We start from the raw sequence: 115,343 nt of genomic DNA on the forward strand, positions 1-115,343 counted from the left end.
AACGCAACCTCGCCGTCCGGCAGGCCGTCGGGCCAGTCAGTCTCGCGCAGACGCTGGCAGGCCTGCTTGAGTTCGGGGCCGGCGGCGCGATGAATGGCACCGTCCACACCGCCGCCGCCCATCAGCGAATGGTTGGCGGCGTTGACGATGGCATCCACCTCCAGCCGGGTGATGTCGCCGGTGATCACGCTGACCCGACGGTCGAACCACGCCTTGTCCATATTGCCTCCACTGTTGCCTGACACTGGATTCGTTCCTGAGCGTAGCAGTGAGGCTCAGACCAGGCTCTCGAGCCACTGCTTGAGCTGCGGCCCCTGCATGGCACCGGACCGGCGGGCGATCTCGCGCCCCTCACGGAAGACGATCAAGGTGGGAATGCTGCGGATGCCGAAGCGTCCGGCCAGCGCCGTCTGCGCCTCGGTGTCGAGCTTGGCGAAGCGCAGGCGCGGCTCGAGCTCGCCGGCGATGCGCGAGAAGACCGGCGCCATCATCTTGCAGGGCCCGCACCAACTGGCCCAGAAATCCACCACCACCGGCAGCTCGCTGCGCATCACCAGCGCCTCGAAGTTGTCGGCGGTCAGGTCCAGCGGCGCCCCGGTGAACAGGGCGTTCCGGCACTTGCCGCAACGCGGCGCGTGCCCGAGCCGTTCGGCGAGCACACGGTTCATGGCCAGACAGTGCGGGCAGGCCAGCTTCAGGGAATCAGCCATCTCGGCCTCCGGAACGAACGCGTATCGCCCCTGAATATGGTGGCTGCCCCGGCGGCAATCAAGCGGCACCAGGGCATCGAACGCCGCCATGCAGAGGCTCGGAGAGTCTGATACCGTGCAGGCTCGTCAGCCATCGTCGAGCCGTCTTGATGCCCTCCCGCTCCCGGCCCCGCATCCTGCTGCACCTGCTACCCAGGCTGCGCCCCTATCGCTGGCGCGCCTGCCTCGCCGGGCTCGCCCTGCTCGTCGCCTCGTCGAGCGTACTCCTGCTCGGGCAGGGGCTGCGCACGGTGATCGATCGGGGCTTCCTCGATGCCGACGTCGCCCGGCTCAACCGCACCCTGGCGGTCATGCTTGCCGTGGTGGCCTTGCTCGCCGCGGCCTCGGCGCTGCGCTACTACCTGGTGACCTGGATCGGCGAACGGCTCGCCGCCGACCTGCGCCGCGACGTCTTCGGTCACCTGCTGACCCTGGAGCCGGCCTTCTTCGAACGGAACGGTGCCGGCGAGATCCAGTCGCGGCTCACCGCCGATACCAGTGTGCTGCAGAGCCTGTTCGGTTCGTCACTGTCGGTGGCCCTGCGCAATCTGGTGATGCTGTTCGGCGCGGTGGCGCTGATGCTGGTGACCCAGCCCTGGCTCAGCGCCTTGGTGCTGCTGGGCATCCCGCTCACCGTGCTGCCGATTCTCGCCTTCGGGCGCCGCGTGCGCCGCCTGTCGCGCCACAGCCAGGACCAGATCGCCGAACTCGGGCGCTACGCCGGAGAGGCACTGAACGGCATCCGCACCCTGCAGGCCTTCGACCACGAGACGATCGCTCGCCACGACTACAACCGCACGGTGGAGGCGGCCTTCCGGGTCGCGGTGTTCCGTACCCGCCAGCGCGCCTGGCTGACCGGGATCGCCATGCTGGTGATCTTTGCCGCGGTGGGCGTCATGCTCTGGCAAGGGGGCCATGCGGTACTCGCCGGCACGATGAGCGCCGGCGAACTCTCGGCCTTCGTCTTCTACGCGGTACTCGCCGCCGGCGCCGTCGCCGCGCTGGCCGAAGTCGCCGGCGACGTGCAGCGAGCGGCCGGGGCCGCCGAACGGCTATTCGAACTGCTCGACGCCCGCCCGAGCATTCAGGCGCCGCCGGAGCCCCGCCACCTGCCCTCGCCGGTGCGCGGCGAGATCCGGATCAGCGCTCTGCGCTTCGCCTACCCCGGGCGCCAGGCAACACCGGCGCTGGATGGGCTCGACCTGCACATCCGCCCCGGCGAGCGGATCGCCCTGGTAGGGCCGTCCGGCGCCGGCAAGAGCACCCTGCTGCAACTGCTGCTGCGCTTCTACGACCCCGACGCCGGGCGGCTGACGCTGGACGGCGTCGACCTGCGCGATCTCGACCCTGGAGAGCTGCGCGGCGCCCTGGGCATGGTCGCCCAGGAGCCGGTACTGTTCACCGGCAGCGCCGCCGACAACATCCGCTACGGTCGACCGGGTGCCGACGACGAGGCGGTACGCGCCGCCGCCCGCGACGCCCATGCCCTGGCGTTTCTCGAGGCGCTGCCCGCGGGGCTTGACACCCATATCGGGCCCGGCGGCGTCCAGCTTTCGGGCGGTCAGCGCCAGCGTCTGGCGATCGCCCGCGCACTGCTGCGCGCCCCGGCGGTACTGCTGCTCGACGAGGCGACCAGCGCGCTGGACGCGGAAAGCGAACGGCTGGTCCAGGCCGCGCTGGACCGGTTGATGCGCGGCCGCACCAGCCTGGTCGTCGCCCATCGCCTGGCGACGGTGATCGCCGCCGACCGTCTGCTGGTCTTCGACCGCGGTCGCCTGATCGGCTCGGGGACCCACGACGAACTGCTCGCGAGCACCCCTCTCTATCGGCATCTGGCGAGCCTGCAGTTCGCCCTGGATGTGTCGTGAGAGCGCGCGACGCGCTCACGACGAACGTTCGATCGTGACAGCGGTTCCATGGTAAATAGTTCCCCCGGACATATGCCCGCCCTGGAGGACACGACATGCCCCCGCTTCGCCTGGGATTCATCGGTATCGGCCTGATGGGCGCACCGATGACCCGCCGCCTGCTCGACGCCGGCTTTCCGGTCACCGTGTGGAACCGCAGCCCGGAGAAGACCGGCGACGTCGCGGCCGCCGGCGCCCGGGTCGCCGGCTCGATCGGCGAGCTCGTCGCCGATGTGGATGTGATCATGTTGTGCCTGGCGAATACCCGGGCGGTCGAGTCGGCGGTCTTCGGCGACGACGGCGTCGCGGCACACGCCCGTGGCGATCAGTGGCTGATCGATTTCTCCAGCAGCGACCCGCAGGCCACTCGCACCTTCGCCCGGCGACTCAGCGAGTCCTGCGCCACCCCCTGGGTCGATGCGCCGGTCTCGGGCGGCGTGGCCGGCGCCGAGAGCGGCAGCCTGGCCATCATGTGCGGTGGCGAGGCCGAGCACATGACCGCCCTTCAGGCAGTCTTTGCGCCCCTGGCGGCCCGCGTCACGCACATGGGCCCGGTGGGTAGCGGGCAGGTCGCCAAGCTCTGCAACCAGATGATCGTCGGCTGCAATGCGCTGGTGATCGCCGAGATGATCGCCCTGGCCGAAGCCAGCGGCGTGGACGCCGGGCGCCTGCCCGAGGCCCTGGCCGGCGGCTTTGCCGACTCCAAGCCGCTGCAGTTGCTTGCCCCGCGCATGGCCGCCGACGATTTCGACGCACCGCCCTGGCATCTGCGCACCCTGCTCAAGGATCTGGACATGGCCCTCGCCCAGAGCCAGCGGGTGACCAGCGCGGCCCCCATGACCGGCCTCGCCGGGCAACTGATGCGCCAGCACGCCGCGCAGGGCCATGCCGAGGACGACCCGGCGACGCTGGTACTGCGCTACCGACCGAACGAAAATCGTTGACGCCGGTCCCAGCATGGCATTCGGCGCGATCGGACGTTTTGGGCACATAGCCTTCAAGGATCCTCGGCAACGGCCGATAGGTCGATATGTCATTAACGTTTTCCCAGCGAACGACGTTTTCCAAGCCAATCTGGCAGCGTTGTCGTCGGTTCGGGCCGGACTTGCCCGAGCCATTTGGCGATCGACCAAGGCCGACCATGTCATGCGGGGAGCGGCGGACCGGGATGGACCGCCACCCCACCCGGACAAGTGAGCTGATGCCCTTTCCAAGCCCTAGCATGCTGTTTCGTGTCCTCCCCGCGTTGTGCACGCTCTTCCTGCTGGCCGCCTCGGCGCTCTGGCTGCTGGCCCGCGCCGACGATATGCCGTGGATTTCCGACGTGGTCACCGGCCATCGGCTGGCGTTCCTGACGCTGCTGCTGGCCGGCTTCGTCACGGCGATCTGGCTGGTGGTCCGCCAGCTGTTCACCCGACCGATTCATGAACTCGTGGACTATGTCAGGAGCCAGCACGAGGGGGTCCCCGAAGCCGCGCCCTCCCATCTGCTGAGCCGACACGACGATATCGCCTACCTGACCCGCGAGATCGAGCATCTGCTCGAGACCCTGCGCTCCAAGAACGAGCAACTGCTCGCCGAGACCCTCAACGACCCGCTCACCGGACTCGGCAACCGGCGACTGCTGGAGCAGCGTCTCGAGATCGCCCTGCCCCTCAGCCGACGTCGCATGACGCCGCTGTCGGCGCTGATGATCGATGTCGATCACTTCAAGCAGTACAACGACCATTACGGGCACCCGGCCGGCGACGAATGCCTCAAGGAGATCGCCAACGTCCTGCGCGATATCTTTCGCCGCGAGACCGACATCGTGGTGCGTCTGGGCGGCGAGGAGTTCCTGGTGGTACTGCTCGACAACGAACTCGATGATGCCACCCGGCTGGCCGAAGCGATGCGCAGCATGCTTCAGGCGGTGGGCATTCCTCACGAGCACTCGCCGACCGCCGAGGTGGTCACCGTCAGCATCGGCGTCGCCACCGCCCCGCCGGGCACTCCGATCGATCTGGACAGTCTGCTGGCCTGTGCCGATTCCGCGCTCTACCGCTGCAAGGCGACGGGCCGCAACTGCACGGTCAGTCACACCGTGGGGGTATCGCCGGTGCCCGTTGAGGCGTTACGCCAATCCTCGTGATCCCGTCTCGGGCTTACAAAACGCTACCCGCCGCGCCTGACTTGGCGTTGGGTCATGCCAGAATACTGTATATAATTACAGTAATCACAAGGATATCGATACCGCTATAGCGCTATATTTCCGATAAATAGCCCCATAGGGCTATTACCCAATAGCCCTTATTGGCTATTTTTTCGGAAATGCACCAATATAGCTATTGGTGGCAGCCACGGAGTCTTGTCATGCCCATCCTCGGCGTCCTGACCGGCGATGTCGTCGGCTCGCAGCAGATTCCCGACAAGGAACGGCTGCGCGATGTGCTGGAAAGCGCCCTCGCGCTCGTCGAATCGCGCTTCCAGGCGCGCAGCGATCGCTATCGGGGGGACGGCTTCCAGGTTGCGCTGCCCACTCCCGCGCAGGCAATGACGGCCGCCGTGCTGATCCGCAGTGCCCTGATCCAGGAATCGGCATCGCGGCAGACGACCTGGGATGCGCGCATCGCCGTCGCCGCCGGCGAGGGCACGCTGCCCGCCGAAGGCGCCCTGACCGATGCCCAAGGCCCGGCGTTCGTGCTCTCCGGGCATTGCCTGGATGCCCTCGCCGATACCGACCGGCGCCTGGCCGTGGCGTTGCCCGACGCCTTCGCGGACCCGGCGCTCACGCTACTCACCCGCTTCGCCGACGACATCATCGGCGGCTGGTCGCGCTACTCGGCCGAAGTGGCCTACCATAGCCTGCTTCACGAGGAGTCCCAGCAGTCACTGGCGCGCCGCCTGGGGCGCGCCCAACCCACCATCAACCGCCGGCTGGCGGCGGCACGCTGGCCCTTAATCCGCGACTACATCGCCTTCATCGATCAGTGCCTGAGCGAGGTCGAGCCATGAACGTGGCCGCCCTGTCGTCGCTGTTGCTGCTGCTGATGGCCCATCTGGCCGGGGATTTCCTGTTCCAGGGCCGCGCCTGGGTACACAGCAAGCAGACGCATCACCATCGCTCCCGCGCCGTCTATCTGCATGCCGGCGTGCATACCGGCCTGGCCCTCGCCGCCTTGTGGCTCGGCGGCTGGACGAGCGCAGCGGCCCTGATCGCGGCCGTGGTGATCGGCGCCACCCATCTGGCGATCGACATCCTGAAGAGCTACAGCCCGGCGCGGGTGCGCTACTTCCTGCTCGATCAGGCGCTGCATATCGCCGTGCTGACGGGCGTCTGGCTGTGGCTGAAGGCCGAGCCGGGCTGGCTGGCAACGCTGGCCCACTGGCTGCTGGCCCCCAGAACACTGCTGGTGGGGCTGAGCTATCTGGTGATCCTGCAACCGCTGTCGATCCTCATCGCCCAGGTGATGCGCCGCTGGAGCGATCAGGTCGACAACCGCGGCATGCTGGCCGACGCCGGCGCGCGCATCGGCATGCTCGAGCGCTTCCTGGTACTGACCTTCGTGCTCGCCGACCAGATGATGCCGATCGGCTTCCTGCTGGCCGCCAAGTCGGTGCTGCGCTTCGGCGAGTTGCGCGAGGACCGCGACCGCCGACTCACCGAATACGTGCTGCTGGGCACCATGCTCAGCTTCGCGCTGACCCTCAGCCTGGGCCTCCTGGTGCGCCACGCCCTGACCATGCTGTGAGCTTTCTCATCACGGGTAGTGCACCAGGTTGTGAAAGCGCGCCACGAGTTCGCCGTCGTTGCGGTAGCCGTGCGGCCGATCGGCCTGCAGCCGGGCCACGTCGCCCGCGGCGAGATGCCGCCACCGTCCCGCTTCCGCCACCGCCATGACGCCGTCGACGACGATCACGTGCTCGACGACACCGCTGCCGTGGGCGCTCGACTCACTGCACGCCCCCGGCGCGAGTTCGACGGCGAACATCTCCAGGCCCAGTTGTGCGTCGAAGGGCACCAGCACGCTCACCTGCATGCCGACGCTGTCTCGCAGCGGCGGCGAAGCCGAGGTGGCGGGCGGCGATTCGCCGACCAGGAAGGCGGAAAGCGACACCCCGAAACCGCCCGCGATCTTCCACAGCGTCGCCACGGTCGGGCTCGACTCGCCCCGTTCGATCTGGCCCAGCATCGCCTTGCTGACGCCCGTGGCCTGTGCGCAGCGGGTCAGGCTCCAGCCACGGCCCTGGCGCAGGGCCTTCAATGTCGCCGCAATGTGGGGGGTCGGGTCGGACACGTCACACTCCTCGTCGCTGCCCAGGGCACGGGCGTTCGGGGTCGACCGCCATTGTACGCGATGACGCACGGTGCTATGGTCGCCTCGATGTGCGTTATAACGCACGATCCTCGCAACCCGGAGCCTCCCATGCCCGCGTCGTCCCTTCTGCGCGATCTCTCCCCGTCGGCGCTCGTCGCCGGTTTCGTGGCGGTACTGGTGGGCTACACCAGTTCGGCGGTGATCATCTTCCAGGCCGCGGAGGCCGCCGGCGCCGGCCCGGCGCAGATCGGCGCCTGGCTGAGCATGCTGGGGCTGGGCATGGGGATCACCTCGCTGGGCCTGTCGCTGTACTACCGCGAGCCGGTCCTCACCGCCTGGTCGACGCCCGGCGCGGCCCTGCTCGCCACCAGCCTGCCCGGCTACAGCCTGCCCGAGGCGATCGGCGTCTTTCTGTTCTCGGCGGCGCTGGTGCTGCTCTGCGGAGTCACCGGGCTGTTCGCACGCCTCATGCAACGCATCCCGCCGTCGATCGCCGCGGCCATGCTGGCCGGCGTGCTGCTGCGTTTCGGTATCGACGCTTTCGCTGCCCTGCGCGTGGACTTCCCGCTCGTCGGGGCGATGTGCGCCGCCTATCTGATCGGCAAGCGCTGGCTGCCGCGCTACACCATTCTGCTGGTGCTGGCGACCGGCCTGGCGGTGGCCTGGGCCGGCGGCGACATCGAGACCCAGCGCACGGCACTGCGCTTCGCCGCGCCGGCGTTCATCATGCCCGCCTTCTCGCCGTCGGCACTGATCGGTGTGGGGATCCCGCTGTTCGTGGTCAGCATGGCCTCGCAGAATGCCCCGGGGGCGGCGACCCTGCGCGCGGCGGGCTATACCGCGCCGGTATCGCCACTGATGATCTGGACCGGTCTCGCCACCCTGGCGCTGGCGCCCTTCGGCGGGTTCTCGGTATGCCTGGCGGCGATCACCGCGGCGATCTGCATGGGCCCGGAAGCACACCCCGACCCGGCACGGCGCTACACGGCCGCCGCCGCCGCGGGGGGCTTCTATCTGCTGGCCGGGGCGTTCGGCGGCTCGATCGGCACGCTGTTCGACGCCCTGCCCCAGCCGCTGATCGCCGCCGTCGCCGGTCTCGCCCTGCTGTCGACGATCGCCAACAGTCTGCACCAGGCGCTCGACGACGCGAGCGAGCGCGAAGCGGCGGTCGTGACCTTCCTGGTCACCGCCTCCGGCGTCACGCTGCTGGGCGTGGGCGCGGCATTCTGGGGGCTGCTGGGCGGCCTGGCGGTACTCGCCCTGCGGCGGCGGCCCCGAGCGGCAGGTCGAGAGGCGGCAAGCAGCGATGCGGAATCCACCGAAGATGGCGCCACTCAGCGCGGCTAGACGATCGCCTGAAGCGCTTGCCGTCGATCTGCGACCGCTCAGGCCGAGCGACGCGAGGCGGCATCGTCGGGAATCACGTCGACCGCCACGTCGAGCGTGTGTTCGCCGCCGCCGCTCATCACGCCGTTGAGCGGCGGCACATCGGCGTAATCGCGCCCCCAGCCGATGACGATGTGCTGTTCGCCGGGCAGGCTGCCGTTGGTCGGATCGAGCTCCAGCCAGCCCCACCCCGGCAGGAACACAGCCAGCCAGGCGTGCGACGCGTCGGCGCCCACCAGCTTGGCCTGCCCGGGCGGTGGCAGGGTCTCCAGGTAGCCACTGACATAGCGCGCCGCCAGGCCCTGCGACCGCAGGCAGCCGATCGCCAGATGGGCGAAGTCCTGGCAGACCCCGCGGCGCTCGTCGAGCACGTCCATGAGCGGTGTCGCCAGCGTGGTGAAGCCGGGATCGTAGGTGAAATCCTCGTGGATCCGGCGATTGAGATCGATCACCGCGTCGAGCAGCGAGCGACCGGCCGGGAAACTCGGCGCGGCGTAGGCCGCCAGGCGGGGGTGGCGGCGGATGAACGGCGAATCGAGACGGAACTGCCGGGCCTGCAGGCAGCGCCGCTCGGCGGCCTGGGCCAGAATGGCGCGACAGTCCCGCCAGTCGCCGGCCATCGCGCCCGGCAACGGCGGACGCGGCAGGGTCTCGAGCCGAGTGCGCACGGTGACCTCCAGGCTCGAATGGATATCCTGGATCGCGAAGTACATCACCCGGTTGCCGAAGAAGTCGCTGCGTTCGCTGCGCACCGCCGGACGCGGCGTGATGCTCACCTGCGAGGCCTCGCAGCGCTGCCAGGGCAGCTCGCGCGGCAGCATGCGCGCCTCGTTGTGGCACAGCGTCACCGGTGCGCTGTAGGTGTAGCGGGTGGTGTGACGCAACTGGTAGATCACGGCTGCACCTGCATCTTGATCAGCTGGCGCGGCGCCTCGACGTGGCTGAAGTGGCTGTGAGCGACGGCATCGGAGAGTTTCCCCAGCGGCTCGAGCAGCGCCTCGAACAGCGCCGCCAGCGCCTCGCGGGCCGCCGCCGAATCATGAACGTGGGAAAGCACCTCGATATCGGCGAGCTGCAGCGTGCTCGTGGCCTGGAGAATCAGCCGCTGCTCCTGACGCCGATACGGGGTGCTCGAGTCGACGGTCTGTGGCAGGCGTTCGATCTGCCGACACAGCCGCTTGAGCATGTAGCCTACCGAACGCGGATTGCCCTCATCGAACAGCAGCAGGTCGAGAATCGCGGTGGGATGCAGTTCGCTGCGGTAGCGCCGCCGGTAAGCGGTGACGTTGTCGGTGGTGGCGAGCACCACCTCCCACAGCGCTACGCCCGGCTCGCGGGCTTCGATCAGCGCCAGCTGCAACAACTCCAGGCTGTGCAGTACGCGCTCGATGAAGCGCCCGATGTCCATGAAACGCCAGCCGAAATGATGCGGCATGGTCTCGTTGCACAGACCGTAGAAGGCCGACAGCTGAGTGACGATCTCCTCGCAGGCCCGTCGTCCGGCACTCGCCGAGGGCACCTGCGGCAAGGCGTTGATATGACGACGCAGGTGGTTGAGCACCCGCCAGGCATCGTCGCCCAGGTGATCGCGCACCGCCCGGCAGTTGCGCAGTACCTGCTGAAAACAGGCCGGCAGTCCTCCCGGCTGGGCGTCTTCGAAGAGCGTCAGCAGACGCGTGCGCAGATCGCCGAAGCGTCGCTCGGCGGCCGCCGCTTCGGGCCACTTCAGGGACAAGGCCTCGAACAGGTCGGCGAGGATGATGTCGGCGTATTCCTGCTGATCCTGTTCGAGCAGACGCAGCAGCGCCTCGCGCAACAGCCGCGAGCGCACGTCGAGCCGCTCGCCGTAGCGCCCCAGCCAGAACAGGCTGTCGGCGACCCGGCTCGGCAGATCGACACCGTCGCGGGTCACCACGATCGGCCCCGAGGCCTGGCGCAGCAGGCTGACATGCGGCTGCGGCTTCTCGGCCAGCACCCAGACGTCCTTGACCACCTCGCTGGCCAGCGACGGTGTGCCCGGGTCGCCGACCCAGGCGAGTCCGCCCGGCATGGCGCGGTAATCCCAGTCGCCGTCGCGCTCGCCCGGCTCGCGAGTGACGAAGGTACGCAGGTTGAACGGGGCGGGCTGCAGGCGACGCGCGGCATCGTCATAGACCGGCGCGGTGGCCGGCGCGATCGGCCGCTGGGCGACATAGCGGTTGGGCCGGGCGATCACCGCCTTGCGCAAGGCCTGCGCCTCGTCCCGGCTCAGGTCCGCCACCTCGACCAGCCGGGCGCCCGGTTCGATGCCGCGAATCACCAGGGTGTCGAACTCGGCGAGCACCGCCTCCAGCGAGGCCGGATCGCCGCACCACCAGCTCTCCGGCGCCGCCAGCGCGAGCGGCTCGCCGAGCAGGCGCTGACAGAGCGCGGGCAGGTACGGCGCGAGCCCGGGGTGTTCGAGCACGCTCACCCCCAGCGGGTTGGACAGCGCCACGCAGCCGCTGCGCGACGCCTGGACCAGGCCGGGCACGCCGATCAGCGAATCGCCACGCAGCTCCAGCGGATCGCACCAGGCATCCTCGAGCCGGCGCAGGATCACGTCCACCGGCTTGAGCCCGCCCAGGGTACGCATCCACACGCGCTCGTCGCGCACCACCAGGTCGAGGCTCTCGACCAGCGAGAGATTCATGTAGTTGGCCAGATACGCGTGCTCGAAGTAGCTGTCGCTGTCCGGTCCCGGGGTCAGCAGCACCACGTTGGGCTGGTCGCGATGCAGGGTCGACAGCGACGCCAGGCCGCGATGCTCGGCCTCGAGAAAGCCCGCCAGGCGGCGCAGCGGCGCCTCGCGGTAGAGCGTGGGCATGGCGCGGGCGAGGATGATGCGGTTTTCCAGGGCATAGCCGGCCCCCGACGGCGCCTGCACCCGGTCCGCGATCACCCGCCACTGCCCGGCGGCATCGAGCACCAGGTCGATGCCGTGAAAGATCAACCCGGTGGGCGGCGTCCGCCCCGCCGCGTCAGCATCGCCATCAGGAGGTCGATCACAGGCCAGCAGGAAACCGGGGTGTTCGAAGATCAGCTCGGGGGGCAGCAGGCCCTCCTCGATCAGCCGGCGCGGCCCGTAGAGATCGGCAAACAGCGCATCGAACAACCGGCTGCGCTGGGTCAGGCCGACCTCGAGCGCGCGCCAGCTGGCGGGATCGATCGCCAGCGGCAGCGGATCGACCCGCCAGGTACGCAGGCGACCGCGAGCGTCGTCGTGGACGTTGAAGGTCACGCCGTTCTCGTAGAGCAGCCGCTGGACCTCGTCGGAGCGCTCGGCGAGACCGGTCTCGCCGAGCGCGGCCAGCGCCTCGAGCAGCCCGCGCCAGTGGGGGCGCAGACGGCCTTCGCCGTCGAGCAGGGCATCGAAGCCGGCGCCCGGCGCGTAATCGCGGAGCAAGGTCTCGAGCGCCTGCGCCGTTTCGGGCGGCAGCGGCGCATCGAGGGTGAGGGCATCGCGCAGCAGCGCGGCATCCGGCAGACCGGGAACATCGTGACCCAGCATCGAAAGAGCCCTGAGGTGATGAAAGCCGACGTCATGATACCGCGTTAGCGGTCCGCCAAAGCATCGATCTGGGCGCTTGCACGACGGTATATGTGACACCTCGAAGGCCCCTGCCCCGCCTCTTCGCGGCTCGCGTTCACGGCAGGCGCCGCAGATCCAGGGTCATCGGCAATTCCAGACTCGGCATCTCGCACGGGGCGCTCATGGCCCCCTGAGTATGGCCTTCGGCCCAGAAACGCGCCAGACGCCGCGCCTCGGCCTCGTTGGCGTTGACCGGGAAGGTCTCGTAGTTGCGCCCGGCGGGATGCGCGACATGGTAGGTGCAGCCGCCCACCGACCGCGCGTTCCAGGTATCGACGACATCGAAGACCAGCGGGGCCTGCACCGGAATCCGCGGGTGCAGCGCCGAGGGCGGCTGCCAGGCCCGAAAGCGCACCCCGGCGACCGCCTCGCCGACCCGGCCGGTGGGCGTCAGCGGCACCCGGCGCCCGTTGCAGGTGACCGCGTAGCGATCGCCGCTCATGCCCTCGACACGCACCTGCAAGCGCTCCACCGAGGAATCGACATAGCGCGCGGTGCCGCCGCCGGCGCTCTCCTCGCCGAGCACGTGCCAGGGCTCGATCGCCTGGCGCAGCTCGAGCCGGACATCGCGATAGACCACCCGGCCATGCACCGGAAAGCGGAACTCCAGGAACGGCGCGAACCATTCCTGGCGGAAGGCGAAACCGTGGCGGCGCAGATCCTCGAGCACGTCGCCGAGATCGTTCCACAGGCAGTGCGGGAGCAACCAGCGGTCGTGCAGCGCCGTGCCCCAGCGCACCAGCTTGCCGCGATACGGCCGCTCCCAGCAGCGCGCCACCAGGGCGCGGATCAGCAGCATCTGCATCAGGCTCATGCGGGCATGGGGCGGCATCTCGAAGGCGCGCAGTTCGACCAGTCCCAGGCGGCCGGTCTCGCTGTCCGGGGAATAGAGCTTGTCGATGCAGAACTCGGCGCGGTGGGTATTGCCGGTGATGTCGGTGAGCAGGTGACGCAGCAGGCGATCGACCAGCCATGGCTGGGGCACCTCGCCCTCGGGCATCTGGGGCAGCGCGATCTCCAGCTCGTAGAGCGCCTCGTGGCGGGCCTCGTCGACCCGCGGCGCCTGGCTGGTGGGGCCCAGAAACAGGCCCGAGAACAGATACGACAGGCTGGGATGATGCTGCCAGTAGGTGAGCAGGCTGCCCAGCAGGTCGGGACGCCGCAGAAACGGCGAATCGGCGGGCGTCGCGCCGCCCAGGGTGACATGGTTGCCGCCGCCAGTGCCGGTGTGGCGGCCGTCGAGCATGAACTTCTCGGTGCCCAGGCGGGCCTGGCGGGCCTCCTCGTAGAGGATCTCGGTATTGGCGACCAGTGACGGCCAGTCTCCGGCCGGCATGATGTTGACTTCGATCACCCCCGGATCGGGGGTGATCAGGAACTTGGCCAGGCGCGGATCGGCCGGCGGCGGATAGCCCTCGACGATCACCGGCATGGCCAGTTCGGCGGCGGTGTCCTCGATGCTCGCCACCAGATCGAGGTAGTGCTCGAGTCGCGTCAGCGGCGGCAGGAAGACGTGCACCCGGCCATCGCGCGGCTCGACGCACAGGCTGGTGTGGATCACCGCGTCGTCGCCATCCTCGCTGGGCCACGCCTGGTCCTGCCACGCCTCGCCGCCCGGCTGGCGGTGCAGGCCGTGACCGGCATCGCCGGTGTGGTGGGTGTGCAACTCACTGTAGCGACGCATCACCTCGCCGTGGACGTCGCCGAGCGCCTGGCGGAACTCGAACAGCGACTGGGGATGCGGCGAATCCGGACGCTCGACCCACGGCAGCGCGGTCAGCGGCAGACGCAGGCCCATCGGCGAGTCGCCGGGGACCAGATAGAGATGATCGCGCTTGAGCGGCCAGCTACCGCTCTCCCAGGCGTGGTCGCGTGTCCCGGAATGGCGCAGCGGCAGCGCGAAGCCGGTGGCCTCGCCCAGCCCCCGCTCGAGCAACTGGCCCAGGCGGCGGCGTTCCTCGTCGTCGTCGAGATCGTAGTCCCGCAGGTCGAGATTGACCGGCAACATGCGCTCGCGCCACAGGTAGTAATAGGCATCCTCGTAACCGGGAATCAACTGACGGACATCGAGCCCCAGGCGCCGCGTCAGGGCCTCGGCGAAGCGCCGGGCATCGTCGATGGTGCAACGCGCCGCCTGGCGATCGTCGGCGAGCAGCGCCTCGTCGCGCCACAACGGCACGCCGTCGCGTCGCCAGTAGCAGGCCAGCGCCCAGCGCGGCAACGACTCCCCGGGATACCACTTGCCCTGATGGGTGTGCAGCAGCCCGCCCGCGGCGAAGCGCCGGCGCAGGCGCTTGAGCAGGTCGCCGGCGAGACGGCGTTTGGTGGGCCCCAGCGCCGCGGTGTTCCATTCGTCGCCGTCCATGTCGTCGATCGACACGAAGGTCGGCTCGCCGCCCAGGGTCAGCCGCACGTCGCCGGCCGCCAGACGTTCGTCGACGACCTCGCCGAGCGCCATGATCTCGGCCCATTGCGTTTCGCTGTAGGGCTTGGTGACCCGCGGGTCCTCGTGGATACGCTCGACGTGCATGGCGAAATCGAAGTCGACCTCGCACTCGTCGGAGAAGCCGCTGATCGGCGCCGCGCTGGACGGCTCCGGCGTCGCCGCCAACGGGATGTGCCCCTCCCCGGCCAGCAATCCCGAGGTCGGGTCCAGGCCCACCCAGCCGGCGCCGGGAATGAATACCTCGGTCCAGGCATGCAGATCGGTGAAGTCGACCTCGGTGCCCGAGGGGCCGTCGAGGGCCTTGACGTCGGCGGCCAGCTGGATCAGGTAGCCGGACACGAAGCGCGCCGCCAGCCCCAGGTGGCGCAGGATCTGCACCAGCAGCCAGGCGCTGTCGCGGCACGAGCCGCTGCCCTTGGCGAGGGTTTCCTCGCAGCTCTGCACCCCCGGCTCCATGCGCACCAGATAGGCGATGTCATGCTGCAGGCGCTGGTTGAGCTCGACCAGGAAATCGACCACGCCCCGCGCCTCCGGCGATACCGCGCTCAGCCAGTCGCGCAGCCGCGAGCCCGCCTCGCGCACCTCGAGATAGGGCGTCAGTTCCTTGGCCAGCCCGTCGGGATAGGCGAAGGGAAACGTCTCGGCGTAGGGCTCGACGAAGAAATCGAAGGGATTGATCACGGTCATCGGCGCGACGAGCTCGATATCGACCGTCAGTTGCGTGAGCTTTTCGGGGAACACCGCGCGGGCGATGAAGTTGCCGAACGGATCCTGCTGCCAGTTGAGAAAATGCGGGTCGCCGTCGATGGTCAGCGAATAGGCCTCGATCGGCGTCCGGCAATGCGGCGCGGGTCTCAGGCGGATCAGGTGTGGCGAGAGGTTGACCGGGCGGTCGAAATGATAGCGGGTGTGGTGCTGCAAGGCGACGCGAATCGTCATATCGGCCCCCGTTGGCGCGACGAATACCGGTGCTACCGGCGGATGCCCTTCACTATCGACCGGGGGCGCGCCCAGCACAACCTGCAACATCCTGTCTCAACGCTCGGCGAGAGGCGATCGACGACGAACTGGTATAGCTTTAGGAAAGCCCACCGGTGCGCACGGAACGGGCAACGGACCGATATCGCGACCCACGCCGGTCGCCAGGCGAGGTAACGCCCATGAGTCTCATCGATTGGCAGAACTACCGCAGCAACGATTTCTACGACGAGCTCCTGGCGGCCCCCGGCCAACCGCGCCCCGCGGCCCGGGAGCTCTGCGACATCCTCGCCGGCTTCACGCCCCAGGACCTGACGGAGCGCAAGGCTGCCGCCGAGATCGCCATCCAGACCATGGGCATCACCTTCACCGTGTACTCCGAAGGCAGCATGATCGATCGCGCCTGGCCGTTCGACATCGTTCCGCGGATCATTCCCGCCGACGAATGGCGGCGCACCGAGGCCGGGCTCAAGCAGCGCGTCGAGGCGCTCAACCTGTTCATCGACGACCTCTACCACGATCAGCGCATCGTCAGGGACAAGCTGCTGCCCGCCGAGGTGCTGGCCCAGTCGGTCAACTTTCGCCCGCAATGCCGCGGCATCGATCCGCCCCACCACGTCTGGGCGCACATCTGCGGCTCGGACCTGGTGCGCGACGCCGACGGCACTCTCTACGTCCTCGAGGACAATCTGCGCGTGCCCTCGGGCGTGTCCTACATGCTCGAGAACCGCAACGTCACCAAGCGCGTGCTGCCCGAAGTCTTCGCCACCGGCCGCATCCTGCCGGTCGACGACTACTGCGCGCAGCTCTATGACATGCTCGCCAGTCTCTCGCCACGGCCCTACGACGAGCCACAGGTAGTGGTGCTCACCCCGGGCATCTACAACTCCGCCTATTACGAGCACGCCTACCTGGCGCAGCAGATGGGCGTCGAGCTGGTCCAGGGCTCCGACCTGGTGGTGGATGACGACGACATCGTCTACATGCGCACCATCGAGGGGCTGACGCGGGTCGACGTGATCTATCGCCGCATCGACGACCTGTTCCTCGACCCGGAGGTCTTCAATCCCGCATCCACGCTGGGCGTCGCGGGGCTGATGCGCGCCTGGCGCGCCGGCAAGGTGGCACTGGCCAACGCCCCCGGCGCCGGCGTCGCCGACGACAAGGTGGTCTACGCCTTCGTGCCCCGGATCATCCGCTACTACCTCGACCAGGAAGCCATCCTGCCCAACGTGCCCAGCTACCTGTGCATGTTCGAGGAGGACCGCCGCTACGTGCTCGATCACCTCGACGAACTGGTGGTCAAGCCGGCCAACGAGTCCGGCGGCTACGGCATGCTCATCGGCCCCCGCGCCACGCCGACCCAGCGCGCCGAGTTCGCCGAGCGGATCAAGGCCGACCCGCGCAACTACATGGCCCAGCCGACACTGAACCTGTCGACCGCGCCGACGCTGTGCGACGGCAACGCCGAGCCACGCCACGTCGACCTGCGCCCCTTCATCCTGTCCGGTACCGACATTCAGGTCACCACCGGCGGGCTGACGCGGGTGGCGCTGGTCAAGGACTCGCTGGTCGTGAACTCCTCGCAGGGCGGGGGAAGCAAGGACACCTGGATCGTCGAGACCGAGGGGGAGTGAACGCCATGCTGTCGCGAGTCGCCGAGAACCTCTACTGGATGGCACGCTACCTCGAGCGCGCCGAGGACACCGCCCGCCTGGTCAGCGTCAACACCCACCTGCTGCTCGACCTGCCCCATCAGACCGCCCTGGGCTGGTCGACACTGATCGACATCACCGGCAGCGACGCGACCTTCGCCGAGCTGTACGACCGGCGCAACGAGAAGAACGTCGTGCACTTTCTCTGCCTGGAGCGCGAGAACCCGGGGTCGATCCTCTCCTCGCTGGCCGGCGCCCGGGAGAACCTGCGCACCACCCGCGACGTGGTCTCCCGCGAGATCTGGGAGCAGATCAACGAGATGTATCTCGAGGTCCGCGACCAGGCCGAGAACGCCCTCGCCCCGCGGCGGCGCGACGCCTTCCTCAAGCGCCTGGTCCGCGGCTGCCAGACACTCACCGGACTGATCGAGGGCACCCTGAGCCATTCGGCGGCACGCACCTTCATCGAGATCGGTCGCCATCTCGAACGCGCCGACATGACCACCCGCATCGTCGACGTGCGCTCGGGCAACCTGCTGCCCAAGGGCCCTGAAGAGCTGCGCCCCTTCGAACACCTGCAGTGGATGAGCGTGCTCAAGTCGCTGACCGCCTATCAGATGTACCGCCAGCAGATCCGCCTGCGGGTACGCGGACCGGACGTGCTGCGCTTTCTGCTCCAGGACCAGCACTTCCCCCGGGCCGTGGCGAGAACTCTCGAGGCGCTGGCCTGGGACCTGCAGTCACTGCCCCGCCACGACCGTGCCCTGGCGGCGGCGGCGCTGGTGCGCGCCGACATCCTCGAGGCCGACATGCAGGCACTGGCACGCTCCCCCGACGAATTGCACGCCTTCATCGACGAGCTGCAGATCGGCTTCAATACCCTCCACGACGCCATCGCCAACACCTATTTCGCGCGCCTGGAAGACACCCCGCGGGGGCTGGTTCCCGGCGAGGAGGACGACGAGGAGGCCGATTAGGCGCCGCACACAACGGCGCCTTCATTGACCTCGGCCCCGCCAAGGCGTCGGGCCCTGGCACCTAGCCGGATGCCTGATGGATCAACTGGTGCACATAGGCCAGCTTGTCGCGGATCGCCGGGGTGACCACCTCGGGCACCAGGTCGGTCAGGCCCATCTCGCGGTTGAGTTCGTTGACGCCCAGGCCGACCTGATGGAACGCCGCCAGCATGCGCGTCAGGCTGGCGTCGTGATCCGCCGCGCTCACCCCCAGATGGTGGGCGGTATCGAGCACCGCGACGATGTCCAGGTAGAAGGCGAAGGTCTCGGCGAAGTCCTCCCACGGGTGCATGGTGGCGTAGGCGGAAACGTAACGCTGCGCCCAGTCGTCGGGGGGCCCGCTCTCGTAGTAGCGCTCCAGCGCCTCGCCGTAGGGCGGCGAGTCGTGGTCGCCGAAGACCTCGCGCGAGGCGGCTTCGTCGCGCCCCTTGACCAGCAGGTCCCAGTAGTAGTGGCCGATCTCGTGGCGGAAATGGCCGATCAGCGTGCGATGGGATTCGTGCATGTCGACGCGCAGCCGCTCGCGCTCGACATCGTCGGCTTCCTTGACGTTGATGGTGATGTGCCCCTCGGCATGGCCGGTGTAGACCTTGTCGGTGCCGGCGGTGCTGCGCCACAGACCGGCGTCCGGCAAGGCATCGGCCATGAACGAGAAGCTCAACGGTGGCTCGAAGCCCTCCTCGGCGGTGCCGTGGGGCAGCCCCAGCAGGTCGAGGGTATAGAACAGCCGCCGCTTGGCCGCCTCGAGCGCCGCCCAGCGCTCGCGATGCCCCTCGATCGACAGGTCGGGCACCACATCGTTGTAGCGACAGCAGTCACACAGGGCGTCCGCCTCGCCGTTGCCGTCGAGCGGTATCATGCGGTTGCAGACGTCATGCTCGAGATAGTTGAAGCACTTGAGCAGCGCCGCACCGCACTCGGCGTTGGTACAGCGAAAGCCCCCCTCGGCGAGCGGTTCGAGCGCGCTGATACCTTGGCACACCGGACACCAGCCCACCTCGCGCTGACAGTTGAGACAACGGGTGTTGTCGAAGAACAGCCGGCTACCGCAGGTGCAGGAATAGGTTCTCATGCCATGTTCTCCCGAACGTGAGCGCTCCATCGCCCTCTCTGGATAGCCGTTCGCGAGGCGGCTGGCAACCGATTCGCAGCGTCGCGCGTCAGTCGTCGCGCAGGCTCCGCATATGCCCATCGCGCTCCATGGCCACGTGCCAGCCCAGCGCCTGCTCCAGGCAGTGCGGTGTCTGGCCGCCGCGCCGCAGGGCAGTCTCGAAGTAGCGTCTCAGCGCCGGACGGTAGGCCGGATCGGCGCAGTGCTCGATGATCAGCGGCGCGCGTTCGCGAGGGGCCAGTCCGCGCAGATCCGCCAGGCCGTGCTCGGTCACCAGAATGTCGACGTCGTGCTCGGTATGATCGACATGGCTGACGAAGGGCACCAGGCTCGACACGTCGCCGTCCTTGGCCAGCGACTTGGTGATGAACACCGAGAGCTGGGCGTTGCGGGCGAAATCCCCGGAACCGCCGATGCCGTTCATCATCCGCGTGCCGCAGACGTGGGTGGAATTGACGTTGCCGTAGATATCCGCCTCCAGCGCCGTGTTGATGGCGATCACCCCCAGCCGACGCACGATGCCGGGGTGGTTGGACAGCTCCTGCGGACGCAGGATCAGGCGGTCGCGATACTTGGCGAGATTGCCCCATACCGAGTCGCCACGCGCCTCGGACAGGGTGATCGAGCACCCCGAGGCGTAATCGAGCTTGCCGGCGTCGAACAGCTCGAAGGTCGAATCCTGGAGCACCTCGGAATACATGGTCAGGTGCTCGAAGGGGCCATGGGCCAGGCCGGTGACCACCGCGTTGGCCATGCTGCCGATGCCTGCCTGCAGCGGCAGCAGGGAGCGGGTCAGCCGGCCGGCCTCCACCTCGGCGGTGAAGAACGCCGTCAGGTGATCGGCGATGCGCTGGGTATCGGCGTCCGGCGGCAGCACGGTGGACGGGCTGTCGCGGCCGTCGGTCACCACGATGGCGGCGATCTTCGCCGGATCGATGGGAATGTAGGGCGTGCCGATCCGCGAATCCGGCGCCACCACCGGAATCGGCGTGCGATTGGGGCGCATCTGGGGGATGTAGATGTCGTGCAGCCCCTCGAGTTCGGCCGGCGCCGACAGGTTGAGCTCGATGATCACGCGCTTGGCGAGAATTGCGTAACTGGCCGAGTTGCCCACCGAGGTAGTCGGCACGATACCGCCCTCCTCGGTGATCGCCGCCGCCTCGACCACAGCCACGTCCAGGTCATGGAGCTGATGATTGCGCAGCAGCTCGACGGTCTCCGAGAGGTGCTGATCGATGAACATCACCTCGCCGGCATTGATCGCGCGACGCAGCGTGGCATCGACCTGGAAGGGCATGCGGCGGGTGAGCACGTGGGCCTCGGTCAGCAGCTTGTCGAGATCGTTGCCCAGCGAGGCGCCGGTCATCAGGGTGATCGACAGTGGATCGCGCTGCGCGCGATCGGCCAGCGCCCTGGGCACGGCCTTGGCCTCGCCGGCGCGGGTGAAGCCGCTCATGCCCACCGTCATGCCGTTCTCGATCAGGGCGGCGGCCTGCTCGGCGCTACGCTCGAGTGACTCCCATCCGGGCAGGCGACAACGGGCCCCGATACTGGTGACGGTCATGACAGGCTCTCCGGCAATGCAGACAATGATGAGGGCGGGGTCGACGAATCGTGTCGACAATCGCAGTCCAAGAGGATTGCACGCTAACGAGGGGCTCGCCAACACCTTCGTCGTAAGACCTTGGTATAGGAGACACGCCCTCGCTGAGTCCGTCGCCGCCAGCCGAGTCGGCCATCATTGGCGCCTCCCGTCGCCCCTGATACCGTTCCCCGAACCTTTCAGGCCGATCACTCAGGAGAGCCGCGCATGGTCGATACCACGCTGACGTCATGCCGGGGCGGCGACATCACCCCCCATCTCGAGGCGCTCGCGCGCCTGCGCATCCGTGTCTTTCGCGACTTCCCCTATCTCTACGATGGCGATCTCGCCTACGAGGCCGATTACCTGTCGCGCTACGCCGAGTGCCCGGAAAGCCTGTTCGTGCTGGCCTTCGACGGCGACACCCTGGTGGGCGCCGCCACCGGCATGCCGCTCGCCGCCGAATGCCAGGCCTTTCGCCGGCCCTTCGAACGCGCCGGCATCGAGCCCCGCTCGGTCTTCTACTACGGCGAGTCGGTGCTGCTGCCGGCGTACCGGGGACAAGGCATCGGCAAGGCCTTCATGGCCGAACGCGAGGCGCACGCCCGGCACCGGGGCTTTTCCCGGGTCGCCTTCTGCGCCGTCGAGCGCGCGCCGGATCATCCGCACCGACCCGCCGACCATCGGCCGTTGCACGGCTTCTGGAACACGCGGGGCTATCGCCGCCAGCCGGCGCTGACCACGACCTTCGCCTGGAAGGACGTCGGCGACGACCGGGAGACCGAGAAAACCATGGTATTCTGGCTGCGCGAACTCGAGGACCAGGAGCCGGCATGACCCGCACGATCGACGTCGCCACCGCCCAGTACCCGATCGACGCCCTGCGCGATTTCGACGAGTTCCGCGCCAAGGCCGAACGCTGGGTGCAGAATGCCGTCAATCACGGCGCCGACCTGCTGGTACTGCCCGAGTACGGCGGCATGGAACTCGCCTCGCTGCTGCCCCCGGACGTGCGGGACGATCTGCACGCGCAGCTCGACGCCCTGCAGGCACTGCGCGACGCGGCGATCGCCACCTGGCGCGCGCTGGTCGAGCGCCATGGTGTGACGCTGCTGGCCCCGTCGATGCCCTGGCGGGTCGCGCCGGGCCGCTACGTCAATCGCGCCTGGTTGCTCGCCCCGGGTCACGCCGACTTCCAGGACAAGCAGATCATGACCCGCTTCGAGCGCGGCCCCTGGGGTATCTCGCCGGGCGACCCCGACACCGATGGCGCTCTCAAGGTCTTCGATACGCCGGTGGGTCGCCTCGGCGTGCTGATCTGCTACGACAGCGAATTCCCGCTCCTTGCCCGGAGCCTCGTCGAGGCCGGCGCGGAGCTCTTGCTGGTGCCCAGTTGTACCGACACCGAGGCCGGCTATCACCGGGTTCGCTGGTGCGCCCAGGCACGCGCCATCGAGCAGCAGGTCGCGGTGATCCATTCGCCCACCAACGGCGAGGCCCTGTGGTCGCCGGCGGTGGACGTCAACGTCGGTCGCGCCGCCGTCTACACTCCCTGCGACCAGGGTTTCCCGCCGGACGGCGTGCTCACCCGCGCCCACGACGACACCCCCGGCTGGCAGTTCGCCCGGCTGGACCTCGACGCCATCGCCGCCCTGCGCGAGTCCGGGCAGGTCGACAACCACAACGACTGGCGGCATCAGCGCCAGCGGCTGCAACCCGCCAGGGTATCGCTGCGCCAGGCCCTGGCCGGGACTGCCCGACAGGAGTGACAAGGCCCCTGCCGGGGCTTTTGCCGCGCGCAGGGCAACCCCGTACAATGCCACGAATCGCCGATTCAGGCCCCTCAACGAGTCACTGAAGGAAACGCCGGACCCATGCGCGCCAGTCAACTCTTGATCGCCACCCTCAAGGAAGTCCCCGCCGACGCCGAAGTCGTCAGCCATCAGTTGATGCTGCGCGCCGGGATGATCCGCCGTCTCACGTCGGGGCTATACACCTGGTTGCCGGTCGGACTGCGCACCCTGCGCAAGGTCGAACGCATCGTGCGCGAGGAGATGGACCGTGCCGGCGCCCAGGAAATACTCATGCCGGCCGTGCAGCCGGCCGAGCTGTGGCAGGAGTCCGGCCGCTGGGAGCAATACGGGCCCGAACTGCTGCGCCTCAAGGATCGTCACGATCGCGATTACTGCGTCGGCCCCACCCATGAAGAGGTGATCACCGATCTGGTGCGTCGCGAGCTGTCGAGCTACAAGCAGCTGCCGAGCAACTTCTATCAGATCCAGACCAAGTTCCGCGACGAGATCCGCCCGCGCTTCGGGGTGATGCGCTCGCGGGAATTCATCATGAAGGATGCCTATTCCTTCCACGCCGACGAGGCGTCGCTGAAGGCGGGCTATCAGGTGATGTACGACGCCTATGTGCGCATCTTCACGCGCCTGGGCCTGGACTTCCGCCCGGTGATCGCCGACAACGGCTCGATCGGAGGCACCGGTTCCCACGAGTTCCACGTGCTGGCCGATTCCGGCGAGGACGACATCATCTTCTCCAGCGAGTCCGACTACGCCGCCAACATGGAGAAGGCCGAGGCCCTGCCCGCGCCGCTCGGCGAGACGCCGGAGCGCCCGGCGCCGCAGGAGGAACTGCGTCTGGTCGACACGCCTCATGCGCGGACCATTGCCGCCCTGGTCGAACAGCACGGGCTGCCGATCGAGAAGACCATCAAGACGCTGATGGTGCATGCCGCCGACGGCGGATTGATCGCCCTGCTGGTTCGCGGCGACCACGAACTCAACGAGGTCAAGGCCGAGAACCTGCCCGAGGTCGCCACCCCGCTGACCATGGCCAACGAGGACGAGATTCGCGCCGTGGTCGGTGCCGGCCCCGGCTCGCTGGGGCCGGTGAACCTGGACATGCCGGTCGTCGTCGACCGCAGCGTGGCACTGATGAGCGATTTCGGCGCCGGTGCCAACATCGACGGCAAGCACTACTTCGGCATCAACTGGGAGCGTGACGTCGCCCTGCCCAGGGTCGCCGACCTGCGCAACGTGGTCGAGGGCGACCCGTCGCCGGACGGCAAGGGCACGCTTTCGATCAAGCGCGGCATCGAGGTCGGCCACGTCTTCCAGCTCGGCACCAAGTACTCCGACGCCATGAACGCCACCGTGCTCGACGAAAACGGCAAGCCGGCCACGCTGTGGATGGGCTGCTACGGCATCGGCATCACCCGGATCGTCGCCGCGGCGATCGAGCAGAACCACGACGCCGCCGGGATCATCTGGCCCGATGCCATCGCCCCGTTCCAGGTGATGCTGGTGCCGATGAACGCCCACAAGTCGCAGCGCGTGCGCGACACCGCCGAACGGCTCTACGAGACGCTGTGCGACCAGGGGTTCGACGTGCTGCTCGACGACCGCGATACCCGGCCCGGGGTCAAGTTCAACGATCAGGAACTGATCGGCATCCCCCATCGCATCGTCATCGGCGATCGCGGCCTCGACAACGGCGAGCTGGAGTACAAGGGGCGACGCGACACCGACAACACCATGATTCCCGCCGACAGCGTCGCCGACTTCCTGCGTGAGCGGCTCGCGGGCTGACCGTGCCCGGCGGCGGCATCGGGCGTCACGGGGGGTGGCAGCCGGACTCGCGTTGTGCCCCGCCCTTGCCCTGGCCGCCGCCAATGTTCCGGCGCAGGTCCCCGGGACATTGCTCGATACCCTGGAAAGCGTGACCCATGCCCACGGCACCCGGGCCGATGCCGCGACCTCGGCCTGGATCGCCACCATGCAGGCGCGCCTGGCGCCGCGACTGGGCGATCCCCGGGCACGCCGTCGTCTGCTGGCGCGCATCCATGCCGAAGCCCGGCTGGCCGGCCTGAGCCCGGAAATCGTGCTGGCGGTGATTCAGGTCGAGAGCGGCTTTCGCCGCGACGCCGAATCCAGCGCCGGCGCCCAGGGCCTGATGCAGGTGATGCCGTTCTGGAAACGTGTCATCGGCCGGCGCGACGACGATCTCTTCGACCCCGTCACGAACCTGCGCTACGGCTGCACGATCCTCGGTTACTACCTGCGGCTCGAAAGCGGCGATCTGACCCGGGCCCTGGCCCGCTACAACGGCAGCCTGGGCGAGACCGGCTACCCGGAACGGGTGTTGCGCGCCTGGCAGTCACGCTGGTGGCTGGCCGCGACGCTCGAATGAGCGACTTGACGAAACCGGGATAATGGCGCAGAAATCGACAAGGATCCCAGCAATTCTCCGTTGCCAACGCCATTGCCCCCCGTTCGATGTTCGCTCCCCGCCCGCCCGTACAGGACTCCCCCGCGTGATCGCCACCCTTCGCCGTTGCCTCGGTCTCGTCCTCTTCAGCCTGGCGCTGGTGGCCAGTCGTGCCGCGGAGCGTCTGTTGCGCGGCTCTTCGCCACGCTTTCCACGGCAAACCTTCTCGAGCCGGCTTTACAGCCGCGTCAACGGCCTTCAGGCCAACTTGTTGACCTGGCAGGCCCGCCTGCAGCCGCATGACGTCGATCCGCTGACGGGGATCGGCACCTGCCAGGCCGCGCTGGCGGAAATCGACCGACTGATCGAGCGCGGCAAGCCCTTTTCACTGGCGAGCATGAGCATCGACAACATCAAGGCGATCAACGAGCGCCTGGGGCATGCGGTGGGCGATCAGTTGCTGGTGTCGCTGGCGCGACGCCTGATGCGTCTGGAGATCCACCGCGGCCGCGTCTACCGCCTGGGGGGCGACGAGTTCCTGATACTCGCCGCCCCACCGGCCGCCGGCGAGTGCTTCGACGAGCGTCTGCGCGAACGGCTCTGCCAGCCGCTCGAGCTCGACGGCACCTCGTTGATCCCGTCGCTGTCGCTGGCCGGCCTGCGCTATCCCGAGAATGGTCAGGACGCGCGTCGCCTGCTGCGCCGGTCGCGGATCGCCCTGGCCCACGCCCGCCAGGCCCACGACGGTTACCACGCCTACGAAAGCCGGCTCGACCATCACCACGAGCGCGAACGTCAATTGCTGCGCGACATGGTCCTCGCCGTCCGTGAGCAGCAGTTGAGGATCGTCTACCAGCCCAAGATCCGCATCGCCGATGGCAGCGTGGTGGGTTTCGAGGCACTGATGCAGTGGCAGCATCCCGATCTGGGCCTGCTGCAGGCCGACGAATTCCTGCCGCTGGCGGTGGACTCCGGTCACATGGCGCTGCTGGGCGACTGGATGCTTCAGCACGTGATCGCCCAGATGGCGGTCTGGGCGCACGCGCGGCACCCCCAGCACGTTGCCGTCAACCTGTCCGCCGTGGACCTCGAGGACGCCCATCTCGGCCAGCGCATTACCGGCTGGCTCGAGGCACACGGCGTGGATCCGCGGCTGTTGATGCTCGAGATCACCGAGCAGTCGATGATGCGCGAACCGACGCTGGCCGCGCGCCTGCTCGCCGAACTGCGCGACCTGGGGATCCGGGTGGCCATCGACGATTTCGGCACCGGCTACTCGTCGCTGGCCCAGCTGCGCCGGTTGCCGCTGGACGTGCTCAAGATCGACAAGTCCTTCGTCCTCGAACTGCCCACGCAGCCGGAGGATGCGCTGATCGTCAACGCCAGTATCGCGCTGGCCCACAGCTTCGGCCTGGAGGTGATCGCCGAGGGGGTCGAGACCCCTCAGCACCTGCGTCTGCTCGCCGAGGCGGGCTGCGACCAGGCCCAGGGCTACCTGATCTCTCACGCCCTCGACGCCGACGAGGTCCCCGCCTGGCTGGAAGCCTATCGACGCCGGCCCCTGAACGCCTTGCGCGGCGTGAACTGAGCGCTCGGTGGAACCGCCGACATCCTCCGGGGTCAAAGCGCTTACAGTCATGGAAGGAAGAGCCGCATGCTTTCAGACGCGATCGAGATCAGGAAGATCACCACGGGCGAGACGACACGCTACGAAGTCTACGACAGCGACACCGGCACCAGCCTGGGCCTCTTCGAGAGCCGGGAAGGTGCCGAGACCGAGCGACACCACCTCCAGCAATCCGCACGGGCGCTGCACATCCGCAGCAGACACGACGACACCGACACGGGCTGAGCCGTCGGGGGATCGGGAAGCGCGGATGGCACCGATATAAAAAAGCCGGCCCCTGAGGACCGGCACATGGGGCAAATGCCCCTCCCTGACGACATCGTTCGATCCTGAACGGCCGGTGAGAGCGGTTTGCCCCGCCGGTCGCTCATGAGCGATCCGATGTCCTCACTGTAACCAATCCCGTCGCCGCGACGCCTGATCTGGATCAAGACCGCCCCCTGCACCTGTCGCAGCCAGTTCACCCACTTGATCCCGGTCAGTTTTTCGCGGTTATCAGCCGAACTTGCGGTCCTCCACCTGCGCCGCTTCGACGTCGCCGGGCAGCGGGTGCCCCTTGGCCAGCTCGGCGCGGGTCGCTTCGCGGATCGCCAGGATCTCGACGTCGTAGCGCAGGGTCCGGCCCGCCAGCGGATGGTTGGCATCCACCGTGACCCGGTCGTCAGTAACCTCGAGGATCGTCACGGCACGCGGCCCGTCGGGTCCCTGGGCCTGAAAGCGCATGCCCGGCGCCAGCGTCTCGGCGCCACCGAAGGCACTGCGCGCCACCGGCTGCACCAAGGCCTCGTCACGCAGGCCATAGGCCTCGGCCGGTTGCAGGGTCACACTCAGGCGAGCCCCTTCGGCCTGGCCCGCGAGTGAGCGCTCGAGACCGGCGACGATGTTGTCGTGACCGTGGAGGTACTCCAGTGGGGTGCTGCGCTGGCGTGAATCGTCGAGTACCTCGCCGGCGTCGTCACGCAGGGTATAATGCAGGGTCACCACTCGTTGGGCGGTGATGGTCATGGCGGTCTCCACAAGTCGATGGAAAGGGGAATCGTGGCAGATCAACGGCGGCGCAGATGCTCGACCGGCACCTCGAGACGCTGCTGACCATGCAGGAGGTTGAGCAGCACGATCGCCCGCTCCTCGCCTTTCTGGCGCTCGAACACCGCGCTCAGGGCGCGGAACGGCCCCTCGCCGATCTCCACCGCTTCGCCGGCGCGGAAATAGACGTTGACGCCGCGCGCGTCGACGCTGGCTGCCGCGTTGCCGCGCAACGTCTCGACCAGGGCGTCATCGACGGCCACGGGAGCGTCGCCGAAACCCACCAGCTTGAGCACGCCACGGGTCGAGCGGATCGGCCGCCAGTTGCTGGCCAGCTTGTCGAGGCGAATGAACAGGTAATACGGAAACAGCGGCTCGTCGAGCCAGCACAACTTGCCCCGGCGCTTCTTCTGAACCTGCAGCACGGGATGAAAGATCTCGTAGCCCTGGTTGGCCAGATTGTCGCTGGCCCGGAACGATTCGCCACCCTTGCATTGAATCAGATACCAGCGGGGGATGGCGTCGTCGCCGCTCTTGTCGATCGCGTCATTCATGCACTCATCCTTGCGTCAGCCGCTCGACCCGGCGAGTGGCTGGCGAGCATTGATCTCCGTGCGTCCAACCACGTAAGTTAGCCGCTTATCGATGTCATCCTACCATCGTTGATCGCCGTGATTGAGCGGCCCACGTCAAATTCCGCATTCCAGGCAGGAGAGCTTCACATGCCCCGTAACGCCCCCCATCGCTCCTGGCGAGACGCCCTGGCCGTATACTGTCAGGCGCCCGTCGTCGCGATGTTGTTTCTGGGCTTCGCCGCCGGGTTGCCGTTCCTGCTGGTGTTTTCCACCCTCACCGCCTGGCTGCGCGATGCCAGCGTCGATGTCACGGCGATCGGCTTCTTCTCGTGGATCGGCATGCTCTACTCCATCAAGCTGGTCTGGGCCCCGGTGGTCGATCGTCTGCCACTGCCGGGGCTGACCCGACTGCTCGGCCAACGACGCGGCTGGATGCTGATCGCCCAGTTGACGATCGCCGGCGGCCTGGTCGGCCTGGCGAGCCTCGATCCCCGCGAGAGCCTGGCACTGGTCGCCGGCTTCGCCCTGCTGGTGGCCTTCGGTGCCGCCACCCAGGACATCGTCATCGACGCCTTTCGCATCGAATCCGCGGGCGAGGAGGTCCAGGCAGCCATGGCCTCGACCTACATCATCGGCTATCGCGGGGGGCTGCTGGCGGCCGGCGCGGGAGCGCTCTACATCGCCGACCTGGCCTCGTGGCACGTCGCCTATCTGAGCATGGCGGCACTGGTCGGGGTGGGGCTGATCACCGTGCTGCTGCGCCCCGAGCCGCCGCGCGCCTCGCTGGCCGTGCAGTTGATCCACGAGCCCCGGGTACGCGGCTTCCTGCGTGCCAACCGTCACCGCCCCCGGGTCTGGCGCCGCCTGGGCGCCTGGGTGACGGGCGCGATCGTCTGCCCCTTCACCGACTTCTTCACGCGCTACGGCCGCCAGGCACTGTGGCTCTTGCTGCTGATCGGCCTGTTTCGCATCAGCGACCTGTCGATGGCGGCGATGGCCAACCCGCTGTACATCGACCTGGGATTCTCGCTGTCGCAGATCGCCAACGTCAGCAAGGTGTTCGGCATCCTCATGAGCATCACCGGCGGCGTGGTCGGCGGGCTGCTGGTGGTGCGCTACGGGATCGCCAACATGCTGCTGCTGGGGGCGGTGCTCGCGGCGGCCACCAATCTGCTGTTCGCGGCGCTGGCCACCCTGGGCGCGGAACTGCCCATGCTGGTGGTGACGATCATGAGCGACAATCTCGCCAACGGCCTGGCCAGCACGGTGTTCATCGCCTTCCTGTCGAGTCTCACCTCGCGCGCCTACACCGCGACCCAGTACGCGCTGTTTTCCTCGCTGATGACCCTGCCGGGCAAGTTCATCGGCGGGTTCTCGGGGGTCGTGGTGGCCAATCAGGGTTATGCGATCTTCTTTCTCTGGTCGACGGCGCTGGGGCTACCCGCGATCCTGCTGGCCTGGCGGCTGAGCCGCGATCCACGCCTGATGGCGACACCCCACGCCGGCCAGGGGCGCTGAGATACCCTCTCAGCGCGCCGGCGGCGACTCGGCCAGCCGTCGCCGCTGTTCCGAGAGCCACTTGAGCGCCCCGCGGGTGGCCACCCACTGATCGCGCATCAGCGCCCGGTACTGCCAGGCCTCGGCCTTGGTACCGGGTTCGGGCACTTCCACGGCCAGGGGTACCGGCTTGGGGTTGTCGGCGCACATCATGGCGATGGCATGGCCGTTGAGAGCCTGGACCGCGTCCAGCGAGTCCTCGGCATCGTCGAAGCGCTCCAGCCGATAGAGCGCCAGCACGCGGCCCATCAGCACACCCAGCAGCGGGGCGTCGTCGTCCGCCGCGGGCTGATCGCTGAGGTCGAGGGCCTCGCGGTCGCGTCCTTCTCGCAGCAATTGATCGAGCACCAGTTCGCGCAGCCCCAGATTGTCCTGATCGTCGAGCACCAGCAGGCGCTCGGCCAGATGCCGCGAACGCTGCCGGTCGCCGCGCTCCATGCCTACCACCAGCGCCAGCCCGGCGCGCAGGATCACCGCGTTGTCGGCATCGTCCCAGGCGAAGCGCCCCTGGAACGCCTCGAGCTGCTCCAGCCAGTGCTCCAGGCGTCGGGCAAGCGGGGCGAAGAAACTTTCGGCCATCCACGGCAGACTGCCGAAGCGGCTGGCCAGCGCCATGCTCAGGGTCTGCACCACCCGCGGCGAATCCAGCCACTCGGGGTGCGAACACAGTCCGACCAGCCACTCCCCGGCCTGCGGCCAGGGGTCGTCCTGGAAGCCCAGCGCCGCCTCCTCGTCGACCTCGACGCCGAAGACGTCGCGCCACGCCGCATCCAGGGTGTCCTCGCGGGCGGTGGAGTGATACTCGATACGTCCGTCCTCACGCCGCTGGAAATGCAGCCGCGGCGGGGTAGGCAAGGCCTCGAGCAGGGTCTGGAGGTTGATCAGGGGCTCGGCCAGGGCTTCCTCGGAATTGACCATCTGCTCGGCGAGCGTGGCCCCGGGGTTGTCGGCCAGATCGGCGAGGAACTGCAGCTGGTCGGCGTCCAGATCGCCACGCCGGGCAAGCCGGCGGAACCAGAAGCGGGCACGTTCGCCGGCTTCCTCGGGGTGCCCCTCGTGGAGCAGCAGCATGGCCTCGATGTAGGCCAGGGTCGGCGAATCGGGCAGGGTCTGCTGGGCGCGCACGAAGGCCTCGCGGGCGCTGGCCAGATCGTCGCTGTCCAGATGCATCAGACACAGCCGTTCCAGCGCCACGCCGCGCAGGAACAGCGGGCCGCGTTCGAGAATGGCGTCGAGCAACGCGGCGCGCTTGCGGTTGAAACCGCGCTCCTGGTAGATGTCGATCAGCAGCTCGAAGGCCGGCTCGGTCTGTTCGGGCAGCCGGCTCCAGTCGGCGGCGTCGAAGAGCGTCTCGAGGATCTGCTGGGCGCGTCCGCGCTGGCCGCTCTCGGCGGCGATCAGCCCGGCTTCGAGCAACGCCTGGGCCGGCGCCCTGCCGCTGTCCAGCGCCGCCTTGAGGAGATCGCCCTTCCAGTCGCGCAGCGACAGCATCCACATCAGATGCGGCGGCACCGCACCGGGCAACTGGACCCCGCCGCAGCAGTGTTTCATCTTGCGCCCGGAATCGCACCAGCAGGGTTCGTTGGGGCCCGGCCGGGCCAGCGGCTCACAGGCGAAGTCCAGCCGCGCCAGCGGCGTCTGGTTCCAGAGTTCCGGCGCCAGGGCCTGTGCCTGCGCCAGGTTGCCGCCCAGATACTTGACGCCTTCCTCGCGTGCCCAGGCCATCAGCGTGGGATAGTGTTCGTCGTCCCGGATCGCTGCCAGCGCGCCCCCGGCGTAACCCAGCAGCTGTTCTACCCACATCGCCAGCATCGCCACCCTCCTCGGAAAATCCGTGCAGTCTAGCATGCCCGGACGGCTCCACTCACCAGCCACGAACGGCTATGGCATGCGCCATCCGCGGGTGCTAGGGTAACGCCTGCCCACCTCGTCGCGTACAAGGACCTTCCGCGTTGTTCCTGCCGTTCCGCCGCGCCCGTCAACCCTCATCCGAAACCCCGCAGGTGCGCCTGGAACGCGAGGGCCGGGACGAGATTCGCCGCATCACCGCCGCCGTGGAGAAGGTGCCCTGGACGGTGAGCCTGATGCAGATCCTCTGGACCGCCGGCCCGGTGACCCTGCTCGGCGCCTGGGGCGGTTATCTGCTGGGCTACGGCAAGGCCCCCACCGCCGACAACTACATCTTCTTCATCTCCTACACGGTGATCACCGGCGCGGCGGGGATCATCGCCAACGTGCTCCACAACCTGACCGGCGGACGCCGTGCCGAACGCACCGCCAACAAGATCGAGCGGGTGATCAAGAGCCTGCCGGAGCTGCTGCTGGCGACCCGCAACCTGATCGTGGAGAATCTCGAGGGCGATGCCCGACGTCGCGAGGCGGCGGCCATGCTGCTGCGCAAGCAGGACCTCGCGCCCGAGGGCGTCGAACTGGCGGCCATCGAGCTGCTCGACGATCGCGACAGTGCGCGCATCATCGCCCAGGTCGATATCTATCGGCGGGTCGGCCTGCATGCCCGCATCCGCGATCTGGTGGCCCTCTATCGTGACACCCTGGAGCCGCAGTTCGCCGAGATCGCCGAACTCGCCCCGGACGCCGCCACCCTGCTGCGCGACCGCTTCGAGGGACGCGCCCCGGACCTGCGCCAGGGCGTGCCGCGCGACAGCAACTTCATCGAACGCGTGCTGGCGGCCATCGAGGAAGACAATGACCTGCTGATGACCCTGCAGGACGTCGAGGAGATGCTGATCCTGGCCTTCGAACTGATCAGTGGCCGACGCATTCCGCTGTTGACCTTCGAGTATCGCGGCCGCTGGCGACTGGCTCAGGCCCTCGACAATTTGGAAGAGGCGCGCGCCCGCTACCGGATCGCCCAGGCGACCGGCCTGTCGCGCCTCAAGGCATTGACCGCCTATCTCGCCGAGCAGTCCGGCACGCTGGTCGAACATGCCGCCGCCGGGCTGCGCGCCGAGGTGCTGCTCGAGCGCTCGATCCAGGCCATGGACGCGCTGACCGAGCAGATCCAGCATCTCGCCCCGGAAGTCGCCCGCGGTCGCGACGAGCGTCGCGCGCAGCTGCGCCAGAAGGCCGACCTGCTGACCAACGCCATTCGCCTCTACAAGGCCGCCTACAGCGCCTACGAGGCGGTCGGCCGCAGTCATGCCCAACTGCTCAAGCGATCCCAGCGCTGGGACGAGATCAGCGCCCGCCTCGCCGACCAGGACACCCGCCTGCGCCTGGGACCCGGCCGCCGCGGCCTGCGCATTCACGAGCGCGTCATCGCCCTGGACGACGCCGCCAAGGCCGAAGTCTGCAAGCATCTGGCCCGCCACCTGAAGAGCGCCGGCATCGAACAGCCCCGGGCATCGCGTCCCCAGCCGCTGGAGCGCGACGCGCTGCTCGCCGTCGGCATGGACGTCGCCAAGCGCCTGGCGATCGAGATCGCCCTGGCGCTGGAGCCGCACATCCAGCTCTCGCGGCCCGAGGTGCAGCGCGCGATCAACGGCTCCAACGCCGCCGACTTCGGCCAGGTCGAGCCCAACCTGTCGGCCGGCGCCAAGGCGGCGCTGGGCGCGGCCATGGTCAAGGAGATCGACGTCGATCTGTCGCGGACCGCCGAATCCCTGGCGCTGGCCCTGGTCCGCCACTATCGGGTGGATCTCGATCCCGCGGCGCGGCGCTTTCTCATCAAGCAGTACGGCGCCCGCGAGAGCACCCTCGACATGCTGGTCAACTACCAGGCCAGCCACCCGCGCAGCGAGGCGCGCTCGATCAGCTATCTCAGCCAGCGCCCCACCGTGGTGAGCGCACCGCGCCGCGACTGGTACCGGGCGCTGGTCCAGGCCAAGCGCGCCCTGGGCTGACCGGCGCGGCAACTTGCCGCCGCCGCGTCATACTGGAAGAATATCCAGACACTCCGACACACAGCGGCCTCGCATGCGCCTGATCATCGCCGAAAAACCCAGCCTGGCCCGGGCCATCGCCGACGCCCTGCCCGGCAACGTCCAACGCCGCGACGGCGCCCTCGAGGTCGGCGACAACGTCGTCAGCTGGTGTCTGGGTCACCTGCTCGAACAGGCCGCCCCGGATGCCTACGACCCGCGCTTCAAGCAGTGGCGCCTGGATCATCTGCCGATCATCCCCGACACCTGGCGGCTCACGCCACGCCCCAAGGCGCGGGGCCAGCTCAAGGTCCTGCGCGAGTGGCTCAAGCGCGCCGACCGCGTGGTGCATGCCGGCGACCCGGACCGCGAGGGGCAATTGCTGGTTCAGGAGGTGATCGAACATCTCGGCTGGCGGGGGCCCGTCGAGCGCCTGCTGATCAGCGACCTCAACCGCCCGGCGGTGGTCCGCGCGCTGGACACCATGGCCGACAATCGCGACTACCAGCCGCTCTACCGGGCCGCTCAGGCGCGCTCGCGGGCCGACTGGCTGTACGGCATCAACCTCTCGCGCGCCTGGACGCTGACCGGGCGTCAGGCGGGTCACGACGGCGTGCTCTCGGTGGGCCGGGTGCAGACGCCGGTGCTGGGCCTGGTGGTACGCCGCGACAACGAGATCGCGCGCTTCGTGCCGCGACCCTTTCACGTGCTGTGGGCGGACCTGCGCGTCGCCGCCGGCACCCTGCGCGCCTGGTGGCAGCCCGGCGAGACGCACCCGCTCGACGAACAGGGGCGGCTGCTCCAGCGCGGCCCCGCCGAGGCCCTGTGTGCCCGACTGCCCGGCGCCGAGGGCCGGCTCACCGGTCTGGAGGCCCAGCACAAGCGCCAGAGCGCGCCGCTGCCCTACTCGCTGTCGGCGCTGCAGGTCGATGCCGCCCGCCGCTACCGGCTCTCCGCCAAGCGCGTGCTCGACCTCTGCCAGTCGCTCTACGAACGCCACCAGTTGATCACCTACCCACGCTCCGACTGCCGTCACCTGCCCCGTGCCCATCGGGACGAGGCGCGGGCCACCCTGACCCGCGCCTGCCAGGGCGACGAGATGCTCGCCGGCTGGCTGAACGGCGCCGACTTCGCTCGCCGCTCGCGGGCCTACGACGACGCCAAGGTGGGCGCGCACCATGCCCTCGCCCCCACCGGCAAGCCCTTCGATGCCGCACGACTGTCGCGCGAGGAGGCCGACATCTTCCGGCTGATCGCCCGCAACGTGCTGGCACAGTTCTATCCGGCCCTGGAGACCCGGGAAATCAAGGCCGAGTTCACGATTCTCGACGAGCGCTTCCGCGCCCAGGGCCGCGAGATTCTCGTGCCCGGCTGGAAGCCGCTGTTCACCACCCGCGACGAGGCACCGCCACTGCCGCCGCTGACCGAGGGCGAATCGGCCACGGTCGTCGAAGCAGGGATCGACGACAAGGAAACCCGGCCACCGGAGCCATTCACCGACGCCAGTCTGATCAAGGCGATGATGAACATCGCCCGCTACGTCGACGATCCGGCGGTCAAGCGCACCCTGCGCGACACCGACGGCCTGGGCACCGAAGCGACCCGCGCCGGCATCGTCGAGACCCTGCTCGACCGCGGCTATCTGGTGCGCCAGGGCGGCGCCCTGCGCGCGACCAGGACCGGCCAGGCGCTGATCGCCGCCCTGCCCGATGCCGCCACCCGCCCCGAGCGCACCGCCCTCTGGGAGCAGCGCCTGCGGGCGATCGCCGAGAGCCAGGACCAGCCGGCGCCGTTTCTCGACGCCCTGATCGGCGACCTGCGCACGCTGCTCGCCGCCGCCGACAGCGAACGCATGCGTCAGGCGCTGAGCGGCGCCGAGGGGTTCACGGCCGGCAAGCCGACGCGCGGGGCGAAGCGCACCACGAACCGTCGCGGCAAGACCGGCCGAGGCAAGAGAACCACCACGGGGCGGCGTACCTCGCGCACTCGCAAGGAGACCTCCTGATGGCCGCGCCCTGGCTGATCCTCGGCGCGGGCTCGCTGGGTCGTCTGCTCGCCGTCCGCCTGAGCGGTCGGCAGGCGCTGGCCCTGATCGGCCGCCGCGCCAGCGTCCGGGCGCTGAATCTGACCACGCCCGAGGGCCGCACGACGGATCACGCGGTGCCCCGCATCGTCATGGCCGACGCTCCACGCCGGCCCGGTCTGGTCCACGTGACGACCAAGAGCCACGCGGTCGAGACGGCGCTCGAAGAGCTGGCCGGGCACATCGCCGCCGATACACCGCTGGTACTCTGGCAGAACGGCTTTCAGGTCCAGCCCCGGGTGACGCGCGACTGGCCCGGCCCGGTGCTCTGCGCGGTGACCAGCGAGGGCGCCTACGTCGACGGCGAGGATGGCATCGTGCACGCCGGTCACGGCACGACCCATCTGGGCAATCTCGACGGCGAGCATGCCGCCCTCGCCACCAGCGTGGCACGAACCCTGAGCGCCGCCGGCCTGCCCGGCCGGGCCTGTGACGACATTCGCCGCCGCCTGTGGCACAAGCTTGCCGTGAATGCGGCGATCAACCCCATGGTGGCGATCCATCGCATCCGCAACGGCGGACTGCGCGACCCCGCCTATCGGCCGCGCGTCGCGGCGATCATCGCCGAGGTCGCGACCGTCATGGCCGCGGAGCGGATCGAACCGCCGCAAGCCGGCTGGTCGGCACATGTCTGGGGGGTGATCGAGGCCACCGCCGGCAATCGCGCCTCGATGCTGCAGGACGTGCTCGCCGGACGGCCCACCGAGCGGGAGGCGATTCTCGGCCCGCTGCGCGAGGCGGCGGCCCGTCATGGCTTGGAGACGCCTGTCTTGGAGACGCTGTGGCACGATACCCCTAGCTGATGCTGGTAAAGAAAAGCGGGAAAGAAATTCTTCTGTAAAGCCAAACGAAGATAACGGTATAAAAAGAACAGGTAACAGTATAAGCCTGCAGTGCGGCGGCTACCCGGTCACGACCATCGAACGCCGCCCTTCGAGCAGAAGCCCGGCGCGCCTTCACGCACCGGGCTTCTCCAACCGGCCAACGCACGGCCGGCCTAGCCGGTGTTGCGCAGCCCCGCGGCGATCCCCGCCATGGTCACCATCAGCGCCCGCGACAGCGCCGGGCTGATCGCCCCGTCGGCATCGCGGTTACGCTGCAGCAATTCGGCCTGCAGGCCGTGCAGCGGGTCGATGTAGGGATTGCGCACGTCGATCGCCTGACGGATCAACGGCGTGCCCTCGAGCAGTTCGTCCTGATCGAGGATTCGCAGCAAGGCGCCGTGCAGCCGGTCCAGGCGATCGCGCAACGAGGCCCCCAGCGACTGCAGGGCCGGCTCGTCGACGAGACGCTGCTCGTAGTAGGCGGCAATGCCCCGGTCGGCCTTGGCGAGCAGCATCTCGAGCATGTCGAGGTAGGTGCCGAAGAACGGCCAGTGGCGGCGCATCTCGCGCAGGCGCTCGAGGCCGTCGGACTCCTCGATGCGGGTGGCGAAGGCCTCACCGCTGCCCAGCCAGGCGGGAAGCATCAGCCGGGTCTGGGTCCAGGCGAAGATCCAGGGGATCGCGCGCAGCGACTCGACCCCGCCCTCCTGGCGGCGCTTGGCCGGACGCGAGCCCAGCGGCAGGCGCCCCAGCGCGCCTTCCGGCGTCACGGCGCGGAAGTACGGCACGAAGTCGGGATCCTCGCGGACCACGCCGACATAGGCGCCATGGGCGATCTCGGCCAGCCGGTCCATCTCCTCGCGCCACTCGGGCTCGGGCGACGGCGGCGGCAGCAGCGTCGCCTCGAGCACCGCGCAGGCGTAGATCTCCATCGAGCGCAGGGCGATGTCGGGTTGGCCGAACTTGAAGCGGATCATCTCGCCCTGCTCGGTGACGCGCAGGCTGCCGTTCACCGAGCCGGGCGGCTGGGAGAGGATGGCCGCATGCGCCGGGCCGCCGCCGCGGCCCACGGTGCCGCCCCGGCCGTGGAACAGCGTCAGGTTGACCCCGTGACGCCGGCAGACCTCGACCAGGGTCTCCTGGGCCCGATACTGGGCCCAGGCGGCGGCCAGCTGGCCGGCGTCCTTGGCCGAGTCTGAGTAGCCGATCATCACCTCCTGGGCGTCGCCGGCCATCTCGCGGTAGCCGGGCAGTGCCAGCAGTCGGTCGATCACCGCGCCGGCCCGGTCCAGATCGTCGAGGGTCTCGAACAGCGGCGCGATGGGCAGGCGCACGTCGCCGCCCACCTCCTTCATCAACAGCGCCACCGCCAGCACGTCGGACGGATGCCCCGCCATAGAGATGATGTAGGTGCCCAGCGCCTCGCGATGTTCCTGGGCGATCACCCGGAAGGTGTCGATCACCTCCCGCGCCTCGGTGGAGCAATCCCAGCGCCGCGGGATCAACGGCCGTGGCGAGACCAGTTCGCCGAGCAGGAAGGACTGGCGCTGCTCCTCGTCCCAATCCTGGTAGCGGCCCAGGCCCAGATAGCTGGTCAGTTCATCGAGCATCTGGGTATGACGGCTCGATTCCTGACGGATGTCGAGCTTGGTCAACGACACGCCGAACACCGCCACGCGACGCAGGGTGTCCAGCAAGGCGCCGTTGGCGATGGTGTCCAGCCCCACGTCGCACAGCGACCGGTAGCAGGTGAGCAGCGGCGCATAGAGCTGGTCGCGGGTCTCGATGATCGGCCCACCCTCGAAGGGCTTGCCGTCGAGACACGCCTTGGCCCAGTCGCGGGTCGCCTCGACCCGGACGATGAGCCGTTTGAGCAGCGCCCGGTAGGGTTCGGGCTCGTCGCCCACCTCGGCCTTGAGCGCGCTGTTGGCCTTCCACATCGACAGTTCGGCCTTGAGCTGCTCGAGATCGCGCAGGTAGAGATCGGCGGCCATCCAGCGCCCCAGCAGCAGCACCTCGCGGGTGACCCGGGCGGTGACATTGGGGTTGCCGTCGCGGTCGCCGCCCATCCAGGAGGCGAAACGCAACGGCGAGGCGTCCAGCGGCAGACGCTCGCCGGCGGTGTCCAGCAGCAGGTTGTCGAGATCGCGGTGGAAATCGGGCACCGCCTGCCACAGCGAGTTCTCGATCACCGCGAACCCCCACTTGGCCTCGTCGACCGGCGTGGGGCGTTCGTGGCGGATCTCGTCGGTGTGCCAAGCCTGGCTGATCAGTTCCTGCAGACGGCCGTGGACGCGCGCCGCCTTTTCCGGATAGTCGAGCGAGCCCTCCATCGCCGTCAGGCACTCGTCGATGGCGTCGTACTTCTGGATCAGCGTGCGCCGGATGACCTCGGTGGGATGGGCGGTCAGCACCAGCTCGACGCGCATCCCGGCGAGCGTCTCGATCACCTGGCGCGGGCTGTGGCCGGAGCGGGTGATGCGCCCGAGCAGTTCGCCGAGCACCGGCTGTGACCCGGGCTTGTAATCCTCGACCCGGCGGAACCGCGCCCGGTAATGCTGTTCGGCGATGTTGGCCAGGTTGAGAAACTGGTTGAAGGCGCGGGTCACCGGCAGCAGATCCTGGTCGGGCAAGGCGCGCAAATACTCGATCAGCTCGCGCTGCGAGCCGCCCTCGCCCTGACGCCCGCCCTTGGCCAGCGCGCGGATCGCCTCGATCTTGTCGACGAAGCCGGGGCCCAGATCGTCGGCGATGGTGTGCCCCAGACTGTCGCCCAGAATCCGGACATTGTCGCGTAGCGATTCGTGCAGGTCGTCACTCATTGAGGCTCTCCTTGGAAGGGTTCCTTTCATGGCGCTTGGCGGCGTCCCAGTGGCGGTCCATCTCCGCCAGCGACACATCCTCGGGGCGCCGTTGCTGGTCGGCCAGCGCCCGCTCGACGTACTGAAAGCGCCGCTCGAACTTGGCATTGGTCCCGCGCAGCGCGCGTTCGGGATCGCTGCCCAGCCGTCGCGCCAGATTGACCACCGCGAACAGCAGGTCGCCGACCTCCTCGCCGGCGTGATCGACGTCGCCCTCGGCCAGCGCCTGCTCGACCTCGTCGAGCTCCTCGCGGATCTTGGCGATCACACCGCGCTCGTCGGGCCAGTCGAAGCCGACCCGGGCGGCCCGCTTGGTCAGCTTGGCGGCACGCGACAGCGCCGGCAGATTGCGCGGCACGTCGTCGAGCACCGAGGTGGCGGCCCGCGCGTGACGCTCGTCGGCCTTGAGCGCCTCCCAGTTCGACTTGACCTGGCGGGTCTCGACCTCGGCGGCGCTCACCCCCTCGCGCCGCGAGGCCAGGGTGCCGTCGGGAAAGACGTGCGGGTGCCGGGCGAGCATCTTGGCGGTCAGGGTATCGACGACGTCGTGAAAGTCGAAGCGCCCCTCCTCCTCGGCGAAACGGCTGTAGTAGACCACCTGGAAGAGCAGGTCGCCCAGCTCGCCGGGGAGCTCGTCAAAGGCCCGGCGCTCGATGGCGTCGGCGACCTCGTAGGCTTCCTCCAGGGTGTGGGGGACGATCGAATCCCAGTCCTGCCTGACGTCCCAGGGGCAGCCCTCTAGGGGATCGCGGAGCACCGCCATCAGGCTCAGCAGGTCGTCGAGGCCGTGTCGGCGTGTACTCATGACCCCGCTCCCGGCTGGTTGGCCCCGCTACGCAGGCGCTTGACGTCGATCACGTTGGGCAGTTGCTGGATGCGCGAGAAGATCCGCCCCAGCGCTTCGAGGCCGTCGACCTCGAGGGTGATCTTCATGCGTGCCACGTTGTCGTCCTTGTCGGTCCGCGTGTTGACGCTGAGCACGTTGACCCGGTCGTGGCTCAACACGTGGGTGACGTCGCGCAGCAGCCCGGAACGATCCCAGGCCTCGATCTCCATGTCGACGGGATACTGGGTGCGCGACTGATCGCCCCACTCCACGTCGACGATGCGCCCCGGCTCCTCGCTGCGCAACTGCAGGATGTTGGGGCAATCCTGACGGTGGATGGTCACGCCGCGCCCCTGGGTGATGTAGCCGATGATCTGCTCGCCGGGGACCGGATGACAGCAGTTGGCCATGGTGGTCTTGAGATTGCCCACGCCCAGCACGGTGATGCCGTCGTCGGGGCTCTTCGCCGTCCGCCGGGGCTTGGTCAGCAGGCGATCGAGCTGTTCCTCGTCGTCGGTATCGCCGAACAGCTGCTGGGCCTGGTGAAGCACCTGACCGATGCGCAGGTCGCCGGCACCGATCGCCGCGTACATGTCGTCGGGGGTCGGGTAGTTGACCGCGCTGGCCAGGGTCGCCAGGTCGAGGCCCTCGATGTCGAGCCGGCGGAATTCCTTCTCGAACAGCGCGCGGCCCTCCTCGAGGTTCTGGTCGCGCGCCTGGTGCTTGAACCACGACTGGATCTTGGCGCGCGCCCGCGACGTTCGCACGAAGCCGAGATTGGGGTTGAGCCAGTCGCGGCTGGGCCCGCCCTTGGAGGCGGTGAGGATCTCCACCTGCTGGCCGGTCTTGAGCTTGAAGGTCAGCGGCACGATGCGACCGTCGACCTTGGCCCCCCGGCAGCGGTGGCCGACCTCGGTGTGCACCCGGTAGGCGAAGTCGATCGGCGTGGCGACCCGTGGCAGGTCGATGATGTGGCCGTCGGGGGTGAACACGTAGATGCGGTCCGGCGCCACGTCGCTGGACAGCCCTTCGCGCAGGTCGCCGAGTTCGCCCACCTCGTCCTGCCATTCCAGCACCTGGCGCAGCCAGGCGATCTTCTCCTCGTAGCTGCGGCTCTTGCTGCCCACGTCGTGGCCCTTGTAGCGCCAATGGGCGCAGACGCCGAGCTCGGCCTCCTCGTGCATGGCGAAGGTGCGGATCTGAATCTCCAGCACCTTGTTCTCGGGGCCGATCAACGCCGTGTGCAGCGACTGATAGCCATTCTTCTTGGGGTTGGCGATGTAGTCGTCGAACTCGTTGGGCACGTGATGCCAGCGCGAATGGACGATGCCCAGCGCGGTATAGCAGTCGGCGACCTCGGGCACCAGGATGCGCACCGCGCGCACGTCGTAGACCTGCGAGAAGTCGATGTGCTTGCGCTTCATCTTGCGCCAGATCGAATAGATGTGCTTGGCGCGCCCGTCGACCTCATAGCGCGAGATGCCGTTCTGCTCGAGTAACGATTCGAGCGTCGTGACCACGTCCTGGATGTAGTGATCGCGGTCGACACGCTTCTCGGCGAGCAGCCGGGCGATCTTCTTGTACTCGTCCTCGTGAAGATAGCGGAACGAGAGATCCTCGAGCTCCCACTTGAGATGCCCGATCCCCAGCCGGTGGGCCAGCGGCGCATAGATGTCGAACACCTCGCGCGCCACGCTCAGGCGCTTCTCGCGCGGGGCATCGCGAACCTGACGCAACGCGCAGGTCCGCTCGGCGATCTTGATCAGTGCCACGCGCACGTCGTCGATCATCGTCACCAGCATCTTGCGCAGGTTTTCCTGCTGATTGTGCTGGGACAGCCCCTGACAGGGGGTCTGCTGCTGGCTGATCGCCGCCATGTTGAGCACGCCGTCGATCAGGCGCGTCACCACGGCACCGAAACGCTTGCCGACCTGTTCGAGACTGATCTGACCCTCGCGCACCGCGCGATACAGGACCGCCGCTTCGAGGGCTTCCTGATCGAGCTTCAGTTCGCCGAGGATGTCGGCCATCTCCAGGCCGGTACGAAAACTGGAACCGTCGGCCATCCAGGCCTTGTGGGGTTTCTCGGTCTCGCGCGCCAGGCGGTCGGCGAGTTCGCAGGCGGCTTTCATTTCGCCGACGTCGCGCAGGCTGACATCGTCCTGCAGGCGCGCCAGCCAGCGATCGATGTCGACCTGACCGTCGGCGGTCAGTGGTTGATCTTCGCGAACCTTGACCATGTGTCCTTGGGTACCTCTCCCCGGTTGTTCGGTGACCCGCCGAGCGCTGAACCGGCGGATCGGGTTCGTCAGCGCTCGCGCTCGAACAGCAGCATCGACTCGAGATGCGCGGTCTGGACGAACATGTCGGCCACGGCGGCCCGGCGGATGCGATAGCCGGCATGCACGAGGCGTGCCGCATCGCGGGCCAGCGTGGCCGGATCACAGGCGACGTAGAGAATGCGCGGCACGCGGGAGGCGGCCAGGTCGAGACACGCCGCCTCGGCGCCCTCCCGGGGCGGGTCGAGCACCACCACGTCGATCTCGCCGCCGAAGCCCGGCGAACGGGTCAGGTCGACCTGACGTGCCTCGACATGGTGCAGGCCATTGGCCGCCGCATTGTCGCGCAGTCGCGAGACCATCGCCGGGCTGCCTTCCAGCGCGAGCACCGCGCCGGCCTCGCCTGCCAGGGCCAGGGTGAAATTGCCGACCCCGGCGAACAGGTCGACGATGCGCTCCTCGCCCCGCAGCGCCAGCCAGTCGCGCGCGGTACTCACCAGCTGTCGGTTGACCTCGGCGTTGACCTGCAGGAAATCGCCGGGCTCGAAGCCCACCACGACATCGCGCGTCCCGCCCTTCAGGGTATAGCGCAATGTCCCGGGCTTGCCGAGCCAACGCCATTGCGGCTGGTCGCGTCCCACCTGCCAGACGACATGCACGCCGTGCGCCTCGCCCCATTCGCGCCAGCGCCGGGCGTCCGCCGGATTGTCGCGCAACTGGCGGACCACCACCACGCGCGAGTCGTCGCCGGCGAGGAGCTCGATATGACCGACACGGCGCACCGCCTCGAGCGATGCCAGCAGGTCGCGCAACGGCGTGAGCAGTTCCCCCAGTTCGGGCACCAGAATGGGGCATTGATCGATGTCGATCAGATGGTGACTGCCCCGGGCACGAAACCCCAGATGGCAGTGGCCGCGACTGTCGAGCCTGACCCCGAGCCGCGCCCGGCGACGATAGCCGAGCGGCGCGCCGGCCAGCACGTCCACCGCGACGCCGAGTTCGATGCCGTGGCGTTCGAGCTGGTCGACGAGCACCGAGCGCTTGTGGGCGCGCTGGGCATCGACGGCGAGATGCTGCAGGTCACAGCCCCCGCACCGGCCGTAGTGCGGGCACGCCGGTACCGCGCGCTCGGTCGACGAGTGCCGACGGTGACGCACGTGCGCCTCGTCGAAGCGCTGGCGGCGGCGGTGGACGGCGATCTCGACGACTTCACCGGGCAACGCGTCGTCGACGAAGACGGTCTTGCCGTCACCATCACGGGACACCCCGCGCCCGTCGTGGGAGAGCCGCTGAATCGTCAGCGCCGCGCCGTCGCCCCCGGCTTCTTGACGCCGGGGAGCCGTCCGGGTCGTCGGTTTCGAAGACGTCCGCGCGGGACGTCGCTTGCCGAGCATCGCCATGTCAAACCTCGGGGGCGAAGAGCCCCGTCGACAGGTAGCGGTCGCCCCGATCGCAGACGATGAACGCGATCACGGCATTCTCCACCTGCTCGGCGATGCGCAGGGCGCCGGCCAGCGCCCCGCCGGAGGAGACCCCGGCGAGGATGCCTTCCTCCCGCGCCAGGCGCCGCATGTGTGCCTCGGCCTCGTGCTGGCCGATGTCCAGCACGCTGTCGACCCGCGAGGCGTCGAAGATGCTGGGCAGGTAGGCCGCCGGCCAGCGGCGGATGCCGGCGATGCTCGCGCCGTCCTCGGGCTGCAGGCCGACGATCTGGATCGCCGGATTGCGCTCCTTGAGATAGCGCGAGACCCCCATGATGGTGCCCGTGGTCCCCATCGAACTGATGAAATGGGTGATCGTGCCCGCGGTCTGCTGCCAGAGTTCGGGGCCGGTGGTGCGGTAATGGGACAAGGGGTTGTCGGGATTGGCGAACTGGTTGAGCGGCTTGCCCTCACCGCGCTCGATCATTGCGTCGGCCAGATCGCGGGCGCCTTCCATGCCCTGCTCCCGGGTCACCGTGATCAGCCTGGCGCCGTAGGCCGCCATCGCCTGCTTGCGCTCGCTGGACGCGCTATCGGGCATGATCAGCACCATCCGATAGCCCTTGATGGCGGCGGCCATGGCCAGCGCGATCCCGGTATTGCCCGAGGTGGCCTCGATCAGTGTATCGCCCGGGGCGATCTCGCCGCGGGCCTCGGCCTCGCGGATCATCGACAGGGCCGGGCGGTCCTTGACCGAACCGGCCGGATTATTGCCTTCGAGCTTGGCCAGCAGGGTGTTGTTGCGGCCCGCGCCGATGCGCTGCAGGCGCACCAGCGGTGTATTGCCGACGCTGTCCTCGAGTGTGGGAAATTGCATGGACTCTTCCTTTTGGCCCCGTATGAGCCACCCGTGGCGTGGCGGAACTCCGCCGCCACGGACGCACCCGGGCGGTGATAAAAACTCCCCGCATTATATCCCCGCCGTGCGGCAGTGGACAGGCAACCCCCCCGCCTGTGGCATACTCGCGGCATCGTCACCGTCACGGATGCACGTCATGTCCTTGTGGTTCCGACTGATCGTCGCCTCGCTGGCGATGCCGCTGCTGGCCCTGGCCCTCCTGGGAGGCTGGCAGCTCTATGCGACCGATACCTGGCGGCGCGATGCCCTGGTCACCCGCGTCACGCAAGCGGTGGAGCTGGTGAGACCGGAACTCGTCGCGGCGTCGCGGGACGAGCGGCTCGACTCGCTGCTCGGGCGCCTGGAAGCCCTCGACGGCGTCGCTGCGGTGGCCCTCGATCCGGCGCCCCCCGCGTCGGCGGCCACCGGCCTGCACCGCGATGCGGGGCGCTGGCACGTGCGTCTCGCCCTGCCCGGCAGCCCACCGGCGTCCTCGGCTCCCCTCTGGCTGGACGTCACCCTGCGCCAGGGGGTGCTGGCCCTGCCGTTCTACCGGCAACTGTCGGAGCTCGCCCTGACCCTGCTTGGCGCTGCCCTGATCCTCGGCAGCGCGGCGCTGCTTCTGCCACGACGACTCTTTGCCACGCTGCAGGCCCAGCGGGACGTGCTGCAACGCGTCGCGTCCGGCGATCACGACGCCCGCCTGCCGGCGTCGCCCTTCCGCGAGCTGGACGATACCTCGCGTGCCATCAACGCCCTCGCCGACCATCTGCGTCAGGAGCACGAGTCGACGCACACCCGCATCGAACGCACCACCGCCGACCTGCGCGAGTCGATGGAGACCATCGAGCGACAGAATCAGGAACTGGATGGCGCCCGCCGCCAGGCGCTCGAGGCCAGCCGCGTCAAGTCAGAGTTCCTCGCCAACGTGAGTCACGAGATCCGCACCCCGCTCAACGGCATCGTCGGCTTCTGCCGGTTGCTGCATCGCAGTCCCCTCGACGAGCACCAGCGCGAGTGGCTCGGGCATGTCGAGCAGGCCGCCGACAATCTGCTCTCGCTGGTCAACGACATTCTCGACTTCTCCAAGCTGGAGGCCGGCAAACTGCCGCTGGACACGGTGGAACTCGATATCGCCGAGCTGGTCGACGAGGTACTGCTGCTCGAGGCCCCCGGTATCCAGAACAAGGGCCTGGAGATGCTCGGCCTGGTCTACGACGACGTACCGTCGTCGCTGCTCGGCGATCCGCTGCGCATCAAGCAGGTGCTGACCAATCTGACCCACAACGCGGTCAAGTTCACCGACCGGGGAGAAATCCTGGTGCGCGTCCAGGTCGAGGCGGACCATGGCAGCGAAGCGGTGATCGGCGTACGCGTCAGCGACACCGGCATGGGCCTGCCCCCCGAGGTCCGTCAGCAACTCTTCCAGCCCTTCGTCCAGGGCAGCGTCTCGCGCAGCACCCATCCGGGAGGCACGGGCCTGGGTCTGAAGATCTGCAAACAGTTGCTGGACCAGATGGGCGGCGCCATCGACGTGACCAGCGAGGCCGGCACGGGCACCACCTTTCATGCCACGCTGCCACTGCGACTCGGCCAGTCCGGCGCCTCCCGCGCCGCGCTGCAGGACCTCGGCGGGCGGCATATCGCCCTGTTCGAACCGCACGGGCCGAGCCGCCTGGCCCTGCGCCACTGGCTGCGCAGCGCCGCGGCCGAGGTGACGATCCTGGATGCGCCGGCGACCCGCGAAACCCTGCCCGACGCCACCGATCTGCTGATCGAGGCGCAACCCCACGCGACACTGCCGGCATGCGAGCGCCTGGCAACGCTGGACTGCGCCATCCTGCTGCTGCGTCATGGCGAGCCCGACGACGACCCCGACCGGTTGCCGCCGCGCTGCCGGACCTTCCTCAAGCCCTTGACCCGCCAGCGCCTGGCCACGGCACTGCACCAGTTGCTGGTCGACGAGGCGCCCGGCCTGACGTCGCCCCCTGCCCCGCTGCCGACGGCCGCGCCGGAGCCGCGCCGAGTCACCGCGCGCCACCGCGTGCTGACCGTCGACGACATCGCCTCCAACCGCCTGCTGGTCGAGGAGTGGCTCAAGCATCGCGGGGTGGAGTGCGTGAGCGCCCGGAACGGCGAGGAAGCCCTGGCCCTGGCCCGGGCCCAGCGTTTCGACCTGGTGCTGATGGACATTCGTCTGCCGGGCATGGATGGCATCGAGACCACGACCGCCCTGCGGCGCCTGGACGAACACTGGGCCAACTGCCCGATCGTCGCCCTGACCGCCCATGCCCTGCCCGAGGACACGCGCGCGCTGGTGGATACCGGCATGCAGGCGGTACTCACCAAGCCGCTCGACGTGACGGCGCTGGATCGCCTGCTCGCGACCTACCTGGACCTGCCCGACGCGCCCCGCGACGACGCCCCGGCAGGCACCGACGACGAGGAACTGCCGGTGGTCGATACCGACCTCGGCACCACCCTCGCCGGCGGCCGCCCGGACCTTGCCCAGCGCATGCTCGACGATCTGCTCGAGAGCCTCGACGACAGCGAGGCGCGCCTGCGGCAGACCTACCAGGCCGGGGACGAGGAAGGGTTTCTCGACGCCGTTCACCACCTCAACGGCGCCTGTCGCTACTGCGGGGTACCGCAGTTGGCACTGGTCGCCGAGACGCTCGAATCCCGGTTACGGGCGCAGGGCATCGATGCCGTGGCGGATATCCACGAGGCGTTGCTCGATGCCCTGCAGCGGCTGCGCGACTGGCGGTCCGAAACCACCTCGCCGGCGGCCCACTGACTCAGTGCTCGTGATCGTCGAGGGCGGCCACGAAGCCTGCCTCGTAGCCGGCGACGACCCGCCGCTTCATCTCGGCGACCGCCTCCTTGAGCCCCACGAACAGCGCGCGGGCGATGATCGCGTGACCGATGTTGAGTTCGGTGATGCCCGGAATCGCCGCGATCGGCTCGACGTTATGGTAGTGCAGGCCGTGACCGGCATTCACCGTCAGCCCCAGCTCCAGCGCCAGTTCGGCGGCCGCCGCGACCCGCGCGTGCTCGACGCGCGCACTCTCGCCACGGGCCTCGGCGTAGGCGCCGGTGTGCAGCTCGATCACCGGCGCCCCCACCTCGTAGGCGGCGCGGATCTGATCGGGCTCGGGGTCGATGAACAGCGAGACTTCGCAGCCGGCCGCGGCCAGACGTTCGCAGGCCGCGGCGATCGACTCCCGCGCGCCGACCACGTCCAGACCGCCCTCGGTGGTCAGCTCCTCGCGCTTTTCCGGGACCAGGCAGACGTTGTCCGGGCGCAGGCGTTCGGCGAAGGCGAGCATCTCCGCGGTGACCGCCATCTCCAGATTGATTCGGGTATTGAGCACCTCGGCGAGACGCAGCACGTCGCGGTCCTGGATGTGCCGCCGGTCCTCGCGCAGGTGCAGCGTGATGCCGTCGGCGCCGGCCTCCTCGGCGAGCAGCGCCGCCTGGACGGGATCGGGGTAACGCGTGCCGCGCGCCTGACGCAGGGTCGCCACATGGTCGATGTTGACGCCAAGCAGAATGCGGGGAGGATGCATGGGGGTCTCCTGGGAAAGCGGGTAATCAGGAGACAAGAGTAATGACGGAAGACGGAAGACGGAAGACGGAAGACGGAAGACGGAAGACGGAAGACGGAAGACGGAAGGACAGGATGACCGCCCGGGTGCAGAGGCCGCGCGTCCCGAAACTTTCCAATCAGTGTCCCGACCCCCGGCGGCGTCGCATCGCCAGCTGGTGCATCAGTTCCCGCGAACGCAGCGGCTTCGCGCCCAGCAGCGGCGCCAGCGCGGCGCGCATCAGCGACTTGGCGGCCCCGGCGAGTCCCGGGCTGGCCCAGTCGCCCTGGGCGAGCAGGCGCAGGGTGCGCCCGTCGAGGCCCTGCCCCGCCGGGGCCCGCGCAAAGCGGCGGGGGCCCGCCTGATAGACGTAACGCGCCTGCGGATCCAGCTCTCGGTCGTCGAGGTCGAGGAAGACCGGTTCGGCGTCGAGGGTCTCGAGCAGGCTCGCCTCCAGGCGGCGCAGCGCCGGCGCCCGCCCGGCCGGGTTGGGCAGCGCCCCGAGGGCGGCGGTATAGAAGGCGAACACCTCGGCGGTGGGCAGCATCGGTGGCAACAGGCGGGTCAGCAGCTCGTTGGCGTAGAGCCCGCACAGCAGGCCCTCACCGGCCAGCAGCAGCGCCGCGCCGTGGGTCTCGATCAGACGCAACCGCTTGAGTTCGTTGTCGCCACTCCAGGTGACGTGCAGCGGCGCGAAGGGCTGCAACCGCGAACGCGACTTGCTGCCGGCACGCTGCACGCCCTGGGCGACGGCCCGCACGCGGCCGTAATCGAGCGTGATCAGCTCGACCAGGGCGCTGGTCTCGCGGTAGGGGCGCCGATGCAGCAGATAGGCCGGTTGCGGTGTCATCACGGATTCAGTGCGCTCTCAGCCGAAGCCCGAAGCCGTCAGTCCAGATCGTAGCCCAGGCTCTTCAGCGCCCGATCGTCGTCGGACCAGCCGCGCTTGACCTTGACCCACAGGTTGAGCATCACCTTGGCATCGAAGGCCCGCTCCATCTCGAGGCGCGCCTCGCGGCCGATCTTCTTGATCCGCTCGCCGTTCTCGCCGATCAGGATCTTCTTCTGCCCCTGGCGCTCGACCAGCATCAGTGCGCTGACGTGCACCACCCGTCCCTCGTCGCGGAACTCCTCGATCTCCACGGTCATCTGGTAGGGCAGCTCGTCGCCGAGCTGGCGCATGACCTTCTCGCGCACCAGTTCGGCGGCCAGGAAGCGCTGGCTGCGGTCGGTGACCTGGTCGTCGGGGAAATGATGCGTACTCTCGGGCAGGTACTGGGCCAGCTCGCCCTCGAGCTCGGGCACGTTGGTACCGTGCTTGGCCGAGATCGGCAGGATCGCCGCGAACTCACGCTTGGCCTGCAAGCGCTCGAGCCACGGCAAAAGCTCGCTCTTGTCCTTGAGCCAGTCGACCTTGTTGACCGCCAGGATCACCGGGGCACGGACATGCGTGAGCTTGTCGAGCACCACGTCGTCCTCCTCGGTCCAGCGCGTGCGATCGACCAGAAACACCACGCAGTCGATGTCGCGCAGGGCCTGGGTCGCCGCCTGATTCATGAAGCGGTTGATGGCCTTGTTGCGATCCTTGCTCTGGATGTGCATGCCCGGGGTGTCGACATAGATGAACTGGTCGTCGCCCTCGGTCTTGATGCCCATCACCTGGTGGCGCGTGGTCTGCGGACGCCGCGAGGTGATCGAGATCTTCTGGCCGAGAATCCGGTTCATCAGCGTCGACTTGCCGACGTTGGGCCGGCCGACGATGGCGACGAAACCACAGCGCTGTGTCATGAACGACCTCCTCGCGGCTCGAGCAGGCTCAGGGCCTTTTCGGCGGCCTCCTGCTCGGCGTGACGCCGGCTGGAACCGACGCCCAGTGTATGATCGGCCAGCCGGTCGACGTGGCACTCGACGGTGAACGTCTGGGCATGGGCCTCGCCCTCCACCGAGATCACCTCGTAGCGCGGCAGCGGCGACTGGCGCGACTGCAGGAATTCCTGGAGGCGTGTCTTGGGGTCCTTCTGGGTGTCGTGCAGATCGATCGACTCCAGACGCGTGCCGTACCAGGCCAGGATCCGCGCCTTGACGGCGTCCATGCCGGCGTCCAGGTAGATGGCGCCGATCACCGCTTCCATGGCATCGGCGAGAATCGAGTCGCGACGATACCCGCCGCTCTTCATCTCGCCGGAGCCCAGGCGAAGCTGATCGCCGAGATCGAACTCACGGGCCACTTCCGCCAGGGTCTGGCCCTTGACCAGCCGTGCCCGCAGGCGCGAGAGCTGCCCTTCGCGCGCCTGGGGGAACCGCTGGAAGAGGGCTTCGCCGATCACGAAATTGACGATGGAATCCCCCAGGAATTCCAGCCGCTCGTTGTTGTCGCCACCGAAGCTGCGGTGGGTCAGGGCCAGTTCCAGTAGCGCCGGGTCACGAAAGTCGTGACCGATGCGGCGACTGAAGGCGTGTTGCGAGGTACTCACGAAACGTCCGCTCTCGAGATGGCGTGAATGGTCGACTGCGCGGTTCAAGGAATCAACCGCACCGAACTGAAGCTGGGCAGACCGCCGTCCCAGTGCATCCACACGGCGAAGGCCTTGCCGACGATGTTGGCTTCGGGCACGAAGCCCCAGTAGCGGCTGTCGTTGGAATGGTCGCGGTTGTCGCCCATCATGAAGTAATGCCCGGGCGGCACCACCACCTCGCGCATCTGCGGGCCGGGATCGCGAGGGTTGTTGTAGATGGCGTGCTCATGCTCGCCCAGCCACTCCTTGAAGCGCACTTCGCCGGGCGCCTTTTCCGGATTGCGATCGACGACTTCCTTCTTCACCGGCTCGCCGTTGACGTAGAGCTGCTTGCCCTCGTAGCGGATCCGATCACCCGGCAGGCCCACCACGCGCTTGATGAAATCCACCGACGGGTCCTCCGGGAAGCGGAACACCATGACGTCACCGCGCTGGGGCTCGCCGAGATCGAGGATCTCGGTGTGCGCCACCGGCAGACGCAGGCCGTAGGTGAACTTGTTGACCAGGATGAAATCGCCGATCTCGAGGGTGGGGCGCATCGACCCGGAGGGAATCTGAAAGGGCTCGATCACGAAGCTGCGCAGCAGCAACACCACCAGCAGCACGGGAAAGAACGACCGGGCATAGTCCACCGGCCAGGGTTCGCGGCTCAGCTTGTTGCGGCGCGACTCGTCCAGCGAGCCCCCCTCGCCCGCTTCGGCGGTGGCCAGCCGTGCCTGACGGCGACGACGCCACCAGACCAGGTCCAGCAACCAGACCAATCCCGTGACGGCGACGGCCACCACCAGCAGTAGCGAAAAGTTCATGTCTGTCTCGATTCCTAGTCATTGACCTTGAGTACGGCGAGGAAGGCATCCTGCGGGATCTCGACGCGGCCCACCTGCTTCATGCGCTTCTTGCCGGCCTTCTGCTTCTCGAGCAGTTTCTTCTTGCGCGTCACGTCGCCGCCATAACACTTGGCGGTCACGTTCTTGCGCAGCGCCTTGACCGTCGAGCGCGCCACCACCTGGCTGCCGATGGCGGCCTGGATCGCCACGTCGAACATCTGGCGTGGAATCAGTTCCTTCATCCGCTCGACCAGCGCCCGGCCGCGCCCCTGGGCGTGATCGCGATGGACGATCGCCGCCAGGGCGTCGACCTGATCGCCGTTGATCAGCACGTCGAGGCGTACCAGCTTGGCCGCCTGGAAGCGCTCGAAGCTGTAATCCAGCGACGCATAACCCCGCGAGATCGACTTGAGGCGATCGAAGAAGTCCATGACCACCTCGCTCATCGGCAGTTCATAGGCGAGCTGGATCTGGTTGCCGAGGAACTGCATGTCGAGCTGCACGCCGCGGCGCTGTTCGCACTCGGCGATGACGTTGCCGACGAACTCCTGCGGGACCAGGATGTTGGCACGCACGATCGGCTCGCGCATCTCCTCGACGCTGGCCAGGTCGGGCAGCTTCGACGGGTTGGAGACGTAGCGCGTCTCGCCCTTCTCCATCGCCAGCTCGTAGACCACCGTGGGCGCCGTGGTGATCAGGTCCAGGCCGTACTCGCGCTCGAGACGTTCCTGGATGATCTCCATGTGCAGCGTGCCCAGGAACCCGACCCGGAAACCGAAACCCAGGGCATCGGAATTCTCCGGCTCGTAATCCAGCGAGGCGTCGTTGAGCGCCAGCTTCTCCAGGGCGTCGCGGAACTCCTCGTAGTCGTCGGAAGTGACCGGGAACATCCCCGCATAGACCTGCGGCTTGACCTTCTGGAAACCCGGCAGGCGTGGCGTGTCGGCGGTCTTGGCATGGGTGATGGTATCGCCCACCGGCGCGCCGTGGATGTCCTTGATCCCGGCGACGACGAAGCCTACCTCGCCGGCGCGCAGGATGCCGGTCTGCTTGCGCTTGGGCGTGAAGATCCCCACCTCGGTGACGTCCCAGTCGCGCCCGGTGGACTTCATGCGAATCTTGTCGCCCTTGCGCAGCGTGCCGTCGAACAGGCGGATCAGCGACACCACGCCCAGGTAATTGTCGAACCAGGAGTCGATGATCAGCGCCTGGAGCGGTTTCTCGGCGTCGCCCCGGGGCGGTGGAATGTCGCGCACCAGGCGCTCGAGCAGTCCTTCCATGCCCAGCCCGGTCTTGGCCGAGACCTGACAGGCGTCGACCGCGTCCAGGCCGATGATCTCCTCGATCTCCTGAGCCACGCGATCGGGGTCGGCCTGGGGCAGGTCGATCTTGTTGAGCACCGGCAGCACCTCGAGATCCTGGGCGATCGCGGTGTAGCAGTTGGCCACCGACTGGGCCTCGACGCCCTGGGCGGCATCGACCACCAGCAACGCCCCCTCGCAGGCGTAGAGCGAGCGCGAGACCTCGTAGGAGAAATCGACGTGCCCCGGCGTGTCGATGAAGTTGAGCTGATAGGTCTGGCCGTCTTCCGCCTGATAGTCCAGCGTGACCGACTGGGCCTTGATGGTGATCCCGCGTTCGCGCTCGAGATCCATCGAGTCGAGCACCTGCTCCTTGAGCTCGCGTTCGGTCAGCCCGCCGCACAGCTGGATGATCCGGTCGGCCAGCGTCGACTTGCCGTGATCGATGTGCGCGATGATCGAAAAGTTGCGTATATTGTTGATGACCTTGCGGTTTTCAGCGTCTGACATGCAATTGAACCCGGTTCGTGTACACGCACGCGTGCGGATCGGGACCGTCTGTCCCGGGCGGCGTGTCGAAGAAGATGGCGGCATTGTACCGACATGCCTCCGGCAAGGACAGCGAACGCCGTTCGGGGGACGACAGCAGAACGGGGCCCGCAGGCCCCGTTCCGGTCACGCACGAGCGTGGTGTCGGGTCATTCCGCCTTGCCGAGGCGCAGCGCCACGAACAGCGAATGGCCATCGCGATACAGGCGTACCGGTACCGCACGGTCCTGTGTCACGTCCTCGATCGCCTTGGCGAGCTGCGTCGCCGACTCGACCGGCTTCTGATCGAGCGAGACGATGATGTCGCCGCTCTGGATACCGGCTTCGGCCGCGGCGCCGGTGGGGTCCACCTGCACGATGCGCACGCCGTGATCGAGACCGAGGCGGCCGAGTTCGTCGTCGCTCAGGTCGCGCACCGCCACGCCCAGGCGGGTCTGCGGGTCCTGGGCGCCGTCGTCGGACGCCTGCTGCAGCGCCTCTTCGGGCCAGTCGCCCACGGTGACCTTCTGGGTCATCTGCTTGCCGTTGCGCAGTACGTCCAGCTTGACGGTCTCGCCGGGCGACACCTTGCCGATCAGGCGCGGCAGCTTGCTCGACTGATCGACCTCCTCGCCGTCGACGGCGAGGATCACGTCACCCGCCTTGAGCCCCGCCTTGGCCGCCGGGGAATCGTCGGCGACATCGGCGATCAGTGCGCCGCGCTGATTTTTCAAGCCGAAGGACTCGGCCAGGTCGCGGGACACCGGCTGGATGACCACGCCCAGCCAGCCACGGCTGACGTGCCCGGTCGCCTTGAGCTGATCAGCGATGTCCATCGCCACGTTGATGGGGATGGCGAACGACAGCCCCATGAAGCCACCGCTGCGGGTGAAGATCTGCGAGTTGATTCCCACGACCTTGCCGTCGAGGTTGAACAGCGGACCGCCCGAATTGCCCGGGTTGATGGCCACGTCGGTCTGGATGAACGGCACGTAGGCATCGGTCGGCAGGGTCCGGTCGATGGCGCTGACGATACCTGCGGTCACCGAATGGTCGAAACCGAACGGCGAGCCGATGGCGGCGACCCACTCACCGACCTCGAGATCGTCGGAGTCGCCGATGTTGAGGGTCGGCAGGTCCTTGGCATCGACCTTGAGCAGCGCCACGTCGGTCTTCTTGTCTTCACCGACCAGCTTGGCCTTGAGCTCGCGCCGGTCGTTGAGGCGGACCACGATCTTGTCGGCGCCATCGACCACGTGGGCATTGGTCATGATGTAGCCGTCCTGGCTGATGATGAAGCCGGAACCCAGCGAATGCCGCTCCTCGGTGCCGCCGCCATTGCCGCCGCCGCGCGGGCCGAAGGGGATCTGATCACCGAAGAAATGGCGGAATATCTCGGGGACGTCCTGCTGGCCCTGGCCGCCCCACGGCCCCATGCTGCGGCGCTGCACCTCCTGGGTCGTCGAGATGTTGACGACCCCGGGGGCGGCCTGTTTCACCAGCTCGGTGAAGTCCGGCAGATCGCGCGCCTGCGCGCTCTGCACGGCGAATGCGGCTACCACGAGCATCAGCCACAAGGAGAGCTGTCGTGTGATGCGTTGCATTGAGAACTCCTGCTTCGTGTTCCTGGGAACCCGGCCACGACGAAACCGTGCGGGGCGGCACCGATGTCCTCTCCTCGCGAGCTGCCGGGAGGCGGGATCGAACGTCACGGGCGTCGCCACGACGAGACCGTCGCGGACAGGCTCGATCGCGGATCGCTGTTTAGCTGTCGGTGAGCGCAAGTAACGAACGAGTGACATTCATGCGCTCGGGGGGTTTGATGCACGAGGCCGCGGAGAGTTCAGTCCGCCTCGCGAAATCGGCGCAGCTCGTCCCCTTGCCGTCACGCACGCCGCACGGCGGCGCCGGGGGCACGGTCGGGGATCGGCGAAATGCCGCACCGCCCTCCGCCCGGTCCGATCAAGCGTCCGCGAATCGCCTCAGCACGTCCCCCTCCATGCGGTAGCGCACCCATTCCGACTGAGGCTGCGCCCCGATCGAGCGATAGAAATCGATGGCGGGCGTATTCCAGTCGAGCACGCTCCATTCCAGCCGTCCGCAATCGTTGCTCCAGGCCTGTCGAGCCAGGTGCTTGAGCAGCAGCTTGCCCGCGCCGAGGCCTCGGTGGTCGGTGCTGACATAGAGGTCTTCCAGAGAGAGACCATTGCGGCCTTGCCAGGTCGAATAGCTGAAGAAGTACACCGCGTAACCGATGGGCCGACCGTCACACTCGCAGATCAACGCCCGGGCCGTTGCCTGCTCGTCGAAGAGACTGTGCTCGATATCCGCGAGGCTGGCCGTAACCTCGTCCAACGCCTTCTCGTAGTCGGCCAACTCGCGGATGAATGCCAGTATGCATGGTGCATCGTCGATGGTGGCCGGGCGAACGTGCAGGTTCACGATGGGAGTCTCCGCGTCGAATGGATGCCCCATCATGACGGCAGGGGTATACTGCATGTAGTGCATTTTCATCATCTTTCAGTGAACAGCATGCATCCTTCCCTGCGCCGTCTCGACCTGAACCTCCTGCTGACATTCGACGCCCTGTACCGCCATCGCACGGTGGCCAACGCCGCCGCCGAACTGGCCATCAGCGCGTCCGCCTTCAGCCACGCGCTCGCCCGGCTGCGCTCGGCGCTCAATGACGAGCTGTTCATCCGCCAGGGCAACCGCATGCACCCGACCCAGCGAGCCGACCTGCTGGCCCCGGCGGTGGCGGCGAGCCTGAAGCTATTGTCCGACCAGCTCGGACAATGGGAACCCTTCGATCCCGCCACTAGTCAGCGTACGTTCGTGTTCGCGGCCACCGATTACACGGCCTTCGAACTGCTGCCGGGCCTCATCGGACAGCTCCAGCGGGCCGCCCCCGGCCTGCGTCTACGGCTGATCGCCTCCGATCGCAAGGTCTCCATCCAGGATCTGGCGTCCGGACGCATCGACTTTGCCCTGGGCTACAGCGAGGATCGCGAGACGCTGCCTGCCGGTATCGACAGCGAAGCGTGGCTGACGGACGATTACCTCGTCATCGCCAGCAGGCATCATCCCCGGATACGAGACACGCTGGACCTTCCCCGCTATCTGGCAGAACGGCATGCCGTCGTCACGCCCTGGGGAGAAGCTCGGGGTGTCGTGGATGGGGTGCTCGCCGGCATGGGCCTCGAGCGGGATGTCGCCCTGCAGCTCCCCGCGGTGATGACGGCCCCCTTCATCATTGCCGAAAGCGAGTTGCTGATGACGATTCCACGCCGTGCCGCCGAGGCACTGCGTGCCGCCACCCCCATCGCCCTGTATCCGGCGCCGTTCGTGATTCCGCCCTACACCCTCAAGCTCTACAGCCATAGCAAGTATGCCCGCAGCGACGCGCACGTCTGGATGTCGCGCCAGCTGAAAGAGCATTTCGCGAAACAGCATCGGGCGCCCTTCGAGAGCCCACGAACGCCGTGAGCCGAGAGAATCCCCGGTCAGGGTGAGGCGGTTTTCGAGGCGGCGGGGCGATAATCGACGCGATCGGCCACCCGCGCCAGCACGAGCGGCGGGACTTCGCCCACCACCACGATCTGGAAGACGCGGTCGTCGAGCCGCACGTGACGGACGGCGGCATGCGAGATCCCCAGACGGTGCAGCCCGGGGCGCAACGCAGCGTCCGGGCCGCGCAGCGGCTCGATGAACAGACTGAAACTGGACAGACCGTCGCTGTAGAGCCGTTGCGACAGCGGCTCGGCCTCGACGCCATGGCCGTCGGGCAACGACAGCGGCCGGTACCCCGCCGGCAGCCACCCGGGCCGCCAGAGCCCCGGCGGCGGGTCGTCCGCCGGCTCGAACGCGACCGCCCGCTCGTAGAGACGCGGCTGGCCCAGTTCGGTCATCTGGAAGGTTTCCAGGACCCGGCCGTCGAGACCGATCAGCACCTGCTTGAGCGGCAGTCCCGTCTCGCGGTCCAGCCACAGACGATGGCCATAGCGAAGGTTGTCGAGCGGCGCGACGTCCAGACGCACGACGTTGCGCCCGGCGATGCGCGATTCGCCGTCGACGGAAAACCGATAATGGGCGTCGAGACGCGCCATGATCGCCGCGGGCGAGGTACGACCGGAGCCGATGGCGCCCGAGAGATCGTCGCGCCCGACGCGCCCCTGACGCCGATAGACCACCGGCGGGCCGTCGAGATAGCTCGCCACCTCGTGCTCGGTACCGTCACGGATCTCGTGGGACAGCGCCAGGGTGCGCACGCCGGCGCCACTGATACGCACCGCACGGGCCTGGAACTGATAGCAGTGGCTGGCCCAGAGGCTGCGCTCTAGCCAGTCCCGGGGGGTGGTGTCCGACGACGGCGCGTCGGCGAGCTGGCGGCAATCGAAGCCGGTGGTGGCGGAGTCGGGCTGGGCCAGCACCGTGGCGCTGGCCAACAGCAGGGTCAGCGCCGCCAGGCAACGGGAGGGCGCCAGCCGGGGCATCAGTGCCCTCCCAGGGATTCCTGGGCTGAGGCACGCAACAGCGGCATCCAGGTTTCGCCGGAGCGATAGGCCGCGCCCTGGGCGTGGCGGTCCAGATAGCGCTGCAGCAACTGCGCCTGCTCGAGATCGCCGGCCTGGGTGGACTGGGCGCCGGGGGCCATGAACATCGGGCTCTCGAAACCGGCGCCCACGGTCATCAAGCCGTTGTTGCCCGCCGAGAGGGCACCGGGAGAAAAGGCCGGATACTGGGGAAGATCGACGAGTTCGGCGCCGCCCGATGCCCTGGACCGCGTCTCGTTGGCCGCCATCCCGGGAGCCGCAGCGCCGGCGCCGCCGCTGGAAGATGTCGTGCGGGTCGACATGTCCGGCGAGGTGACCGGGCTCGAGCCGTTGTAGACCTGCACGCCGGTGATCACCATCAACGACACCGTGGCCGCCACCGCGGCGCTCCCCGCGAACGACAGGCCGCCACGTCGGGCCACCGGTTCATCGGCGACACGGGGACGCGGCTCCGCTTCGATGCGCGCCATGATCCCCGCCGAGAGATCGGCGCTCACGTCGACGTCGCGATCACGCGCCATGAGGCTGCGTGCCAGATGATAACGTCGCCAGACATCGGCATCCCCGGGAGACTCGTCCAGCGACTTCAGCACGCGCCGCAATTCGAGTTCGTCTCCCTCGTTGTCCATCAACGCGGACAGCGATTCCCGTAGATTGTCGTTCATCTCACACCCTCACAGTCGACAAGACGATGGAACGATCGCCGTCGTGCCCTCTTCGGCACGGCATCTGTCGTGCGCCATGCGTCGGCGCTCCATCGGTTTTCTCGCATCCGATGATGCGAACACCCCCTGTGACGTCAAAAACGCCAGACAGTTCAGCGGGGTCGGGCAATTTTCTCGCGCTCCCTCATTCATGGATCATGTCCTGGCGATGCGCGCCGCTGAGCAACGGCTGGATATGCCGGTCCACCGCCTCACGGGCACGGAAGATGCGCGAACGCACCGTGCCCACCGGACACTGCATGATGTGCGCGATGTCCTCGTAGGACAGCCCGTCCATCTCGCGCAGCGTGATGGCGGTGCGCAAATCCTCGGGCAGTTGCTCGATGGCCTCGAAGACCGCGGCCTCGAGCTGATCGCGGGCGATCGCCGCCTCGGGGGTCTCGATGTCGGAAAGCCGCCCGCTGTGATCGACGACCTCGGCATCGCCGATATCCAGATCGCTGCCGGGCGGGCGACGCCCCTTGGAGACCAGGTGGTTCTTGGCGGTGTTGATGGCGATGCGGTACATCCAGGTATAGAAGGCGCTCTCCGAACGGAAGTTGCCCAACGCCCGGTAGGCCTTGATGAACGCCTCCTGGGCGACGTCCTGGACCTCGGCATGGTCATGGACGTAACGCCCGATCAGGCCGATGATCTTGTGCTGGTATTTCTTGACCAGCAGGTCGAAGGCCCGGTTGTCGCCCCGCTGGGCGCGCTCGACGAGTTGCTGATCGGTTTCCCGAATGCCCATTCAACGCCTCTCCGGCCGAACGACACGGAACGGATGACGGCCGGCGGGCGCGTAATGCCGCAGGCATGGCATGGCATGATTGAGGGTCATTGAGTCAACCTGGGACCTGGTAAGGGAACGTTTAGCGCCTAAGTGTTCCTGTTTCTGTCGCCTGCATCAAGACGAGCGACGATTTTAGCCGTCCGGTGAACCACGCCGGCGATTGATTTCCCGGGGGCCGCCGGGCGATAGTAGAGGGATCACTCCGACACGCATCCACAGGTAGCTGAATGTCAGAACAGCAGGTCAACAACCTCAACGTCCTCGCTCAGGACGTGCTGATCACCCCCGAAGCGCTGAAACAGGAAATTCCGCTCTCCGACCGCGCCGAACAGACGGTCATCGAGGGTCGCCGAACCATTCAACGCATTCTCGACGGCGAGGATCCCCGGCTGCTGGTCGTCATCGGCCCCTGCTCCATCCACGATCCCGAGGCGGCCCGCGACTACGCCCGCCGTCTACGCCAGCTGGCCGACCGGGTCAGCGACAGCCTGTATATCGTGATGCGCGTCTACTTCGAGAAACCGCGCACCACGGTGGGCTGGAAGGGGTTGATCAACGACCCCCACCTCAACGATTCCTTCGACATCTCCGAAGGCCTGCACATCGCCCGCAACCTGCTGGTCGAGCTGACCGAGATGGGCCTGCCGCTGGCCACCGAGGCGCTCGACCCGATCTCGCCCCAGTACCTGCAGGACTGCATCAGCTGGTCGGCGATCGGCGCGCGCACCACCGAGTCGCAGACGCACCGCGAGATGGCTTCCGGGCTGTCCTGCCCGGTAGGCTTCAAGAACGGCACCGACGGCAGCCTCGACGTGGCGGTCAACGCCCTCAAGTCGGTCGCCCACCCGCACAATTTCCTGGGCATCGACCAGGCCGGTCAGGTAGCGGTGATCCGTACCCGCGGCAACGCCTACGGCCACGTGGTGCTGCGCGGCGGCAACGGCAAGCCCAACTACGACAGCGTCAGCGTGGCGCTGGCCGAACAGGAACTCGCCAAGGCCGGCGTCAGCGCCAACCTCATGATCGACTGCTCCCACGCCAACTCCAACAAGGATCCGGCCCTGCAGTCGCTGGTCATGGACAACGTCACCAACCAGATCCTCGAGGGCAACCGTTCGATCATCGGCCTGATGGTCGAATCCAACATCGGCTGGGGCAATCAGTCGATTCCCGAGGATCGCAGCCAGCTCGAGTATGGCGTGTCGATCACCGATGCCTGCATCGACTGGGACACCACCGAACGGGTGCTCGCGCAGATGGCCGACAAGCTCGCGCCGGTACTCGCCAGGCGCCGCAGCGCTGTCTGATCCCCGGCGACACCCCGCAGCGCGACGCCCGGGGCCCTAGCGGCCCCGGGCGTCGGCTCGCCATGGCACGATGCGTGACGACCGCGGCGCTCAGCCGGCCGGCTGGCCGTCGATCTCGCGGCGGAACGGCGGCAACGAGTCGAGCAGGGCCCGTCCGTAGCGCCGCGTCAGCACCCGCCGATCGAGCAGCGTGATGCGCCCCTCGTCGGCCTCCTTGCGGATCAGCCGCCCGCACGCCTGAACCAGCTTGATCGAGGCATCCGGCACCGAGATGCGCATGAAGGGGTTACCGCCGCGACTCTCGATCCACTCGGCCAGGGTCGCCCCCACCGGATCGTCGGGCACGGCGAACGGCAGCCGGGTGATCACCACATGGGTCAGGTAATGCCCGGGCAGGTCGATGCCCTCGGCGAAGCTCGCCAGGCCGAACAGCAGGCTCCCCTCCCCGGCGTCGATACGCTTGCGATGGCGATCGAGCAGCTCGCGCTTGGGCAGCCGATCCTGGGCCAGCACCCGCGTGCGCAGCGCCTCGGGCAGCGCCTTTTCCACCGCACGCAGCTGGGCCCGGGACGAGAACAGCATCAGCACCGCCTCGCGCTCGTCCAGCGCGGCGACGAAGTCGACGATCGCCCGCTCGTGGGCCTCGCGATCGGCCGGGTCGACCGCCTCGCGAGGCACGCTGAGCACCGCCCGGGAGTAGTCGAAGGGACTCGGCAGCCGCTGGTAACGATAGCGGTTGGCCAGCCCCGCCCGCTCCTGCAGGCGCTCGAAGCGCCCCAGCGCGGTCAGGGTCGCCGAGGTGACCACGGCCCCATAGCAGCTGCCCCAGAGATGCCGGGCCAGGGTCTCGGCCGCCGAGACGGGGCTGGCGGAGAAGGTCAGCTCGCTCTCGCCGCCCTGGCTGTCGAAGGTCAGCCAGCGCGCCTGCGGTGGCTCGCCCTCGACGTCGTCGGCGGCCATCGCCTGCCATAACCCATGGGCTTCCAGCGCCCGCCCGTGCAGCAGCGCCACCAGCGGCAACCACGCCTCGGCCTGTTCGCGCGCCAGTCCGGTGGTCTTCTCCGGGTCCAGGCTCTCGCGCAGGATGCCGACCATGGTCTCCAGGTTGCGCGACATCTCGGCGAACGGCACGACCAAGCCCTCGGCCAATTCGCGCAGCGCCGGCGGTAGCCGCCCCATGGCGAAGCGGTGGTGGCGGGTCTCGCCGGCGGCCCCGTCGGGCAACTCGGCCAGCTGGTGGCCCAGTGCATAGGCCTCGCCGAGGCGCGGCTCCAGGGCGGCGATCGCCTCCGGGAATCCGGCCAGCAGGCGGGCCAGCGTCGGCTGCCCGGCGAGCGCGGTATTGAGCTCGGTCAGCGACTTCTTGAGCGTGCGCAGCCAGCGCAGCGTGGCGTTGACGCCGAAGCGGTGATAGAAGTGCTCGAGCGCCTTGTCGGGCAGGTGGTGGCCCTCGTCGAAGACATAGATGCAGTCCCTGGGCGGCGGCAGCACCACACCACCGCCCAGCGACAGATCGGCGAGCACTAGGTCGTGATTGGCGACGATCACGTCGGCCTGGTCGAGCCGACGACGGGCACGGAAGAAGGCGCAGGCACTGAAGTGGCCACAGCGACGGTTGGTGCACTGGCGGTGATCGGTGGTCAGCCGCCGCCAGTCCCCGGGCTCGATCGCCTCCGGCCAGCTGTCGCGGTCGCCCTCCCAGCGGCCACTGCCGTAGGCCTCGGCGAGCTCGTTGGCGAGCGCCGGGAAGCGCTCGTCGCCGCGCGCCTGGGCGGTGGGCTCGAACAGCGACAGCGTGGGGTTCTCCTCGCCGCCGTCGAGGGCCTGATCGAGCTTGGCCACACAGAGATAACGCCCGCGCCCCTTGGCCAGGGCGTATTCGAAATCGAGCCCGCTGTGACGCTTGAGCGCCGGCAGGTCCTGGTGCAGCACCTGTTCCTGGAGCGCCACCGTGGCGGTGGCGACCACCAGCCGCTTGCCGCGCGCCCGGGCCACGGGCAGGGCCGCGAGCAGATAGGCCAGCGTCTTGCCGGTCCCGGTGCCCGCCTCGAGCACGCAGACGTGCTCGTTGGACAACCGCCGTCCGCTGTCGTCGGCCTCGATCCCCGCCAGGGTGCGGGCGATCTCGGCGATCATCAGCCGCTGACCGTAGCGCGGCGTCAGCTCGAGCCCCTCGAGCACCCGGCGGTAAGCGTCCTGAATCTCGCCCTTCAGCGCCTCGTCAAGCATATCTGTCCTGGCTGTAAGCGTTGAGCCGTAGGCGACAAGCGGAACCCATTCCCGCCGAGCGCAACCGGCCAAGGCTGCAAGCTCCTTGACTCAAGGCTTACAGCACATGGCTTGCGGCTGCCGTCAAAGCAGCCCCTCGGGCGGATGCTCGCAGGGCAGCTTGTCGTCGATGAAGCGCTCGATCTCGGGCAGCGAGAAGGCGTCCTCCTCACCGACGAAACTGATCGACACGCCCTTGGCGCCGGCACGCCCGGTACGCCCGATACGGTGCACGTAATCCTCCGGGTCCTCGGGCAGCGTGTAGTTGATCACGTGGCTGACGTCGTCGATGTGAATGCCGCGACCGGCCACGTCGGTGGCCACCAGCACCGTCAGCTCGCCCTCGCGGAAGCGTTCCAGCGTCTTGATGCGCTGGCTCTGCGGCACGTCCCCGGAGAGCATGGCCACGTCGATGCCGGCCTTGCGCAGCAGATCGTCGAGCTTGCGCACCAGGTCGCGGCGGTTGCCGAACACCATCACCCGCTCGAAGCTCTCCTGCTTGAGCAGGTTGACCAGCAGACGCTGCTTGTCGTCGTCGCTGACCAGGTAGACGCGCTGGTCGATGTCCGCCGCGTTGTCGACGGTGACCTCGATCTCGACGTAGGCCGCCTCGTTGGTCCACTGGCTGGCCAGATTGAGGATGTCCTGGGTGAAGGTCGCCGAGAACAGGAAGGTCTGGCGCTCCTCGGTCTTCGGCGTATGACGGATGATGCGCTTGACGTCGGGGATGAAGCCCATCGACAGCATGCGATCCGCCTCGTCGAGCACCAGCACCTCGGTCTGGCTCAGGTCGACGTCGCGCTTCTGCTGGAAGTCGAGCAGACGCCCGGGCGTGGCGACCAGGATGTCGAGCTTCTTGGCGAGCTGATCACGCTGCTTCTGGTAGTCCATGCCGCCGACCACACTGGCCACGTTGAGCGAGGTGAAGCGGGCCAGGGCCTTGGCGTCCTTCTCGATCTGCAGCGCCAGTTCGCGGGTCGGCGCGATGATCAGCGCACGCGGCGTGCCCGGCTTCTGACCGTCCGGCGCCTCTTCCTCGAGGAAATAGGCGAGAATCGAGATCAGAAAGGCCGCGGTCTTGCCGGTACCGGTCTGGGCCTTGCCGACCACGTCGCCGCCGAGCAGCGTGTGGATCAGCGCCTCGGCCTGAATCGGCGTGCAGTACTCGAACCCCAGGGCATGGATCGCCCGCATCAGCGGCAGCGGCAGATCGAAGTCGTGGAAACGCCACTTGCCGGCGACCGGCGGCACCTGGAACTGCCGCAGGTCCCAGCTGGACTGCGATTTGCGCGGCTTGCGACGCCGCCGCTTGGGCTTGCGGTTCTGCGCCGGTGCGGCTGTCTTTTCCGACTCACTCATAGGCTTGCGGTTCTGTTCCGATTGCGTTGAAGGATAAAAACGAGCGCCATTGTAACAGCCCTGGCCGATCAGGGCCCGCGCTCCACGATACGCCCGGGGCACGCCTGTCTCGGCAGCGCGCGAAACTGATAGAATGTCGCCAGCCTCGACTCAGGACGTATTCCATGACGCGCAAGAAGAAGACCCGTTCGCTGGCCGACAAGGTGACGATTCGCACCGGCCGGCGCAAGGACTATCGCCAGTGGCGCCACGACAACCCCGGCGAGGTCACCTCGTCGCGCCGCTTCAGCCAGAAGAAACGCCAGCAGCGCAAGCTCCAGGCCGCCCGCAAGCTGGCTCGCCAGCAGCAGGCACGGACGCTCGATGTCCACGGGCATGACGACACGCCGAAGGGAGACACATGATGCGCCTGGTCTCTTTCAACATCAACGGCGTGCGGGCGCGCCTGCATCAGTTGCAGGCGCTGATCGACACACACCGCCCCGACGTCATCGGCCTGCAGGAGACCAAGGTCCACGACGACGAGTTTCCGCTCGAGGCGGTCCGGGGGATGGGCTATCACGTCCACTACCACGGCCAGAAGGGCCACTATGGCGTCGCCCTGCTCACCCGCCAGGCACCGGAGGCCGTCTTCTACGGCCTGCCCGAGGATGGCGAGGACGCCCAGCGGCGTCTGATCGGCGCGCGCCTGACCGGCGACGACGGCGAGCCGCTGACCGTGTGGAACGGCTATTTCCCGCAGGGCGAGAACGTCGATCATCCGACCAAGTTCCCCCACAAGCGGGCCTTCTATGCCGGCCTCGCCGAGATGCTCGAGCGCGACTACCGTCCCGACCAGCGGCTGGCCGTGATGGGCGATTTCAACATCTCACCGGCGGACATCGACATCGGCATCGGCGAGGCCAACCGCCGGCGCTGGCTGCGCGAGGGCAAGACCAGCTTCCAGCCGGTGGAACGCGAGTGGCTGAAGCGTCTCGAGGACTGGGGGCTGGTCGACGGCTACCGGCTCTGCCACCCCAGCGACGCCGACACCTTCAGCTGGTTCGATTACCGCTCCAAGGGCTTCGACCGCGACCCCAAGCGCGGCCTGCGCATCGACTACATCCTGGTCACGGCGCCACTCGCCGAGCGGGTCACGGCGGCGGGCATCGACTATCCGCTGCGCGCCATGGAAAAGCCGTCCGACCACGCCCCGGTGTGGCTCGAGCTGGACCTGTAACCCCCGCGTCCCACCCTCAACCGCCGGACGCCTCGTTCTGGGCCCCGTCGCCCTGCGCACCGTCGTCGAGCGCCGTCAGCCAGGCCCGGGCCTGCTCGGCGCCGGCGTCACGGGCGGCCGCGAACGCCTGCCGCGCCGCGCCGATGTCACCCTGCTCGAAGGCCGCCACGCCCTCGAGCAGCCAGTCGCGCGGTTGTGCCTCGCCGGTTTCGCGCGCTTGGCGCAGCGCATCCACCGCCGTCTGCCAGCGCCCCCAGCCGTAGGCGAGCTCGCCCAGGCGACGCCAGTCGTCGCCCGCCCGGCTGCGTTCGGCCACCTCACGCCAGGCGGCGAGCGCCTCGTCGCGGGCCCGGGCGGCACTCCACGCCCGGGCGAGCAGACGCCGCTCCTCGAGATCGTCGGGCAGGCGCCCCTGTTCGAGCGCCGCCACCAGGTGTTCCGCGGCGCGGGCCGGCGTCCCTCCGGCCAGATGCAGCTCGATGAGCCGGCGCAGGTCGTCCTCGCCGGACAGCGCGCCGCGACGCCAGCCGGCCTCCCAGATCGCAGCGGCACGGCCGGGCTGATCGAGTCGCTGGGCGAGCCCCGCGGCGCGGCGCCAGGCCTCGGCGGGCACGTCGTCGCCGGCCAGCCAGCCATCGATCACCTCGAGCGCCGCCTGGTCGCGCCCCGCCCGCTGATAGACCGCGGCGGCGAGCGACTGCCAGCGCGCCGGGATGCCACCGGCGCGGCGCGCCCGGTCGACCCACTCAGCGGCACGCTTCCAGCGCTCGAGTTCCGCCTGGGCCTGCGCCATCAGCCAGTAATCGGCGGCCTCGCCCTGGCCGCTTTCCAGCCAGCGCCCCAGTAGTTCGGCGCCTTTGTCGGTCTGCCCGGCACGCAGGCGCAAGCGGGCCTCCTGCTGCAACCAGCGGCGCCGGTAGCGCGATTCGATGCCGTCGACACCCCGCGCCTCGGCGAACAGGTCCGCGGCACGCGCATCCTTGCCCTGCTCCGCCGCGGCGGTGGCCGCGATCTGCAGGAACAGCGCCCGCGCCCAGCGATCGGCGGCGTTGCCACCCTCGAGCCGTTCGGCGGCGGCTTCGGCATCGCGGCGGAGCGCCGCCGGATCGCCGTTCTCGAGACGCGCCTGCAGGCTCTCGAGACTCTTAACCATGTCGTCACGCAGCGCCGGCGCGGCGTCAACCGCCCCGGATACAAGCAACAGACCCGCGGCCAGCCAGCGGGCGAATCGGTGGTAATGCAGTCGCATGCTTGCCCTCACCCCTCGAGACGGAATACCAGACGCTGACGCGCCTCGCGCGGCTGCGGGGCGCGCTTGAACTGCCAGTCGGCGATCGCCCGCAGCGCAGCCCGGTCGAAGACGTGCCGTGGCTCGGCATCGATCACCCGCAGCGAGTCGCGATCGACGCTACCGTCGGGACGGATCGTGAAACGCAACTCGACATAGCCCTCGATCCCCCGACGCTGTGCCCGGGAAGGATACGTCGGCGGCACCTTGCGGGTCGGTTGCGGCGAACTCACCACCCCGGGGTCGGACGGCGGCGCCTGGCTGGCCTCGGCCTGGGAGTCGCTGGCCGGCGCGCTCGCCGGGGCCTGCGCCACTTGCGACGTCGGCTCGGGGTTCGGCGCGGGTTCCGGGGCCGGGCGGGGCTCGGGTTTCGGCTGCGGGCGGGGCTCGGGCTGCTGCGTCGTCAATTCGGGCAACCGGCGATCCAACGGCACCTGCGGTGACTCGGCTGTCGGTATCTCGGGGGTCGGCATCGCCACCGGACTGGTCGGGCTCGGCGCAGGCGCCGCTGCCGGCGGTGGCGGCGGCGGCGTAGCCGCGGGCGGCCGGGGCGCCGCCTGACTGGGCACCGGCGCGCTCGCCGGGGCCTGCTGCTGTTGCGCTTCGACCATCGACACCGACATCGCCTTCTCGATCTCGGGGCGCTCGTCGACCGGCGGCGTGACCAGCAACGCCAGCAGGGTGAGCAGTACCAGGGTGAGCGACACCCCGCCCAGGGCGCTTGCCAGATGCCGCATCAGGAGCCGCTCCGTGTCGCCGCCACCGCCAGGTTGTCGACGCCGGCCCGGCGGATGCGATCCATCACCTCGATCAGCACGCCGGTGGTGGCATTGCGATCGGCCTGGACCACCACGCCGCCATCATCGCCGACCAGCCCGGCCACCGTGCTGCCGATCCGGTGCACGTCGACCGGCTCGCCGTCGACCCACACCGCGCCCTGGGGCGTGATCGCCACCATCACCTGGGCATCCGGCCGCGCGGTGGCCGACGACGCCTCGGGGCGCTCGATCTCCACCCCGCTCTCCTTGATGAAGCTGGTCGTGACGATGAAGAAGATCAACATGATGAACACGACATCGAGCATCGGGGTCAGGTTGATCTCGGCGGTCTCGTCGTCGCGGGCCATCCGGCGTCTACGCATCGTTTTCCTCCACGGCGCGGGCCATGCGGTCGTGCAACCGCTGGTCCTCGCGCCGAATCACTTGTTCGAGACGCGTGACGAACAACAGGCCGACCACGGCCACGGCCATGCCCGTCAGGGTCGGCAGCGTCGCCCGGGCGACGCCATCGGCCATCGCACGCGCCTGCCCGACCTCGGTCAGCGCCAGGCTGTCGAATACCTGGATCATGCCGGTCACGGTCCCCAGCAGGCCCAGCAACGGACACAGCGCCACCAGCAGCTTGAGCCAGGGCAGCGGGTGGCGCAGCCGGGCGATCAGTTCGCGAGTCCAGACCTCGCGCAGCGTCAGCGCGCTCCAGCTGACGTGGTCATGGCGGGCCGCCCAGCGTTCGATCAGCTCATGACGCGCGCGACGATGGCCGAAACGCCAGTAGAGCCCCCGCTCCAGGGCCAGCGAGAACAGCGCCATGGCCACCACCGCGATCACCACCAGAACCACACCGCCGGCCTCGATCAGCCGGTCGAGGGGCTCAAGCAGTGGCCACATGACGGCTCTCCCCGACGGACTGGCGCGACTCGAGATGCTCGGCCAGTACCGCGCTGGCCCGCCCCTCGAGCACCCCGACCAACGCCCGGCTGCGGCTCGCCAGGGCCGTCTGCGCAAACAGCAGCGGCACGGCGGTGATCAGCCCCAGCACGGTGGTGACCAGCGCCTGACTGATGCCGCCGGCCATCAGTTGCGGATCGCCGGTGCCGAACACCGTGATCGACTGGAAGGTGACGATCATCCCGGTCACCGTGCCCAGCAGCCCCAGCAACGGCGCCACGGCCGCCAGCAGCTTGACCAGCGGCTGGCCGCGTTCCAGGCGCGGCTGCTCGGCGAGCAGCGCCTCGTCGAGACGCGCCTCCAGGGCTTCCGGCGCATGCCCCTCGCCCAGCGCCTGGAAACGCGCCAGCACGCGCCCCAGCGGATTGTCGTCGCGCAATTGCTCTATCTGGCGGAGCTGGCGACGCAGGCGACGGGACACTCCCAGCAGGTAGCCATACTGGAGCAGTGCCACCACAAGCCCGATGGCCCCCAACGCGACGATCACGTAACCGACATAACCGCCCTGCTGAAAGCGTTGCCACAGGCTCGGGCGCTGGGACAGGGCCTTGAGCACCTCGCCCTGGGTGGGATCGATGGCCACGCGATCGCTGTCACCCTGCTGAAAGGCACGCAGGGTATCGCTCAGCGAGCCGGGGGTGTGGTCGAGCATCGTCAGGATGCCGTCGTCGCCCGGCGGGCGCAGCAATTGCCCGTCGCTGAACGCCGTGAAGGCGCCCAGGCGCACGACCTCGCGGGGTTCGACGGTGCCATCCCGCCCGGCCACCGGCGCCTCGAAGCGCACCGCCCGGCCGCTCTCGGCGGTGAGCCGCGCCAGGCTGTCGCCGAGAGCCGCGAGCCGGTCGAGATCCAGCAGGGCATCGTCGTCGGGTCGCGCGGGCAGGCTGACGTCGCTGCCCACCGTCAACCAGCCATCGCCCAGGTCGTCGCGCAACTCGCCGATACGCTGGCCGATCACGCCCTGGACGCCACCCAGCCCCCCCGTCTGCGACCGGGCCTTCTGGCGCAGTTCGGCAAGCTGCTCCTGCTGCGCGTCACGCTGTGCCTCGAGGGTGTCGCGACGCTGCTGCGCGGCGCTCAGGCGTGCCTTGGCCTCGGTCAAGGCCGCGTCGAGCGCCTGGCGGTCGTCGAGCAGAGCGGCGAGACGCTGGCGGTCCCGCGCCTCGGCGGCCTGGCTGTCGGCGCGAAAATCCTCGAGCACGCGCGCCATCGAGGGGCGCGGGTCGTTGTCGGCCGTCGCGCCAGTGTCCTGCTGGGCCTGCGCCAGGCAAGACACGCCGAGGCCGACCAGGGCGAGCGCCATCAGTGTGCGTTTCATGAATCGCCCTCCGCCGGCTGGTGGGACGTCTCCGCGGACGCCGGCGAGGCGTCTTCCGGTGTGAGGGACACGGGCAGATCGAGCAGCGCCGGGGCGCGCTCATCGCGGGCGATGCGCAGCCCCTTGCGGACCTCCCGCAACGCCCCGCCGTCCAGCGGCTGCCAGCGATGCGCGTCGGCCTGCCATACACCACCCCGATCGCCATCCGGGGTCAGGTAGTACCAGCCCAGACGCCCGACCCGCAGGTAGTCGACGGCCCGCGACGCCTCCGACGCCCCTGCGTCGCCCTGCTCGGGCTGGTAGAGCCGCCCGTGCCAGGCATCCACCTCGCGGCCGTAATCGAGCTCGGTACGCCAGGCGGCGAGCACCCGGTCCAGCTTGTCGGCGGCGGACAGCTCCCCGTCATCGAGCATCTGCTGCAGGCTCTCGATGCGCGCCTGACGCTCGCCACGCAGGAACGGCATGTCAGCATCGACCAGCGTCTGCAGCCGGCCGACCAGTTGCCGGGTCAATACCGGCAGGCGCTCTTCGGCGTCGGCCAGTTGCGAGACGGCCCGCTCGCGCTGCGCCAGGGTCTTCGCCTGCCGTTCGACCTGACGCGCGAGTTCGGCGTCGTAGTCCTCGAGTCGGCTCGCCTCGCGCCGGGTGCTGCGCAACTCGCGCAGCGCCTGGCGCGTCTCGTCGTCGGCGGCGTCGATCTTCTGCTGCAACTGCGCCTGAGTCTGCTGGGCGGACACGCTCTGCTCGCGCAGCGTGTCCTGCGCCTGGCTGCCCAGCGGCACCCCCGCGAGCAACAACGCCGTGAGCACGCCGGTGCCACGGGGTGCACGATGCGGTTTCATCAAGCTGACCTTTCTCACACGATGGCTCCGATGATCTGTCGGCCTGCGGCCGCCACGAAATGATCGACACGGTAATACAAAGAATAACCATTATCAATTGTAACCGAGGCGTACCCGGAGTGGCACAGGATTCGGCGACACGGAGAGCAATGAGAGAAGCCGGCCCGTGGGCCGGCTCACTTGAGGCGGGACGCCGTCGAGGGTGAAGCCTCGACGGTCAGGGGTATTCGGAGAATTCGGGAAGACCCCGATCTTCCTGCAGCTTGCTTTCGAGTGCCGGCAGCCCCTCGAACGGGTCGCCGACCAGGCCGGTGGCCGTCGAGCGCGCGACCTGGAAGATCCCGATCTGCCTACAGCTTGCTTTCGAGTTCCGGCAGTACCTCGAACAGGTCGCCGACCAGGCCGGTGGCCGTCGAGAGCGCGACCTGGAAGATCCCGATCTGCCTACAGCTTGCTTTCGAGTTCCGGCAGTACCTCGAACAGGTCGCCGACCAGGCCATAGTCCGCTACTTGAAAGATCGGCGCCTCGTCGTCCTTGTTGATCGCCACGATCACCTTGGAGTCCTTCATCCCCGCCAGGTGCTGGATCGCGCCGCTGATGCCCACCGCGATATACAGTTCGGGGGCGACGATCTTGCCGGTCTGGCCGACCTGCATGTCGTTGGGCACGAAGCCGGCGTCGACCGCGGCACGCGAGGCGCCGATCGCCGCGCCCAGCTTGTCGGCGATGCCTTCGAGCAGCTTGAAGTTCTCGCCATTGCCCATGCCGCGACCGCCGGAGATCACCACCCGCGCCGCGCCCAGATCGGGACGTTCGCTCTGCTCGAGCTGCTCGTCGACGAAGCGCGACAGCGTGTTGGCGATCTCGGTGTCGACGGCCTCGACCGGGGCCGCGCCACCCTCGCCCACGGCATCGAAGCCGGTGGTGCGCACGGTGATCACCTTGAGCGGATCGGCGGACTGCACGGTGGCGATGGCGTTGCCGGCGTAGATCGGCCGCTTGAAGGTGTCGGCACTCTCGACGGCGAGGATGTCGGAGATGGCGGCGACGTCCTTGAGCGCGGCGAGCCGCGGCAGCACGTTCTTGCCGGTGGTCGAGGCGGCGGCCAGCACATGGCTATAGTCGTCGGCGAGAGCGACCAGCAGGTCGGCCAGCGGCTCGGCGAGCTGGTGGGCGTAGACCGCGCCCTCGGCGAGGCGCACGCGACTCACGCCGTCGAGCCGGGCGGCCGCCTCGGCGACGCCGGCCACGTCGTCACCGGCGACCAGGACGTCGATGTCGCCCCCGATCTGCCGGGCCGCGGCGACTACGTGGGCGGTGGCGCCGGCGAGTTGCCCGTCGTGATGTTCGGCGAGGACCAGAATGCTCATGAAATCACCTTGGCTTCGTTCTTGAGTTTGTCGACGAGCTCATCGACGGAGCCCACCTTGATGCCGCCCTTGCGCTCGGCCGGGGTCTCGACCTTGAGCTGGGTGACCCGCGGGGCGATGTCGACACCGAGCTCCTCGGGCGTCCGGGTCTCGAGGGGCTTCTTCTTGGCCTTCATGATGTCGGGCAGCTTGGCGTAGCGCGGCTCGTTGAGGCGCAGGTCGGTGGTGACCACGGCGGGCAGCGTCAGCGTCACGGTCTGCAGGCCGCCATCGATCTCGCGGGTGACGTCGACGGTGCCTTCCTTGACATCGACCCTGGAGGCGAAGGTGCCCTGTCCCATGCCGGTCAGTGCGGCGAGCATCTGGCCGGTCTGGTTGTTGTCGGTGTCGATCGCCTGCTTGCCGAGGATCACCAGGTCGGGCTGCTCGGCCTCGACGACGCCCTTGAGCAGCTTGGCCACCGCCAGCGACTCGACCCGCTCGTCGGTGGTGACATGAACGGCGCGATCCGCACCCAGGGCCAGCGCGGTGCGCAACTGCTCCTGCGCGGCCTTGGGCCCGACGGTGACCGCGACGATCTCGCTGGCCACGCCCTTCTCCTTGAGCCGCACCGCCTCTTCCACGGCGATCTCGCAGAACGGGTTCATGGCCATCTTGACGTTGGTCAGATCGACATCGGAGTGATCCGCCTTGACGCGAATCTTGACGTTGTAATCGATGACGCGTTTGACCGCGACGAGTACTTTCATGGCGTCCTCGCTGGATTGGAAGCGGAAGGCATTAATTCATGCAAGCGTTTGATAGGGATTCGAACCGATGCCTTAGTGTGCCATAGCTTTCGATACCGCCCAAGACACCCGCGCTGGCGCCGAGCGTGGCGGGCCTGATGGCGGGCGGTCGGAATATGACTAGCACCAATTGACGGTAGAAGCAAACGATCGTTTTAATTATAGTAGAGGCATCGGATCGAGACATTATAACCAGCCCGGGCGAACACCGATGACTGCCCGGACCGGCATTGTCGTCATCAATGCCCTGACTGAGGAGATGCGCCGTGGAACGCGAACACATGGACTTCGACGTGGTGATCGTCGGTGCCGGCCCGTCGGGTCTGGCCGCCGCCTGTCGCCTGATGCAGCAGGCCAACGAGGCCGAGCGCGAACTGTCGGTATGCGTGGTCGAGAAAGGCTCCGAGGTCGGGGCGCACATCCTCTCCGGGGCGATCTTCGAGACCCGCGCGCTCGACGAGCTGTTTCCCGACTGGGCCGAGCGCGGCGCCCCGCTGACCACCCCGGCCACCCGCGACGACGTCTATCTGCTCAGGGACGCCGAGAAGGCCCAGAAGCTCCCCGACGCCCTGGTGCCCAAGAGCATGCACAACGTCGGCCAGGGCCGGACCAACTACGTGATCAGCGCCGGCAACCTGTGCCGCTGGCTCGGCGAGCAGGCCGAAGCCCTGGGCGTCGAGGTGTTTCCCGGCTTCGCCGCCCAGGAAGTGCTCCACGCCGACGACGGCACGGTGCGCGGCATCGTCACCGGCGACATGGGCCTGGGCGCCGACGGCCAGCCCAAGGACGGGCACATGCCCGGCATGGAACTGCGCGCCAAGTACACGCTGTTCGCCGAGGGCGCCCGCGGCCATCTCGGCAAGCAACTGATCGAGCGCTTCGATCTGGCCGCGGGCAAGGATCCGCAGCACTACGGCATCGGCCTCAAGGAGCTCTGGGACGTGCCCGCCGAGGTCCACGAGCCCGGGCTGGTGATCCACGGTTCCGGCTGGCCGCTGCCCGGGGACACCCAGGGCGGCTTCTTCCTCTATCATGCCGAGAACCAGCAGGTGGTGGTGGGGCTGATCGTCGATCTCGCCTACACCAACCCCTACCTGTCGCCGTTCGACGAGTTCCAGCGCATGAAGCATCACCCGCTGCTCAAGCGCTACCTGGAAGGCGGCTCGCGGGTGGCCTACGGTGCCCGGGCGATCGCCAAGGGCGGTTTCAACTGCCTGCCGAAGATGACCTTTCCCGGCGGGCTGCTGATCGGCTGCGATGCCGGGACCCTCAACTTCGCCAAGATCAAGGGCCTGCATACCGCCATGAAATCGGGCCTGGTGGCCGCCGAGACGGTCTTCGCGGCGCTCGCCGAGGGCGACGAGGGCGGCCGCGAGCTGACCGCCTTCACCGAAGCCTGGGAGAGAAGCTGGGCGCATGCCGAGCTCGAGGAAAGCGCGAGCTTCGGCCCGGCCATGCACAAGTACGGCAAGGTGCTGGGCGGGGCCTACAATGTCGCCGACCAGTGGCTCGGCGGCCGCCTGCCCCGGGTCCACGACACCACCCCCGACTTCGCCAAGCTGAAGACGGTCGACCAGGCCCAGCCGATCGACTACCCGAAACCGGACGGCAAGCTGTCCTTCGACAAGCCCTCCTCGGTGTTTCTGTCCAACACCAACCACGAGGAGGATCAGCCCTGTCACCTCAAGCTGCGCGATCCCGACGTGCCGATCCGCGACAATCTGCCCAAGTACGACGAGCCGGCAACCCGCTACTGCCCGGTGGGCGTCTACGAGGTGGTCGAGGACGAGGCGGGCCAGCCGCGCTTCCAGATCAACTTCCAGAACTGCATCCACTGCAAGACCTGCGACATCAAGGATCCGGCGCAGAACATCACCTGGGTGGCCCCGGAAGGGGGCGGCGGGCCCAACTACCCGAACATGTGAGTTCGATACTCATGTGATATCGATCGCCGCCACGGCAAGGCCCGGGAGGCGATCCTTCAATGTGCCGAGCGTTCGGCCGGCTCGAGCGTCTCCAGCGGGGCACGACTGGCGATCAGCCGTCGCCGTCCGGCCCGATCGAAGCGCACCTCGATCACCGGGTCGTGCGGGTCGCCCTCGACCAGCGCGATCTCGCCGCGACCGAAAATGGCATGCCGCACCGACTGGCCCACCGCGTAGCCGTCCCCGCCCGTGGTATAACCGGCCGCGGCCTCCGCCACGCCGGGTGCGGCGGCGCCCACGGCAACGGCCGGAGCGGCCTGGACCGCCAGTTCGTGACGGCCGATCGCCGCCAGATAGCGCTCGACCAGGGGCGGCTCGGCCACCTGCAGCGTCGCATTCGCCGTCTGGCCGTCCAGGGCCCCCGCCACACGCAAGCAATCCGGCCAGGCCATCTCGGCGAGGAAACGGCTGGGCCGATGATCGCCCCCGTCATGCATCAGCAGCAGTCGCTCGCGGGCACGGGTGATGGCCACGTAGAACAGTCGGCGTTCCTCTTCGAGGCGGTCGTCGTCGAGCGGGTTGTCGCGGGTGTAATGCGGGAAATCCTCCTCGTTGACGCCCCACAACGCGACCAGCGGCCACTCGAGGCCCTTGGCGCCGTGTACCGTGGTGATCAGCACGCCGTCGGCGTCCCCCTCGATGCGCCGGTCGAGCAGTTCGAGAAAGTCCCCCGGCGCCTGGGCCATCTCCTCGGCCTGCTCGATCAGCACATCGAGCAGACGCACGTCCTCCTCGCCCTTCTCGCGACGCGCCGCCGCGCGCTTGAGCACCTTGCCGGCATCGAGGCGCTCGACCACGTGTTCGAGCAGCCGCGCGGCGGGCAGCCCACCCAGACGCGGCAGCTCGCAGAGCAGTTCCCAGCGCCGCTTGAGGTTGCGCCGCTGCACCGGCTTGAGCCCATCGAGCAGCGGGTCGTCGCGCCCCGGCCAGCGCTGGCGTTCGGCCAGTTGCCGGGTCAGCGCCTGCAGGCGCTCGCGGGCCACGAACGGCGTCGGCTGGGAAAACAGCAGCAGCAGGTGCGCCGGGTCCTGGAGGCGACGGGGCTCGCGGGCCAGATGCAGATAGCCCGCCAGGGCCTGCACCAGCGGCAGGCGGAAGACGAAACGATCCTCACGGGCCAGGCGGAACGGAATCCCCGCGCGCAGCAGTTGCAGCTGCACGGAAACCGACAGCGTCCAGCTCCTCACCAGCACGGCGCACTCGCCGAGCGAGCGGCCGTCCGCCTGCCACTGGCGCAGCGCGTGCAACAATGGCCCCGCCCCCTGCCCGGCATCGATGGTGGTACGCGGGTTGTCGGGGCCGGCCAGGCAGATCTGGTCGGGCCGGCGCCGGTTGCCGCGAATGGCATGGTTGGCCGCCAGCGCCAGGGCATGCCCGTGGCGAAAGGTCATCGACAGCGGGTAGTCGCGGGCCTCGCCGAAGCTGGCGGTGAAGCGTTCGAGCATGTAATCGGGGCGCGCGCCCCGCCACTCGTAGATGCACTGATTGGCGTCGCCGACCGCCATGATCTCGGCGTGCGCGCCCGCCAGCAGCGCCAGCAACCGCTGCTGGGCTTCGTTGATGTCCTGGTATTCGTCGACGATGACGTGATCGAGAAAGCCCTGGACCCGGTCGCGGGCCGCGTCGTCGCCGGCCAGACAACGCAACGGGCGGTACAGCAGGTCGGCGTAGGTCATGCTGCCGGACGCCTCGAGCAGCGATTCCATGACATCGAAGGCCTCGACGAAATGCGCGGTGCCCTCGCCCCAGTCGCCACGCTCGCGCAGCGTCTGCGGATCGACCAGTTCGGCCTTGACCATCTCGCAGAAGTGCCCCAGCACCTCGAGACGGTCGGGGTCCAGGGCGGCCTCGCGAGTCGCCGCATCGCCGCCGTCGAGCACGCGCAGCGTGGCCTGGCGCAGCAGGCGTTCGCGCTGCCAGTCGGCGGCCAGCAGCTCGCGCGGCGCCAGACGCCCCCAGCGCACCAGGCTCTGGGTCAGTCGGTGGCCGATGGAGTGAAAGGTACGCACCTCGGGCAACGCCTGCCCCGGTGGCGCCAGGGCGACGAGCTTGGCGGTGAAGTCCTCGCGCGCCGCGCGATTGAACATCAATACCAGCATGCGCCGCGGCGACACGCCGCGCTCCAGCAGGTGCAACACCCGCGCCACCAGGGTGGTGGTCTTGCCGGCGCCGGCAACCGCCGCCACCCGGGCGTGCCCGCCGGGGTGACGGACCACGGCGAGCTGCTCGGGGGTGAGCCTCACGACGGCTCCCGATCGAGGCGCCCCAGCGGCTGCCAGACGCCATCGCTGACCAGGCCCAGCTCGAGGCCGGCATCGACCTCACGGGTCTCGGCCTGCTCGATCAGCCGGTAGTAGACGTTACGGTGGACCCGGGCCGCGAGCCCGAAGCGCACCGCCACCTCGGGGACCCACGCCCCCTCCGGCGTTGCGCTGAGCACCAGTCGATGCTCGCTGCCCAGCGCCAGGACGTCGCCGAACTGAGTGGTCATGCGCCAGCAAGGCCGTTCGCGCTCGTGGCTGCATTCGGCATCGACCACCAGCAGAGGCCGGTCCTCGACGCGAATACGCCACTTTTCCACCGGCGTCACCAGGTAGTACTCACCGTCGTCCTCGCGCCGCAGGATCGTCGCCAGCAGGCGCACCAGACGTGGACGCGAGAGGATCGCCCCCTCGTGCCACCAGCGCCCGTCGGCGCCGATGGTCAGGTCCAAATCACCGCTCAGCGGCGGCGACCAGCGATCGACCGGCGGGACGCTGCCGGGCAGGGACGCCCCCGACGGTTCGATACCGGTCACGAGCCCTTCCAGCATCATGGCGGTCCTCCTCGATCTCGGGGCTTGTTCAGACCAGATTGGCCTCGATCAGTGCCTGACGCGCCGACTCGGGCGCGTGAGGCGCGGCCTCGCGGAACAAGCGGTAGAAATTGGCGGTGGTCTGCATGGCGAGCTCGTCGACGCTGATGCCACGCTCGGCGGCGATGCACTCGGCCACTTCCACCACCCATTGTGGCTCATTGGGCTTGCCCCGGTACGGCACCGGCGCCAGGTAGGGGCTGTCAGTCTCGATCAACAGCCGGTCGAGCGGTATGGCCCGGGCCAGCTCGCGCACCGAGGCGGCGTTGCGGAAGGTCACGATGCCCGACAACGAAATCATGAAGCCCCGACGCACCGCCTCCCGCGCCATGTCCAGATCCTCGGTGAAGCAGTGCAGCACCCCGCCGACCGCCGGATCGGTGTGTTCGGCGATCAGCGTCAGGGTGTCCTCGCGCGCTTCGCGCGTATGCACGATCACCGGCAACTCCAGCTCGCGGGCGGCGATGAGGTGATTGGCGAAGCGACGCCGCTGGGCCGCGTGCGGTACGCCGTCGTAGTGATAGTCGAGGCCGGTTTCGCCGATCGCCACGGCCTCGAAGCGCTCGGCGCACGCCTTGATCGCCTCGACATCGGGCTCCTCGGCGACCTCGTGCAAGGGGTGCACGCCGGCGGAAATCACCACGTCGTCGTGCGCCCGGGCGATGGCCGCCAGGTCGGACACGCCGTCCAGGGTCACGGCGATCGCCAGGAACTGGCGCACGCCCCGCCCCCTCGCCGCATCCAGGGCGGCATCGAGGCGGCCGTCATGCGCCGTGAGGTCGAGACGATCGAGATGACAGTGAGAGTCGACAAACATGCAGGAACCGTGGCTGTTCGAATGGGAAACGCGCAGCAGACACTGCGCTTACAGGGTAAAGGTGGGCGTGCCCTTGTCGAGAAGCCCCGCCAGATGGTTTTCGATACGATCGCGCACACGCTGATCGTCGGGGCTGAAATGCACGCCGATCCCCGGCACCCGGCGCCCCGAGACACCCGGCGGCGAAATCCACACCACCTGGCCGGTGACCGGCAGGCGCTCACCCTCTTCGGGCAGGGTCAGCAGCAGGAATACCGTCTGCCCCAGGGCGTAGGTGTCGCGGGTCGGCACGAAGACACCGCCGCGCTCGAGGCTGGGCATGTAGGCCGAGAGCAGCGTCTGGCGATCCTTGAACGTCAACGAGAGCGCTTTCTGTTCGCCCATCAGACAACCTCCATCGCAGTGAGAACCCGCGAGAATGACCTATGACCGCAGCAGCGCCGACCAGCGCACCAGCCAGGCCTCGAGGACCAGCTGTGGATTGGGGTTGCCGCCGGCGACCAGCAGACGCTGTTGCTCGCGGGCATAGTCGAGCAGGCGGAACCAGTCCTGAACCCGGCCGTTCTTGACGGCCTGCCGGTAGAGCGGCAGCAGATCGGGGTTGCGGACCCGGGCGGTGTCGCCGGACAGCCCCAGCCGGATCAGGTCCTCGAGCCAGGCGATACCGTACCACAGGATGCGTTCGACCGCCTGTCGGTCGAGCCGCGAGGCCTCGGCGACCGGCTCGCCGCCGCGCACCAGGGCATCGAAGAGTTCCTGCAGCGACTGACGCAGCGCGCGGGACTCCGGCGCGGCGAGTTCGCGGGCCAGCAGCGGCAGGCCGCCGGCGACGCGCAGCCAGAACTCGGCATCCGCCGCGTCCCCCAGCGCCTCCGCCAGCCACGGCAGGCTCTGCTCGGCCTCGGGGACGCCCAGCGCCCAGTGCTGGCAGCGCGAACGGATGGTCGCCAGCATCCGCGAGGGCACGTCGGCGAGCAGCAGGAACAGCGTCCGCTCCCCCGGCTCCTCGAGGCTCTTGAGCAGGGCATTCGAGGCCGCGACGTTCATCGCCTCGGCGGGCTGCAGGACGATCACCCGGTAGCCGCCCTGCTGTGCGGTCTGGGCGACGAAGGCGTTGATCTCGCGAATCGGATCGATGCGGATCTGGCGCCGGTTGTCGGCGGGCGAGACGCGCTTCAGGTCGGGATGATAGCCCGACGCCAGCATCTGGCAGGCATGACAGCTGCCGCAGGCGACGGCCCCGGGAGAACGGCACAGGGTACGGGCCACCAGCGCGTCGGCGAGCTGCTGCTTGCCGACGCCGTGAGGGCCCGACAGCAGCAGCGCATGGGGCAGCCGGCCGTCGTCCTGGAGGGCGACGAGCCGCCGCCAGATCGACGCGTGCCAGGGCAGCGGCGTGGTTACAGCCATGTCGTCATCCGTTCGCGCAGGCAGTCGCGAATCGCCGCCTGCACCGACGCCAGCGGCTGCGAGGCATCGACGATGGCGAACCGCTGCGGCTGCGCGGCGGCCCGCTTCAGGTAGGTCTCGCGGACCGCGGCGAAGAATTCGCCACGCTCGCGCTCGAAGCGGTCGGGATCGTTGCCGCGGGCCACGACCCGCTCGCGGGCGGCGTCCACCGGCATGTCCAGCAGCAGGGTCAGATCGGGCTGGAGACCGCGCTGAACCAGGGTTTCCAGCGCCGCGATGTCGCCCGTGTCGATGCCGCGGCCGCCGCCCTGATAGGCGAAGGTGGCATCGGTGAAGCGATCGCAGACCACCCAGGCGCCACGGGCCAGCGCCGGGCGGATCTGGCGCGCGAGATGCTGCGCCCGGGCGGCGAAGATCAGCAGCAGCTCGGCATCGTCGGCCAGCGGCTCCTGCTCGCCGGGATCGAGCAGCAATTCGCGTATGGCCTCGGCGCGCGGCGTACCGCCGGGCTCCCGCGTGGCGACGACCTCGATGCCCTGCTCGCGCAGCGTCTCGCAGACCAGGGCCAAGTTGGTGCTCTTGCCGACCCCTTCGCAACCTTCGAGGGTGATGAAGCGTCCGCGTGGGTGCATGGGCGTTCCCGTCAGCGATCGAGAATGTAACGGCGCACGGCGGCATTGTGCTCGGCGAGCGTCGACGAAAAGTGGTGACTGCCGTCGCCCTTGGCGACGAAATACAGGGCATCACCGTCGGCCGGATGGACGGCGGCCTCGAGGGCGGCACGCCCCGGCATGGCGATGGGCGTCGGCGGCAGGCCGTCGATGACATAGGTGTTGTAGGCCGTCGCGCGCTGCAGGTCGGCCTTGGTCAGATTGCCATCGTAGGCGTCGCCCAGGCCATAGATGACCGTGGGGTCGGTCTGCAGCCGCATGCCCTTCTCCAGCCGGCGCACGAAGACACCGGCAATCTTGCGTCGCTCGCCGTCGGCCCCGGTCTCGCGCTCGATCAGGGAGGCCAGGATCAGGGCCTGGTAGGGGGTCTTCAGGGGCAGATCGGCGTCACGCGACTGCCACACCGCGTCGAGCGTCTGCTGCATGCGCGCATAGGCCTGGGCGAGGATCTCCCGATCGCTCACGCCCTTGTGATACCGGTAGGTATCGGGAAAGAAGCGCCCTTCCGGCTGCTCGTCCGGGTGGTCGAGGCGCGCCATCACCTCGTCATCGCTCAGCCCGGCCAGCCGATGATCGAGCTTGGGCGCCGACGCCAGGCGCTCGCGCAACTGACGGAAGGTCCAGCCCTCGGGGAAGGTCACGGTGTAGGTCACGACCCGGTCGCTGCCCAGCAGCGCGAGCGCCTGACGGCCGCTCATGCCGGGCTCGAGCCGAAACTCGCCGGCACGCAGGGGGGGCAGCGCCCGGGGATCGATGCGCTTGTAGAGCCGGTAGGGCCAGGCGCTGGCCAGGATGCCGCGATCGACCAGATCGTGCACGACCCGGTCGAAGCCGGCGCCCTGGGGCACCTCGTAGAGGGTCGGCACCTCGATACCCAGCGGACGGTCGAGCTGGGCCTGCCAGTAACGGAAGCCGGCGAAAGCGGCGATCGCCAGGACGACGAGCGCCGCGACGATGAATTTCAACGCACGCATGAAGAATCCTCGTGGACGCGGAGTCACGCTCCGCAAAACTCAACCGAGACGGGGATAGCCCAGCAGCTCGTGGGCGGCGTCCTGCAGCGCGCGATGCGACTCGCTCACCGTCCAGACGCGACGCTCGCGCCCCTGGGGATCCAGCAGTCGCCGCACCGGCCAGACGCCCTGCAGCGAATTGCCCACCCAGACCTCCTCGGCCTCGAGCAGCCGATCGACACCCGCGGTGACCGCCGCGATCGGCAAGCGTTCGAGCAACGCCTCACGCAGCGTACCGGCGACACCGCAGGCGTCCAGGGCGGGGGTTTCCAGACACTCGCCATGTTTCCAGAACAGGTTCATGCAGGTCGCTTCGATGACGTTGCCGCCCTCGTCGCACAGCACCCCCTCGGCGATCTCGGGATCATCCCACTCTCGACGGGCCAGCACGTTTTCCAGACGGTTGAGATGCTTGATGCCGGCCAGAGCCGGCTGTCGTCCCAGCGTCAGGCGGCACAGCCGCAGCGTGACCCCCTGGGCCCAGCGCGTCGGCGCGGGCTCGAAGGCGGCGGAGCGCCAGCGCCAGCGTGGCTCGGCCGGCTGCGGCGCCAGATAGCCCCGCCCGCCGCTGCCCCGCGTGACGAGCAGCTTGAGGACCCGTTGGCCGGGCCCTGCCAGAGCGGGCAGCGCGGCCAGTTCGTCGCGGTCCGGGCAGGCGAAGCCCAGCCGCTCGCAGCCCCGCGCCAGACGCGCGAGATGGTAGTCCCAGAGCATCGCCCGGCCATCGCGGACCAGGGCGGTCTCGAACACCCCGTCGCCATAGGCCAGGCCACGGTCGTCGAAGGGGACGTCGGCATCGCGCATGGCCGGTTCAGACCCGCGAGAAGATCAGCGACCCGTTGGTGCCACCGAAACCGAAGGAGTTCGACAGCGTATGCTCGATGGCCATCTCCCGCGCGGCGTTGGGCACGTAATCGAGCACGCAACCGTCCTGGGGATTGTCGAGATTGATGGTCGGCGGCGCCACCTGGTCGCGCAGGGCGAGAACACAGAACACCGCCTCGACGGCCCCGGCCGCGCCCAGCAGGTGGCCGATCATCGACTTGGTCGAGCTCACCGCCACCTGCTTCGCGGCATCGCCCATCACGCGTTCGATCGCCCGGCTCTCGGCGAGATCGCCGGTGGGCGTCGAGGTGCCGTGGGCATTGATGTAGGCGATGGACTCGGGACTCATGCCGGCATCGCGCAGGGCATTGCTCATCGCCGCCGCGGCGCCGCGGCCGTCTTCCGGCGGCGCGGTCATGTGGTGGGCATCGTCGCTCATGCCGAACCCCTTGAGTTCGGCATAGATGGTCGCACCGCGCTGCCGGGCGTGCTCGTAATCCTCGAGGATCACCACTCCGGCCCCGTCGGAGAGCACGAAACCGTCGCGGTCACGATCCCAGGGCCGGCTGGCGGCGGCCGGGTCGTCGTTGCGCGTCGACAGTGCCCGGGCCGCCGAGAAGCCGCCGAGACCGAGCGGCGTGGTCGCCATCTCGGCGCCACCGCAGACCATCACGTCGGCATCCCCGTAGGCGATGGTGCGGGCCCCGTAGCCGATGTTGTGGGTACCGGTGGTGCACGCCGTGGTGATGGCGATGTTGGGCCCCTGGAAGCCGTACTTGATGGCCAGATTGCCGGCGATCATGTTGATGATCGATCCGGGGACGAAGAACGGGGAGATGCGCCGCGCGCCCCCCTTCTGCAAGGCATTGTGGTTGTGCTCGATCATCGGCAGGCCGCCGATGCCCGACCCGATCGCCACACCGATCCGATGGGCATTGTCCGCATGGCACTCGAGACCCGCATCGCTGATTGCCTGGGAGGCCGCAGCGACACCGTACTGAATGAACAGATCCATCTTGCGCGCATCCTTGGGATTGGCATAAGGGCTGATATCGAAGCCCTTGACCGACCCGCCGAAGCGCGTGTTGAAACCGCTGGTGTCGAAATGCTCGATCGGGGCAATGCCGCTCTTTCCCGCCAGGATGTTGTCCCAGCTTTCCTTGACGGTGTTACCGACCGGCGTCACCAGACCCAGCCCGGTCACCACGACCCTTCTACGAGGCATCTGCTCTCCTCCGGATATCCATGACAGACGCGCGTGTCATCCGGCGCGCCATCGCAGGGCGCGATTATACCTGAAGCATACCGGCAATGGGGCCGCCTCGCCCACAAAAACGAAAGCCGTTCTGAGACCAGAACGGCTTTCATTGGGGCAGGCGGTTCGCGCCGAACTACATCACCTTACTGGTGAGCAACGACGTAGTCGATCGCTTCCTGCACCGTGGTGATCTTTTCCGCTTCCTCGTCGGGAATTTCGGTGTCGAACTCCTCTTCGAGCGCCATTACCAGCTCGACGGTGTCCAGGGAATCGGCACCGAGATCTTCGGTGAAGGATGACGAGTTCTGGATGTCCTCTTCCTTGACGTTCAGGCGCTCGGCCACGACCTTCTTCACGCGCTCTTCGATGGTGCTCATTATGTCGTTACTCCTAGTGGTACATATCCGCCAGCTGAAAACTGCCGGGTAGTTTATAGACGGCCCCGAATCGACGCAACCAGGGCATCGACCGCAACCTCAACGCATGTTCATGCCACCGTTGACCTGCAGGGTTTCGCCGGTGACGTAACCCGCCGCGTCGCTGGCCAGAAAGCCTACCGCTGCGGCGATTTCCTCGGGCCGGCCCAGGCGGGACAGCGGGATCTGCCCGAGCAGTGCCTTGTGCTGCTCCTCGGGCAGGGACTCGGTCATGTCGGTGGCGATGAAGCCCGGCGCCACCGCGTTGACGGTAATGCCCCGGGACGCCACTTCGCGCGCCAGGGCGCGGGAGAAGCCTTCCATGCCTGCCTTGGCGGCAGCGTAGTTGGTCTGCCCCAGGTTGCCCATGGTCGCCACGACGGAACTGATATTGACGATCCGCCCGAAACGCGCCTTGGTCATGCCGCGCACGCAGGCCTTGGTGACGCGATAGACGGACTTGAGATTGGTATCGAGCACCGCGTCCCACTCGTCTTCCTTCATGCGCATCAGCAGGTTGTCACGCGTGATGCCGGCATTGTTGACGAGGATCGTCGGCGTACCGAACTCCTCGCCGATCGCCTTGAGAAGCGCGTCGATGCTCGCCTGGTCGGTGGCATCCAGGCGTCGCCCGGCACCCTCGATACCCTGCTCGCGGAAATCCGCGTCGATTCGCTCGGCCCCCGCATCGCTGGTGGCCGTACCGATGACGATCCGGCCCTGCCGCCCCAGTTCATGGGCGATGGCCCGGCCGATACCGCGGCTGGCGCCGGTCACCAGGGCGATTCTGCGTTCGCTGGTCATAAGCCTTCCTGAGTCAGTCGTTGGCATTCTGGTCCACGGCCTCGCGCGCCAGCTCGAGCGCCGCCGTCAGGCTGTCGGGATCGTTGACCGCCAATCCCTTGGCCCCGCGTGCGATGCGCTTGCCGAGACCGGTCAGCACCTTGCCGGGGCCGCACTCGATGAACAGCGTCGCGCCCTGGTCGACCATGGTTTCGACGCAGTCCGTCCAGCGTACCGGCTGGTAGAGCTGCTCGATCAGCCGCGTGCGCAACGTCTCGACATCGGCATGGGCCCTGGCATCGACGTTCTGGACCACCGTATAGCGCGGGGATTTGAAGTCGATCTCCGCCATCGCCTCGGCCAGGCGCTCGGCGGCCGGCTTCATCAGCGCGCAGTGTGACGGTACCGACACCGGCAGCGGCAGCGCCCGCTTGGCACCGGCTTCCTGACAAAGCGCCACGGCCCGCTCGACGGCACTCGACTGACCGGCGATCACCACCTGGCCCGGCGCATTGTAGTTGACGGCCGCGACCACTTCGCCCTGCGCGGCGTCCCGACAGGCGCGCTCGACGGCCTCGTCATCCAGACCCAGCACGGCCGCCATGGCACCCTGGCCCACCGGCACGGCGGCCTGCATCGCTTCGCCGCGCAGACGCACCAGACGCACGCCCTCGGCGAAGGTCAGCGCGCCGGCACAGACCATGGCACTGTATTCGCCCAGGCTGTGGCCGGCCATGACCAGCGGTCGCGGCCCTTCCAGCTCCTGCCAGACGCGCCATACCGCGACGCTCGAGGTCAACAGCGCCGGCTGGGTGCAGGCCGTGGCGTTCAGGGCCTCCTCGGGCCCTTCCTGCGCGACGTGCCAGAGGTCGTAGCCCAGGGCATCGGAAGCCTCCTCGAAGGTCGTCCTCACCACGCTGTAACGTTCGGCCAGCTCTCTCAGCATGCCCAGATGCTGGGAGCCCTGCCCCGGGAATACGAGGGCCAGGGATTGAGTCATGGCATCCACCTTTGAGAATTGAAATCGTCGGGTCTCGAGCGGGTCGCGAACCCGCTATCCCCTGGATCGCCCGCGACCGACGGGATAGCGGTCTCTCCCAGCTCGCTCGACAGCCGGGCCGGCAGGTTCATGCGAACCTCCTGCACCGCTCGCGACACGGCAAAGGCGAACCCCTGGGCGTCGGCATGGCCGTGGCTCTTGACCACGATACCCGCCAGCCCCAGTAGACTCGCCCCATTGTAGCGCACCGGGTCCAGTTGGCGCTTGACGCGCAACAGCGCCGGGCGTGCCAGCAGCGACACCAGCCGACTTCCCCAGTGGGCCGAGAACGTGGTCTGAAAGCGATCGACGAGCATCCGCGCCAGCCCTTCGCTGGACTTGAGCACGATATTGCCGACGAAGCCGTCGCATACCACCACGTCCGCCGCACCGTTGAACAGGCCATCGCCCTCGACGAAGCCCACGTAGTTGAGACCCAGGGTCCGCAGACGCGCATCCGCCTCGCGGACGCTGGCCGGCCCCTTGGTCGCCTCGACGCCGACGTTGAGCAAGGCGATGCGTGGGCGCGCCAGCCCATCGACATGACGCACCATGATATCGGCCATGCGCGCGAAATCGACCAACCGCTCGGCGGTAGCCTCGATGTTGGCGCCCATGTCGATCATGTAGCAACGCCCGCCCTCGCGGGTGGGAATGGCCGTGGTGATGGCCGGGCGCGGGATCCCCGCGACCATGCCCAGCGCGCGCCGAGACAGGGCCATCAACGCCCCGGTGTTACCCGCGCTGACCCCGGCATCGGCCCGACCGGCCGCCAGCGCATCGAGCATCAGCGCCAGACTCGAGCCCCGCCCGGCGCGCAGCGCCTGCGAAACCCGCGTCGCCTGGGAAATCGTCGTTTCCGCGTGACTCAGCGCGAGACGCGTCGTCACCCCCCGCCAACGACGGGGCAGGCGCGACACCTCGGCTTCCAGCCGCTCACGCGGGCCAAACAGGGTGACATCGAGCTGCGGATGCAGGCGCAGCGCTTCGGCAGCCCCCCATACGACAGCGCGGGGACCGAGATCCCCGCCCATGGCGTCGATGGCGATGCGCACGGCCAGTCGCCGGAGTCGTCCGCGCCAACGACCCTGTTAGATGTCGACGACCTTGCGGCCGCGGTAGAAACCGTCCGGGGCCACGTGGTGGCGACGATGCGTGGTGCCGGTTTCCTTGTCCTGAGACAGGGTCGGGCCGCTCAGCGCATCGTGGCTGCGGCGCATGCCGCGCTTGGAACGGGACTTGCGGTTTTGTTGAACTGCCATGGGTAGAACTCCAGAGCGTATCGTGATTCAGTGTTTGTCCTTCAGCGTGCGCAGCACGTCGAAGGGGCTTGCAGCGGGCTCTTCCGATACCTCGGCATCGGCTCCGCTGGCCAGCTGGTCGCGCGAGACGGCACATTCCGCCTCGTCGTGATAGACCACCTGCGGCAGGCTGAGGATCAGTTCGTCCTCGACGACCGGCAGCAGGTTGAGCTGTTCGTTTTCCACCAGGACCGGTTCGTAGTCGCCGGGCAACTCGGCGGCCAGGGCATCGCTGCTCACCATGCCCAGCCACCAGTGGCTCTCCAGCGAGACCGGCATCGGCTCGAGACAACGGCGACAGGCAAGGCTGACCTCGGCCCGCAGGCGGCCTTCTATATAGCGCCGCCCCTGAGCGTCGATGCCGAAGGCCAGGCGTACCTCGCAGTCGCCCTGCTGGGCACCGGCCTCTTCGGCGAGGCGTTTCATCCCCGCGAGATCGACGCACCCTTCGAGGACCTGCTCGTTGGCCGCCAGCCGATACGGCTCGACCTGCGTGGGAAGTCTAGTGGTCATCATAGGCGCGCAATAATAGGGATTCCCCCGAGGCCTGTCAAAGCGCGTTGCGTCATGCTGTACACCATGACGGGGGCCCGGCAGACTGAGGCCACCTCGCCCCAAAGGAGTTGCCATGAGCCGCCTGGTCCTCGCTTCCGGTTCGCGCTGGCGTCGCCAGTTGCTCGAGCGCCTGGATATCCCCTTCACCTGGTCCAGCCCCGACATCGACGAGACGCCGCGACCCGAGGAGTCGCCGGAGGCCCTCGTCCACCGTCTGGCCCTGGGCAAGGCGGAACGCGTCGCCCGCGACCATCCCGACCACCTGATCGTCGGCAGCGACCAGATCGCCCTGTTCGAGGGCGACATCCTCGGCAAGCCCGGCGACGACGCCACCGCCCGGGCCAACCTGGCGCGCTTTTCCGGCAACCGGGTGCGCTTCTTGACCGGCCTGGCGCTGATCGACACCCGCGCCAGCCGCCACTGGGTCTGCCATGAACGCTACGACGTCGTCTTCCGCACGCTCAGCGAACGCGAGATCGCGCACTACGTCGATCGCGAACAGCCGCTGGACAGTGCCGGCAGCTTCCGCATGGAGGGGCTGGGCGTCACCCTCTTCGAGCGCCTGGAAGGCGACGACCCCAACGCCCTGATCGGCCTGCCGCTGATCCGCCTGTGCGCGCTGCTGCGCGAGGCCGGCCTGGATCCGCTCGCTTGAGGCGGGCCCTGCCCCGCCGCTCCCGGCGCCGCGACCGAACGGCGCCGGGCCTTATCTTAGGGGCGCTGACAACGTCGTCGAGCGCAGACATTTCGTTAACGCCCTCTTAGCCGCCGAGCTGATAGCGCACCGGCGTCGGCGAAGCCTGACTCGACAGCCCCAGCCACTCGGCGGCGACCCGGCCGAAACGGCGCGACAGCCGCTCGAACGGATCGACCTCCGGCGTGTAGTCCTCGACACGCACGCCACCGAAACGCTCCCGGGCGAGCTGATCGACGCTCTCGAGGCCATCCACCAGCCCCAGGCCCATGGCCTGCTCGCCGGTCCACACCAGCCCCGAGAACAGTCGCGGGTCGTCGCCGAGCCGATCGCCGCGACCGGCCTTGACGTCCTCGACGAACTGACGATGGGTGGTATCCAGAATCTGCTGCCAGAAGCGCCGCTGCTCGGGCGCGATATCGCTGAAGGGGTCGAGCAGATCCTTGTTCTCGCCCGACGTGAAGACGCGCCGTTCGATGCCCAGCCGGCCGATGGCGTCCTGGAGACCGAAGCCCGAGTAGATCACCCCGATCGACCCCACCAGACTGGCCGGCGCCGCATGGATCTCGTCGGCGCCCGAGGCGATGTAATAGGCGCCGCTCGCGCCGATATCCTCGATCACCGCGATGATCGGCTTGTCACCCTGGCCGGAAAGCCGCCGGAGTTCGGCATAGATGCGCTGCGACTGGACCGGGCTGCCACCGGGGCTGTTGATGTCGAGCACCACCGCCCGCACCTGCGGATCCTTCCAGGCCTGCCTCACGCCCTTGATGACCCGCTCGGCACTCGCCTGACGCTGGGCGTCGATCACCCCTTCCACGCGCACCATGCCCAGATGCGGGCCACCGGGCGCCGGCGTCCCCGCGGTACGCACGCCATAGAAGGCCACGCCGATGGCCGCCAGCAACAGGCTCGCGAACAGCAGGCGGAAGAACAGCTTCCAGCGCCGCGAGCGGCGCTGTTCCGTCAACACGCCCTGCATCCAGCGATCCATCATCTCGAGCTGCTGCAATCGCTGACGCTCGCGCAGGGTCTCGGCATCCGCCGCCTCGGGGGCCGACGCGGCGCGATGCTCCCCGCCCGGCGGCACCTCCTCTCCTTGCGTCCATCGGTCGTAGTCACGCTCGTCGCTCATCACCGCACCTCCCTGGGGGATGGAAAGAGGATTCGAATCCCGCTATCGACGCTCAACGCCGGAGCCAGTCGATCACCTCGGCGAAGCTCTCGGCATGGAACACCGGGGCGCAGGCCGCCAGCCGTTCGCGCGAATGCACGCCGTAGGCCACCGCCAACCGGTCCATGCCCAGCGCCCGGGCCATCTGCATGTCGTATTCCGTGTCGCCGATCATCAGCGCCTCGCCGGCCGCGACGCCGAGTTCTCCGAGCAGTTCCTCGAGCATCCGCGGGTCGGGCTTGGAGCGCGTCTCGTCGGCGGTGCGGCTGGCGTGAAACCAGGCACCGCTGCCGGTGGCGGCAAAGGCGCGATCGAGGCCGCGACGGCTCTTGCCGGTGGCGACGGCCAGTTGCAGGCCGGCCTCGTCGCGCAACCCGGCGATCCCCGCCTCCACCCCGGGGAAGAACGGCGTGGGGGTGCGGTCGGCCGCCACGAAACGCGCCGAGTAGGCCTTCCGCAGCCGTTCGGCGAGGGCCTCATCGATGCCCGGACACAAGCGGTCGATCGCCTCGGGCAGCCCCAGACCGATGATATCGCGGACCGCCTCCGGTGCCAGGGCCGACCAGCCGACGTCGAGGGCGGCCCCCTGCATGCACGCGACGATCCGCGCCTCGGAGTCCACCAGGGTGCCGTCCCAGTCGAAGATCACCAGGCGATAACGCCGACTCGCCATCATTCGCCTCCCCGCTCGCGGGCACGATCCAGGACCGCTTCCAGCTCCTCGCCCAGCGGCGCCCTGACCTGCACCGGACGGCCACTGCTGGGCTCGGGGAAGGTCAGCGAAGCCGCGTGCAGAAACAATCGCGAGAGGTTCAGCTGCGCCGACAGATGTCGCGACTCGCGGGTGGCGTACTTGTCGTCGCCCAGCAGTGCATGGCCGGCATGCGCCGCATGCACGCGAATCTGGTGCGTGCGGCCGGTGACCGGCTGCGCCTCGACCAGGGTCGCGCCGGGCAACGTCTCGCGGACGGCGAAGCGCGTGCGCGCCACCTTGCCGGCAGGGTCGACACGCACGCGCCGCTCGCCGTTGCCGGCATCGTAGCGGTCCAGCCGCGCGCTGACGAAATCGCGACGGGCCGGCCAGCGCCCGGCCACCAGCGCCAGATAACGCTTTTCCATCTTGTGCTGCTTGAGCGCGGCGTTCAGGGTCAGCAGCGCCGGCCGCGTCTTGGCCAGCAGCAGACAACCCGAGGTGTCGCGATCGAGACGATGCACCAGCTCCAGAAAGTCGAGGTCCTCGCGCACCTGGCGCAGCGCCTCGATCAGGCCGATCTTCACGCCGCTTCCCCCGTGCACCGGCAACCCCGACGGCTTGTTGATCACCAGCCAGTCCGGGCCTTCGATCAACACGTTGCCGGCGAGCAGGTTGCGCAGATTGTCGCTGACCTCGCGCACCGCTTCGGCCGGCGCCAGGCGCAAGGGGGGAATGCGCACCACATCGCCCGGCACCAGGCGATAGTCGGCCTTGATGCGCTTCTTGTTGACGCGCACCTCGCCCTTGCGAACGATGCGATAGATGAGCGCCCGCGGCGCCCCCTTGAGCCGCGTGTGCAGAAAATTGTCGATCCGTTGACCGGCATGCGCCTCGCCGATCTCGACCCATTGGATATCACGCCCTTCGGCCATTCAGCCTCCCTCTGACCCGCCGGCCAAGGTGGCCGGAAAGTGGCCATTCTAACCCAGTGCGCCCCGGTGACGGTCAATTGCCGCTGTGTCGCTTTACTGGTATATTCCGAACTCGCTCGGAGGGGTCCCAGTGCCCGTCTCAGGCGCCTGCACGACCAGCACGCAGGCCAGAGCCAAGAATCCGGCGGCGGGGTTCGCCCCGCCGCCTTCGCAGTGAAGCAACGACGACGCCACGCCCGAGCCGGGCCGCCCACCATCATCGGCGGTCACGACCACGGGGATTATCAACACCGTGCCGGAGGCCGGCGTCGGCGAATCGAACAATGCCAGGTGTCTGGCGGTCGTCCGCAGGACCGGACGGGCACTCGCCCGCCGGGACACGTCCTGCCGCCGCCGCGTACTCAACATGCTCTTGCGGCGCCCGGTCAACTACCGGTCGCTGATGACACACACACGACATGCGCTGAGCACAGCACGAAGCAAGAAGCGGTTCGCCGTCGCCGACGCAAAAGGAATCGCTGGTCAGATAGACGTGCGGAAACAAGCACCACGCGCTTGGCGTACCGGGGCAGGCCTGACTCGAGTCGGCCCCTGCCGCTTCGCCCGCGCGCATCGTGAACCGCCCGCGCCGACATTTCAGCAGCGTTGTCCCCAGGCCCGCCTACCGGTGCGAGCCAACTAGCGAGACAACATGAAACGGATGCTCATCAACGCGACCCAGCCCGAAGAGCTGCGCGTCGCTCTGGTCGATGGACAGCGCCTCTACGATCTGGACATCGAGTCCGGCGCCCGAGAGCAAAAGAAAGCCAACATCTACCGCGGCAAGATCACCCGCGTCGAGCCCTCCCTGGAAGCCGCCTTCGTCGACTTCGGCGCCGAACGTCACGGCTTCTTGCCGCTCAAGGAAATTTCCCGCGAATACTTCGTCAAGGACCCTTCCGGTCGCCCCAACATCAAGGAAGTGATCAAGGAAGGCCAGGAAGTCATCGTCCAGGTCGACAAGGAAGAACGCGGCAACAAGGGCGCGGCGCTGACCACCTTCATCAGCCTGGCGGGCCGTTTCCTGGTCCTGATGCCCAACAACCCGCGCGCCGGCGGCATCTCGCGGCGCATCGAGGGCGACGAACGGGCCCAGCTCAAGGACGCCATGGGCGCCCTGACCCTGCCCGACAAGATGGGCGTGATCGTGCGTACCGCCGGGATCGGCCGCAGCACCGAGGAGCTGCAGTGGGACCTCGACTACCTCGCCCAGGTCTGGGAGGCGATCACCGAGGAAGCCGGCAAGCGCTCCGCCCCCTTCCTGATCTACCGCGAATCCAACGTCATCATCCGCGCCATGCGCGACTACCTGCGCCAGGACATCGGCGAGGTGCTGATCGACAGCCCCGAGGTACACCAGGAAGCGCTCGGTTTCATTCGTCAGGTGATGCCCTCCTACCAGCAGAAGATCAAGCTCTACGCCGACGACGTGCCGCTGTTCTCGCGCTTCCAGATCGAATCGCAGATCGAGACCGCCTACCAGCGCGAGGTCAAGCTGCCCTCCGGCGGTTCGGTGGTGATCGATCATACCGAGGCACTGGTCTCCATCGACATCAACTCGGCACGCGCCACCCGTGGCAGCGACATCGAGGAAACCGCCCTGCAGACCAACGTGGAGGCGGCCGACGAGATCGCCCGCCAGTTGCGCCTGCGTGACATCGGCGGCCTGGTGGTCATCGACTTCATCGACATGTCGCCGGCGCGCAACCAGCGCGAGGTCGAGAATCGCGTCCGCGATGCGCTCAAGCTCGACCGCGCCCGCGTGCAGATCGGGCGTATCTCGCGCTTCGGCCTGATGGAGATGTCACGCCAACGCCTGCGTCCCTCGCTGGGCGAGACCAGCGGCGTGGTCTGCCCGCGCTGCGACGGCCAGGGCACCATCCGCGACGTGCGCTCGATGTCGCTGTCGATCATGCGCCTCATCGAGGAAGAGGCGATGAAGGAGCGCAGCGCCCAGATCCGCGCCATCCTGCCGATCCCCGTGGCGACCTACCTGCTCAACGAGAAGCGCGCCACCATCGCCGACATCGAAGCCCGGCAGGGCGTCAAGGTGATCCTGCTGCCCAGCGCCGAGATGGACACCCCCCACTACGACGTCCAGCGCCTGCGCGACGATCACGTCAGCGACGAAGGCGAGGACAAGTCGAGCTTCGAACTGTCCACCGATACCGAGGTCGGCAAGGAGCCCGATCTCACCCTGGCCAAGCCGATCCAGCGCAGCGAAGCGGCCGTCAAGAGCGTGGTCCACACCGCACCGGCACCCGCGTCCCTGCAGCAGGGCGCCGACGACGCCCAGCCCGCCGACGAGACTCCCGTCGTGGCGCCCAACGGCCTGCTCTCGCGCTTCTTCAAGGGCCTGGGCAAGCTGATCGGCCCCGCCGACGAGGCACCCTCCTCGAGCGCCCGCCAGGACTCGCCGAGCCGCACGCCGGCGAGCGACAAGCCGGCGGCCGATACCGAGAGTCGCAACAACGGCGGCAACCGCAATCGCCGTCGCGACTCCCGCGACAGCCAACAGGGCGATAAACGGCGTGACGACGCCCGGCGCGACGACAATCAGCGTGACGACGCCCGGCGTGACGACACCAAGCGCGACGATGCCCGGCGTGACGGTGCTCGCCGCAACGATAACCGCCGTGACGACAACGGCCAACGCGACAAGTCGCGTGACGACAAGCGCAACGGCAAGTCCCCGCGCCAGGAGAACGGCAGCGACGAGCGCAAGCCCGGCCGCCAGAAGTCCGCGGATACAGAAAAGACCGACAAGCCGGCCACCAAGGGCGACAAAGGCGATAAGAGCGACAAGCCGGAGTCCCGCTCGCGCCGTGACGCCGGCAAGCCCGAGAAAAAGGAGCAGAAAGAGCAAAAGCCCGCGGAATCCGTGGAGCAGACCACCGCGGCGGACGGCAAGCCCAAGCGCACGCGCAACAACCCGCGTCAGCGTTCGCGCAAGCACGCCCTGAATCCGAAAGCCGTCACCGAGCAGGAACGCCTGCAGGCCGAGGCCGCTGCCGAGCCGGCAAGCCCGGCGGCGTCGAGCGCCGAAGCCAGCGCAACCCCGGCGACCGACGCATCACGCCCGACCGAGACGGCCCGCGACGCGACGCCGGCCAAGGCCGCCCAGGCGCCCGATACGGACGCCGCCGAGCCCGCGTCGGCCGACGAGAGCGCCAAGGACGAGGCCGCGACGGCGGCCGCCGGCGAACCGACTGCCAAGGCGCAGGAGCCGGCAACGTCCGGCGACAAGCCACGCGCGAAGAAGAGCGCGCGTCCGCGTCGCCCGGCGACCGAGACCGCCAGCAAGCCGGCCGCGGCACAGGCCCCGGAGGACGACGCGACGGCGACCGGCAAGACCGAGTCGGCTCCCGCCGAGAACGACACGGCTTCCCGCGAAGCGAACCCGGCGACGCCCACGCCGGCATCGAGCGAATCGTCAGCGAGTCACCCGCAAAGCGCTGGCGACACGGAAGCCGCGACGTCCGACGCCACGCCGCAACGCGATGCCCCTGCAGCGCAGGCGGAAGATACCGACGCCCATGCCCCGTCAGCCGGTTCGGATGACGCCGCAAGCACCGCACCGGCCGCCGACGAGGCCACATCGACGCCCGCCACACCGGCACCCGGCGACGAAACCGTCGCAGCCACCGGCGATGCCGACCAGGCCGCCACACAGGGCGACGAAACCGGCTCGGACGACACTCGCTCGAAAGACCACCAGTCAGCGCCCGCGGCCAGCGACACGGCCCCGGTAAACGACGCGGTCACCGAACCGAGCACGCCGACGACCGACGGCCAGGGCGAAGAACCCGCCGAGACGACTGCCGCAAGCCCGTCCGATACGGCGCAGCCTGCCGCAGCATCGGCTGCCGCAGCATCGGTGAGCGAAGAGACGACTGCTGCATCGCCTGCCGAGGAGACGGCTGCCGAAGAGACGACTGCCGAGGAAACTCCCGAGGCCGGCGAAAAAGGCAGCCGCCGTCGGCGTCGCCGGGCCCATAACGACCCCCGCGAACAGCGTCGTCAACAGAGCCAGACCGAAGAGGGCCGCTGAACGACGGTCGCAAGGACCACGGGCGCCGCCACGGTGCCCGATGCCTCCCTTCACGCCCGCCATCCCCGATGGCGGGCGTTATCGTGTGGGTGGCACGATCACGACAGTTGGGGGCGATCGACGAAGGCGGTCAGGGCGCGGATCAGATAGCGGATGTCGTGACTGCCGGCGGTCTCGCGGATCGAATGCATCGCCCATTGCGGAACGCCCACGTCGAGGGTCGGCACGCCGAGCTCGGTGGCGGTAATGGGGCCGATGGTGCTGCCACAGGCCATGTCGGCCCGGGTCACGAAGCTCTGCACCGGCACCCCGGCCTCGCGACAGATATCGCGGAACAGCGCGGCCGTCTCGCTGGTCGTGGCGTAGCGCTGGCTGGCGTTGACCTTGATCACCGGCCCGCCGTTGATCGCCGGCCCGTGGGCGGCATCGTGCTTGTCGGGAAAGTTGGGGTGCAGCGCGTGGGCATTGTCGCAGGAGATCAGCCGCGAGGCCTGGATCAACCGCACCAGCCCCTCCTCGCCGGCAACGCCGCACTGGGCATTGACACGCCGCACCACGTCGCCGAGGAACGGGCCCTGGGCGCCACAGGCGCTGGCACTGCCGACCTCCTCGTGATCGTTGGCCACCAGCAGCGCGCCCTGACGACCCCGGGAATCGAGCAGCGCCTCGAGACCGCAGAAGCAGGACAGCAGATTGTCGAGGCGCGCCCCGGCGACGAGCTCTTCCTCGATGCCGACCCGGCTCGGCGGCTGGACATCGTACAGGCAGAGCTCGAAGGCCAGCGGCTCGACGTTCTCGAGGTTGTGCTGTTCGTAGAGCCAGCGCTTGATCAATGCCTCGAGATCCTGCTGCCCACCGCCCTGCAGCAGGACAGGCGCCATCTGGGTCTGGGCATTGAGCGCGCGGCCGTTGTTGGCTTCCCGGTCGAGATGGATCGCCAGACTGGGGATCGTCGCGATGGGCCGGTCGATGTTGATCAGAACGCCCTGGGTACGCCCGTCGTCGCGCCGCACGTGGACGCGCCCGGCGAGCCCCAGGTCACGGTCGAACCAGGGCGCGAGCAGCGCACCGCCATAGACCTCGACGCCGAGCTGCAGCCAGTCGTGGTTGCGAAGCGCCGCATTGGGCTTCAAGCGCAGCCCCGGGCTATCGGTATGGGCGCCGATCATGCGCAGCGATTCGAGCGGCCCCTCGGGCAGCTGCAGGGCGATCAACGACGACGCGTTACGCGTGACGTAGACACGCTCTCCGGGGGTCAGGGTCCAGGCCTGGGTCTCGTCGAGACGCCGGAAACCGGCCTTCTCCAGGCGCTCTGCCATGTTCGCCGTGGCATGCCAGGGCGTCGGGGAGCGCTTAAGAAACGTGAGCAGTCGCTCTAGGGTCGGGTCTTGGGGCATGCTCATCCTCGTCAAGGTCTGTGTCTGGCGACACAGGCTGCTACAATGCGAAACCGGTTCGTGCCAGCCTGTCGCTCGTGCCGGTCACTTGGGGCCCACCGGGCCCAAGGAACGAAGTGTACATGAAACCGGGAGTGCTTCATTGATGAGCCTGATTGCAGCCACCCAGCGCGTACTGGTCCTCGTCCTGCTGATCGCGTTGGGTGTACCGGCATTCGCCGACATTACCCCCACGGATGCCCAGCGACAGGCCTCAATCGAAGTCGCGGAGTCATTGCAGTACGGCCATTACGCCGACGTCAAACTCGACGACGCCTGGTCGCAGCGCGCCTTCGACCGCTACCTCGACGTCCTCGACTCGCAGCGGGCCTACCTTCTCCAGCGCGATGTCGATGCCTTCGACGACCTGCGCGACTCGCTCGACGAGGCGGTGACCCAGGGCCAGTTGGATCGGGTCTACGCCCTCTACGATCGCTACCAGCAACGCCTCGAGGCGCGTCTCGAATGGCTGCTGGCGCGCGTCGACGACGGTCTCGACTTCGATTACACCACCAGCGAGCGTCTCGCCCTGGACCGCGAAGGCGAACCCTGGGCCAGCAGCGAGTCCGCCCTCGATACGCTGTGGCAGAAGCGTCTGAAGAATGCCGCGCTGACACTGTCACTCAGCGATCAGTCGCCCGAGGAGATTCACAAGACCCTGCACGATCGCTATGAAGGCCAACTCTCGCGGGTCCGCCAGACCAACCCCGAAGACGTGCTGGAACTGTTCATGTCCGCCGTCACCGGCACCGTCGACCCGCACACCGAATACTTTTCGCCGCGCCAGAGCGAGTCGTTCGACATTCAGATGCGCCTGTCCCTGGAAGGCATCGGCGCCCTGCTCCAGACCGAGGGCGAGTACGTCAAGGTGGCCAGCCTGGTGCCCGGCGGTCCCGCCGACAAGAGTGGCGTGCTCCAGCCGGCCGACCGCATCGTCGCCGTCGGCCAGGGCGACAGCGGCGAGATGGTCAACGTCGTGGGCATGCGCCTGGACGACGTGGTCGACCTGATCCGCGGGCCCAAGGGGTCCACGGTGCGACTCGACATCGTTCCCGCCAAGGCCGTGGACGTCACGCGCTCCCACGTGGTCAAGATCGTCCGTGACACCGTGGAACTCGAGGACCAGGCCGCCAGCAGCGAAGTGGTGACCCTGCACCGCGACGACGGCGACCATCGCATCGGGGTGATCAAGATCCCCACCTTCTACGTCGACTTCGATGCCTGGCAGGCCGGCGAGGCGGACTACCGCAGTTCGACCCGCGACGTCGCCAAGGAGATCGACAAGCTCAAGGCGCAGAACGTCGAGGGGATTCTTCTCGACCTGCGCAACAACGGCGGCGGCGCCCTGCAGGAAGCCAATTCGCTGGTCGGCCTGTTCATCGATCGCGGCCCCACCGTCCAGGTCCGCGACGCCCGCGGTCGCATCAGCCTGTATGGCGACACCGACAGCGGCGTCTCCTACGACGGGCCGCTCGGCGTGCTGGTCAACCGGCTGTCCGCCTCCGCCTCCGAGATCCTCGCCGGCGCGCTCCAGGATTACGGCCGCGCGCTGATCATCGGCAGCGGCACCTTCGGCAAGGGCACGGTCCAGACGCTCAACGACCTGAGCCACGGCCAGATCAAGCTGACCCGCGCCAAGTTCTACCGTGTCTCCGGCGAGAGCACGCAACTGCGCGGCGTGACCCCGGACATCCAGTTCCCCAGCCTGATCGACCCCGACACCATCGGCGAAAGCAGCCTCGACAATGCTCTGCCGTGGGATACGGTGCGTGCCGTCCAGTATCGCCAGTACGGGTATCCGGCGCGCTATCTCGATACCCTCGAGGCCCGCCACGAGGCGCGCACCGCGTCGGACCCCAACTTCACCTATCTCGAGCAGCAGGCCAGCCTGGTCAAGAAGCTCCGCGAGCAGCAGACCACCATCAGTCTCAACCGGGAACAGCGCCAGAAAGAGATGGACGCCCAGGAGAAGGAACAGCTGGCCCTCGAGAATCGTCGCCGTCAGGCACTCGGCATGACGCCTCTCGACAACTGGGTCGACGCCCGCAATGCCGACGACGATGAGCAGGAAGACGACGTGCAGCCGGTCGACCGCGCCCAGGTGATCGAAGGCTCCGAGATCGTGCTCGATTACGCCGGACTCACCCGGTCCCGCTAAGGAAGCGCTGAACAAATAGCCGAACGGGATGAAGCGCAAGGCGTCCGGAGCACAGGAACCGTAGCATATGGGGTATATGTGAGGATTCCGAGCACCGCGCAACGCGGCGATTCGCCCGTGCAGGCAATTGTGTAGTGTTTCCCTAAACCTTTCGGCGGGCCTGCCGGCTCGCGGTACAGCGTGCCGCCGCCCTTACGGGGCGGCGGCGTCTCGTATCGAGCCAGGGAGACCGACCATGCCCAGCCTCGCCCATCGCTGCCTGTCGACCGCCACCCTGGCACTCGCGCTGGCGTTCGCCTTGCCGGCCGTCCGGGCCGCGCCCCGGCCCTGCCCCGACCGGCCACCCGAACAGTTGCGTCACGACCTGACGCAACTCTCGGAGCGGATTCAGCACTGGGCCGAGGCCTACTACCAGCACGGCACCCGCCTGGTCGAGGACGGGGTCTACGATGCCGCCAAGCGGCGCCAGGCGCACTGGCGACACTGCCTGGGTCTGACCGAACCCGCTTCTCAGGCCCATGCCCCCACCGATGGCCGCGTACGCCATCCCGTGGTCCAGACCGGGCTGGACAAGGCTCCCTCCCGCCAGGCGATCGCCGACTGGCTGCGCGCCCGCCGACACCGGACACTGTGGATCCAGCCCAAGGTCGACGGCGTCGCCATCACCCTGCTCTACGAACACGGCCGCCTCAGCGAAGCCATCAGCCGCGGCGACGGACGACGCGGCCAGAACTGGCTTCCCCAGGCGCACCGGATCGCGGCCATCCCCGAGAGGCTGCCCGACGCCCCGCCGCGGGTCGTGCTGCAGGGCGAACTCTACGCGAAGCGACCCGGACACGTGCAGGCGCGCGACGGCACCGACGGTGCCCGCGCCGCGATCAGCGGCCTGATGGCCCGCGACACCCTGGATGCCGAGGCCGCCGCGCGCATCGGCCTGTTCGTCTGGGACTGGCCGGACGGCCCTGGCACCATGGCCTCGCGACTCGACCGGCTGGCTGCCTGGGGCTTTACCCGGACCCGGCGCGACACGCGCCGCGTCGACGATCTGCACGACGTGGTGAGTCAGCGCCAGCAGTGGTATCGCCACGCCCTGCCCTTCGCCAGCGATGGCATCGTGCTGCGCCAGAGCCGGCGCCCGGCGGCATCGACCTGGCGCCCCGAACCGCCCGACTGGGCGATCGCCTGGAAATATCCAGCGCAACGTACACTGGCCTCTGTCGAGCGCATCGACTTCTCGATCGGCCGCACCGGGCGCATCACGCCCATCGCCCGACTCGACCCGGTCACGCTCGACGACCGTACCGTCACCCGGGTCAGCCTCGGCTCGCTAGACCACTGGCGAGCGCTGGACGTGCGTCCCGGCGACCAGGTGCGGGTTTCCCTGGCCGGGCTGACCATTCCGCACCTCGACTCGGTGGAGCTGCGTGTCGAGCCCAGACCCCCGGTCGAGGCTCCCGAGCCCGGCGATTACCACGCCTTCAGCTGCCTGAACCCTTCGCCCGGTTGTCGCCAGCAGTTTCTGGCGCGCCTGGTGTGGCTTTCCGGCGACCAGGGGCTCGACATCGACGGGCTCGGCGAAAGCCGCTGGCAACAATTGGTGGACGCGGGGCTGGTCACGTCATTGCTGGACTGGCTGGACCTGCAAAGCGCCCAGCTCGAGGCGCTCGATGGCGTGGGGCCGGTCAGAGCCGGCAACTGGATGGCCGCTTTCGACGCGGCACGCGGGGCGCCCGACAGCGCCTGGCTGAGCGCCCTGGGGCTGCCCAGTGTCGCTCCGAGCGCCCTGGAACAGGATGGCCATTTCGCCGGCATCGAGGCGCTTGCCGCACGAAAGCGGGCTGGCTGGCGGCGCATCGAGGGTATCGGCGAGGTCGGTGCCGACGCGCTCTGGCGCTTCTTCCATGAGCCTGGCACCCGGGAGCTGCTGGATGAACTGGCCGAGCGGGGCATCCTGGCTCGCTGAAAGCGCCCGCAAACGACGACGCCACGCCGGTTGGCGTGGCGTCGTCGGCACGACTCGGGGTGATCAGTTGTTGGACATCGAGTCGACGCCCGACAGACTCAACATCCTCAGGAATTCACGCCGCGTCGCCGGGTCCTCGCGGAAGGTGCCCAGCATGCGGCTGGTCACCAGGCTGGCGCCGGGCTTGTGGACACCGCGCGTGGTCATGCACTGATGCGAGGCCTCGATGACCACCGCGACGCCCTGCGGCTGCAACACCTCGTGCAGCGTATCGGCGATCTGCACGGTCATCTTTTCCTGGATCTGCAGGCGCTTGGCATAGACTTCGACCAGACGCGCCAGCTTGGAAATGCCCACGACGCGCCGGTCGGGAATGTAGCCGATGTGGGCCTTGCCGATGATCGGGGCCATGTGATGCTCGCAATGGCTCTCGAAACGGATGTCGTTCATGACGATCATCTCGTCATAGCCCTCGACTTCCGAGAAGGTGCGCTCGAGGATACTCACCGGGTCGGACGTGTAGCCGGCAAAGAATTCCTCGTAGGCACGCGCAACCCGGGCGGGCGTGTCGATCAGCCCCTCGCGCTCGGGATCGTCGCCCGCCCAGCGAATCAATGTCCTTACGGCGTTTTCCGCCTCTTCACGGCTCGGAGGTGTCGATGCCATGCTAACCCTCATGAAATCAGGCACGTTCGGGTCACACCCGCGCCAGGCCTGGCCGGCGGGCTGAAACCAGTGGATGGGCTGCAATAAGCCTGACGAGAGGATATCACGAACCTCATGGACGGGTCCCCCGGACCGGTCGCCGCCGGACGCGCTCTGTTGAAAGGCGTCGAAGCGGCATGTTATAGACATCACACGCGCCGATCACCCATGGATTGCAATGTCTGACGTCGAGCATGAATGCCTGATCTCGGTGGGTTCCAACATCGACCCACACCGCCACATCGCCATGGCCACGGCGATTCTCGAGGCCGAATGCCGACTCCTCGCCGCCTCCACCATCATCGAGACCGCCCCGGTCGGTTATCAGGCACAACCCAACTTTTTCAACGGCGCCTATCTGGTCACCACTGCGCTCGATTACGCCGACTTCCGTCAGTACCTCAAGCGTGTCGAGGATCGCCTGGGACGCCGCCGCGGCCCGATCAAGTCGGGGCCCCGCACCCTCGATCTGGATATCGTGCTCTGGGACCGCCGGGTCGTGGACACCGACGCCCTGCAGCAGGACTACGTCATGGTCCCCGTTCGGGAAGTTCTGGAGAAATCGGGTATCGTGCTCGCGCCCTTCACGGCCTGAACTCTCGGGCCGGAGCAGCATTCTGCCTGCGTCGCTCACTGGGCGAAGACACGCACGACGATTCCGGCGAATGCCGGACCGGGAAAGAAAACAGGAAGGTAACGCTAGACCATCGCCGCCGGGCTGGCTCCCCGAGCAGGACTCGAACCTGCGACCCAATGATTAACAGTCATTTGCTCTACCAACTGAGCTATCGGGGAATGACGCGGCAATGTGAGATGTCGATGTTGGCTCCCCGAGCAGGACTCGAACCTGCGACCCAATGATTAACAGTCATTTGCTCTACCAACTGAGCTATCGGGGAACATCGAAACATGTGTCGTCGCACCACGGAGCGAACTCCGTCGAGCGCGTGGCGTTGGTTGGCTCCCCGAGCAGGACTCGAACCTGCGACCCAATGATTAACAGTCATTTGCTCTACCAACTGAGCTATCGGGGAACAACGCCTGAGCACGCGGCGTAGTATACGGATTCCTTTTCATTCGTCAAGACTTACGTCCGACGTCCGAGTGTCGCGGCAGGGCCTGCGACGCAAGACGCCCATCGACCAGGGCCGATGGGCGTCTCGAGAAATCCTGATGGCTACGCCCTGATTCGAACAGGGGACCCCATCATTATGAGTGATGTGCTCTAACCAGCTGAGCTACGTAGCCACTAGCCGCCCGGCCAGCAGGCCGAACGGGGGCGAATTATGCCTGCCGAACGTAAGGCTGGCAAGTCCGGGCCCTACTGGGCAATGTCCAGCGACTGCTTGACCGCCGGCAGGCCCTGACCGCCGTCGACCGTGGTGACGCCCTCGAGCCAGCCGTCGAGCACGTCGGGATGCGCCTTGAGCCAGCTGCGTGCCGCCGCCGCGGGCTTGTCGCCATCGTCCATGATCGCGCCCATCACCTGGTTCTCCATGTCGAGGGTGAACGTCAGGTTCTCGAGCAGCTGGCCGACATTGGCGCACTCGTCGACATAACCGGCACGCGTGTTGGTGTAGACGGTGGCACCGCCGTAATCGGGCCCGAAGTAGTCGTCGGCGCCCTCGAGGTAAGCCATGTCGAAGTTGGTGTTCATCGGATGCGGCTCCCAGCCCAGGAACACCATCCACCCCTGATTTTTCACCTTGGACTTGAGTTCCGCCAGCATGCCCGCCTCGGAGGAATCGATCAGCTGCCAGTCGCCGAGCCCGAAGGCGTCGTCGTCGATCATGTCCTGGATCAGCATGTTGCCGTCGTTGCCGGCCTCGATGCCATACAGGTGATGCCCGAACTTGTCGGCGTGCTTGTCGAGATCGGCGACCGAGGTGACACCGGCGTCGTAGACGTATTGCGGCACCGCCAGGGTGTACTTCGCCCCTTCCAGGTTGGCACCGACCCGGTCGACCTGCCCCTTGTCGACGTAGGGGTCGCTGATCGACGCCATCGACGGCATCCAGTTGCCCAGGAAGACATCGAAATCGCCATTCTTCATGCCGGCGTAGGCGATCGGCACGGAGACCGTGTCGCTGGTCACGTCATAGCCGAGCCCTTCGAGAACCTGCGTCGTCAGCGCGGTGGTCGCGGTGATGTCCGTCCAGCCGACCTCGGCAAAGCGCACGGTCTGGCAACTCTGCGGCACGTCGGCCATGGCCAGCGGGGACATCGACACCAGCAGACCGCCGGCGATCAGGGTGAGAGACGTCTTGTTGCTCATGGGTGCTTTCTCCTGCGGGTTGGCGTCCAGATGCTCGAATCGAGCACTTCGATAACATCAAATTATGCGATACTCGCTTTCACATTCCACTATACAATAACTTTTTATTGATTGAACGTTCAATAAAATCATTGCACACTATAGACCAACGAGGCGTGAACGCTCGGCGTCGGCTTTCAACGCCAGCGACGCCCGCCTCGGCAAGACAGCAGAGGAGAAGCCCGTGCCCAAGGTCGGAATGGAACCCATACGGCGGCGGCAACTGATCAAGGCCACCATGGAAGCGATCGACGAGGTCGGTCTGGCGGATGCCACCGTGGCGCGGATCGCCAGGCGCGCCGGCGTGTCGGCGGGGATCATCAGTCATTATTTCGGCGGCAAGGACGGTCTGCTCGAAGCCACCATGCGCCAGATCCTCCAGGACCTGGGCGAAGCGGTGGCGACACGCCGCAGGCGGTCGCTGGACGACAGCCCGGAAGCGCATATCCGGGCCATCATCGACGGCAACTTCGATCGCAGCCAGACCAGCCAGTCGGTGATGAAGACCTGGCTCGCCTTCTGGGCCTCGAGCATGCACCGCCACGATCTGCAGCGCCTGCAGCGCGTCAACGACCGGCGGCTGTATTCCAACCTCTGCTGCCAGTTCCGGCGCTGTCTGACGCATGCCGAGGCCCGTCGGGCGGCCCGCGGGCTGGCGGCGATGATCGACGGCCTGTGGCTGCGCGGGGCCCTGGCCCCGGAAGGGCTCGACATCGAGCGCGCCCGGCATCTGGCTTACGACTATCTTGACGAACGACTGGCCCGCGCCGACTGCTACGCCTGAGCGGTGCGACCTTCATCCAACGATCACGGAGGCTGTCATGGCCACACTCGAAACCCAGCAACTCTATATCGGCGGACGCCGGGTGGACGCCACCTCCGGTGAGACCTTCGAGACCGTCAACCCGGCCAACGGCGAGGTCCTGGCCGACGTCCAGCAGGCATCGGCCGACGACGTCGACCGCGCCGTCGCCTCGGCCCGGGAAGGCCAGCAGACCTGGGCGGCGATGACCGGCCTGGAGCGCAGCCGCATCCTGCATCGTGCCGTCGCCCTGCTGCGCGAGCGCAACGACGAGATCGCGCACCTCGAGACCCTGGACACCGGCAAGCCGATCAGCGAGACCCGGGCGGTGGACATCGTCACCGGCGCCGATTCACTGGAGTACTACGCCGGCCTGGCGCCGGCCATCGAGGGCACGCAGATACCGCTGCGCGAGGATTCCTTCGTCTACACTCGCCGCGAGCCGCTGGGCGTGATCGGCGCGATCGGCGCCTGGAACTACCCGATCCAGATCGCCTGCTGGAAGAGCGCCCCGGCACTGGCGGCGGGCAACGCCGTGGTCTTCAAGCCCAGCGAGGTCACCCCGCTGACGACCATGCTGCTGGCCGAGATCCTCACCGAGGCGGGCCTGCCCGACGGCGTGTTCAACATCGTTCACGGCGACGGCCGGGTCGGCGAGCTGCTGACCCAGCACGCCGACATCGACAAGATCACCTTCACCGGCGAAGCCGGGACCGGCAAGAAGGTGATGTCCGCGGCGGCCGGCTCGACCCTCAAGGAAGTGACCATGGAACTGGGCGGCAAGTCGCCGCTGATCGTCTTCGACGACGCCGATCTGAATCGTGCCGCCGACGCGGCGATGATGGCCAACTTCTACTCCAGCGGTCAGGTCTGTACCAACGGCACGCGCGTGTTCGTGCACCGTTCGATCAAGAGCGCCTTCGAGGCCAAGGTCAAGGAGCGCGTCGAGCGCATCAAGGCCGGCGATCCGCTCGACGAGGGGGTCAACTTCGGCCCGCTGGTCAGCTTCGAGCATCTCGAAAAGGTCCAGGGCTATATCGACCTCGGCAAGCAGGAAGGCGCCCGCGTGCTGGTCGGCGGCGAGCGCTGGAACCACGGCGACTTCGCCAAGGGCGCCTGGGCGGCCCCCACGGTCTTCACCGACTGCCGCGACGACATGCGCATCGTCCGCGAGGAGATCTTCGGCCCGGTGATGTCGATCCTGGTCTTCGACGACGAGGAAGAGGTCATCCGGCGCGCCAACGCCACCCCCTACGGTCTCGCCGCCGGGCTGTTCAGCGAGGGGCTCAACCGCGCCCATCGGGTCATTCACCGGCTGCAGGCGGGGATCTGCTGGATCAATACCTGGGGCGACTCGCCCGCCGAAATGCCGGTGGGCGGCTACAAGGAATCGGGCATCGGGCGCGAGAACGGCCTGTCGTCGCTCGATCAGTACACCCAGATCAAGTCCGTGCAGATCGAGATGGGCCCCTTCCCGGCCGTGTTCTGATCCGGCCCGGGCCGGCCGTCATGGCCGGCCCCTGCGCCCGCTCTCGCCTTGATCCGTTCGACCATTCGCAGGAGGGCCACCCATGACGCAGGCTCGTGAATACGACTACATCATCATCGGCGCCGGTTCCGCCGGCAACGTGCTCGCCACCCGTCTCACCGAGGACCCCGACGTGCAGGTCCTGCTGCTCGAGGCCGGCGGCCCCGACTACCGTTTCGACTTCCGCACCCAGATGCCGGCGGCGCTCGCCTACCCGCTGCAGGGCAAGCGCTACAACTGGGCCTTCGAGACCGACCCGGAACCCTACATGGACAACCGCCGCATGGAATGCGGACGCGGCAAGGGGCTGGGCGGATCGTCGCTGATCAACGGCATGTGCTACCTGCGCGGCAATGCGCTCGACTACGACAACTGGGCCAGGACACCGGGCCTCGAGGACTGGAACTATCTCGCGTGCCTGCCCTACTTCAAGCGTGCCGAGACGCGCGACATCGGTCCCAACGACTATCACGGCGGCGACGGGCCGGTCTCGGTCGCCACGCCCAAGCCAGGCAACAACGAGCTCTACGGCGCCTTCATCCAGGCCGGCATCGAGGCCGGCTACCCGGCCACCGAGGACGTCAACGGCTACCAGCAGGAAGGCTTCGGCCCCATGGACCGCACCACCACGCCGAACGGGCGGCGGGCGTCCACGGCGCGCGGCTATCTGGACATCGCCAGGCAGCGTCCCAACCTGACCATCGAGACCCACGCCCTGACCGACCGCATCCTCTTCGCGGGCAAGCGCGCGGTGGGCGTGAGCTACGCCCGCAAGGGGCAAGCGCAGGAAGTGCGGGCGCGCCGCGAGGTGCTGCTGTGCGGCGGTGCCATCGCCTCGCCGCAGATCCTGCTGCGTTCCGGCGTCGGCAACCCCGAGCACCTCGCGGCATTCGACATTCCCGTGGTCCACGACCTGCCCGGCGTCGGCGAGAACCTCCAGGACCACCTGGAGATGTACATCCAGTACGAATGCAAGAAGCCGATCTCGCTGTATCCGGCGCTCAAGTGGTACAACCAGCCGAAGATCGGCGCCGAATGGCTGTTCCTGGGCAGGGGGATCGGCGCCAGCAACCAGTTCGAGGCGGCGGGCTTCATCCGTACCCACGATGCCGAGGCGTGGCCCAACCTGCAGTACCACTTCCTGCCGATCGCCATCAGCTACAACGGCAAGAGCGCGGTGCAGGCGCACGGCTTCCAGGCCCACGTCGGTTCGATGCGCTCGATGAGCCGCGGGCGTATCCGCCTGACGTCCCGCGACCCCAAGGCGGCGCCCAGCATCCTGTTCAACTACATGTCCAGGGACAAGGACTGGCAGGAGTTCCGCGACGCCATTCGCCTCACCCGCGAGATCATCGCTCAGCCGGCGATGGACGAGTATCGCGGCCGCGAGATATCCCCCGGCCCCGACGTGCAGAGCGACGCCGAGCTCGACGCCTTCGTCCGCCAGCATGCCGAGACCGCCTATCACCCGGCCGGTTCTTGCAAGATGGGCCATGACGAGATGGCGGTGGTCGACGGTGCCGGCCGCGTTCACGGCCTCGAGGGCCTGCGGGTGATCGACGCCTCGATCATGCCGGTCATCGCCACCGGCAACCTCAACGCGCCGACGATCATGATCGCCGAGAAGATGGCCGACAAGGTGCGCGGCCGCGAGCCGCTGCCCAGGGCCGAGGTGCCCTACTACGTCGCCGGCGACGCCCCGGCCCGCCAGGCACCCCGGCGCCCGGCCTGACAGCCCAGGGTTCTCTTGCCTGCCCCGCCCATGCGGGGCTTTTTTGTGGGGGAGCGATACGCCCGGGGCTGGTCAGACGGGGATAAATGCACTAGGCTGAAGCGTATTCAAACGCACGTTCGAATCCGTCTGCCGCCATCCTCGGAGATGCCCATGACTGCCCTGTTACTCGTCATCCTGACCGTCATCGGTCTGATCGTCGTCATGCGCCGTGAAGCCGGCGCCGTCGCGGCGCTTGCCGTGCCCGGCCTTCTGGGCCTGGTCGGCCTCGTCGCGGGGGCACCGGTCACCGGCGTGGTACTGCTGGTGATCGCCGCCGCCATCGCCGCCTGCGGGCTTCCCGCGCTGCGCCGGCAATGGCTGTCGCCGCGCGCCTTCGCGCTGTTTCGCAAGGTTGCCCCCAAGGTCTCGGACACCGAGCGCTCGGCTCTCGAGGCCGGCAGCGTCGCCTGGGACGGCGAACTGTTCTCCGGGCGTCCCGACTGGCAGAGCCTGCTGAGCTATCGGGACGACGGCCTCAGCGACGAGGAACGCGCCTTCATCGATCACCAGTGCTCGGTGGCCGCCGGCATGTGCAACAGTTGGGAGACCGCCCGCGAGCGCGCCGACCTGCCCGAAGCATTGTGGGAGTACCTCAAGAAGGAACGCTTCTTCGGCATGATCATCCCCAAGGAGTACGGTGGACTGGGCTTCTCGGCCAAGGCGCAGTCGGCGGTGCTGCAGAAGCTGGTGGTCAACGAGACGCTGATGATCTCGGTGGGCGTGCCCAACTCGCTCGGCCCCGGCGAACTGTTGCTCAAGTACGGCACCGAGGCCCAGAAGAACCATTACCTGCCGCGGCTCGCCGACGGCCGCGAGATCCCCTGCTTCGGCCTCACCGGCCCGCGCGCCGGCTCGGACGCCACGTCGCTGCCCGACGTGGGCGTCGTCTGCCGTGGCGAGTACCAGGGCGAGGAAGTCCTGGGCCTGAAGCTGACCTTCGAGAAGCGCTGGATCACCCTGGCGCCGATCGCCACCGTGGTGGGCCTGGCGTTTCGCATGTTCGACCCCGACAAGCTGCTCGGCGACGACAGCGACCTGGGCATCACCTGCGCGCTGATCCCCCGGGACACCCCGGGAATGGAGATCGGCCGCCGCCACCACCCCATCGGCAGCCCCTTCATGAACGGCCCGATCGTCGGCCGGGACGTCTTCATCCCGCTCGACTTCATCATCGGCGGCCCCGAGATGGCCGGCCACGGCTGGCGCATGCTGGTCGAATGCCTGTCGGTGGGCCGCTGCATCACCCTGCCCTCCGGCGCCGCCGGGGTGGGCCGCTACGCCAGCGGCTGGTCGGGCGGCTTCACCCGCGTGCGCCGTCAGTTCAACGTGCCGGTGGCCGAGATGGAGGGCGTCCAGGAGCCGCTGGCCCGCATGACCGCCCATGCCTACATCGCCCAGGCGGCGGTGATGCAGACCGCCAACATGATCGACCACGGCGTCAAGCCGGCGGTGCCCTCGGCGATCCTCAAGAGCCAGTTGACCGAATTCCAGCGCCAGATCCTCGCCGACGCCATGGACGTTCACGGCGGCAAGGCGGTGACCCTGGGGCCGCGCAACTACCTGGGGCTGGGCTGGAGCGCCGTGCCGGTGTCGATCACCGTCGAGGGCGCCAACATCATGACCCGCAACCTGATGATCTTCGGCCAGGGGGCGATCCGCTGCCACCCTTACGTGCTCGAGGAACTCGCCGCCAAGGACGCCGACGATGCCGCGGCCTTCGACAAGGCGTTCTTCGGCCATGTCGGGCTGATCTTCGGCAACGCCGCCCGCGCCTTCACCCAGGCGTTCGGCCTGGGTCGCCCCGGCGTGCCCTTCGACGAGGTCGCCGCGCCCTACGCCCGGGACGTCGCCCGTCTGTCGGCCGGCTTCAGCCTGTGCGCCGACGCCGCCATGGCCAGCCTGGGCTCGAGTCTCAAGAAACGCGAGATGCTCTCGGCGCGACTCGGCGACGTGCTGTCGAACCTCTACCTGATCTCGATGGTGATCAAGCACTGGCACGAGACCGATACCGTCGAGCACGAGGCGGCGCTGTTCCATTACAGCTGCCGGACCCTGCTCTACCGTGCCGAACAGGCCTTCATCGAACTGTTCGACAACCTGCCGAATCGCGGCCTGGCGACGGGCCTGGCGGCGGTCGTCATGCCGCTGGGGCGGCGCTGGAAGAAACCCGACGATGCCCTGACCCGCGAGATCGCCCAGGCGATTTCCAACGCCACGGCGCTGCGCGGCAAGATGCTGCTCGACACCTGGGATACCCAGCAGGAAGGCGAGCAGGACAACCCGCTGGCCCGCTACAACGCGCTGCTCGCCGACTACCCGCGTGCCGAGCCGCTCTACCGGACTATCAACAAGGCCTATGCCAAGGGCGAGCTGCCCGCCGAGGCCCTGCATCCCGAACAACGTCTGGATGCCGCCCTCGAGGCGGGGCTGATCGGCGAGGAGGACGCCGCCTTCATGCGCGCCTATGAAGCGGAAGTGCTCGAGATGCTCACCGTCGATTCGTTCCCCTTCGACGCCTTCGCGACCGAGAAGGACAAGGTGGTCTGGCACGACGCCGCCTGATCCCTTGCCACTGTCGCAAAAGTGCAGCGCCCCGGCCTGATCGGCCGGGGCGCTGTCGTTTCGCGGGGGAACCTTCACGTCGCCGGAGGGTTCAGCGGGGTCGTTCGACGACCTCGAGGCGCACCGGGGCGGTGCCGCTGGCGATCATGCCCAGGCGTTGCGCCGCCCGGTAGGACAGATCGATGACCCGCCCCGGCGTGAACGGGCCGCGATCGTTGATGCGCACCACCACCTCACGGTCATTGTCGAGGTTGGTGACCCGTACCCGGGTGCCGAACGCCAGGCGCCGGTGGGCCGCGGTCAGCGCCGCGCGGTCGTAGCGCTCGCCGCTGGCGGTCCGTGAGCCCTGATAGGCATCGCTGTAATAGGCGGCCCGGCCGCTCTGCAGGGTCGTGCCTTCCCCGCTGCGGGAGTCGACCCCGGCACAGCCGCCGAGCAGCGTCAGGGCCACCACGGCAAGCCCCGCCCGGCAGGTTCGTGGCCCCGGCATCAGGGCAGCAGAATCGTCGAGCCGGTGGTCCGGCGCGAGGCCAGTGCCTGCTGCGCCTCGCCGGCCCTGTCGAGCGGGTAGCGCTGGCCGATGGCGACCTCGACCTGGCCGCTCTCGAGCATCTCGAACAGGTCGCGGCACATCGACTCGAAACGCTCGCGGGTATCGGCGTAGCCATTGAGGCTCGGTCGCGTGACGTAGAGCGCGCCCTTCTGGTTGAGGATGCCGATGTTGACGTTCTCGACCGGCCCCGAGGCATTGCCGAAGCTGACCATCAGGCCGCGCTTCTGCAGGCAGTCCAGGGAGGTCTCCCAGGTGTCCTTGCCCACCGAGTCGTAGACCACCGGCACCATCTCGCCGCCGGTCAGCTCGCGGACCCGCTCGACCACGTTCTCGCGGGTGTAGTCGATGGTCGCCCAGGCGCCGTTGGCCTTCGCCAGTTCGGCCTTCTCGGGAGAACTGACGGTGCCGATCAGCTTGACGCCCAGCGCCTTCGCCCACTGACAGGCGATCGAGCCGACCCCGCCGGCCGCGGCGTGAAAGAGAATCGTCTCGCCGGATTCGACGCGATGGGTCTGGCGCAGCAGGTACTGCACCGTCAGGCCCTTGAGCATCGAGGCCGCGGCGGTCTCGAAGTCGATGCCATCGGGCAAGACCACGACCTTCTCGGCGGGCAGCACGTGCAGCTCGGCATAGGCGCCCAGCGGACCCTGGGCGTAGGCGACGCGATCGCCGACCGCGAGGTGGGACACGCCCTCGCCGACGGCATCCACCACCCCGGCGCCCTCGGTACCCAGCCCGGAGGGCAGGCTCGGCGCCGGATACAACCCGGTACGAAAATAGATGTCGATGAAGTTGAGCCCCACCGCCCGGTTGGCGATGCGCACCTCGCCCGGGCCGGGCTCGGCGGGGGCCGCGTCGACGACCTCGAGTACCTCGGGGCCGCCGGTACGGGAAAACTGGATAGACTTGGCCATGGCCGACTTTCCTTATTCAGCGAACGAAACCGCTTCACCCTACAACCGCCCCGGGCCGGACGCCAGCCAGGCATCACCGGCCTGGAGGCCGTCACAATGTCGCCGGGAACGCCTCGAGCCCGCGCACGAAACGCGTCTTGTAGCCGTCGAACAACGCGCGGTCCTGCTTGAACGACTGCATCACCGCGTTGCCGTCGAAATTCAGGCTGGTCGGCAGATCGGCCAGGTCGGTCGGCGGATGCCCGGGGGCCAGGCCGATGCGCAGGTCGCCCGGCGCGTCCAGCCAGCGTGCGATGCCACAACGCTCGAACATCGCCTGCTGGGTCGCGTCGGTGGCATTGACGCGCAGCGGCATGCGTTCGGCCAGCGCCGCGACCAGGCGCTCGGCGGGGGCGTCGACGTCGGCCTCCTCGAGACCGGTCATCAGCGCCAGCTCCACGCTGCGCCCCTCGCGGTCGAAGACCAGCAGCGCCAGCGCCACGGGCCGCGCGGCATCGTCGACCAGTGCCACCACCCGCGCCGCCTCCTGACGGAACAGCACGCCCAGCGTCCCGGCGAAGGTCGCCAGCGGGGCGAGACCCGCCTGGTGACCATAGACCTCGGCGCACAGCCGCGCCAGACAGGCCTCGCGGGGCTGCGACTCTTTCACGTGCACGACTCTCATGCGTGGTTTCCTCGCTCGATGATCGGCGCCGAAGCCTAGCATATCCCGCCCCCTCGCCCCTACGCTTTCCCCCGCGCCAACGACGACTATGCTGTTGACGAGCCGGTGGGGTTTCGTCTGCCGCGACGGACCCGCCGACGTGTTCGACCGACAGCCAAGGAGTGGCCACCATGCGCAATGCCGAGATCGCCCGTCGTCTCACGACACTCGCCGACCTGCTGGAGATCGACGGCGCCAACGGCTTTCGGGTCCGCGCCTACCGCCAGGCGGCCCTGGCGGTCGAGAACCAGCCGCGCCAGATCGCAGACATGCTCGAGGCCGGCGAGGATCTCACCGACATCGAGGGCATCGGCGAGGATCTCGCCGACAAGCTCGCCACCCTGGTTCGCGACGGCCGACTGCCCGGGCTCGGCGATGCCGAGAAACGGGTGCCACCGGCGTTGCGCGACCTGCTGCGTATCGACCAGCTGGGACCCAAGCGCGTCAAGGCGCTCTACGACGAACTCGGCATTCAGGATCTCGACGACCTGAGACGAGCCGCACGTAACGATGAGATTCGCCGGCTTTCCGGCTTCGGCGAGAAATCCCAGGACAAGATCCTCGATGCCCTCGAGCGGCTCGACAGCGAAGAACGCCGCACACCGCTGCACGAGGCCCAGCAGGTCGCCGAACCGCTGGTCGAGTACCTGCGCGAGACCGACGGCGTCAGCCGGGTCACCATCGCCGGCAGCTACCGCCGCCGCAAGGCTACCGTCGGCGATCTGGACATCCTCGCCGTATGCGACGATAGCCGGGCGATCATGCAGCGCTTCACCGGCCACGAGGAGGTCGACGAGGTCATTTCGCGGGGCAAGACTCGCTCCAGCGTGCGCCTCGGCAACGGCCTGCAGATCGACCTGCGCGTGGTCCCGGCGGCGAGTTACGGCGCGGCACTCTACTACTTCACCGGCTCCAAGGCCCACAACGTCGCGGTTCGTCGCATCGCCGTCGACAAGGGGCTCAAGATCAACGAGTACGGCGTCAGCCAGGGCGACGAGCACCTGGCCGGGGAAGACGAGGAAGCGGTCTTCGCCCAGGTCGGCCTGCCCTTCATTCCGCCGGAGCTGCGCGAGAATACCGGCGAGATCGATGCCGCCTACCATGACCGGCTGCCCCGCCTGATCACGCTGGACGATATCCGCGGCGACCTGCACATGCACACCCGAGACACCGACGGCCGCGCCAGCCTCGAGGAGATGGCCGATGCCGGCAAGCGTCGCGGCCATGCCTATATCGCCATCACCGATCACTCCCAGCGGCTGCGCATGACACACGGCCTCGACAGCCGGCGCCTGCGCGAGCAGATGGCGGCGATCGATGCGCTCAACGAGCGGATCAAGGGCATTCGTGTCCTCAAGAGCCTCGAGGTCGACATTCTCGAGGATGGCTCACTCGACCTGCCCGACGAGGTGCTCGACGCGCTCGATCTGTGCGTGGCCTCGGTACACTCCAGGTTCGAGCTATCCCGCGAGAAGCAGACCGAACGCCTGCTCAGGGCGATGGACAACCCGCGGGTACACATCATCGGCCATCCCACCGGGCGGATCATCAATCGTCGCGACGCCTACCCGCTGGATCTCGAACGCCTGATCGACGGCGCCCGCGAGCGCGACTGTTGCCTGGAGCTCAACGCCCAGCCTTCGCGGCTCGACCTGGGCGACCGTTACGCGCGTCAGGCCAAGGAGGCCGGCGTGACCCTCGCCATCTCCACCGACGCCCATGCCACCGGGCAACTGGGCAACATGCCCTACGGCATCGATCAGGCACGGCGCGGCTGGCTCGAGCCCGACGACGTGCTCAACACGCGCACGCTCGCGCAACTCCAGAAACGCCTGAAACGCCGCTGACACCCACACTGACGAGACTGGGCCATGGACGGCCGCGGCCGCCCGATCGACAATCGTCACTTCCGGTCATGCCTGCCAGGGAAACGCCATGTCCTCCACCGCTACGCGCGACACACTGCCCGCCTTCATCGCCCACCGCGGCCTCTCGGCCCGGGCCCCCGAGAACACCCTGGCGGCGGTGCGTGCCGCCCACGCCGCCGGCTGCCGCTGGGTCGAGCTCGACGTCCAGTTGCTCGGCGACGGCACGCCGGTGATCTGGCACGACGCGGGGACCCGGCGTTGCAGCGGCGAACGCAGGCGACTGAGCACGCTCGATCTGGCCGGTGCACAGCGGCTCGACGTGGGCCGCTGGTTCTCCGAAGCCTTTGCCGGGGAACGGATGGCCACCCTCGAGGCCATGCTCGAGCTGATCGTCGACCTCGACCTGGGCCTCAATCTGGAGTTCAAGGTCAACCGCGGCCGCGAT

General features: G+C 68.2%; 96 protein-coding genes and 4 tRNA genes (2 of these 100 only partly in view). 35 read left to right on the forward strand and 65 right to left on the reverse strand.

Annotated elements, in window-relative coordinates; translation table 11 throughout:
* Nucleotides 1–221, reverse strand: partial view of an O-acetyl-ADP-ribose deacetylase gene (locus tag KGR00_RS09355; RefSeq protein WP_224417023.1) — the 5' portion only. 319 nt of this gene lie to the left of the window's left edge; only the first 221 of its 540 coding nucleotides appear in the window; its start codon is at nt 219–221; its stop codon lies off the left edge, out of view.
* Nucleotides 222–275: 54 nt separating this feature from the next.
* Nucleotides 276–710, reverse strand: coding sequence for a thioredoxin TrxC (trxC, locus tag KGR00_RS09360; RefSeq protein WP_224417022.1), 435 nt, complete (start codon nt 708–710; stop codon nt 276–278).
* A gap of 149 nt (nt 711–859) precedes the next feature.
* Here trxC and KGR00_RS09365 point away from each other — a divergent pair, with 149 nt between their 5' ends.
* From KGR00_RS09365 to KGR00_RS09385, 5 genes are all read left to right on the forward strand, one after another.
* Complete coding sequence (locus KGR00_RS09365; RefSeq protein ID WP_224417021.1) at nt 860–2,617, forward strand: ABC transporter transmembrane domain-containing protein; 1,758 nt, start codon at nt 860–862, stop codon at nt 2,615–2,617.
* A 95-nt stretch (nt 2,618–2,712) separates the two neighbouring features.
* Nucleotides 2,713–3,600 (forward strand): NAD(P)-dependent oxidoreductase, encoded by an 888-nt coding sequence (locus KGR00_RS09370; RefSeq protein WP_224417020.1) that lies wholly within the window; start codon nt 2,713–2,715, stop codon nt 3,598–3,600.
* Between the two features lie 278 nt (nt 3,601–3,878).
* Nucleotides 3,879–4,787, forward strand: coding sequence for a GGDEF domain-containing protein (locus KGR00_RS09375; protein ID WP_162500857.1), 909 nt, complete (start codon nt 3,879–3,881; stop codon nt 4,785–4,787).
* 221 nt (nt 4,788–5,008) lie between these two features.
* Nucleotides 5,009–5,650, forward strand: coding sequence for a hypothetical protein (locus tag KGR00_RS09380; RefSeq protein WP_224417019.1), 642 nt, complete (start codon nt 5,009–5,011; stop codon nt 5,648–5,650).
* On the forward strand, nt 5,647–6,387 hold the full coding sequence (locus KGR00_RS09385) for a DUF3307 domain-containing protein (RefSeq protein ID WP_224417018.1): 741 nt from the start codon (nt 5,647–5,649) through the stop codon (nt 6,385–6,387). Before KGR00_RS09380 ends, KGR00_RS09385 begins: the two co-directional genes overlap by 4 nt.
* A 9-nt stretch (nt 6,388–6,396) precedes the next feature.
* Here KGR00_RS09385 and KGR00_RS09390 read toward each other — a convergent pair whose 3' ends face one another.
* The gene (locus tag KGR00_RS09390; protein ID WP_224417017.1) at nt 6,397–6,933 is read right to left on the reverse strand and encodes a helix-turn-helix domain-containing protein; all 537 of its coding nucleotides are present in this window, start codon (nt 6,931–6,933) and stop codon (nt 6,397–6,399) included.
* A 129-nt stretch (nt 6,934–7,062) separates the two neighbouring features.
* Between KGR00_RS09390 and KGR00_RS09395 the strand changes: the two genes are divergently transcribed.
* Nucleotides 7,063–8,301: a benzoate/H(+) symporter BenE family transporter gene (locus KGR00_RS09395; protein WP_224417016.1), complete on the forward strand. Its 1,239-nt coding sequence runs from the start codon at nt 7,063–7,065 to the stop codon at nt 8,299–8,301.
* Nucleotides 8,302–8,339: 38 nt separating this feature from the next.
* Here KGR00_RS09395 and KGR00_RS09400 read toward each other — a convergent pair whose 3' ends face one another.
* The 3 genes from KGR00_RS09400 to KGR00_RS09410 all read right to left on the reverse strand — a co-directional run bounded on the left by KGR00_RS09400 (nt 8,340) and on the right by KGR00_RS09410 (nt 15,335).
* Entirely contained in the window at nt 8,340–9,236 is an 897-nt protein-coding gene (locus KGR00_RS09400; RefSeq protein WP_224417015.1) for a transglutaminase family protein, read from the reverse strand.
* Nucleotides 9,233–11,869, reverse strand: coding sequence for a circularly permuted type 2 ATP-grasp protein (locus tag KGR00_RS09405; protein ID WP_224417014.1), 2,637 nt, complete (start codon nt 11,867–11,869; stop codon nt 9,233–9,235). Before KGR00_RS09405 ends, KGR00_RS09400 begins: the two co-directional genes overlap by 4 nt.
* A 136-nt stretch (nt 11,870–12,005) precedes the next feature.
* Complete coding sequence (locus KGR00_RS09410) at nt 12,006–15,335, reverse strand: transglutaminase family protein (protein ID WP_224417013.1); 3,330 nt, start codon at nt 15,333–15,335, stop codon at nt 12,006–12,008.
* Nucleotides 15,336–15,556: 221 nt separating this feature from the next.
* On the opposite strand from KGR00_RS09410, the gene KGR00_RS09415 reads away from it, so the two are divergent.
* On the forward strand, nt 15,557–17,011 hold the full coding sequence (locus KGR00_RS09415; RefSeq protein WP_224417012.1) for a circularly permuted type 2 ATP-grasp protein: 1,455 nt from the start codon (nt 15,557–15,559) through the stop codon (nt 17,009–17,011).
* A 5-nt stretch (nt 17,012–17,016) separates the two neighbouring features.
* Nucleotides 17,017–18,006, forward strand: coding sequence for an alpha-E domain-containing protein (locus KGR00_RS09420; RefSeq protein ID WP_224417011.1), 990 nt, complete (start codon nt 17,017–17,019; stop codon nt 18,004–18,006).
* A 61-nt stretch (nt 18,007–18,067) separates the two neighbouring features.
* Here the strand turns inward: KGR00_RS09420 and KGR00_RS09425 are convergent, their stop codons facing one another.
* Together KGR00_RS09425 and KGR00_RS09430 are read right to left on the reverse strand one after the other, a co-directional pair.
* Nucleotides 18,068–19,117, reverse strand: coding sequence for a putative zinc-binding metallopeptidase (locus KGR00_RS09425; protein WP_224417010.1), 1,050 nt, complete (start codon nt 19,115–19,117; stop codon nt 18,068–18,070).
* An 88-nt stretch (nt 19,118–19,205) separates the two neighbouring features.
* The gene (locus KGR00_RS09430) at nt 19,206–20,720 is read right to left on the reverse strand and encodes an acetyl-CoA hydrolase/transferase family protein (protein WP_224417009.1); all 1,515 of its coding nucleotides are present in this window, start codon (nt 20,718–20,720) and stop codon (nt 19,206–19,208) included.
* A gap of 246 nt (nt 20,721–20,966) precedes the next feature.
* Between KGR00_RS09430 and KGR00_RS09435 the strand changes: the two genes are divergently transcribed.
* The 6 genes from KGR00_RS09435 (at nt 20,967) to KGR00_RS09460 (ending at nt 26,805) form a co-directional block, all read left to right on the forward strand.
* Nucleotides 20,967–21,575 (forward strand): GNAT family N-acetyltransferase, encoded by a 609-nt coding sequence (locus tag KGR00_RS09435; protein ID WP_224417008.1) that lies wholly within the window; start codon nt 20,967–20,969, stop codon nt 21,573–21,575.
* Entirely contained in the window at nt 21,572–22,507 is a 936-nt protein-coding gene (locus KGR00_RS09440; protein ID WP_224417007.1) for a carbon-nitrogen hydrolase family protein, read from the forward strand. Before KGR00_RS09435 ends, KGR00_RS09440 begins: the two co-directional genes overlap by 4 nt.
* A gap of 105 nt (nt 22,508–22,612) precedes the next feature.
* The gene (locus tag KGR00_RS09445; protein WP_224417006.1) at nt 22,613–24,334 is read left to right on the forward strand and encodes a proline--tRNA ligase; all 1,722 of its coding nucleotides are present in this window, start codon (nt 22,613–22,615) and stop codon (nt 24,332–24,334) included.
* A 34-nt stretch (nt 24,335–24,368) separates the two neighbouring features.
* A complete protein-coding gene (locus tag KGR00_RS09450) occupies nt 24,369–24,935 on the forward strand; it encodes a transglycosylase SLT domain-containing protein (RefSeq protein WP_224417005.1) in 567 nt (188 codons plus the stop codon).
* Nucleotides 24,936–25,059: 124 nt separating this feature from the next.
* Nucleotides 25,060–26,541, forward strand: coding sequence for a bifunctional diguanylate cyclase/phosphodiesterase (locus KGR00_RS09455; protein WP_224417004.1), 1,482 nt, complete (start codon nt 25,060–25,062; stop codon nt 26,539–26,541).
* A 66-nt stretch (nt 26,542–26,607) separates the two neighbouring features.
* The gene (locus KGR00_RS09460) at nt 26,608–26,805 is read left to right on the forward strand and encodes a hypothetical protein (protein WP_224417003.1); all 198 of its coding nucleotides are present in this window, start codon (nt 26,608–26,610) and stop codon (nt 26,803–26,805) included.
* Nucleotides 26,806–27,075: 270 nt separating this feature from the next.
* On the opposite strand, the gene KGR00_RS09465 is transcribed toward KGR00_RS09460, so the two are convergent.
* On the reverse strand, nt 27,076–27,585 hold the full coding sequence (locus KGR00_RS09465; RefSeq protein ID WP_224417002.1) for a peptidylprolyl isomerase: 510 nt from the start codon (nt 27,583–27,585) through the stop codon (nt 27,076–27,078).
* Nucleotides 27,586–27,626: 41 nt separating this feature from the next.
* Complete coding sequence (gene rfaH, locus KGR00_RS09470) at nt 27,627–28,160, reverse strand: transcription/translation regulatory transformer protein RfaH (protein ID WP_224417001.1); 534 nt, start codon at nt 28,158–28,160, stop codon at nt 27,627–27,629.
* Between the two features lie 168 nt (nt 28,161–28,328).
* Between rfaH and KGR00_RS09475 the strand changes: the two genes are divergently transcribed.
* On the forward strand, nt 28,329–29,699 hold the full coding sequence (locus tag KGR00_RS09475; RefSeq protein ID WP_224417000.1) for an MFS transporter: 1,371 nt from the start codon (nt 28,329–28,331) through the stop codon (nt 29,697–29,699).
* 9 nt (nt 29,700–29,708) lie between these two features.
* On the opposite strand, the gene KGR00_RS09480 is transcribed toward KGR00_RS09475, so the two are convergent.
* On the reverse strand, nt 29,709–31,550 hold the full coding sequence (locus KGR00_RS09480) for an SEC-C domain-containing protein (protein WP_224416999.1): 1,842 nt from the start codon (nt 31,548–31,550) through the stop codon (nt 29,709–29,711).
* A gap of 140 nt (nt 31,551–31,690) precedes the next feature.
* Between KGR00_RS09480 and KGR00_RS09485 the strand changes: the two genes are divergently transcribed.
* From KGR00_RS09485 to KGR00_RS09495, 3 genes are all read left to right on the forward strand, one after another.
* Nucleotides 31,691–33,601: a hypothetical protein gene (locus KGR00_RS09485; protein WP_129140360.1), complete on the forward strand. Its 1,911-nt coding sequence runs from the start codon at nt 31,691–31,693 to the stop codon at nt 33,599–33,601.
* 73 nt (nt 33,602–33,674) lie between these two features.
* A complete protein-coding gene (locus KGR00_RS09490) occupies nt 33,675–35,624 on the forward strand; it encodes a DNA topoisomerase III (protein WP_224416998.1) in 1,950 nt (649 codons plus the stop codon).
* Entirely contained in the window at nt 35,624–36,505 is an 882-nt protein-coding gene (locus tag KGR00_RS09495; protein WP_224416997.1) for a 2-dehydropantoate 2-reductase, read from the forward strand. The genes KGR00_RS09490 and KGR00_RS09495 overlap by 1 nt, the downstream gene beginning before the upstream one ends.
* Nucleotides 36,506–36,699: 194 nt before the next feature.
* On the opposite strand, the gene ppc is transcribed toward KGR00_RS09495, so the two are convergent.
* From ppc to cysM, 5 genes are all read right to left on the reverse strand, one after another.
* Nucleotides 36,700–39,348, reverse strand: a complete 2,649-nt coding sequence (gene ppc / locus KGR00_RS09500; protein WP_129140363.1) for a phosphoenolpyruvate carboxylase — start codon at nt 39,346–39,348, stop codon at nt 36,700–36,702.
* A complete protein-coding gene (gene mazG, locus KGR00_RS09505) occupies nt 39,341–40,192 on the reverse strand; it encodes a nucleoside triphosphate pyrophosphohydrolase (RefSeq protein ID WP_224416996.1) in 852 nt (283 codons plus the stop codon). The genes ppc and mazG overlap by 8 nt, the downstream gene beginning before the upstream one ends.
* The gene (gene relA, locus KGR00_RS09510; protein ID WP_224416995.1) at nt 40,189–42,453 is read right to left on the reverse strand and encodes a GTP diphosphokinase; all 2,265 of its coding nucleotides are present in this window, start codon (nt 42,451–42,453) and stop codon (nt 40,189–40,191) included. Before relA ends, mazG begins: the two co-directional genes overlap by 4 nt.
* Nucleotides 42,454–42,521: 68 nt before the next feature.
* Nucleotides 42,522–43,892: a methyltransferase domain-containing protein gene (locus KGR00_RS09515; RefSeq protein ID WP_224416994.1), complete on the reverse strand. Its 1,371-nt coding sequence runs from the start codon at nt 43,890–43,892 to the stop codon at nt 42,522–42,524.
* Nucleotide 43,893: 1 nt separating this feature from the next.
* On the reverse strand, nt 43,894–44,790 hold the full coding sequence (gene cysM / locus KGR00_RS09520) for a cysteine synthase CysM (RefSeq protein WP_129140367.1): 897 nt from the start codon (nt 44,788–44,790) through the stop codon (nt 43,894–43,896).
* Nucleotides 44,791–44,968: 178 nt separating this feature from the next.
* Between cysM and KGR00_RS09525 the strand changes: the two genes are divergently transcribed.
* Nucleotides 44,969–47,608: an ATP-binding protein gene (locus KGR00_RS09525; RefSeq protein ID WP_224416993.1), complete on the forward strand. Its 2,640-nt coding sequence runs from the start codon at nt 44,969–44,971 to the stop codon at nt 47,606–47,608.
* A 1-nt stretch (nt 47,609) separates the two neighbouring features.
* Here the strand turns inward: KGR00_RS09525 and pdxJ are convergent, their stop codons facing one another.
* From pdxJ to KGR00_RS09565, 8 genes are all read right to left on the reverse strand, one after another.
* Nucleotides 47,610–48,380 carry a pyridoxine 5'-phosphate synthase gene (gene pdxJ / locus KGR00_RS09530; protein ID WP_224416992.1) on the reverse strand — a complete coding sequence of 257 codons (771 nt, stop codon included), beginning with the start codon at nt 48,378–48,380 and terminating at the stop codon, nt 47,610–47,612.
* A 157-nt stretch (nt 48,381–48,537) separates the two neighbouring features.
* The gene (recO, locus tag KGR00_RS09535) at nt 48,538–49,248 is read right to left on the reverse strand and encodes a DNA repair protein RecO (RefSeq protein WP_224416991.1); all 711 of its coding nucleotides are present in this window, start codon (nt 49,246–49,248) and stop codon (nt 48,538–48,540) included.
* 38 nt (nt 49,249–49,286) lie between these two features.
* Nucleotides 49,287–50,186, reverse strand: coding sequence for a GTPase Era (gene era / locus KGR00_RS09540; RefSeq protein WP_129140371.1), 900 nt, complete (start codon nt 50,184–50,186; stop codon nt 49,287–49,289).
* Nucleotides 50,183–50,872 carry a ribonuclease III gene (gene rnc / locus KGR00_RS09545; protein ID WP_129140372.1) on the reverse strand — a complete coding sequence of 230 codons (690 nt, stop codon included), beginning with the start codon at nt 50,870–50,872 and terminating at the stop codon, nt 50,183–50,185. Before rnc ends, era begins: the two co-directional genes overlap by 4 nt.
* 44 nt (nt 50,873–50,916) lie before the next feature.
* Entirely contained in the window at nt 50,917–51,720 is an 804-nt protein-coding gene (lepB, locus tag KGR00_RS09550) for a signal peptidase I (protein WP_129140373.1), read from the reverse strand.
* A gap of 14 nt (nt 51,721–51,734) precedes the next feature.
* Entirely contained in the window at nt 51,735–53,552 is a 1,818-nt protein-coding gene (gene lepA, locus KGR00_RS09555) for a translation elongation factor 4 (protein WP_129140374.1), read from the reverse strand.
* A 188-nt stretch (nt 53,553–53,740) separates the two neighbouring features.
* On the reverse strand, nt 53,741–55,174 hold the full coding sequence (locus KGR00_RS09560) for a DegQ family serine endoprotease (protein WP_224416990.1): 1,434 nt from the start codon (nt 55,172–55,174) through the stop codon (nt 53,741–53,743).
* A 358-nt stretch (nt 55,175–55,532) separates the two neighbouring features.
* Nucleotides 55,533–56,078: a GNAT family N-acetyltransferase gene (locus tag KGR00_RS09565; protein WP_343232787.1), complete on the reverse strand. Its 546-nt coding sequence runs from the start codon at nt 56,076–56,078 to the stop codon at nt 55,533–55,535.
* 24 nt (nt 56,079–56,102) lie between these two features.
* Here KGR00_RS09565 and KGR00_RS09570 point away from each other — a divergent pair, with 24 nt between their 5' ends.
* A complete protein-coding gene (locus KGR00_RS09570) occupies nt 56,103–57,056 on the forward strand; it encodes a LysR family transcriptional regulator (protein ID WP_224416989.1) in 954 nt (317 codons plus the stop codon).
* Nucleotides 57,057–57,073: 17 nt separating this feature from the next.
* Here the strand turns inward: KGR00_RS09570 and KGR00_RS09575 are convergent, their stop codons facing one another.
* The 3 genes from KGR00_RS09575 to rpoE form a co-directional block, all read right to left on the reverse strand.
* A complete protein-coding gene (locus KGR00_RS09575; RefSeq protein ID WP_224416988.1) occupies nt 57,074–58,063 on the reverse strand; it encodes a MucB/RseB C-terminal domain-containing protein in 990 nt (329 codons plus the stop codon).
* Nucleotides 58,063–58,788 carry a sigma-E factor negative regulatory protein gene (locus tag KGR00_RS09580; RefSeq protein WP_224416987.1) on the reverse strand — a complete coding sequence of 242 codons (726 nt, stop codon included), beginning with the start codon at nt 58,786–58,788 and terminating at the stop codon, nt 58,063–58,065. The genes KGR00_RS09575 and KGR00_RS09580 overlap by 1 nt, the downstream gene beginning before the upstream one ends.
* 184 nt (nt 58,789–58,972) lie before the next feature.
* Nucleotides 58,973–59,578: an RNA polymerase sigma factor RpoE gene (gene rpoE / locus KGR00_RS09585; RefSeq protein WP_129140378.1), complete on the reverse strand. Its 606-nt coding sequence runs from the start codon at nt 59,576–59,578 to the stop codon at nt 58,973–58,975.
* Nucleotides 59,579–59,847: 269 nt separating this feature from the next.
* On the opposite strand from rpoE, the gene KGR00_RS09590 reads away from it, so the two are divergent.
* Nucleotides 59,848–60,927, forward strand: coding sequence for a 3-deoxy-7-phosphoheptulonate synthase (locus tag KGR00_RS09590; protein ID WP_129140379.1), 1,080 nt, complete (start codon nt 59,848–59,850; stop codon nt 60,925–60,927).
* Between the two features lie 90 nt (nt 60,928–61,017).
* Here KGR00_RS09590 and dinG read toward each other — a convergent pair whose 3' ends face one another.
* Both dinG and rhlB read right to left on the reverse strand, forming a co-directional pair.
* Nucleotides 61,018–63,156: an ATP-dependent DNA helicase DinG gene (gene dinG / locus KGR00_RS09595; protein WP_224416986.1), complete on the reverse strand. Its 2,139-nt coding sequence runs from the start codon at nt 63,154–63,156 to the stop codon at nt 61,018–61,020.
* Between the two features lie 123 nt (nt 63,157–63,279).
* On the reverse strand, nt 63,280–64,554 hold the full coding sequence (rhlB, locus tag KGR00_RS09600) for an ATP-dependent RNA helicase RhlB (protein WP_129140381.1): 1,275 nt from the start codon (nt 64,552–64,554) through the stop codon (nt 63,280–63,282).
* A gap of 164 nt (nt 64,555–64,718) precedes the next feature.
* Between rhlB and KGR00_RS09605 the strand changes: the two genes are divergently transcribed.
* Complete coding sequence (locus KGR00_RS09605) at nt 64,719–64,958, forward strand: hypothetical protein (protein WP_129140382.1); 240 nt, start codon at nt 64,719–64,721, stop codon at nt 64,956–64,958.
* Nucleotides 64,958–65,773: an exodeoxyribonuclease III gene (gene xthA, locus KGR00_RS09610; protein WP_224416985.1), complete on the forward strand. Its 816-nt coding sequence runs from the start codon at nt 64,958–64,960 to the stop codon at nt 65,771–65,773. The genes KGR00_RS09605 and xthA overlap by 1 nt, the downstream gene beginning before the upstream one ends.
* 16 nt (nt 65,774–65,789) lie before the next feature.
* On the opposite strand, the gene KGR00_RS09615 is transcribed toward xthA, so the two are convergent.
* From KGR00_RS09615 to KGR00_RS09650, 8 genes are all read right to left on the reverse strand, one after another.
* Nucleotides 65,790–67,022: a hypothetical protein gene (locus KGR00_RS09615; protein WP_224416984.1), complete on the reverse strand. Its 1,233-nt coding sequence runs from the start codon at nt 67,020–67,022 to the stop codon at nt 65,790–65,792.
* A gap of 8 nt (nt 67,023–67,030) precedes the next feature.
* On the reverse strand, nt 67,031–67,798 hold the full coding sequence (locus tag KGR00_RS09620) for an energy transducer TonB (protein WP_224416983.1): 768 nt from the start codon (nt 67,796–67,798) through the stop codon (nt 67,031–67,033).
* Nucleotides 67,798–68,202 (reverse strand): biopolymer transporter ExbD, encoded by a 405-nt coding sequence (locus tag KGR00_RS09625; RefSeq protein ID WP_129141636.1) that lies wholly within the window; start codon nt 68,200–68,202, stop codon nt 67,798–67,800. The genes KGR00_RS09620 and KGR00_RS09625 overlap by 1 nt, the downstream gene beginning before the upstream one ends.
* On the reverse strand, nt 68,195–68,728 hold the full coding sequence (locus tag KGR00_RS09630) for a MotA/TolQ/ExbB proton channel family protein (protein ID WP_129141637.1): 534 nt from the start codon (nt 68,726–68,728) through the stop codon (nt 68,195–68,197). Before KGR00_RS09630 ends, KGR00_RS09625 begins: the two co-directional genes overlap by 8 nt.
* Complete coding sequence (locus KGR00_RS09635) at nt 68,712–70,106, reverse strand: MotA/TolQ/ExbB proton channel family protein (protein WP_224416982.1); 1,395 nt, start codon at nt 70,104–70,106, stop codon at nt 68,712–68,714. Before KGR00_RS09635 ends, KGR00_RS09630 begins: the two co-directional genes overlap by 17 nt.
* Entirely contained in the window at nt 70,103–70,948 is an 846-nt protein-coding gene (locus KGR00_RS09640; protein ID WP_224416981.1) for a DUF3450 domain-containing protein, read from the reverse strand. The genes KGR00_RS09635 and KGR00_RS09640 overlap by 4 nt, the downstream gene beginning before the upstream one ends.
* 444 nt (nt 70,949–71,392) lie before the next feature.
* Complete coding sequence (locus KGR00_RS09645) at nt 71,393–72,319, reverse strand: FAD-binding protein (protein WP_224416980.1); 927 nt, start codon at nt 72,317–72,319, stop codon at nt 71,393–71,395.
* Nucleotides 72,316–73,068 carry an electron transfer flavoprotein subunit beta/FixA family protein gene (locus KGR00_RS09650; RefSeq protein ID WP_224416979.1) on the reverse strand — a complete coding sequence of 251 codons (753 nt, stop codon included), beginning with the start codon at nt 73,066–73,068 and terminating at the stop codon, nt 72,316–72,318. Before KGR00_RS09650 ends, KGR00_RS09645 begins: the two co-directional genes overlap by 4 nt.
* Nucleotides 73,069–73,388: 320 nt before the next feature.
* On the opposite strand from KGR00_RS09650, the gene KGR00_RS09655 reads away from it, so the two are divergent.
* Nucleotides 73,389–75,032 (forward strand): electron transfer flavoprotein-ubiquinone oxidoreductase, encoded by a 1,644-nt coding sequence (locus KGR00_RS09655; RefSeq protein ID WP_129141673.1) that lies wholly within the window; start codon nt 73,389–73,391, stop codon nt 75,030–75,032.
* 56 nt (nt 75,033–75,088) lie between these two features.
* On the opposite strand, the gene KGR00_RS09660 is transcribed toward KGR00_RS09655, so the two are convergent.
* From KGR00_RS09660 to KGR00_RS09730, 15 genes are all read right to left on the reverse strand, one after another.
* Complete coding sequence (locus KGR00_RS09660) at nt 75,089–77,335, reverse strand: ATP-dependent helicase (protein ID WP_224416978.1); 2,247 nt, start codon at nt 77,333–77,335, stop codon at nt 75,089–75,091.
* Nucleotides 77,332–77,907, reverse strand: a complete 576-nt coding sequence (locus tag KGR00_RS09665; protein WP_224416977.1) for a DUF1285 domain-containing protein — start codon at nt 77,905–77,907, stop codon at nt 77,332–77,334. Before KGR00_RS09665 ends, KGR00_RS09660 begins: the two co-directional genes overlap by 4 nt.
* A 28-nt stretch (nt 77,908–77,935) precedes the next feature.
* Nucleotides 77,936–78,763: a TatD family hydrolase gene (locus KGR00_RS09670; protein ID WP_224416976.1), complete on the reverse strand. Its 828-nt coding sequence runs from the start codon at nt 78,761–78,763 to the stop codon at nt 77,936–77,938.
* Between the two features lie 48 nt (nt 78,764–78,811).
* Nucleotides 78,812–79,147 (reverse strand): PilZ domain-containing protein, encoded by a 336-nt coding sequence (locus KGR00_RS09675; protein ID WP_129141644.1) that lies wholly within the window; start codon nt 79,145–79,147, stop codon nt 78,812–78,814.
* A gap of 39 nt (nt 79,148–79,186) precedes the next feature.
* Entirely contained in the window at nt 79,187–80,173 is a 987-nt protein-coding gene (locus KGR00_RS09680) for a DNA polymerase III subunit delta' (RefSeq protein ID WP_224416975.1), read from the reverse strand.
* Nucleotides 80,164–80,805, reverse strand: a complete 642-nt coding sequence (tmk, locus tag KGR00_RS09685) for a dTMP kinase (protein ID WP_129141646.1) — start codon at nt 80,803–80,805, stop codon at nt 80,164–80,166. Before tmk ends, KGR00_RS09680 begins: the two co-directional genes overlap by 10 nt.
* Nucleotides 80,806–80,816: 11 nt before the next feature.
* A complete protein-coding gene (mltG, locus tag KGR00_RS09690; RefSeq protein ID WP_224416974.1) occupies nt 80,817–81,818 on the reverse strand; it encodes an endolytic transglycosylase MltG in 1,002 nt (333 codons plus the stop codon).
* A gap of 39 nt (nt 81,819–81,857) precedes the next feature.
* On the reverse strand, nt 81,858–82,661 hold the full coding sequence (gene pabC / locus KGR00_RS09695) for an aminodeoxychorismate lyase (RefSeq protein ID WP_224416973.1): 804 nt from the start codon (nt 82,659–82,661) through the stop codon (nt 81,858–81,860).
* A gap of 7 nt (nt 82,662–82,668) precedes the next feature.
* A complete protein-coding gene (gene fabF, locus KGR00_RS09700) occupies nt 82,669–83,907 on the reverse strand; it encodes a beta-ketoacyl-ACP synthase II (protein WP_129141649.1) in 1,239 nt (412 codons plus the stop codon).
* A gap of 176 nt (nt 83,908–84,083) precedes the next feature.
* Nucleotides 84,084–84,317 (reverse strand): acyl carrier protein, encoded by a 234-nt coding sequence (gene acpP / locus KGR00_RS09705; RefSeq protein ID WP_031383713.1) that lies wholly within the window; start codon nt 84,315–84,317, stop codon nt 84,084–84,086.
* Nucleotides 84,318–84,416: 99 nt separating this feature from the next.
* Nucleotides 84,417–85,160, reverse strand: a complete 744-nt coding sequence (fabG, locus tag KGR00_RS09710; RefSeq protein ID WP_129141650.1) for a 3-oxoacyl-ACP reductase FabG — start codon at nt 85,158–85,160, stop codon at nt 84,417–84,419.
* A gap of 13 nt (nt 85,161–85,173) precedes the next feature.
* Nucleotides 85,174–86,139 (reverse strand): ACP S-malonyltransferase, encoded by a 966-nt coding sequence (gene fabD / locus KGR00_RS09715; RefSeq protein ID WP_129141651.1) that lies wholly within the window; start codon nt 86,137–86,139, stop codon nt 85,174–85,176.
* Nucleotides 86,136–87,233, reverse strand: a complete 1,098-nt coding sequence (gene plsX / locus KGR00_RS09720; protein ID WP_224416972.1) for a phosphate acyltransferase PlsX — start codon at nt 87,231–87,233, stop codon at nt 86,136–86,138. Before plsX ends, fabD begins: the two co-directional genes overlap by 4 nt.
* A gap of 36 nt (nt 87,234–87,269) precedes the next feature.
* Nucleotides 87,270–87,440: a 50S ribosomal protein L32 gene (gene rpmF, locus KGR00_RS09725; protein WP_129141653.1), complete on the reverse strand. Its 171-nt coding sequence runs from the start codon at nt 87,438–87,440 to the stop codon at nt 87,270–87,272.
* Between the two features lie 27 nt (nt 87,441–87,467).
* Nucleotides 87,468–87,995, reverse strand: a complete 528-nt coding sequence (locus KGR00_RS09730) for a YceD family protein (protein ID WP_224416971.1) — start codon at nt 87,993–87,995, stop codon at nt 87,468–87,470.
* A 112-nt stretch (nt 87,996–88,107) separates the two neighbouring features.
* Here KGR00_RS09730 and KGR00_RS09735 point away from each other — a divergent pair, with 112 nt between their 5' ends.
* On the forward strand, nt 88,108–88,689 hold the full coding sequence (locus KGR00_RS09735) for a Maf family protein (protein ID WP_224416970.1): 582 nt from the start codon (nt 88,108–88,110) through the stop codon (nt 88,687–88,689).
* Between the two features lie 106 nt (nt 88,690–88,795).
* On the opposite strand, the gene sppA is transcribed toward KGR00_RS09735, so the two are convergent.
* The 3 genes from sppA to KGR00_RS09750 are packed head-to-tail and all read right to left on the reverse strand — an operon-like array spanning nt 88,796 to nt 91,528.
* A complete protein-coding gene (gene sppA / locus KGR00_RS09740) occupies nt 88,796–89,863 on the reverse strand; it encodes a signal peptide peptidase SppA (RefSeq protein WP_224416969.1) in 1,068 nt (355 codons plus the stop codon).
* Between the two features lie 52 nt (nt 89,864–89,915).
* Nucleotides 89,916–90,578, reverse strand: a complete 663-nt coding sequence (locus KGR00_RS09745) for an HAD-IA family hydrolase (RefSeq protein WP_224424404.1) — start codon at nt 90,576–90,578, stop codon at nt 89,916–89,918.
* Nucleotides 90,575–91,528: an RluA family pseudouridine synthase gene (locus KGR00_RS09750; protein ID WP_129141658.1), complete on the reverse strand. Its 954-nt coding sequence runs from the start codon at nt 91,526–91,528 to the stop codon at nt 90,575–90,577. The genes KGR00_RS09745 and KGR00_RS09750 overlap by 4 nt, the downstream gene beginning before the upstream one ends.
* 691 nt (nt 91,529–92,219) lie before the next feature.
* On the opposite strand from KGR00_RS09750, the gene rne reads away from it, so the two are divergent.
* A complete protein-coding gene (gene rne, locus KGR00_RS09755; protein WP_224416967.1) occupies nt 92,220–95,618 on the forward strand; it encodes a ribonuclease E in 3,399 nt (1,132 codons plus the stop codon).
* Nucleotides 95,619–95,716: 98 nt separating this feature from the next.
* Here rne and KGR00_RS09760 read toward each other — a convergent pair whose 3' ends face one another.
* Nucleotides 95,717–97,015, reverse strand: coding sequence for a M18 family aminopeptidase (locus KGR00_RS09760; RefSeq protein WP_224416966.1), 1,299 nt, complete (start codon nt 97,013–97,015; stop codon nt 95,717–95,719).
* A 145-nt stretch (nt 97,016–97,160) separates the two neighbouring features.
* On the opposite strand from KGR00_RS09760, the gene KGR00_RS09765 reads away from it, so the two are divergent.
* Both KGR00_RS09765 and ligB read left to right on the forward strand, forming a co-directional pair.
* A complete protein-coding gene (locus tag KGR00_RS09765) occupies nt 97,161–99,212 on the forward strand; it encodes a carboxy terminal-processing peptidase (protein ID WP_224416965.1) in 2,052 nt (683 codons plus the stop codon).
* 235 nt (nt 99,213–99,447) lie between these two features.
* A complete protein-coding gene (gene ligB / locus KGR00_RS09770; protein ID WP_224416964.1) occupies nt 99,448–101,175 on the forward strand; it encodes an NAD-dependent DNA ligase LigB in 1,728 nt (575 codons plus the stop codon).
* A 63-nt stretch (nt 101,176–101,238) separates the two neighbouring features.
* Here the strand turns inward: ligB and folE are convergent, their stop codons facing one another.
* Nucleotides 101,239–101,841: a GTP cyclohydrolase I FolE gene (folE, locus tag KGR00_RS09775; RefSeq protein ID WP_224416963.1), complete on the reverse strand. Its 603-nt coding sequence runs from the start codon at nt 101,839–101,841 to the stop codon at nt 101,239–101,241.
* A gap of 217 nt (nt 101,842–102,058) precedes the next feature.
* On the opposite strand from folE, the gene folK reads away from it, so the two are divergent.
* The gene (folK, locus tag KGR00_RS09780) at nt 102,059–102,475 is read left to right on the forward strand and encodes a 2-amino-4-hydroxy-6-hydroxymethyldihydropteridine diphosphokinase (RefSeq protein WP_129141664.1); all 417 of its coding nucleotides are present in this window, start codon (nt 102,059–102,061) and stop codon (nt 102,473–102,475) included.
* 124 nt (nt 102,476–102,599) lie between these two features.
* Here folK and KGR00_RS09785 read toward each other — a convergent pair.
* The 5 genes from KGR00_RS09785 to KGR00_RS09805 all read right to left on the reverse strand — a co-directional run bounded on the left by KGR00_RS09785 (nt 102,600) and on the right by KGR00_RS09805 (nt 104,155).
* Nucleotides 102,600–102,675 (reverse strand) — tRNA-Asn (locus tag KGR00_RS09785).
* A gap of 28 nt (nt 102,676–102,703) precedes the next feature.
* A tRNA-Asn gene (locus KGR00_RS09790) sits at nt 102,704–102,779 on the reverse strand.
* Nucleotides 102,780–102,838: 59 nt separating this feature from the next.
* A tRNA-Asn gene (locus tag KGR00_RS09795) sits at nt 102,839–102,914 on the reverse strand.
* 140 nt (nt 102,915–103,054) lie between these two features.
* Nucleotides 103,055–103,128 (reverse strand) — tRNA-Met (locus tag KGR00_RS09800).
* A gap of 73 nt (nt 103,129–103,201) precedes the next feature.
* Nucleotides 103,202–104,155, reverse strand: a complete 954-nt coding sequence (locus KGR00_RS09805; RefSeq protein ID WP_224416962.1) for a choline ABC transporter substrate-binding protein — start codon at nt 104,153–104,155, stop codon at nt 103,202–103,204.
* A 223-nt stretch (nt 104,156–104,378) separates the two neighbouring features.
* Here KGR00_RS09805 and betI point away from each other — a divergent pair, with 223 nt between their 5' ends.
* The 4 genes from betI to KGR00_RS09825 all read left to right on the forward strand — a co-directional run bounded on the left by betI (nt 104,379) and on the right by KGR00_RS09825 (nt 110,860).
* Nucleotides 104,379–104,978, forward strand: coding sequence for a transcriptional regulator BetI (betI, locus tag KGR00_RS09810; protein ID WP_224416961.1), 600 nt, complete (start codon nt 104,379–104,381; stop codon nt 104,976–104,978).
* A gap of 37 nt (nt 104,979–105,015) precedes the next feature.
* The gene (betB, locus tag KGR00_RS09815) at nt 105,016–106,485 is read left to right on the forward strand and encodes a betaine-aldehyde dehydrogenase (RefSeq protein WP_224416960.1); all 1,470 of its coding nucleotides are present in this window, start codon (nt 105,016–105,018) and stop codon (nt 106,483–106,485) included.
* 82 nt (nt 106,486–106,567) lie between these two features.
* Nucleotides 106,568–108,256, forward strand: a complete 1,689-nt coding sequence (gene betA, locus KGR00_RS09820) for a choline dehydrogenase (RefSeq protein ID WP_224416959.1) — start codon at nt 106,568–106,570, stop codon at nt 108,254–108,256.
* A 153-nt stretch (nt 108,257–108,409) separates the two neighbouring features.
* Nucleotides 108,410–110,860, forward strand: a complete 2,451-nt coding sequence (locus KGR00_RS09825; protein WP_224416958.1) for an acyl-CoA dehydrogenase — start codon at nt 108,410–108,412, stop codon at nt 110,858–110,860.
* A gap of 91 nt (nt 110,861–110,951) precedes the next feature.
* Here KGR00_RS09825 and KGR00_RS09830 read toward each other — a convergent pair whose 3' ends face one another.
* From KGR00_RS09830 to KGR00_RS09840, 3 genes are all read right to left on the reverse strand, one after another.
* Nucleotides 110,952–111,350 carry a septal ring lytic transglycosylase RlpA family protein gene (locus KGR00_RS09830; RefSeq protein WP_224416957.1) on the reverse strand — a complete coding sequence of 133 codons (399 nt, stop codon included), beginning with the start codon at nt 111,348–111,350 and terminating at the stop codon, nt 110,952–110,954.
* Nucleotides 111,350–112,327 carry an NADPH:quinone reductase gene (locus KGR00_RS09835; RefSeq protein WP_224416956.1) on the reverse strand — a complete coding sequence of 326 codons (978 nt, stop codon included), beginning with the start codon at nt 112,325–112,327 and terminating at the stop codon, nt 111,350–111,352. The genes KGR00_RS09830 and KGR00_RS09835 overlap by 1 nt, the downstream gene beginning before the upstream one ends.
* 91 nt (nt 112,328–112,418) lie before the next feature.
* Nucleotides 112,419–112,991, reverse strand: a complete 573-nt coding sequence (locus KGR00_RS09840) for a hypothetical protein (RefSeq protein WP_129141671.1) — start codon at nt 112,989–112,991, stop codon at nt 112,419–112,421.
* A 170-nt stretch (nt 112,992–113,161) separates the two neighbouring features.
* Between KGR00_RS09840 and polX the strand changes: the two genes are divergently transcribed.
* Entirely contained in the window at nt 113,162–114,877 is a 1,716-nt protein-coding gene (gene polX, locus KGR00_RS09845) for a DNA polymerase/3'-5' exonuclease PolX (protein ID WP_224416955.1), read from the forward strand.
* Between the two features lie 88 nt (nt 114,878–114,965).
* On the forward strand, nt 114,966–115,343 hold the 5' end (the start) of the coding sequence (locus KGR00_RS09850; protein ID WP_224416954.1) for a glycerophosphodiester phosphodiesterase family protein. Its footprint extends 414 nt past the window's final position; only the first 378 of its 792 coding nucleotides appear in the window; it begins with the start codon at nt 114,966–114,968; the stop codon falls past the right edge of the window.

Origin of the sequence: Modicisalibacter sp. MOD 31.J (genome assembly GCF_020147985.1) — a bacterium.
GTDB lineage: Bacteria > Pseudomonadota > Gammaproteobacteria > Pseudomonadales > Halomonadaceae > Modicisalibacter > Modicisalibacter coralii.

Bases quoted from the DNA above. Each gene is read 5' to 3' on its own strand.
- KGR00_RS09445 (WP_224417006.1), top strand. From the start codon at position 22,613: ATGCGCGCCAGTCAACTCTTGATCGCCACCCTCAAGGAAGTCCCCGCC.
- KGR00_RS09675 (WP_129141644.1), bottom strand. From the start codon at position 79,147: ATGGGCGAACAGAAAGCGCTCTCGTTGACGTTCAAGGATCGCCAGACG.
- KGR00_RS09605 (WP_129140382.1), top strand. From the start codon at position 64,719: ATGACGCGCAAGAAGAAGACCCGTTCGCTGGCCGACAAGGTGACGATT.
- KGR00_RS09570 (WP_224416989.1), top strand. From the start codon at position 56,103: ATGCATCCTTCCCTGCGCCGTCTCGACCTGAACCTCCTGCTGACATTC.
- KGR00_RS09650 (WP_224416979.1), bottom strand. From the start codon at position 73,068: ATGAAAGTACTCGTCGCGGTCAAACGCGTCATCGATTACAACGTCAAG.
- rhlB (WP_129140381.1), bottom strand. From the start codon at position 64,554: ATGAGTGAGTCGGAAAAGACAGCCGCACCGGCGCAGAACCGCAAGCCC.
- KGR00_RS09415 (WP_224417012.1), top strand. From the start codon at position 15,557: ATGAGTCTCATCGATTGGCAGAACTACCGCAGCAACGATTTCTACGAC.
- KGR00_RS09665 (WP_224416977.1), bottom strand. From the start codon at position 77,907: ATGATGCTGGAAGGGCTCGTGACCGGTATCGAACCGTCGGGGGCGTCC.
- rpoE (WP_129140378.1), bottom strand. From the start codon at position 59,578: ATGGGCATTCGGGAAACCGATCAGCAACTCGTCGAGCGCGCCCAGCGG.
- KGR00_RS09730 (WP_224416971.1), bottom strand. From the start codon at position 87,995: ATGATGACCACTAGACTTCCCACGCAGGTCGAGCCGTATCGGCTGGCG.
- KGR00_RS09475 (WP_224417000.1), top strand. From the start codon at position 28,329: ATGCCCCGTAACGCCCCCCATCGCTCCTGGCGAGACGCCCTGGCCGTA.
- era (WP_129140371.1), bottom strand. From the start codon at position 50,186: ATGACACAGCGCTGTGGTTTCGTCGCCATCGTCGGCCGGCCCAACGTC.
- KGR00_RS09840 (WP_129141671.1), bottom strand. From the start codon at position 112,991: ATGAGAGTCGTGCACGTGAAAGAGTCGCAGCCCCGCGAGGCCTGTCTG.
- KGR00_RS09460 (WP_224417003.1), top strand. From the start codon at position 26,608: ATGCTTTCAGACGCGATCGAGATCAGGAAGATCACCACGGGCGAGACG.
- fabF (WP_129141649.1), bottom strand. From the start codon at position 83,907: ATGCCTCGTAGAAGGGTCGTGGTGACCGGGCTGGGTCTGGTGACGCCG.
- fabG (WP_129141650.1), bottom strand. From the start codon at position 85,160: ATGACCAGCGAACGCAGAATCGCCCTGGTGACCGGCGCCAGCCGCGGT.
- KGR00_RS09735 (WP_224416970.1), top strand. From the start codon at position 88,108: ATGAGCCGCCTGGTCCTCGCTTCCGGTTCGCGCTGGCGTCGCCAGTTG.
- KGR00_RS09760 (WP_224416966.1), bottom strand. From the start codon at position 97,015: ATGCCCCAAGACCCGACCCTAGAGCGACTGCTCACGTTTCTTAAGCGC.
- KGR00_RS09365 (WP_224417021.1), top strand. From the start codon at position 860: ATGCCCTCCCGCTCCCGGCCCCGCATCCTGCTGCACCTGCTACCCAGG.
- KGR00_RS09495 (WP_224416997.1), top strand. From the start codon at position 35,624: ATGGCCGCGCCCTGGCTGATCCTCGGCGCGGGCTCGCTGGGTCGTCTG.
- KGR00_RS09590 (WP_129140379.1), top strand. From the start codon at position 59,848: ATGTCAGAACAGCAGGTCAACAACCTCAACGTCCTCGCTCAGGACGTG.
- rpmF (WP_129141653.1), bottom strand. From the start codon at position 87,440: ATGGCAGTTCAACAAAACCGCAAGTCCCGTTCCAAGCGCGGCATGCGC.
- KGR00_RS09385 (WP_224417018.1), top strand. From the start codon at position 5,647: ATGAACGTGGCCGCCCTGTCGTCGCTGTTGCTGCTGCTGATGGCCCAT.
- KGR00_RS09750 (WP_129141658.1), bottom strand. From the start codon at position 91,528: ATGGCCGAAGGGCGTGATATCCAATGGGTCGAGATCGGCGAGGCGCAT.
- mltG (WP_224416974.1), bottom strand. From the start codon at position 81,818: ATGCGTGCGTTGAAATTCATCGTCGCGGCGCTCGTCGTCCTGGCGATC.
- KGR00_RS09825 (WP_224416958.1), top strand. From the start codon at position 108,410: ATGACTGCCCTGTTACTCGTCATCCTGACCGTCATCGGTCTGATCGTC.
- lepA (WP_129140374.1), bottom strand. From the start codon at position 53,552: ATGTCAGACGCTGAAAACCGCAAGGTCATCAACAATATACGCAACTTT.
- tmk (WP_129141646.1), bottom strand. From the start codon at position 80,805: ATGCACCCACGCGGACGCTTCATCACCCTCGAAGGTTGCGAAGGGGTC.
- KGR00_RS09440 (WP_224417007.1), top strand. From the start codon at position 21,572: ATGACCCGCACGATCGACGTCGCCACCGCCCAGTACCCGATCGACGCC.
- KGR00_RS09680 (WP_224416975.1), bottom strand. From the start codon at position 80,173: ATGGCTGTAACCACGCCGCTGCCCTGGCACGCGTCGATCTGGCGGCGG.
- rne (WP_224416967.1), top strand. From the start codon at position 92,220: ATGAAACGGATGCTCATCAACGCGACCCAGCCCGAAGAGCTGCGCGTC.
- pabC (WP_224416973.1), bottom strand. From the start codon at position 82,661: ATGCGCGATGCCGACGTCCCCTTCGACGACCGTGGCCTGGCCTATGGC.
- KGR00_RS09435 (WP_224417008.1), top strand. From the start codon at position 20,967: ATGGTCGATACCACGCTGACGTCATGCCGGGGCGGCGACATCACCCCC.
- KGR00_RS09655 (WP_129141673.1), top strand. From the start codon at position 73,389: ATGGACTTCGACGTGGTGATCGTCGGTGCCGGCCCGTCGGGTCTGGCC.
- KGR00_RS09430 (WP_224417009.1), bottom strand. From the start codon at position 20,720: ATGACCGTCACCAGTATCGGGGCCCGTTGTCGCCTGCCCGGATGGGAG.
- acpP (WP_031383713.1), bottom strand. From the start codon at position 84,317: ATGAGCACCATCGAAGAGCGCGTGAAGAAGGTCGTGGCCGAGCGCCTG.
- lepB (WP_129140373.1), bottom strand. From the start codon at position 51,720: ATGAACTTTTCGCTACTGCTGGTGGTGGCCGTCGCCGTCACGGGATTG.
- sppA (WP_224416969.1), bottom strand. From the start codon at position 89,863: ATGAGCGACGAGCGTGACTACGACCGATGGACGCAAGGAGAGGAGGTG.
- KGR00_RS09515 (WP_224416994.1), bottom strand. From the start codon at position 43,892: ATGGCGATGCTCGGCAAGCGACGTCCCGCGCGGACGTCTTCGAAACCG.
- KGR00_RS09395 (WP_224417016.1), top strand. From the start codon at position 7,063: ATGCCCGCGTCGTCCCTTCTGCGCGATCTCTCCCCGTCGGCGCTCGTC.
- KGR00_RS09620 (WP_224416983.1), bottom strand. From the start codon at position 67,798: ATGCGGCATCTGGCAAGCGCCCTGGGCGGGGTGTCGCTCACCCTGGTA.
- KGR00_RS09575 (WP_224416988.1), bottom strand. From the start codon at position 58,063: ATGCCCCGGCTGGCGCCCTCCCGTTGCCTGGCGGCGCTGACCCTGCTG.
- xthA (WP_224416985.1), top strand. From the start codon at position 64,958: ATGCGCCTGGTCTCTTTCAACATCAACGGCGTGCGGGCGCGCCTGCAT.
- KGR00_RS09425 (WP_224417010.1), bottom strand. From the start codon at position 19,117: ATGAGAACCTATTCCTGCACCTGCGGTAGCCGGCTGTTCTTCGACAAC.
- betB (WP_224416960.1), top strand. From the start codon at position 105,016: ATGGCCACACTCGAAACCCAGCAACTCTATATCGGCGGACGCCGGGTG.
- KGR00_RS09615 (WP_224416984.1), bottom strand. From the start codon at position 67,022: ATGCGACTGCATTACCACCGATTCGCCCGCTGGCTGGCCGCGGGTCTG.
- KGR00_RS09410 (WP_224417013.1), bottom strand. From the start codon at position 15,335: ATGACGATTCGCGTCGCCTTGCAGCACCACACCCGCTATCATTTCGAC.
- KGR00_RS09525 (WP_224416993.1), top strand. From the start codon at position 44,969: ATGTCCTTGTGGTTCCGACTGATCGTCGCCTCGCTGGCGATGCCGCTG.
- KGR00_RS09580 (WP_224416987.1), bottom strand. From the start codon at position 58,788: ATGAACGACAATCTACGGGAATCGCTGTCCGCGTTGATGGACAACGAG.
- KGR00_RS09370 (WP_224417020.1), top strand. From the start codon at position 2,713: ATGCCCCCGCTTCGCCTGGGATTCATCGGTATCGGCCTGATGGGCGCA.
- KGR00_RS09480 (WP_224416999.1), bottom strand. From the start codon at position 31,550: ATGCTGGCGATGTGGGTAGAACAGCTGCTGGGTTACGCCGGGGGCGCG.
- KGR00_RS09380 (WP_224417019.1), top strand. From the start codon at position 5,009: ATGCCCATCCTCGGCGTCCTGACCGGCGATGTCGTCGGCTCGCAGCAG.
- recO (WP_224416991.1), bottom strand. From the start codon at position 49,248: ATGACACCGCAACCGGCCTATCTGCTGCATCGGCGCCCCTACCGCGAG.
- KGR00_RS09805 (WP_224416962.1), bottom strand. From the start codon at position 104,155: ATGAGCAACAAGACGTCTCTCACCCTGATCGCCGGCGGTCTGCTGGTG.
- KGR00_RS09635 (WP_224416982.1), bottom strand. From the start codon at position 70,106: ATGAAACGCACACTGATGGCGCTCGCCCTGGTCGGCCTCGGCGTGTCT.
- cysM (WP_129140367.1), bottom strand. From the start codon at position 44,790: ATGCAATTTCCCACACTCGAGGACAGCGTCGGCAATACACCGCTGGTG.
- KGR00_RS09640 (WP_224416981.1), bottom strand. From the start codon at position 70,948: ATGAAACCGCATCGTGCACCCCGTGGCACCGGCGTGCTCACGGCGTTG.
- KGR00_RS09465 (WP_224417002.1), bottom strand. From the start codon at position 27,585: ATGACCATCACCGCCCAACGAGTGGTGACCCTGCATTATACCCTGCGT.
- KGR00_RS09745 (WP_224424404.1), bottom strand. From the start codon at position 90,578: ATGATGGCGAGTCGGCGTTATCGCCTGGTGATCTTCGACTGGGACGGC.
- ligB (WP_224416964.1), top strand. From the start codon at position 99,448: ATGCCCAGCCTCGCCCATCGCTGCCTGTCGACCGCCACCCTGGCACTC.
- relA (WP_224416995.1), bottom strand. From the start codon at position 42,453: ATGGTCAAGGTTCGCGAAGATCAACCACTGACCGCCGACGGTCAGGTC.
- KGR00_RS09830 (WP_224416957.1), bottom strand. From the start codon at position 111,350: ATGCCGGGGCCACGAACCTGCCGGGCGGGGCTTGCCGTGGTGGCCCTG.
- KGR00_RS09835 (WP_224416956.1), bottom strand. From the start codon at position 112,327: ATGGCCAAGTCTATCCAGTTTTCCCGTACCGGCGGCCCCGAGGTACTC.
- KGR00_RS09375 (WP_162500857.1), top strand. From the start codon at position 3,879: ATGCTGTTTCGTGTCCTCCCCGCGTTGTGCACGCTCTTCCTGCTGGCC.
- KGR00_RS09565 (WP_343232787.1), bottom strand. From the start codon at position 56,078: ATGCACTACATGCAGTATACCCCTGCCGTCATGATGGGGCATCCATTC.
- fabD (WP_129141651.1), bottom strand. From the start codon at position 86,139: ATGACTCAATCCCTGGCCCTCGTATTCCCGGGGCAGGGCTCCCAGCAT.
- KGR00_RS09420 (WP_224417011.1), top strand. From the start codon at position 17,017: ATGCTGTCGCGAGTCGCCGAGAACCTCTACTGGATGGCACGCTACCTC.
- KGR00_RS09490 (WP_224416998.1), top strand. From the start codon at position 33,675: ATGCGCCTGATCATCGCCGAAAAACCCAGCCTGGCCCGGGCCATCGCC.
- KGR00_RS09670 (WP_224416976.1), bottom strand. From the start codon at position 78,763: ATGTTTGTCGACTCTCACTGTCATCTCGATCGTCTCGACCTCACGGCG.
- ppc (WP_129140363.1), bottom strand. From the start codon at position 39,348: ATGAGTGACGACCTGCACGAATCGCTACGCGACAATGTCCGGATTCTG.
- betA (WP_224416959.1), top strand. From the start codon at position 106,568: ATGACGCAGGCTCGTGAATACGACTACATCATCATCGGCGCCGGTTCC.
- polX (WP_224416955.1), top strand. From the start codon at position 113,162: ATGCGCAATGCCGAGATCGCCCGTCGTCTCACGACACTCGCCGACCTG.
- trxC (WP_224417022.1), bottom strand. From the start codon at position 710: ATGGCTGATTCCCTGAAGCTGGCCTGCCCGCACTGTCTGGCCATGAAC.
- folE (WP_224416963.1), bottom strand. From the start codon at position 101,841: ATGGCATCGACACCTCCGAGCCGTGAAGAGGCGGAAAACGCCGTAAGG.
- folK (WP_129141664.1), top strand. From the start codon at position 102,059: ATGTCTGACGTCGAGCATGAATGCCTGATCTCGGTGGGTTCCAACATC.
- KGR00_RS09625 (WP_129141636.1), bottom strand. From the start codon at position 68,202: ATGCGTAGACGCCGGATGGCCCGCGACGACGAGACCGCCGAGATCAAC.
- KGR00_RS09765 (WP_224416965.1), top strand. From the start codon at position 97,161: ATGAGCCTGATTGCAGCCACCCAGCGCGTACTGGTCCTCGTCCTGCTG.
- dinG (WP_224416986.1), bottom strand. From the start codon at position 63,156: ATGCTTGACGAGGCGCTGAAGGGCGAGATTCAGGACGCTTACCGCCGG.
- KGR00_RS09405 (WP_224417014.1), bottom strand. From the start codon at position 11,869: ATGCTGGGTCACGATGTTCCCGGTCTGCCGGATGCCGCGCTGCTGCGC.
- pdxJ (WP_224416992.1), bottom strand. From the start codon at position 48,380: ATGCATCCTCCCCGCATTCTGCTTGGCGTCAACATCGACCATGTGGCG.
- KGR00_RS09560 (WP_224416990.1), bottom strand. From the start codon at position 55,174: ATGCAACGCATCACACGACAGCTCTCCTTGTGGCTGATGCTCGTGGTA.
- KGR00_RS09630 (WP_129141637.1), bottom strand. From the start codon at position 68,728: ATGTGGCCACTGCTTGAGCCCCTCGACCGGCTGATCGAGGCCGGCGGT.
- mazG (WP_224416996.1), bottom strand. From the start codon at position 40,192: ATGAGTACACGCCGACACGGCCTCGACGACCTGCTGAGCCTGATGGCG.
- KGR00_RS09645 (WP_224416980.1), bottom strand. From the start codon at position 72,319: ATGAGCATTCTGGTCCTCGCCGAACATCACGACGGGCAACTCGCCGGC.
- rfaH (WP_224417001.1), bottom strand. From the start codon at position 28,160: ATGAATGACGCGATCGACAAGAGCGGCGACGACGCCATCCCCCGCTGG.